Source organism: Yersinia alsatica (genome assembly GCF_902170305.1).
Lineage (GTDB): Bacteria > Pseudomonadota > Gammaproteobacteria > Enterobacterales > Enterobacteriaceae > Yersinia > Yersinia alsatica.
In genome coordinates this window covers 1-99115 of sequence record NZ_CABHWW010000006.1, presented here as the reverse complement: position 1 = coordinate 99115, position 99115 = coordinate 1, and the positions used below count along the sequence as shown (strand labels likewise).

Sequence of the window (99115 nt, the reverse complement as noted above, 5' to 3'; positions counted from 1 at the left end):
GCTTCTGCCTGCCGAAACAGGCTTCGATATCGTCTTGCGAGTGCCCACACAGATTGTCTGATAAATTGTTAAAGAGCGTTCGTTACCCGTTTGCCTTTCAGCGAATCTTACGGTAACGCGGGAGGCAGATAATACGCTTTCCCGCTACAGAGTCAACCACTTAATCAGTTAATTTTCTCTGTTCTTCCCGGCCACTCTGTGAAGTTGCTCACAGCGCCGTGTCGATGGATGCGCATTATAGGGAGCCGCTTCAGAATGGCAAGGGTTTATATTAAAGTTTTTTCTGACTGCTTATTATTTGAACGTAACGACTACTTGTGACGCGTTTTTATCGCTTTTGGCAGATCTGCCAGGCTATTTAGCACCCAATCAGCACTAGCCTGACCTTCAGCGGTAACCGGCTTGCCGCTACGAACTAACACTTTAGTACCGATATTCGCCGCAGCAGCTGCCTGCATATCTTCAATTTTATCGCCAACCATATAAGAAGAAGCCATATCGATGTTCAATTCACTTTGCGCTTGCAGTAACATGCCCGGCAATGGCTTGCGGCATTCACATGTTTCACGGAACTCCGCTACACTGCCATCGGGATGATGCGGGCAGAAATAGATACCATCCAAATCAACACCACGGTCGGCAAGGGACCAATCCATCCATTCGGTTAGGCTTAAGAATTGCTCTTCGGTAAAGATACCGCGCGCAATGCCCGATTGATTGGTAACCAGAACCAAAGCAAAACCCATTTCTTTCAATTCACGGCAAGCATCAATGACACCGTCGATAAACTGAAAATTATCAATTTCGTGGACATAACCGTGATCGACATTAATTGTGCCATCACGATCTAAAAATATTGCGGGGACGGGCTGAGTCACTTATTTGCTCCTAAGGGCTGTCAAGGCCGCTAGTATCGCATGTTTCATTGTCGATTGAGAATGGAAGAGAATAGGTGTTGCCAGTTGACTTGGCCGTCTAGACGCCTTAACATCCAATCCATACTTTGGTTCTACTGAAGTTTACTTTTTATCTAGCCACGGAAACGACGATAAAATAAGAATAATATGATTAAACTTTCTCACATCAGCAAAGTGTTCCAGCAGGGTTCGCGCACTATTACCGCGCTTTCAGACGTGAGTCTACACGTCCCAGCTGGGCAGATTTATGGCGTTATCGGTGCCTCAGGCGCCGGTAAAAGCACCCTGATTCGGTGCGCCAATATGTTAGAGCGCCCTACCAGCGGACAAGTTCTGGTTGATGGGCAAGATCTGACAACCTTATCTGAAGGCCAATTGACGCGAGCTCGTCGTCAAATAGGTATGATTTTCCAGCATTTCAACCTGCTATCTTCCCGTACGGTATATGGCAATATCGCGCTGCCACTAGAGTTGGACAATACTTCGCGGGCAGATATAAAGAAGAGAGTGACTGAGCTGTTGGATTTGGTCGGTCTGTCCGATAAGCAAGATGCTTATCCGGCAAACCTGTCCGGTGGGCAGAAACAGCGTGTTGCTATCGCCCGCGCATTGGCCAGTAATCCTAAGGTTCTATTATGTGATGAAGCCACCAGCGCGCTAGATCCAGCAACAACTCGCTCAATTCTGGAACTGTTAAAAGATATCAATCGCCGTTTAGGGCTAACCATTCTGCTGATTACCCATGAAATGGATGTAGTGAAACGCATCTGTGATCAGGTGGCAGTTATCAGTGAAGGTAAATTGATTGAAAAAGATAGCGTTAGCGAAGTGTTCTCTCACCCGAAAACTCCGCTGGCTCAGCAATTCATTCAATCAACCTTACATTTGGATATTCCAGAAGATTACGCCCAGCGTATGACTCAAGAGCCAAGCACCGACCGAGTGCCCCTGCTGAAATTGGAATTTACCGGCCAATCAGTTGATGCGCCGTTAATTTCACAAGCAGTGCGCCGCTTTAATATTGATATCGGCATTCTTAGCTCGCAAATGGATTATGCCGGTGGCGTTAAATTTGGTGTCATGCTGGCCGAGGTGCATGGCGACGCTCAAGATGGCCTCGCTGCCATTAAGTTCTTACAAGATCATCATGTAAAAGTAGAGGTTCTGGGTTATGTCTGAGGCAATGATGTGGTTAATGGCCCGAGGCGTCTGGGAAACTCTAATGATGACCTTCGTGTCTGGTTTCTTTGGCTTTGTTCTAGGGCTGCCGGTTGGGGTGCTACTGTATGTCACTCGCCCAGGGCAAATTATTGCGAATAACAAGGTTTATCGAACCTTGTCTGGCGTGGTGAATATCTTCCGCTCCATACCTTTTATTATCTTACTGGTATGGATGATTCCATTCACTCGGATGATTGTCGGTACCTCTATTGGTTTACAGGCAGCAATTGTACCGTTAACTGTAGGTGCCGCTCCCTTTATCGCCCGTATGGTGGAAAATGCGCTGTTGGAAATTCCATCTGGTCTGGTTGAGGCCGCACGTGCAATGGGCGCAACACCAATGCAAATCATTAAGAAAGTGTTGCTGCCAGAAGCCCTTCCCGGCTTAGTGAATGCAGCCACAATTACCTTAATTACCCTCGTGGGCTATTCCGCGATGGGGGGAGCAGTAGGTGCCGGTGGCCTAGGTCAAATCGGCTATCAGTATGGTTACATTGGTTATAACGCCACTGTAATGAATACAGTATTAGTATTATTAGTAATTCTGGTTTACCTGATTCAGTTCAGTGGCGATCGGATCGTAAAAGCCGTTACCCATAAATAGTGATTAACCAGCGGCTGCCTCACACAGCGGCGCATCTTAACGAATGTCTATAGAGGAAGGGATATGTCTTTAAAATTCAAATCTATCGCGGCAGTCAGCGCACTGATTGGTACTCTGGCACTGGTGGGTTGCGGCCCGGCAGAGAAAGATCCAAACCACATTAAAGTAGGCGTTATTGTGGGTGCAGAGCAACAAGTTGCAGAAGTGGCTCAAAAAGTAGCAAAAGACAAATATGGCCTGGATGTTGAGTTGGTGACATTCAACGACTATGTGCTGCCAAACGAAGCATTGAGCAAAGGTGACATTGACCTGAATGCTTTCCAGCATAAACCTTATCTGGATCAGCAAATTAAAGATCGCGGTTACAAACTGGTTGCTGTTGGCAACTCATTCGTTTACCCGATTGCTGGTTATTCTAAAAAAATCAAATCTCTGGATGAACTGCAACCAGGTTCTCAGGTAGCGCTGCCGAACGACCCGACTAACCTCGGCCGTTCTCTGTTACTGCTGCAAAAAGTGGGTCTGATTAAGCTGAAAGAGGGTGTTGGCCTGCTGCCAACTGTGCTGGATGTGGTTGAGAATCCTAAAAACCTGAAATTGGTTGAATTGGAAGCACCTCAGTTGCCACGTTCTTTGGATGACCAACAAATTGCCTTGGCGGTTATCAATACCACTTATGCCAGCCAAATTGGCCTGACACCAGCGAAAGATGGCCTGTTTGTGGAAGATAAAGAGTCACCTTACGTGAACCTGATCGTGGCCCGTGAAGATAATAAAGATGCGGAAAACGTGAAGAAATTCGTCCAGGCTTACCAGTCTGACGAAGTTTACGACGCTGCAAACAAAGCCTTCAATGGCGGCGCAGTCAAAGGCTGGTAATCGCCAATTGACTATTTTACTGAATACTTGGTTTACTCTATTCAGTATTTGCTAAATATATTGCAAGACGGGCCCTGGCCCGTCTTGTTATTTGCATAATAGATTGCTTCAATAGCGCCTCTTAAATAAAAAAGGCTGAGGAATTTCTATGCGTGCGTTACCTCTGTGTCTGTTAGCCCTCTCGCTAACTGGATGCTCCATGCTTCAATCAAAGCCATCCACCACAGACAGCCCGGTTAAGCAACCCCCTCCGGTTACCAAACCCAGCCCTACGGTTGCCCCTCGTCCGGCACCAGTAAAACTGTATAAAAGTGCTGAAGAGCTTGTTGGCAAGCCTTTCCGCGACTTAGGAGAAGTGTCCGGTGAGTCGTGCCAATCCACCGTTCAAGACTCGCCACCGAGTATCGCAACTGCCCGTAAAAGAATGCAAACCCGAGCATCTTATATGAAAGCCAATGCGGTCTTACTGCATCAATGTGAAATACTCAGTGGTGTCCCCGGCTGTTATCAACAAGCCGTGTGTCAGGGCTCCGCACTGAATGTTTCATCAAAATGAGTGTATTTTCCTTTAATCAGATCGGTGTCATCCGCTCGCCCTATAAAGAGAAGTTTGCAGTACCGCGGCAGCCCGGTTTGATTGAAGATGGCGGTGGAGAGTTACAACTGCTGGCCCCCTATAACCAGCCGGAAGCGGTACGCGGGTTATCTGATTTCAGTCATCTATGGGTGATGTTTGTTTTCCATCAAACCATGGATGGCGGTTGGCGGCCAACCGTTCGCCCTCCGCGTCTGGGAGGTAATGCCCGAATGGGAGTATTTGCCACCCGCTCCACATTTCGCCCCAACCCGATTGGGATGTCTCTGATTGAGCTGAAAGCAGTACATTACCGGGGCACAGAGGTGATTTTGGAGCTGGGCAGTTTGGATCTGGTTGATGGCACGCCGGTAATTGATATCAAGCCCTATCTGCCTTTTGCCGAGAGCCAGCCATTGGCACGCGCCGGTTTTGCTCAAACCGCCCCTGATGCCGATATGCAAGTTTGCTTTTCCATCACCGCTGAGCAACAGTTGGCACAACAGCAACAACGCTATCCACATTTGCGGCGTTTTATCACTCAGGTATTGGCACAAGACCCACGCCCCGCCTACCGTAAAGAAGATAGCGAAAGTCGGGAATATGCTGTTCTACTGCTGGAATTCAATGTGCGTTGGCGGGTTATTGGGCAGCAAACGGAAGTGTTATCTATCGACCATCGCTAAATTTCAGCCTGCTCTCTTTTGACAACCCGCACTCGCTGGTAAACTAAACCACTTTTTACTTTTTTGGCTGCCTCTAATTGCAGTGCTAATGGAACCAAAACATCATGCGTACTAGCCAATATTTGCTCTCCACTCTGAAGGAGACACCTGCTGATGCTGAAGTTATCAGTCACCAACTGATGCTCCGCGCTGGGATGATCCGTAAACTGGCCTCAGGTCTTTATACCTGGCTGCCGACCGGGGTTCGGGTGTTGAAGAAAGTCGAAAACATCGTGCGCGAAGAAATGAATAACGCCGGTGCTATCGAAGTTTCTATGCCTGTCGTGCAACCCGCTGATTTATGGCAAGAGAGTGGCCGTTGGGAACAATACGGCCCTGAGCTGTTACGTTTTGTTGATCGCGGCGAGCGCCCTTTTGTGCTCGGCCCAACGCATGAAGAAGTGATTACTGACCTGATTCGCGGTGAGATTAACTCTTACAAACAGCTGCCGCTGAATTTCTTCCAAATCCAGACCAAGTTCCGTGACGAAGTTCGCCCACGTTTTGGTGTGATGCGCGCACGCGAATTCCTGATGAAAGATGCTTACTCTTTCCATACCACTCAGGAATCCCTGCAAGAAACTTACGATGCGATGTATGCCGCATATAGTAAGATTTTCGAACGTATGGATCTGAATTTCCGGGCGGTACTGGCAGACACTGGCTCCATCGGTGGCAGTGCATCACATGAATTCCAAGTGCTGGCGGAGAGTGGCGAAGACGATATCGTGTTCTCAACCGGTTCTGACTATGCCGCGAATATCGAGTTTGCTGAGGCACTGCCCCCTTCTGAGCCACGCGCAGCCGCCACAGAAGAATTGCGAATCATTGATACTCCGAATGCCAAAACCATCGCTGAATTAGTCGAGCAATTCAAACTGCCGATTGAGAAAACAGTGAAAACTTTATTGGTTCATGCTCATGAAGAGAGCGGCCATAAGTTGGTGGCTCTGCTGGTGCGCGGTGATCATGAATTAAATGAAATTAAAGCTGAGAAATTACCTCAGGTTGCCAAACCGTTGACCTTTGCCACCGAAGAAGAAATTCGCGCGGCTATCGGTGCCGGCCCAGGTTCATTAGGCCCAGTTAATCTGCAATTGCCAGTAGTGGCTGACCGCAGTGTGGCAGTGATGAGTGACTTCGGTGCGGGCGCCAATATCGACGACAAACATTACTTTGGCATTAACTGGGAACGTGATTTACCGCTGCCACACATTGCTGACTTACGTAATGTGGTCGAAGGCGATATCAGCCCAGACGGTAAAGGCACACTGCAAATCAAACGCGGTATTGAAGTTGGTCATATCTTCCAGCTAGGCACCAAATACTCGGAAGCAATGAAAGCGACGGTTCAGGGTGAAGATGGCCGCAACCAAGTGATGACCATGGGTTGTTACGGTATCGGGGTGTCCCGTGTGGTTGCTGCCGCAATCGAGCAGAATCATGATGACCGTGGCATTATTTGGCCAGATGCTATTGCCCCATTCCAGGTGGCTATCTTGCCAATGAACATGCATAAATCTTTCCGAGTGAAAGAACTGGCGGAAGAGCTGTATGCCACGCTGCGTTCTCATGGGATTGACGTTATTCTCGACGACCGTAAAGAGCGTCCGGGCGTGATGTTTGCTGATATGGAATTAATTGGCGTACCACACAATATCGTTATTGGTGACCGCAATCTCGACAGCGAAGAAGTGGAATACAAAAATCGCCGTGTCGGTGAGAAAAAAATGATTAAAACCAATGAAATCATTGATTTCCTGCTGAGCCAAATCAAACGTTAATTTAGCGTTGGCAAAATGCCCAATAGATCATTGGGCATTTTCCTTACCCAGCCGCTGGAGAGTGAATAACTACCAGCGGCTTTTTATTGCTTTAATTTCAAAAAGTAAGAGTGAAATTATTTACTGTCACAGTTTTTATTCGCAATAAACTGAATATTATCTGCCGGGATCAGCATTTTATCTGACCGCCCCTCTTCCATTGACGGCCGGATATCAAAATGACCGTTAAGGCGCAGGAATACTGGCTCACCTGGATTTTTACGGGCATTCAAATACCCCTTTTCCAAGGTAATATTATTTTCTACTGGGAAAGTTTTGCCCGTGGCACAATCGGTAAACACTGCCGCATCAGCGAAGTATTTATACATCCCGCTTAATGGCATCGGTGTTTTAGGCAAAGGTTCTTCGCTCGGTACCAGTTTATAGTTCAAACTAGATTTAATCGGCAGGCCTTGCGTATCAAGCATCACCAAATTTTTACCTACTGGCTGGAAATAACGTTTTTCTCCCTGCCCATTGGTTAACACTAATTTATCGGCAGTACGTGCCCATGTACCATATTCAGCAAAGGATTGGTCGCCATCTTTGCTGCCGCGATAAGTTTCTTTCAGGACAAAGGTCCCATCGCTATCAAGAAACAGTGAGGTATCCAAGCCACTGCAATCTGCACAAGGCAGTACACCATGATAACTTTGCTGCATGGGTTGTAAATCCTGTTCAACCGGCTGATGCCGATTATTACACCCCAATAATGACAGCGCACCTACTGCCAAAAACAGCGTTATTGCTAATTTACTCACAGTCATTCTCCCATACTGTGTCCGATATATAAGCAATGAGGCCGTATCGATAGCAATCTATAAAGCTGGCCGATATAAGCATCACTCCTGATGTATTTTGCCGCGCAGCGCCTTTGTTGCTCCCTTGCGGACTTTACTTTCAACTCGCCTGATTTTTGAGCCTTTAGTCGGTTTGGTCGCCCGGCGTGCTTTCTCCACCACCATAGCTTGACGAATCAATGCCACCAGTCGCTGCTGTGCCGCCTCGCGATTCATATCCTGGCTGCGATACTCTTGTGCTTTGATGATGATCACCCCGTCGGCGGTCATCAAATGGCTATTGAGCGCTAATAACCTTTCTTTATAGTACTCTGGCAGGCTTGAGGCCTTAATGTCAAAGCGCAAATGGATAGCAGTTGAGGTTTTGTTAACATGCTGCCCTCCTGCACCTTGAGCTCGAATTGCCGTCAGTTCAATCTCACTGTCGGGCAGACTGACATTATTAGATATAATCAACACACTTATTGCCCGTTGCCTTGCCATTCATCAAAACTAATTTCCAGATTATTCTGAGCATCTGATAACCAAATAGTTCCCTCTTGCAGCGTAGCCTGTAATGACATATTACGAGTCGATAATGCCGCCAGCTTCGCCATCTGTTCATCATCAAGGAAACGCACTCGCAGATTACGGTGGCCGGACAGCTTTTCTTGCACCTGTGGCCACCATACTTTGGCGGCTCGTTCGCTGTAGGCATAAAGCACAACTTGCTGTGACTGATTACAAGCTTTACGTAGTCGCTTCTCTTCAGGAAGCCCCAGTTCAACCCATAATTCGATGCCATTGTGATCATTGTGACGCCAAATTTCTGGCTCGTCATCGGCGCTCAACCCTTTGGTGAACTGCAAACGTTCATCTGCATGGCAAATCCATGCCAATAAACGCAGCATCATACGCTGGTCCGTTTCTGAGGGGTGTTGAGCGATTGTCAGGTTAACATCCTGAAAGAAATTACGATCCATATCGGCGATGTTAACTGCGGCTTTATGGATGGTTGCTTTTAGTGCCATGAGTGACCTCTTAATTATCTGGCTGACAGTGTACTTGATTAGGTCTATCAGCAGCCAGCCAACCCTGCATAAAGAGAGTTATTAGTGTCATCAATGATAAAAAGAAACCTGCATTTCCACTCTAATATCTCTATCACTCCTGTGCTATAGTCCTTATAAGTTCAGAGTTTATCTTCGTAGTTTGACAGTGTGACTTTCCGCTGAGAATCTACCGGGTTAAACTTTTCCGGGAGGATTATTGTGCAGCAATACTGTGAATTAGTACGCCGTTTTTATGCCGAAATTGGAAGCGGTGACCGTGGCTACGTGCCAGACGCACTGCGTTGTGTATTGAAAGCATTGGACGAAGTTGCGGCTAACGACGCACTCCCGTCCTCCGTTAGGGAACAAGCGGCCTATGCCGCTGCTAACTTATTGGTGAGCGATTATGTTGATGAACGATGAATATCAACCCATCAATTGCGATGACTACGATAATCTGGAACTCGCCTGCCAACATCACCTAATACTGACGTTGAAGTTGAGAGGTGGCGAGATCGTAGAAGGTAAAGCTGTCGATCTGCTGCTGAGAAAAAAAGTCGAATACTTGATTGTTGAGCAGGAAGGGAAAGAACGTGAGCTACGTCTTGACCATATAGCCAGCTTCAGTCACCCCGAAATCGGGACTGTAATAGTCAGTGCATCATAATTTCCGTGCATTTACTGACAGGCCGCTGAAAAGCGGCCTGTTTTGTATCCAGCTTTCAAACTTACTGAATACCCATGATTTCGAGTATCGCGGTAAGCATTGCTCATTGTTATCCGAATCTCTTTAGGGTTTTAAACTGGCATAATATGCCGCCAGATCCGAAAAATCCTCATCAGACAACTGAGAAACATAAGCGCGCATCACTTCAGCCTGCCCCCCGGTACGATTGCCTTTTTTATAAGCAGCCAGAGATTGCTCAAGATAGACAGAGTTTTGCCCCGCCAGACTGGGATACATCGGCACCGAGGTTTTACCATTCATACCATGGCAAGCAACACAAGTTGCCGACTTCGCCCGGCCCGCCTCAATATCATTTTTGGCTAGTGCTGAAAAGCTGCATAAACCTAACACCACTATACTGACGACTAATTTCATCATTGCTCCTCAAAATAAACCACATTAGCTATTTTTATTTTTTAATACTGCGGTGTTCCAATCCAGATGCCAGCACTGTTCTCCTTCACTCGCTTGACCCGCTTGCGTGACAAAGACCCCCGCAGCCGCAATTAACTGTTCGCCAAAATACAGCAACGGAATGCGCTCTCGCAACCAGGGAGGAACCCCCAATTCCTGCCATATTTTCTTAATGTGGCGCGAATGATGCCGCCCAACAATTTTGATCTCTCCTTGCAAACCAAAACGTATACTTATTTCTTCACCAATAGCCGCGGCTCTAACAGCTTGCCCGCCATCAGCAACAAAACTCAACACGCCAAGATTGGCAGGTAAAACCAAGGGTTCCGGTAGTGCCGCTGTTTGGTCAGGGGCCGCCAGAACAGTCGCCCAAGTCAGATGTGGTACGCTTATCTCAGCCAGCGGCGATAATAGATATAAATATTGCCGAAAACGACGAACCTGATGTGCTCCGAGAATCAGTTGAGGTTCAGCATCCGGTCTGGCCATGGCGACCTCCAACCACAAACGTTGCAGTTGGCTCTGCGACGGCATTGAAGCACCACATCCGGCCAACCAACGCCGCAGTAATGCCGCACGCTTAGCTTCCGAAGCAAGTAATAAGCCTTCAATAGATAGCGCGCCTTCAGGGTTTTGTAATTGCTGTAAATTATCAGCCAGTAACTCATCCAGCAATTGTTCCTGCTCAGCACACAAACTGGCACTACGCGCAGTGGCTTGAGCAAAGTGCGGCCAACGCTGATTAAGCAAAGGTAAAACTCTTAATCGTAGAAAATTGCGATCGAAGCGATCATCTTGATTACTGTCGTCTTCAATCCACTGTAGCTGTTGGGTTCGGGCATAGTTTTCGAGTATCGCGCGCGAGAATGCCAGGAGTGGCCGCAATAATTGGCTATGCGCAAAGGGCATTCTCGCCGCCATCGCGGATAAACCCGCAGGGCCACTGCCACGTTTAAGCGCTAATAAGAAAGTTTCACACTGATCATCCAGATGCTGGGCGGTAAGCAGCACTTCATCAGCCGCTAAATGTGAGGTAAATGCCTGATAACGGGCGGTTCTGGCGGCAGCTTCAATACCAGAGTGGCGGGCATCGATACTAACCCGCACCACTTCTAACGGGATTTTCCATTGTTCACATTGCTGCCGGCAATGCTTAACCCAGCTATCAGCCCGAGGATTTAGTCCGTGGTGAATATGAATGGCACGAATCTTCAGCTCAGGAATAAGTTGGTCACGCAGACACACCAATAAATGCAGCAGCACACTGGAATCCAAACCACCACTGAACCCAACCAATACCCGCCGCTGTTCACCCAATTGCGCGAATAACGGGTTAAGCAAAACATTGGGGGTCGAGGAAGTGGCGTTCATATTATTCCGGTATCAATTCATAGAGCTCCAGAGGTAAACCATCTGGGTCATTAAAGAAAGTAAAACGTGATTCGGTATAGGGATCAATGCGAATCGCCTCGCAAATAACCCCTGCGGCTTCAAGCTCGCGCACGGCTAATTCAATATCATCAACCTGAAACGCCAGATGCCGTAATCCACAAGCTTCTGGACGGCTAGGCCGTGGCGCCGGAGCAGGAAAAGAGAATAACTCAATAAGATATTCCCCATTGAGTGCCAGATCAGCTTTCCATGAGTCTCGGGCTGCACGATAGACTTCACTCATTAGGCTAAAACCCAGCACCTCGCAGTAAAATTTCTTACTTGCCTGATAATCTGAGCCAATTATCGCAATATGATGAACCTGACGTATTGCCAGCATATATTCCAACCTAGTTATTTTTCAGTACATTGACCCAATAACGTCCATCTTCGCTGCGCTTGGCACCGTGGATATCAGTTTCAAATCCGGGATAATGTTCGCCAATAGCGCCCAGCAGCAATAGGAAATCCAATACTGCTCGGCTCTTCTCAGTAATCATTTCGCCGGGCATCACCAGCGGAACGCCCGGTGGGTAAGGTAAGATCATATTGGCGACCACTTTGCCAATCAAATCGGCCATATCGCAAGCGACTATATTACCGCGGATCTGTTGCTGGAACATATTATATGGCGTGAGTTTCATCTCTGGCAGTACATCAAATGACTGGCGCATTAGGCGGGGCAAATCATGTTGGCGGATCAATTGATGGATACCGGCAGCCAGATCCTGAATGCGCATATGGCGGTAAAAATCCGGATCCACAGCAAACAGATCCGGCAGCATATTTTTAACTCGTAAATTAAGATCAAAAGCACGTTTAAACTCAGTCAGCCCGCGCAATAAACTCATTGCTTTGGTTTTATCAATACCAATACTGAATAAAAACAGTAAATTATATGGGCCGGTTTTCTCTACCACGATACCGCGCTCATCTAAGAATTTGGCGACCAAAGCAGCAGGGATCCCGTCATCTTCAAGTTCACCTTCAGGGCTCATTCCCGGCGTCAAAATAGTCACTTTGATAGGATCCAGATACATATGATCCGCATCTACGTCGCTAAAACCATGCCACTTCTGCCCCGGCTGTAGCGGCCAACAGGCGATTTCGTCGATGGCCTCAGGTTGCCAGACATCAAAAAACCAGTTATCGCTTTCCGAGCGTAAACGCCGCACCTCTTTACGGAAATGCATCGCCCGTTCGATGGAGCGCATAATCATCCGTCGCCCTGGTTTGCCCCGCATCATTGCCGCTGCCGTCTCCATTGAGGCGACGATACTGTAATTTGGTGAGGTGGTGGTATGCATCATATAAGCTTCATTAAAAGTGCCTTCATTGTAGTCACCTTTAATATGAATCATTGAAGCTTGAGAGAATGCCGCCAGTAATTTATGCGTCGATTGCGTTTCATAAAATACTTTCCCGGCAACCCGCTCCCCACTCATGCCACTTTTACCCTCATAGATCTCATGAAAGTTAGTATAAGGAACCCACGCTGAATCAAAATGAATTGAAGGCACATCCAAGACTTGCTTAATATAGTCGGTATTATAGAGCAAGCCATCATAGGTCGAGTTGGTAATTACCGCATGTACCGGCCAATGGGCATTCTTAGTTTGTGCAACTTTCTCGGTAATAGACTCTCGGGTAAATTCACGCTGCGGTATGCCACCTAAAATGCCATATGCGTTACGAGCTGGATGTAAATAGAGCGGAATAATATCGCTCATCATCAGAAGATGCGTCAGAGACTTATGGCAATTACGATCAATTAATACCGTGCTACCGGCAGGGGACGAGTACATTCCAATAATTTTATTTGCCGTCGACGTGCCATTCGTCACCATATAGCTCTGTTCAGCATTGAACGTGCGGGCAATATACTCTTCAGCTTCCAGATGTGGCCCACTATGATCTAATAATGAACCCAGTTCAGTGACTGATATAGAAATATCCGCTTTGAGGGTATTGGCACCAAAGAAATCATAGAACAGGCTACCTACCGGGCTTTTTTGAAAAGCAGTTCCTGCCATATGCCCTGGAGTGCAAAAAGTATACTTCCCCTCTTTGACATAATTAAATAGTGCCTTAGTTAAAGGCGGAGTAATGCTATCCATATACTCTGTTGTATATTGTTCAATGTGCTGTGCAATATCTTCTGCAGCATTCAGAGCATATTCAAAGAAATAAAGAGCCATACGCATTTCATTCAAACTAACATCGAGTGAAGATGTCGTATTGATAAAAGCATAAAGTGGAAGATATTCGTTTAGCTCATTAATTTCAGCGCAGAGATCTGCGCTGTGCTGATCCCAATCGAAAATAACACCAATAATCCGCGCATTATGCTCGATCAGCTTGAGTAGATCGCCATGATCATTCGGATAGATCAGCTGGAAACCTTTGCTGAGCATAGCATCACTCAACTCGCGAATAGGCTCATCTTTATAGTAGACCCCCATTGGCCCCATGATGGCGATGATATTCATTGGTGAATCCTCAAATTGTTCACTAATCATCTATAACAACATGAAAATTCTACCTAGGGTACCTTTTACCTAAAAATTATGAGGTTGGGTATTAAGTTGAATGGATAGAGCATCGTAGGCGGGATTGGCTGGGCGTTTATAAACAAAAATCCGGTACATAATGTATGCACCGGATTTCAATAACTAACTTAGGTGACCAACAATCTGGACACTGTTACTCAGCAATAGCCGTAATTCATCAGACGTTGATAACGGCGATTCAGTAACTCTTCATTATTCAGAACATCCAAATCGCTGAGATCAGCCAGAAGCTGTGCTTTCAGTGAAGCAGCAATCGCAATGTGATCGCGATGCGCACCACCTAACGGCTCAGGGATCACCGAGTCGATCATTTTCAGTTCTTTCAGCCGATGGGCAGTAATACCCATCGCTTCTGCGGCTAATGGCGCTTTATCTGCGCTTTTCCACAAGATGGAAGCACAGCCTTCTGGAGAGATAACCGAATAAGTGCTGTATTGCAGCATATTCACTTTATCGCCAACCCCGATTGCCAATGCACCACCTGAGCCACCTTCACCAATGACGGTACAAACGATAGGGACATTCAGGCGAGACATTTCGCGCAGGTTACGTGCAATCGCTTCAGATTGACCACGTTCTTCAGCACCCACACCAGGATAAGCCCCTGGCGTATCAATGAAAGTAATGATCGGCAGCTTAAAGCGCTCAGCCATTTCCATCAGACGCAATGCTTTACGATAACCTTCTGGTGCTGGCATACCAAAGTTACGACGGATCTTCTCTTTGGTATCACGGCCCTTTTGATGACCAATGATCATCACCGGACGACCATCCAGACGTGCGATACCACCAACGATAGCTTTATCGTCGGCATAGGCACGATCACCTGCCAGTTCTTCGAAATCGGTAAAGATATTAGCGATATAATCCAGGGTATAAGGGCGGCCAGGATGGCGTGCCAATTGGGCAATTTGCCATGCGCCAAGATCCGAGAATATCTTCCGCGTCAGCTCGACACTTTTCTCACGTAGACGCTGAACCTCTTCGTCCAGATTAATATCTAATTTTTCGTCTTGACGGCTGACTGCGGTCAGCGAGTCAATTTTCGCTTCCAGCTCTGCAATCGGCTGTTCAAAATCAAGAAAATTCAGACTCATAGCATTCCTATTTTAGTCAAATTCCAGTTCCACCTGCTCATTACCGACCAACGTTCGCAATTCTATCAATAAGCGATCGGTGGGTGTCACGCGCCATGTGGCTCCAAACCGCAACCTAGCGCGAGCATCTTCCCGTTGGTAATAAAGATGCACTGGGATCGTCCCCGCTCGATGGGGTTCCAACGACTGACGGAGACGGTTCAAAAGCTGGTCATCAATTTGCCTGTCAGTCAGCGATATAGCAAGCCCACGGGCATATTTTTCACGAGCTTCACTGATGTCCATTAACTCACGGGCGGTCATTTTAAGTCCACCACTAAAGTCATCAAAGCTGACCTGTCCAGTGGCTATCAGGATACGGTCTTTTTCCAACAAATGCTGATATTTTTCCAACGCATCGGTGAATAGCATCACCTCCAGACGCCCAGAGCGGTCATCCAAAGTACAAATGCCAATACGATTTCCGCGTTTTGTTACCATAACCCTTGCAGCGATAACCAGCCCCGCTGCCATGGTCATTTTGCCCCGATCCGTCGGATGCATATCTTTCAAACGCAGCCCACCGGCATAACGTTCTATTTCCTTAAGATATTGGGTAATTGGGTGGCCGGTCAGATACAGCCCCAGCGTTTCCCGCTCACCGTCTAAAACAATTTGTTCCTGCCACGGCGGCACATTAGCATAAGATTGCTCAACCTGCTCAGGTGCATCAGCCAATACGCCAAACATATCTACCTGACCAATAGCTTCAGCCTTGGCATGTTGGTCCGCCGCCTTTAATGCTTCGCCCAATGAACTCATTAATGCGGCACGGTGCGGCCCCAGACGGTCAAAGGCACCGGACATAATCAGTTTTTCTAAAATCCGGCGATTGAGTTTTTTAGTGTCGACTCTGGCGCATAAATCAAATAACTCTTTGAAATAGCCCCCCTCTTTACGGGCTTCGAGCATCGCTTCAATCGGCCCTTCACCCACACCTTTGATGGCACCGATACCATAAACAATTTCGCCGTCATCATTTACATGGAAATGATACAAGCCACTGTTGATATCCGGAGGCAAGATTTTCAGCCCCATGCGCCAACATTCGTCAACCAGACCAACCACCTTATCGGTGTTATCCATATCAGCGGTCATTACCGCCGCCATAAATTCAGCCGGATAATGCGCTTTTAACCACAGCGTTTGGTAAGAAACCAAAGCATAAGCGGCGGAGTGTGACTTGTTAAAACCATAACCGGCAAATTTCTCTACCAAGTCAAAGATCTTAATCGCCAGTTCGCCATCAACGCCCTGACTTTTGGCCCCATCCTCAAATACCGAGCGCTGTTTGGCCATCTCTGCTGGGTTCTTCTTACCCATCGCACGACGCAACATATCCGCGCCGCCGAGTGAATAACCAGACAGAACCTGAGCAATCTGCATAACCTGTTCTTGATACAGGATAATGCCATAGGTTGGCTCAAGCACCGGTTTTAGTGACTCATGCTGCCATTCAATGTCGGGATAAGAAATAGCTTCACGGCCATGTTTACGGTCGATAAAGTTATCTACCATCCCTGATTGCAACGGACCTGGGCGGAACAATGCCACCAATGCAATCATATCTTCGAAGCAGTCTGGTTTCAGCCGCTTGATAAGATCTTTCATGCCGCGGGATTCAAGCTGGAATACCGCAGTCGTTTCCGAGCGTTGCAGCATATCGAAGCTTTTTTTATCATCCAACGGAATAGAAGCAATATCAATTGGCTCTAAACCGGTTTTGGCGCGCCGGGCGTTAATCATCTCCAGCGCCCAGTTAATGATAGTAAGCGTTCGCAAACCAAGGAAGTCGAACTTCACTAACCCGGCATATTCCACATCATTCTTATCGAATTGGGTGACCGGGTTTTTCCCTTCGGCATCACAATAAAGGGGGGCAAAATCAGTGATTTTAGTTGGCGCGATAACCACCCCACCGGCATGTTTACCGGCGTTACGTGTTACCCCTTCCAACTTACGCGCCATATCAATCAGCGCTCTAACCTCTTCATCTGCCTCATAGATTTCTGGCAGTTGCGGCTCTGCGGCGAAGGCTTTCTCCAGTGTCATCCCCGGATCAGGCGGGACTAATTTAGAGATACGGTCGACAAAACCATAAGGATGACCCAGCACACGGCCCACATCACGGATCACCGCTTTGGCGGCCATGGTACCGAAGGTAATAATCTGCGAAACCGCATCACGGCCATACATGTCCGCGACGTGTTCAATCACCAGGTCACGTTTCTCCATGCAGAAGTCAACGTCGAAGTCGGGCATTGATACACGTTCAGGGTTAAGAAAACGTTCGAACAGGAGGTCAAACTCCAGTGGGTCGAGGTCGGTAATCTTCAGCGCATAGGCCACCAGAGAACCCGCGCCTGAGCCTCGCCCTGGGCCTACCGGTACACCGTTATCTTTTGACCACTGGATAAATTCCATAACTATCAAGAAGTAACCAGGGAAACCCATCTGGTTAATAACTTTCAGCTCGATTTCCAGACGTTCATCATATTCGGGCCGCTTTTGCGCCCGAACTTCAGGGTCAGGGAATAGGAACTCCAGTCGTTCTTCTAAACCTTGTTTAGACTTTTCAACCAGAAAATCTTCGGTACTCATATCACCGGTCGGGAATTGAGGTAAGAAATACTCCCCAAGCCGGATGGTCACATTACAACGTTTGGCTATCTCAACACTGTTGATCAGCGCCTCAGGAATGTCGGCGAACAGCTCGCACATCTGCTCTTCGTCACGCATAAATTGCTGAGGGCTATAGTTCTTAGGCCGCTTAGGATCAACCAGTGTAAAACCGTCATGGATAGCAACACGAATCTCGTGCGCATCAAAATCTGACTCATCGATAAAACGCACATCATTGGTCGCTACCACGGGCAAGCCGCGCTCGGTAGCCAGCGCTACCGCAGCATGCAGGTAGTTTTCTTCATCCGGGCGACCCGTACGAATTAACTCCAGATAATAACTATTAGGGAAATGCTCTTGATAAAATTCGAGGCATTGATCAACCTGAACCTGATTACCCCGCAAGATAAACTTACCGACATCACCCATCCGACCACCGGACAGTAGAATCAGCCCTTCTTTATGATTAATCAGCCAATCCCGATCAATGATCGGGCCAGCAGCACCATAGCCACGTTGATAAGCTTCGGATATCAGTAAAGTCAGGTTTTGGTAACCTTCATTATTGCGTGCCAAAACCGTCAGGTGAGCTAACTCATCACCCAAAATCTCGCTTTGCACATAGAAATCTGCGCCAATGATGGGTTTGACCCCAGCACCATGGGCGCTACCGTAGAATTTTACCAGGCCACACAGGTTGGTAAAATCGGTAATGGCCAGAGCGGGCATGCCCAACGCAGCAGCTCTCTTCACCAAGGGCCCAATCTTGGCTAATCCATCGATCATGGAGTAATCGCTGTGAACACGCAGGTGGACAAAACGAGGTTCGGCCATATCCAGATACCAGAAATTAGTGGATTGAATCATATCTCCAGCAATTTATTGCTGAAGAATCATATCCATACATTATGGATTTTACTTCGTTATTGACACAAAAGTGGTTTACGCAACAATGAGTTACACCAAACCTAGCACACGTTTAACTGGGCCAAAACTGCGCCGGTGGTGTTCGGTGGCACCGAAGGCTGCCAATTTTTCTAAATGGACAGCGGTGGGATAACCTTTGTGCTGAGCGAAACCATATTCAGGGAAATGAAGATCAAGCTCAATCATTTCACGGTCACGCGTCACTTTAGCCAGAATAGAGGCGGCACTAATCTCTGCCACCCGGCTATCACCTTTGACAACGGCTAATGACGGCATCGCCAGTTTCGGACAACGATTGCCATCAATCAAGACATAATCAGGGGCAATATGCAGCCCAGCAACGGCCCTTTGCATGGCAAGCATAGTGGCGTGCAAGATATTGAGCTGGTCAATCTCTTCAGGCTCTGCGCGGCCAAGGCTCCATGACAGTGCCTTGTCAGTAATTTCGTCATAGAGTGACAGACGGCGTTTTTCACTCAGTTTCTTCGAGTCGGCTAAACCGACTATTGGCCGTTTAGGATCAAGAATAACCGCCGCAGTGACAACCGCACCCACTAAGGGGCCGCGACCTACTTCATCCACACCCGCAATCAGATTGGCTTGTGGGTAAATAAAAATATCAGTCATCGTCCGGCTAACTCCAATACAGCCTGGGCTGCTTGCTCATCCGCACCACAGCGGATGCTCCGATGTAAAATCAGAAAACGTGCTTTTAAAGCTTCAACAGCGTCCCCACCTTGCAACAACGGCAACAACGCATCGGCTAATTTTTGTGGCTGACACTCTTGCTGCAACAGCTCAGTCACCAACTCTTCGCCTGCTAATAAATTAGGTAACGAGACATAAGGTGTCTTAACCAGCCTCTCGGCCAACCAGAATGTGAAAGGTTTCATACGATAGCCGACTACCATTGGGCATTTGGCCAACATGCACTCTAATGCCGCGGTACCAGAGGCCAGCAGTGTCGCATCGCTGGCAATCATCGCCAAACGGGCGTTACCATCCAGCAAATGCACTGATAGGTCGGGGGCAACCTCAGCCTTAATTCGCTCAAACTGTTCGCGTCGTTTACTGTTAACCAGCGGGACCAACACATCCAATTCAGGTATTTGCTGCTTCAAGATGGCTGCGGTACGCAGAAAGTCGCCACTGAGCATTTCGACTTCCGAATGACGACTACCGGGCAACAAGGCTAAACAAGGTGTGTTTGATGCAATGCCCAGTTCTGCTCTTGCCGCTTGTTTGTCAGGAGCTAATGGCATGGTATCGGCCATGGTATGACCGATAAAACGACAGGGAACATTAAAACGATCGTAAAACGCTTTTTCAAAAGGAAGAAAGGCCAGCACCATATCGGTCGCTTTACCAATTTTGAAAACACGCTTTTGCCGCCAGGCCCAAACGGACGGGCTGACATAATGAACGGTTCGGATACCGCGCTGTTTCAAACGCCCTTCAAGGGTAATATTGAAATCAGGGGCATCGATACCGACAAAAACATCTGGAGAGAGCTCACTGAAACGCTGAGTCAGCTCTTTTCGAATTTTCAACAAACGTGGCAGGCGCTCTAAAACCTCAACAACCCCCATTACTGCCAATTCTTCCATCTCAAACCAGGCTTCGCATCCTTCAGCTTGCATCAGAGGACCGGCAACACCTACAAAGCGTGCATCAGGAACCCGAGCTTTCAGTGCACGAATTAATCCGGCACCTAAGATGTCGCCAGATGTTTCTCCAGCGACTAAACCGATAGTTAAAGGACGCCCGCCGCTTAACGGACGATCAACAGATAATGGGCTATTTTGCATAGGTCAGCGAATAATGCCGCGGGTCGAACGTTCAAAGAAATCACTGAATGCCTGAACCGCCGGATGTTGCTGCGCCAGCTCGGCAATTTCTGGTTTAACTTCGTCCAGAGTCCGGCCACTGCGATACAACAGTTTGTATGCATTGCGGATGGCATGAAGTGATTCTTTGTCAAAGCCACGGCGCTTCAACCCTTCGATATTAATACCAAATGGTGTCGCGTGGTTGCCTTGAGCGATGACAAAAGGAGGCACGTCTTGAGCAACGCCTGAACAACCGCCCACCATAACATGCGCGCCGATCACGCAGAATTGGTGAACTGCCGTCATACCGCCAATAATGGCATAATCGTCAATTTCTACATGCCCACCCAACGTTGCATTGTTTGCCAGAATGCAACGATTGCCAATGATGCAATCATGGGCTATATGGGCATTGATCATGAGTAAATTATCGCTGCCTACTTTGGTTAACCCACCACCTTGGACAGTGCCACGGTGGATAGAAACACTTTCGCGGATACGGTTACGATCGCCGATCTCGACACGAGTAGGCTCGCCTGCATATTTCAGATCTTGGTTAGCTTCACCAATCGAAGCAAACTGATAAATCTGATTATCACAGCCGATTTTTGTTATTCCATTAACGACGACATGGGATTTCAGTTCCGTGCCAGCGCCGATTTCCACCTGGGATCCGACAAAGCAGAAGGGGCCGATATGAACGCCGGCGCCTATAATGGCACCTTCTTCAACGATAGAACTTGGATGGATAACGGCGGTTTTGTCAATCACGTATCAGGACTCCTTAACGTCAGGCTTTACAACTGCTGCTTCTACTGGCGCTGTTGCCGGTTTGCTACGAGCACACATCATGGTTGCCGTACAAACGATTTCACCATCAACTTTTGCCACACCAGTAAAGCGAGTCAGACCACGGCGTTCTTTGACAAACTCAACTTCCATGATCATTTGATCGCCAGGCACCACTGGGCGTTTGAAGCGAGCTTCATCAATACCAGCAAAATAATAAAGCTCACCTGGTTCAAGTTTACCACGGCTCTTAAATGCCAAAATCCCGGTAGCCTGAGCCATCGCTTCTAATATCAACACACCAGGGAAGATTGGCTTGCCCGGGAAGTGGCCTTGGAAAAATGGCTCGTTGAAAGAGACGTTCTTCACTGCACGCAGAAATTTGCCTTCCTCAAAATCGAGGACGCGATCTACCAGCAAAAACGGAAAACGGTGCGGGAGTAGATCCAAAATCTCTTCAATGTGCAGAGTATGAGTGTCAGTAGTCAAAATACTCTTCCTGTCTAAAAACTGATGCTATCAACAACACGGCCTGCACAGCCCCAAAAAGGAGGCATTAGGCAGGCCGCAAATTATGAACTCTTTACACTTACTTTTGGTATTAACTACCAATAAGTTTGATTATTTGCTCAGAGTTTCGGGCTTGAGTGATTATTCTTTATCGATTTTGCGCTCAATAGCTTTTAAGCGTTTATTAATCCCATCAATATTCATCACTAAAGCAGCTGTCTTGCGCCAAACTTTATTCGGTTGTAGCGGAATCCCGGAGGAGTATAACCCAGGTTCGGTGATTGGACGCATCACCATTCCCATCCCAGTGATTGTGACTTTGTCACAAATCTCCATGTGACCATTGATCACACTGGCACCGCCTATCATACAATAGCGTCCAACTTTCAGACTGCCTGCCATGATAACACCACCCGCAACTGCGGTATTGTCGCCAATCACAACGTTATGTGCAATCTGGCATTGGTTATCAATGATAACGCCATTACCAATAATCGTGTTATCCAATGCCCCACGGTCAATTGTTGTACAGGCGCCAATCTCAACACGATCGCCAATATGTACAGAACCTAGCTGAGGAATTTTTATCCAGTTACCACGATCATTTGCATAGCCAAAACCATCTGCACCAATGACCGTACCGGATTGGATCAGACAGTTCTGTCCAATCACCACTTCATGATAAACGGAGACATTGGCCCACAAACGGCTACCTGCACCAATGTGAGTATTCTTACCAATAAAGCAGCCTGCACCGATAACAACGTTATCACCCAGCACAACACCGGACTCTATGACTGCATTTGCACCAATAGAAACGTTCTCTCCCAGCGTTGCCCGCGGAGAAATTACCGCACTTGGCGCGATATCTTGCGCTGGCTGAGGGGTGGTATCCATTATCTGAGCCATGCGCGCATAGGTTAAATAAGGATTTTTAACGACCAAAGCCGCAGATTTACAGAATGGTAAATCTGCCTCAGTCAGTACCACAGCACCTGCATTGCAGGTCGCGAGTTGTTCCTGATAGCGGCTGTTTGACAAAAATGTGATTTGCGAAGGCTCGGCAGAATGCATAGAAGCGATGCCGGTGATGACGAGATCGCCATCACCGTGCACCTGTGCATCCAACTGCTGGGCTAAATCAGCCAGTCGAATTGAAGGCATGTTTTATTTAACCTGTTTCAGCACGTCAGCAGTGATATCTTTAGAAGAGTCAGCATATGCAACAGCATTTGCATCGATCACTACGTCATAACCGCCTTTGCTGGCAACAAGTTTAACAGCATCCTGAATACGGCTCAGAATTTTGTTACGTTCTTCCATCTGACGACGGCGATTGTCTTGCTCAAAAGCCTGGGCTTTAGTAGAGAAAGTTTCACGCTGTTTCATTACGTCGCTTTCCAGCTTGGTACGATCGCTGGCTTTCATGGTAGAACCGTCACGTTGCAGCTTCTGCATTTTAGTCTGCAGATCGCGCTCCATTCCTTGCAGTTCGGTTGCACGGCCTTTGAATTCATTCTCCAGCTGCTTAGCTACGGTTTCACGCGCAGGTAATTGTTGGAAAATGCTGGAAACGTTAACAATAGCAATCTTGTCAGCGGCTTGAACGCTGGCTGAAGCAGCCAATGCTAAACCTAGACCTGCGGCACACAACCACTTTTTCACTATAAACTCCTTACCATTACCCGTTTGTGTCAGAGACACCTTGAAGTGCACTTAATACTGAATAATCCCTAGCATAGCGCCAACCTGAGCTGACGCTACTTTAGGTTATTTCAACTACCAGTGCTGTCTTTAAAATTCAGTACTGCTTTGCCAATCAATTACCAAGTTTTACCAATGTTAAACTGGAATTGCTCTGACTTGTCGCCTTCGTAATCTTTAACCGGTTTAGCATATGAGAACACTAATGGCCCCAATGGAGACATCCATTGCAAGGACACACCGGCAGACACACGAATATTGCTAGCTTTACTGTAATCAGGTATGCCAGCAGCACGCGTCTCTGCGGTATTTTCCCAATTAGTATCCCATACAGTACCGGAGTCAATAAAGAATGAGGTACGTACAGAGTTCGAGTATTTCTCGCTAATAAACGGTGTTGGTGTAATCAGTTCTAAACTGGCCACCGCCATCGCGTTACCACCGACTGCATCGGTAGAATTAGTAACTGTAGTCCCATTATTGCCGTAATACGCAGCTTTTGGACCAATGTTATTTGATCGGAAGCCACGAACCGAGCTGGAACCACCTGCATAGAAGTTCTCATAGAATGGCATCTCTTTCGAACCGATACCGCCGCCATAACCCAAGCGACCACGGCCCAAGAGCACCCATGAACGATCTTCATCCAATGGCTGATACGCTGATGTATCGAATGTCACCTTGTAGAACTCATTATCAGAGCCAGGCACGGTAACTTTCGTATTCACCGATGATTTCACCCCCGAAGTCGGGAAGAAACCACGGTCAAGGTTGTTATATGTCCAACCCAGGTTCAGCGTAAAGTCGTCAGTAGTAAAGCCTTCGCGACCTGTATAGCTTGGTCGTTGGCCTACTGAATCCAGATAGCGCCACATCGCGACTTGCGGTTCCATATCAGACAGGTCGTTATGGACATAACCTAAGCCAACACGCAATGAGTTATTTTCATTGATAGGGAAGCCTAAAGTACCGTCAACACCGTAGCTGCTGTTGGTATAGCCAGACAAGTCCGCGTTATCTGCTTTAAAGTCATTATAGAAGATACGCCCGCCCAGACTTACACCATCAACAGTGAAGTAAGGGTCAGTTAAGGTAAATTCAGCATAAGTCTGGTAGTCGTTCTTCGTACCGTTAATACCAACGGTATTACCCGTACCCAACCAGTTATCTTGCTGAACGCCAACCTGGAAGCTTACGCCACTTTCAGTACCGTAACCGATACCAAAGTTCAGGCTACCTGTGTTTCGTTCTTTAACTTTGTAAGTCACATCAACCTGATCAGCGGTTCCCGGAACACGCTGAGTTTCAACATCAACGGTTTCGAAATAGCCCAGACGGTTCAAACGCTCTTTACCAGCTTCGACCTGATCATTACCCAACCATGCACCTTCCATCTGGCGCATTTCACGGCGCAATACGGAATCTTTACTGGTGTCATTGCCTTCGAAACGAACATTACGAACATAGAAACGGTTACCCGCATCTACATTGATATGCAGTTTGACAGTTTTATCAGCGTCGTTAATTTCAGGCTGAGATACTACACGCGGGTAGGCATAGCCGTAACGGCCCAACATCTTCTTGATGTCTTCTTCCATGCGTGTGACTTTGCTGCCGTTAAACAATTCACCCGGCTCAATCTGGGTCAGCTTATCAGCTTCAGATTGATGGCCCGCAAGGTTACCGCTCACAACCACACTGTTAAGCTTGTATTGATTGCCTTCAGTAATATTGATGGTGATATAGATGCCTTTTTTATCTGGCGTCAGGCTCACTTGAGTCGAATCGATATTAAAGCGGGCATAACCACGGTCCAGATAGAAACTGCGCAAGGTTTCAAGGTCACCGGCCAGTTTCTGCTTCTGGTATTTGCGATCACCAACAACGTTCCACCATGGCACTTCATCACGCAATTGGAAGCGCGAGATAAGTTCATCAGTTGTGAAACTGTGGTTACCTACGATGTTAATCTGCTGAATTTTAGCAGATACACCCTCAGTAAAGACCAGTTTGAGATCGACACGATTACGCGGTAGTGGCGTAACGACAGCTTTCACAGATGCGCTGTATTTACCCACGCTGTAGTAGAAGTCTTCGAGTCCTTTTTCAATGCTGGATATAGTGGTACGGTCCAGGGCTTCGCCAACCCGGACGCCAGAGGCTTCCAGATTCTGCTTAAGCATGTCATCTTTCACCGCTTTATTACCGGAGAAAGTGATGCTGGCAATCGTTGGGCGTTCTTTGACTTGAACAATCAGCGTATCACCATCGCGCAGGACACGAACGTCCTCGAAGTTGCCTGTAGCAAACAACGCACGGATAGTTTTACCGATGTCATCATCACTGACGGTATCGCCTACGCGAACCGGCATATTAAGTAACGCCGCACCGACGGCGACCCGTTGCAGGCCTTCGAAATGAATATCTTTCACTACGAACCCGTCTGCACCGTATACGGTGGCGCTGCCAAACAGCAGCGACGCTATGAGCAACTTTTTCATCGCCATCGTTGTTATGCGTTCTTCCTAACCTATCCCCTGCCGTTAAAGACGGGAGAAATCATTGAAAAGTGCAAGCCCCATTAATAGCACCAGCAAAACCGAGCCGATGCGATAACTGAAGTCTTGTACTCGCTCAGAAACCGGCCCACCCTTCAGCTTTTCTATCGCCAGGAAGAGCAGATGTCCACCATCTAACACCGGTAACGGGAACAAATTGATAATGCCCAAATTGACACTGATGAGTGCCAAAAACATCAGGTAATATACCAACCCGTACTCAGCTGAAACCCCAGCACCTTGCGCAATAGATATCGGGCCACTCAAGTTATTCAGCTTAACATCACCAGTAATCAGTTTACCCAACATGCTTACCGTCAACCGCATCAACTGCCAGGTTTTATCCCCAGCTTGGTAGAATGCCGTAAACGGACCATATTGGCGAATCGTTCTATATTCATCCGGAAGCGGTATAACTTTCGGCACTACACCCGCAAAACCTTCACTGCGGTTTTCTCCAACCGATTTTGTATCTGGTATCAAGGTTAAAGACAAGGGGGTACCGCCCCTTTCAATATCTAACACCAGCGCTTTACCGGGGTTATCTCGAACTTGTAAAACAAATGTTTGCCAACGATCCAATAACTGACCGCCAACTTTAACTATCCTATCCCCCGCTTGTAAACCCGCCTTTTCTGCCGCTGACCCTGGTTGAACTTCTGCCAGAACGGATTCAATCTGCGGTCCACGAGGAATAATACCCAATGCTACGACTGGGTCTTGTTTATCTGGTTCAAATTGCCACTGACGCAAATCCAAGGTTTTTTGCACCACATTGGCAGAACCAAATGGAGCAACACCAACCTGTGTTTGCTTATCGCCAATTTTACTGACTAATGCCAAACGAACAGAATCCCAGTCAGGCGTTTCGATACCATCTACAGACTTAAGTTCCATTCCCGGAGAAATATTGGCTTGTGCAGCAATGGATTGTGGCGAAATATCACCCACAACCGGGCGCACACTTGGCACACCAATGATAAACACTAGCCAGTATGCAATCACCGCAAAAAGGAAGTTGGCAATAGGACCCGCGCTGACGATTGCCGCACGTTGTAAAACAGTTTTGTTGTTAAAAGATTGATGGCGAAATTCTGGCGCCACAGCTTCGACGCGCTCATCCAACATTTTAACGTAGCCGCCCAATGGGATAAGGGCGATAACATACTCGGTACCCTGGCGATCAGTCCGGCGCCATAGCGCTTTACCAAAACCAATCGAAAAGCGCTCGACACGGACACCACAGCGCCGCGCCACCCAAAAGTGGCCAAATTCATGCACTGTAATTAAGATCCCCAGTGCGATAATAAACGCGGCCAGGCTCCAGAGTATGCTCATCATATTCCCTAAACTCCCCGTCAGTGACGGATTAAAACACTAACAGCATTAAGCAGGCAAATACCGGCACAGCTGCGGTCAGGCTATCGATACGATCCAGTATCCCACCATGACCAGGAATCAAATGACCACTGTCTTTAATTCCCGCTTCACGTTTAAACATACTTTCGGTCAAATCGCCGAGTACCGAGGCCAATGCAGCAACCACGGAACAGATTAACAGCTTTTCCGGGATGATATCCAACGGAGCGTATCGACCAAACAACCATGATATCAGAGCTGATGTCAGTAAACCGCCAATTAATCCTTCCCACGTTTTACCTGGTGAGACTTTAGGCGCTAATTTGTGTTTACCGAACAGTTTTCCGAACATATAAGCGCCGGAATCAGCCCCCCACACCAAGAGCATCACATACAGTAGCCACCAGGCGCCGATATTGTGGTTCTGTTCATAGCCATACTGACGCAACGCAACCATGCCCCAGAAGAACGGAACAATCGTCAGAATGCCGAAAATTATACGCAAGAGGCGAGAGTCGCGCCAGAACACTGCTGATCGTGGGTAAGTAAGCACCAACATCAATGCAGCTATCCACCAGCCCATAGAGAGCCAGAGTGGCACACTCACTTGCGGGAGATGCGCTGAATGCTGATAGGCAGGGAGACTAAGCAGCATTAAAACCAGAAGAAAACCACAAAGTATGGCTAACCAAATACGCTGAGAACGACTGGCAAACCCGGCTAATTGCCCCCACTCCCAAGCTGCAAGCATGCAGACAACGAGAGTAACAATAGCAAAACCAACCGGCGGAAGCAGGAACAGTGCACCAATGACAACCGGAATCAAAATCAAAGCAGTTATGAGACGATACTTCAGCAAAAGTTCCCCCTAGGATGCAGTGGCATCGATAGGTGTAGTTCCCCCGAAGCGACGCTCGCGTTGTGCAAATGCATTCAGCGCACCTTCAAAGACATGTTCATCAAAATCAGGCCAGAGTACATCAGTAAAGTAAAGTTCAGCATAGGCAATTTGCCACAACAAGAAATTACTGATGCGATGTTCACCACCGGTTCTGATCACTAAATCTACCTCAGATTGCTCATGCAGGCAGATATGCGAGTTTAGCGATTCTTCACTGATATCTGCGGGTTGCAACTCGCCTCGCTGTACTTGCTCAGCTAAGTGACGCATTCCCTGAATAATATCCCAACGGCCACCATAATTGGCAGCAATGTTAAGCTTCAGACCGTCATTATCTGCAGTTAACTCTTCTGAGCGACGGATCCGTTGTTGCAAACGTTCACTAAATCGACTGATATCACCAATAACTGATAAACGAACATTATGTTTATGCAGACTTTTTACTTCACTGTCCAGCGCTCGAACAAAAAGCTCCATCAGAGCGGTGACTTCTTGAGCAGGGCGATTCCAGTTTTCACTACTGAAAGCATAAAGCGTGAGTGCATCTAATTGATGAGAAGCGGCAAAACTCACAGCCCGGCGCACCGACTTCACCCCTGCTTTATGACCGAAAACCCTTAATTTACCCCGATTTTTAGCCCAACGCCCATTGCCGTCCATAATAATAGCAACATGACGCGGGATTAGGGGGGACAAGTTAGCCCTATCTTCATTTACAGACGACATAATGCGAACTCATTTCCTCAATAAATCAATTGTTCGTCCCGAACATTAGGCCGTAAGCGCACAAAAAAAGCCGTGTACCAAGTCACGGCTTCTTAAGTGACAGCCAAAATAGACGGTTTAAATACCTATTGGGCCACTAATCAATGGTCTATCCATCCATTGATAATGCTGACTATATCATCTCAGCTCTGCCCTAACAAATTCCCACATCAGCAGATAAGGCTTTTAATTATTCAATTTTGCTATTGCTTTCGTTGCCATATCACGGGCTTGGCGGTCAATTACCAGCACCTCGTCCACACTGGCAGGTTCTTGCAACGATAAATGCTCCACTACATTACGATTGATTGCTGCAATGTCAGTGAAACGAATTCTCGAATCCAGGAATGCCATCACAGAAATTTCATTCGCTGCATTCAGCGCCGTGGTTGCGGCTTGCCCTGCGTTGCATGCATCAATTGCCAGCTTCAGACATGGATAACGTTGATAATCCGGGTCACCAAAGGTCAATTCACGAATCTTGCAAAAATCCAGAGGGGCGACACCAGAATTAACCCGCATCGGGTACGCCATCGCATGCGCAATAGGTGTGCGCATATCTGGTGTTCCCATCTGTGCCAATACACTCCCATCATGATAGCGGACCATTGAGTGAATGACAGATTGAGGATGCAAAATGACTTCTATCTGCTCAGCGCTGGCATTAAATAACCAGCGAGCCTCAATATACTCTAGCCCTTTATTCATCATTGTCGCCGAATCGACTGAGATTTTACGCCCCATAGACCAGTTGGGATGCGCACAAGCTTGATCCGGTGTGACATCGGCAAATTGTGATAACGGGGTTTCACGCAGTGGGCCACCAGAGCCGGTCAAAATAATGCGCGAGACACCATTCTCACTCAAAGAAGAATAGCCTAATTGGCGCTGAACTTTTTCAGGTAAACTCTGAAAAATAGCATTATGTTCGCTATCTATGGGCAACAACTGCGCATGGCTGTGCCTCACCTCATCCATAAAGAGCTTGCCACAGGTAATTAGCGACTCTTTGTTAGCCAGTAATACCTGCTTGCCTTTACGGATCGCTGCTAGTGTAGAAGGTAACCCAGCCACGCCCACAATAGCCGCCATCACCTGGTTGACTTCATCTAAAGCTGCTAATTCACAAGCCGCCTTTTCACCGGCGTAAACTTCGGTTCGAGAACCATTTTCAGCTAATAATTGACGCAATGCAGCAGCCGAGGCTTCATCTGACATTGCTGCATAGCGGGGTGTGAACTCAAGGCATTGCTGAGCCATCTGTTCGACATTGCGACCAGCAACCAGGGCAGTTACTTTGAATAATTCGGGATTTGCGCGCACAACACCCAAGGTGCTGTTGCCGATGGAACCAGTAGAACCAAGAATAGTCAGTTGCTTCATGAGAGTGCTCTGAATAACTGTTTTTATGATAGGCGAGGCATTAACCGACCTGCACAACAGGCGATAATTTTTTATCCTCATACCCAATTTTATGGCGCTTTATTGTCGATAAGCTTATTACGCCGATAATCTATTGCTCTAATAACGTATTGTTTTAATAAGATATTTAGCCAATAAAGTATCAGCCTAATAAAACATTAAACCGACTAAAAACAAAGCGCCGCCGAAGCGACGCTCTGCCATTACGAATGAGGATTAGAAATCCATCAACTCGGTTTCTTTTGCAGCCAAGGCCGCATCAACTTTCTTGATGAAAGCATCGGTCAGCTTTTGGATATCATCTTGAGAACGGCGATCTTCGTCTTCACTGATCTCTTTATCTTTCAACAAAGCTTTCACTTTTTCGTTTGCATCACGACGCACGTTACGGATAGAGACGCGGCCCTGCTCTGCTTCTGCACGCACGACTTTAATCAAGTCTTTACGACGCTCTTCAGTCAATGCTGGCAGTGGAACACGAATAACGGTGCCCGCAGAAGAAGGATTCAGACCTAAATCAGAGGTCATGATCGCTTTCTCAACGGCGGCGCTCAAACTGCGGTCAAAGACGGTCAACGCCAGAGTACGGGAGTCTTCAACAACGATGTTAGCCAGCTGGCGCAATGGCGTAGCAGTGCCATAATACTCAACCTGAATGCCATCAAGAATACTTGGAGAAGCGCGACCAGTACGAATCTTACTAATATGATTCTGGAAGACTTCTAAGCATTTCTCCATGCGTACTTCGGTATCTTTTCTAATTTCGTTAATCACGTTGTGAACCCTTGAAAACTGGTTACTTGTCAGGCCATAACTTAAGTATAGCCGGTGAATATACAAACCAACAGTTGCTGGCTAAAGGGGCAAACGCTCAATCCAGATGCCCCTGACAGTACGGGAAGTCGCTTATTTAGCTACCGCTGCCACTTCTTTAGTGATCAACGTCCCTTCATTCTCGCCCATCACCACACGGCGCAGAGCACCGGGTTTATTCATGTTGAAGACACGAATTGGCAAATTGTGGTCACGGGCCAAAGTGAAGGCCGCCAGATCCATAACTTTCAACTCACGCTCTAAAACGTCTTGATAGGTTAACTGTTCGTACAATGTCGCGTCAGGATTTTTCACCGGATCTGCGGAGTAAACCCCATCGACTTTTGTTGCTTTCAATACAACATCAGCTTCAATCTCGATACCGCGCAGACAAGCCGCAGAATCCGTGGTGAAGAATGGGTTACCTGTACCCGCAGCAAAAATAACCACTCGGTTGTGGCGCAGCAGGCTGATTGCTTCGGCCCAGCTGTAATTATCACACACACCATTAAGTGGAATAGCAGACATCAGGCGGGCGTTCACATAGGCACGGTGCAGTGCATCTCGCATTGCCAAGCCGTTCATTACGGTAGCCAGCATTCCCATGTGGTCGCCCACTACGCGGTTCATCCCTGCCTGTGCTAAACCGGCACCGCGGAATAAGTTACCACCGCCAATGACCACACCGACCTGAATGCCCAATTCGACCAGCTCTTTAACTTCTTGAGCCATGCGATCCAAAACGCTTGCGTCGATACCAAAACCTTCTGCGCCTTGCAGGGCTTCGCCACTAAGCTTAAGCAGGATACGCTGATATACGGGTTTTGCATTGGTTGCCATGGTGTTCTGTCCTAAGCAGCAGTAAAAATATTGGAGACTTGACCGTCAGAACTTCAAAGCCATATTTTGCGTTGAAAACTAACCGGACTAAGATTATACCCTAAATAATTCGAGTCCTCAGGAGCCCACATCAGTAAGTAACTGAGCTGAACGAAGGCAGTCAACACACCTGTAACTTGAAGAATGACGGATATTGGGTAGATAAAATGGAACCGCCTATTGGCGGCCCCATTTTTAGCATTAAGACTGTTTGCTCATTGCTGCAACTTCAGCAGCAAAGTCAGTCTCAACTTTCTCAATGCCTTCGCCCACTTCGAAGCGGATGAAGTTTACAACGTCAGCGTTGTTCTCTTTCAACAGATCGCCAACAGTTTTGCTTGGGTCCATTACGAAGTTCTGACCAGTCAGAGAAACTTCGCCGGTGAACTTACGCATACGGCCTTCAACCATCTTCTCAGCAATTTCACGTGGTTTGCCGGATTCGATAGCGATGTCCAACTGGATTTGGTGCTCACGAGCAACAACTTCAGCAGGAACATCTTCTGGCTTAACGTATTCAGGCTTGCTTGCAGCGATGTGCATAGCAATGTGCTTAACCAGCTCTTCATCAGCGCCAGTTGCCGCAACCATAACACCGATACGGGCGCCGTGCAGGTAAGTACCCAGAATATCGCCTTCCAGAGCAGCGATACGACGGATATTGATGTTCTCACCGATTTTAGCAACCAGGTTAGCGCGTTGTTCTTCAAACTTAGCTTTCAGAACTTCAATATCAGTGATTTTGTCAGCCAGAGCCGCGTTGATAACTTCTTCGCCGAATGCTTTGAAGCCAGCATCTTTAGCAACGAAGTCAGTTTCGCAGTTCAGTTCCAGAATCACACCGAATTTGCCGTCAGCTGAAACTTTAGCCAGGATGATGCCTTCAGCAGCGATACGGCCTGCTTTCTTGGCAGCTTTAGCCTGACCAGATTTACGCATATTGTCGATGGCAAGCTCGATGTCGCCGTTAGCTTCAACCAACGCCTTTTTACATTCCATCATGCCTGCGGCAGTACGCTCACGCAGTTCTTTTACCAAAGCAGCGGTAATAGCAACCATTTCAATTTCCTCGGTTCTCTTGTGAAAACAAGATCTCACATTAGATACGCAAAGGGGGCCTATAAAAGGCCCCCTAACCAACATATTTCAATACCTGGTTAATAAGGGCTCACACCGAGCCTGACTTATTATTCAGCTTCTACGAAGCTTTCTTCCGCTTGAACGGCCAGATCTTGAGAACGACCTTCATTGACGGCGGTAGCAACAGCGTTCAGGTACAGTTTAACTGCACGGATTGCGTCATCGTTACCTGGGATGATGAAGTCAACGCCATCTGGATCGGAGTTAGTATCAACGATAGAGAATACCGGGATACCCAGGTTGTTAGCTTCTTTGATAGCGATGTGTTCGTGATCAGCATCAACAACAAACAGTGCGTCTGGTAAGCCGCCCATGTCTTTGATACCGCCCAGGCTGTTTTCCAGCTTGTTCAGTTCACGAGTACGCATCAGCGCTTCTTTTTTGGTCAGCTTGTCAAAGGTGCCGTCTTGAGACTGGATTTCCAAATCTTTCAAACGTTTGATGGACTGACGAACAGTTTTCCAGTTAGTCAGCATCCCGCCCAACCAGCGATGGTTCACGAAGAACTGGTCGCAGTTGTTGGCAGCGTCTTTTACCGCTTCGCTTGCTGCGCGTTTAGTACCAACGAACAAGATCTTACCTTTACGGGAAGAGATCTTTTTCAATTCAGCCAGAGCTTCGTTGAACAGTGGTACGGTCTTTTCCAGGTTGATGATGTGAACTTTGTTACGTGCGCCGAAGATGAAAGGCTTCATTTTCGGGTTCCAGTAACGGGTCTGGTGACCGAAGTGAACACCGGCCTGGAGCATGTCGCGCATGGAAACAGTTGCCATGATTAAAACCTCTATAGTATCAGTTGGGGTTATGCCTCCACGTGTCCCATAACGCCGACCCCATAAGAGATTGATAATAATCAAAAACTTTAGGGCACCCCGGCGTATGTGTCGACACGTGTGTGTTATTTACACATATGAGTGCGATTGGTATTACTCAGCTAAACAACGCATTTGCCACAAGAACAGAGTGCGGTTCGCCGGCGCGCTTTATACCATAAACAGCCACGACACACCAACTTTTGTTGCATTTAATGTCGTCACTGCAAACGAAAGTTTGGCAGCAAATTGCAGGGCTGGTACCATTGTCAGCAGATTTTTTATTAATCGATATTTACCTGCTCATTTTCTGCATTTAATTAATAACGGCGGCTAGAGATTTACAGCCCCTACGGACACTTTTGCATGGCAATCTCAATCAAAACACCTGAAGATATTCAAAAAATGCGCGTTGCTGGCCGCTTGGCTGCTGAAGTGCTGGAAATTATTGAACCTCACGTAAAGCCGGGGATTAGCACCGGTGAGCTTGATCGTATTTGTCACGACCATATCACTAACCACCAGCAAGCGATTTCTGCATGTCTGGGCTATCACGGTTTTCCGAAGTCAGTCTGTATTTCAGTCAATGAAGTTATCTGCCACGGCATTCCAAGTGATGAAAAAATACTGAAAGATGGCGATATCGTTAATATTGACGTTACCGTGATTAAAGATGGCTTCCACGGCGATACCTCAAAAATGTTTATCGTCGGCAAACCGACTATTTTGGGCGAGCGCTTGTGCCGCGTGACACAAGAAAGCCTGTATCTGGCGATCAAAATGGTCAAACCGGGTATCCGCTTGCGTACACTGGGTAAAGCTATCCAGAAGTTTGTCGAAGCAGAGAACTTTTCAGTGGTGCGTGAATATTGCGGTCACGGTATTGGCGAAGGTTTCCATGAAGAGCCACAAGTTCTGCACTACGATGCTGATGACGGTGGTGTGGTACTGCAAGCCGGTATGGCCTTCACGATTGAACCTATGGTCAATGCAGGCGATTACCGCATCCGTACCATGAAGGATGGCTGGACAGTAAAAACTAAAGATCGCAGCTTGTCGGCGCAGTATGAGCATACTATTGTGGTAACCGATAACGGCTGCGAAATAATGACGTTGCGCAAGGATGACACCATCCCCAACATCATAACGCACGAGTAACAATGACAAGCCGGCTCCCGCCGGCTTTTTTATGGGCTGCGTTTTTCAGCGGATTTTTATCTACGGGAAATATATGTCTGACAATCACACCGAGCACTCTACATCACTGGCGGTAACGAAGGTCATTCCGGAGCAGCCCGCGCCACCGAATACCTATCTTGATAGCGAACTTAATTGCCCGATACTCAAGCAGCGGTTAGAGATTTTCCAATCCTGGCTGGCTGATGCATTCAATGGCGGAATCAGTGCAGAGATACTCATTGCCGCGCGCAGTGACTACATTGACCACCTGCTCCAGCGATTATGGACATTCTATGGCTTCGATGATGTGCCAGAAACTGCACTGGTCGCCGTCGGTGGCTATGGCCGTGGTGAGCTGCATCCATTATCCGATATTGATGTATTAATCCTCAGCAAGCAGCGCCTGGATGAAGAGCAGGCCCAGCGAGTCGGTCAGTTGATTACTCTGCTATGGGATTTGAAGCTGGAAGTTGGCCATAGCGTACGTACGCTGGAAGAGTGTTTGTTAGAAGGGCTGGCCGACCTCACCGTGGCCACCAACATGATTGAATCGCGTTTGATTTGCGGCGATGTAGCCCTATTTCTACAGATGCAAAAGCATATTTTCAGCGACAGCTTTTGGCCATCGCCTAAATTTTTCCATGCCAAAGTTGCCGAGCAACAAGAGCGGCATAAGCGTTATCACGGTACCAGCTATAATCTGGAACCGGATATCAAAAGCAGCCCCGGTGGTTTAAGGGATATTCATACCCTGCTGTGGGTTGCCCGCCGCCATTTTGGTGCCACCTCCTTAAGTGAAATGGTCGATTTTGGTTTTCTAACCAAAGCGGAACGTAATGAGCTGATTGAAAGCCAGAGTTTTTTATGGCGTATCCGTTTTGCACTGCATTTGGTCCTGACCCGCTACGATAACCGCCTGTTGTTCGACCGTCAGTTGAGCGTTGCCCAGCTTTTGCAGTATCAAGGCGAAGGCAATGAGCCCGTCGAACATATGATGAAAGATTTCTATCGGATGACTCGCCGGGTAAGTGAGCTGAACAACATGCTATTGCAGCTGTTTGATGAAGCCATATTGGCGTTGGATACCAATGAAAAACCGCGCCCATTGGATGATGAATTTCAGTTACGTGGCGATTTAATAGATCTGCGTGATGAAAATCTCTTTGTTCAGCAGCCTGAAGCCATTATGCGCATGTTCTATTTGATGGTGCGGAATCAGGACATCAAAGGGATTTACTCCACCACGGTGCGCCGTTTGCGCCATGCACGCCGGCACCTGAAACAGCCGTTATGTCATATTCCTGAAGCCCGTAAGCTGTTTATGGCTATTTTACGCCATCCCGGTGCTGTTTCCCGCGCATTGCTGCCAATGCACCGCCACAGCGTGCTGTGGGCTTATATGCCGCAGTGGGGCAGTATCGTCGGGCAGATGCAATTTGACCTGTTCCATGCTTATACCGTCGATGAGCACACCATTCGAGTTTTACTGAAACTTGAAAGTTTCGCCGATGAAACCACCCGGCCACTCCACCCCCTGTGCGTAGAGCTTTACCCGCGCTTGCCCCAGCCTGAATTATTGCTACTGGCCGCGCTATTCCACGATATTGCCAAAGGGCGTGGGGGTGACCACTCTATTCTCGGCGCGCACGATGTTTTGGAGTTTGCCGAGCAGCACGGGCTGAACTCCCGCGAGGCGCAACTTGTGGCCTGGTTAGTCCGTTGCCATCTATTGATGTCCGTAACAGCTCAACGTCGTGATATTCAAGATCCAGAGGTTATTCAGCAATTCTCCGCCGAGGTGCAAAGCGAAACGCGCCTGCGCTATTTAGTCAGCCTGACGGTAGCTGATATTTGCGCCACCAATGAAAATCTGTGGAATAGCTGGAAACAAAGCTTATTGCGCGAGCTTTATTTCGCCACCGAGAAACAGCTGCGTCGTGGGATGCAAAACAGCCCGGATCTCCGTGAGCGCGTGCGCCACCATCGGCTACAGGCGCTGGCACTGTTGCGGATGGATAATATTGATGAAGAAGCATTGCATCGTATCTGGAGCCGTTGTCGGGCGGATTACTTCTTGCGCCATTCGCCGAATCAGTTGGCCTGGCATGCACGCCATTTGCTTGAGCACGACTCAACCAAGCCATTGGTATTAATTAGCCGTCAGGCAACCCGTGGCGGCACCGAGATATTCATCTGGAGCCCTGACCGCCCATCGCTATTTGCCGCCGTGGTCGGTGAATTGGATCGCCGCAACCTAAGTGTCCATGATGCACAGATTTTCACTAACCGTGATGGCATGGCGATGGATACTTTTATCGTGCTGGAGCCTGATGGCAGCCCACTGGCACAAGATAGGCACCCAATTATCAGGCATGCCTTGCAGCAAGCCATGACTCGGACAAACTATCAGCATCCGCGCGTCAGGCGGTTATCACCTAAATTACGCCATTTCAGTGTGCCGACTGAAACTAACTTTTTGCCTACTCATAATGAGCGCCGGACTTATCTGGAGTTAATCGCACTAGACCAGCCGGGTTTATTGGCTCGTGTCGGCGAGATTTTTGCGGACTTAGGGCTATCACTGCATAGCGCGCGCATCACCACTATCGGCGAGCGGGTAGAGGATTTATTTGTGTTGGCCGATAAAGATCGCCGTGCTTTGAGTATTGAAACGCGTCGTGAATTAGCACAACGGTTGACAGATACCCTCAATCCGAACGATAAACTGTGATACAAATAACTTTTTAACGATTAATTTTCTTACAATCGGTTACCCAAAGCATTGGCGTTGCAGCTATCACTGCGGCAGCGTCAAGTCAGATGGGTATAACATCAGGAAAGAGACCAGGATGCAGCAACTACAGAACGTTATTGAAACCGCCTTCGAGCGTCGTGCAGACATTACTCCGGCAAACGTAGACACCGTAACGCGCGAAGCGATTAACCATGTGATTGATCTGCTGGATACCGGTGCCTTGCGGGTTGCAGAAAAGATTGACGGTCAGTGGGTCACCCACCAGTGGCTAAAAAAGGCGGTGCTGCTGTCTTTCCGTATCAATGATAACCAAGTAATGGAAGGCGCTGAAACCCGTTACTACGATAAAGTACCAATGAAATTCGCCGGTTATGATGAAGCACGTTTTCAGCGTGAAGGCTTCCGCGTGGTGCCGCCAGCAACCGTGCGTAAAGGTGCATTCATTGCCCGCAATACCGTGTTGATGCCTTCTTATGTGAACATCGGTGCTTTCGTTGATGAAGGTACCATGGTCGACACATGGGCAACGGTGGGTTCTTGCGCGCAAATTGGTAAAAATGTTCACCTGTCCGGCGGTGTCGGCATTGGTGGTGTATTGGAGCCACTGCAAGCTAACCCAACGATTATCGAAGATAACTGCTTTGTTGGCGCGCGTTCAGAAGTCGTTGAAGGGGTTATTGTCGAAGAAGGCTCGGTTATCTCAATGGGTGTCTTCATCGGCCAAAGTACCCGCATCTATGATCGCGAAACCGGTGAAATCCATTATGGCCGCGTTCCTGCCGGCTCGGTTGTCGTTTCAGGCAACCTGCCATCGAAAGACGGCAGCTACAGCTTGTACTGTGCTGTTATCGTGAAGAAAGTTGATGCGAAGACACGTGGTAAAGTCGGTATTAACGAGTTATTACGCACCATCGACTAAGATTAAAGATAGCGGGCTAATCCCCCGCTATTTTTTTTGCCTTGTATGTTAATCACATACTTTTGCAAAAATTATCATCATAATCATAAACTGTGGAATATATACCCAATAGATTTCGAGTTGCAGGTAGGCGGCAACTGAATGAATCCAAGGCGTTGAGATAGCTCAATGACTTGGGTGAGTGATGGCAGCCAACAACCCTGCATCTTGAAAGATGACGGGTATAAAAACAAAAAAGGTGGCGCTATGTATGACAATCTGAAAAGTTTAGGAATCACGCAGCCGGAAGATGTCGATCGCTATAGCCTGCGTCAGGAGGCCAATAACGACATTCTGAAAATTTACTTCCGCAAAGATAAAGGCGAGTTTTTTGCTAAGAGTGTGAAATTCAAATATCCACGTCAACGCAAAACTGTGGTTGCTGATAATGCCGGTCATGGCTATAAAGAAATCAACGAAATCAATCCTAATCTTCGTTATGTCATTGATGAACTAGATCAATTGTGCAAACGCGATCAGATTGAAGTTGATTTAAAACGTAAAATTCTGGATGACTTACGTCACTTAGAAAGCGTTGTCGCCAATAAGATTTCTGAAATTGAATCTGACCTGGAAAAGCTGACTAACGGCCGCTAAGTCGGACTAGATTTTTTATCTACCTGAAATCATTGGAGTTGCAGGCAAGTGAGTATCGCTACCACTCCCGCAACTCCAAGTATTAACAACTAGAAAATCTGCTCATTGCAGTAAACGCCCCCACAGCTCGACCCAAGGCGCAGAAACAATTTCTGGTTCTGGGTGCTCAGTAGCATCAATTTCCAGTCGTTCGCCAATTCTCGTTGCACCCTGCTCTTGCAACAATTCATCGAAAGTACGCCCGGCACCGCAGAAACTATCGTAACTGCTATCACCCAATGCAATAACACCATAACGCAGCTCTGGTTGGAACCCGACTTGATCGCGCACCGCAACAAATAGTGGGGCAATACTGTCTGGGAAATCACCCTGCCCGGTTGTTGACGTAACCACCAACACATAATGTTGACGATAATACTGCCAGGCCTCTAACGTCCCTTCGTCAAACACTTTTACCTCGTGCCCCTGCTCTTTCAGTATGTTCTCGGCTTCTTCTGCGACCAACAATGCATTGCCGTAAACTGTGCCGACAAAAATCCCGACCTGGGCCATAAGAGATATTTCCTTTTAACTAGAAAAATTAGTCACTATCCTGACCCGCAGTAGCCGGAAACTCAACCCTTTCAATATGAGGGGCAATACCCTGCCAACCAAAATGTGACATCAATTGTTGCCAGGATTCATCCCAGCGCGCAGTCAGGCTCAGTGGCTCGCCAGTTACTGGATGATTCAACTGCAAATGGCTGGCATGAAGCATCAGGCGCGAACAACCAAAATGCTGAGCAACCCCACGATTTTGGCGCAAATCGCCGTGGGCGCTATCACCGATAATTGGGTGGCGAATATGCGCCATATGTCGGCGAAGTTGATGCTTACGCCCGGTTTCCGGCTGCAATTCTAATAAACTAAAGCGCGCAGTGTCATAGCGCCCAATAGCGACAGGAGCCTCTACCTGAGCCAAAGGCTGATAGTGAGTGACTGAAGGCTGAGGGGCCTTATCTGGCCGGGAAAATTTATCTGCAATTTTGTCCAGCTCTTCCGTCATTTCATAATCAATAGTGTCACCAGCCAAGACATATCCACGCACCACCGCATGATATGTTTTTTGGATTTGGTGCTGTTCAAATTGTAATGAAAGCGCACGAGCGACATCGCTGGATAGCGCCATCAACAATACACCCGATGTCGGGCGATCCAGCCGATGAACGGTATACACATGCTGACCTATCTGGTCACGTACTGTTTGCATCACAAACACGGTTTCATTGCTGTCCAGCCAACTACGATGTACTAGCCAGCCAGCAGGCTTATTTACCGCAACTATATGTTCGTCTTGATAGAGTATTTCCAGCATCAGTGATTTTCTTTATTCAGTAGATCATCGAGACGCTGTAATTCAACCAGCAGTGCGGTGCAATCCGGGCGGTCTTCACCACTCAAAGCCTCTTCAAAATAGGGAGTAATAGCAAAACGGGTTGGAAGCACACCGTTCGATTCCAATAATGCATACATCCGAGGAATAAGTACCCATTGCAACCACTGTTCAGCATCCATGGTATCAATGCTAAAAGGCTCGTTACTTTCGAAAGCTTCGGCTTGTGGCGGTACTGCTTGCCAGAGATCAATTTCCCGCATGACAAGCTCAATATTCTGTAGGCTCTGACGCACCTGATTTTCTGTATTCATGATTATGCTCTCAACCAAAAAACAACCATTCACCGGGCTGGTTCAACGGCGGCCAAGCATACCATTGAAGCCAAGGATGCCCAAGTTCACACCCTAGCTTACAGATTCGGATTGAGCAAAATACAGATAAAAAAAGGGGTACTGTTTTACCAGTACCCCTCAATTCGTTTCATAGCAATCCAGCTAAAATTGATGCTCCCTGCTCAATCCTTGAAAACTTTTCCGTATGGTTATCCTAACCAGCAATCCGTCGCGTTGTCCTACACCATCCCGGCGTCAATCCTGAGGTTATCCTAACCCACCAATCATCCTGAACTGGCTCTCAATCTCCATCCTGGAGGTGTCCTTGGTTTCATCCTGAAACATCCCTTCACTCATCCTAAGCAGTCCCTGTGTTCTTCATCCTGAAGTGGCACCATCCTGATACCGTCCTTCTCCACCAGATCCTATCCAGCGAATAAAGGATCGCTTAATCGACAAAGAGAGACAAGGTACTGAAAGAATAATGAGGCAGGCACTTTTATATATAAAAAAATGAATGTTTATAACAAAGTGATTTTATTGAAGATAAGCCTAATACAATAATTTCACATAAAAATAATAGAAGTGATGTCTCACAGCCGGTGTGCGAGATCTCTCACACCGGCTACATCTGAATAAACAATAACCTTTTCTTTATTCAGGTAATACTGGGCGTAGTGCATCCAAGAAATGGACCAGTGTTGATGCTAGCAGTGTCCGTTTCCCACTACCAAACTCTTCGAGCACCACATTACCGCTGACGTTGCAGAGTGAAGCCATGGTCATTTCAGATTCTGTGGTTGCTAAAAATAGTGTCGGCGAGAGTTTTAATCTTTTTTGTGTGACCAAATGACCAATCAGATTCTCTTGCAAACGAATAAAATCATCTTCGCTCCAGACCTGTAGCAAGGTAAAACGGTGATCACCTAAATCTGCTTTCATATCCCCAGCATATTGCCGGGTATAAAACTCATGAATATCTGGATGCAGTTGAATCTCCAGCGCGCGTTCAATATTGGCAAGGTTGGCCTCAGCGACAAAAGGCTGAGGCGACCAAAACACCTGAGAATCCTGAGTTTTCACAATACAAGGAGAAGGAACGCCGTAGAGTTCGTCACTGGCAGGCAGGTGCCCAGTTTGCTGCTGCCACAAATCAATATAACGTTGAGTAAAGCTGTTCAGTGCCGTTGAAACGTTCTGGTCCATGGTTATTCTCAGTATCGCCGCAGCTTCGGTTGCACTAAAGGGGGCAGAACACCCACTCAGAAATGCAGTTAAACGCAGCATTAATTGATAAACTATGGCTATTGTACCTATCTCTCATCATGGAAACAGCATGTCTTCATATCAAGATCATCAGGCTCTGGCGGAACTGACGCTAGGTAAACCGACCGCTTATCGCGACCACTATGACGTCAGCTTGCTACAGGCCGTACCTCGCAGCATGAACCGCGAACCTCTCGGTTTATATCCAGATAACCTCCCCTTTCATGGTGCAGATATCTGGACAATGTATGAGTTGTCCTGGCTGAACAGCAATGGCCTGCCACAGGTCGCAGTGGGCGAAATCAGCCTGAATGCAGATAGCGTTAATCTGATTGAATCAAAAAGTTTTAAGCTTTATCTCAACAGTTTTAACCAAACTGTTTTTGCTGACTGGGAAAAGGTACAAGCCACTCTGCAACAGGATCTGGCCACCTGCGCGCAAGGTGATGTCAGTGTCCGGCTATATCATCTGGACGAATTGGCCCATCAGCCAATTGCTAATTTCTCGGGAGAGTGTCTGGATCAACAAGATATTCGTATCGATAGCTATGAATTCAATGCTGATTACTTGCAGGATGCCGCCGGTAAAAATCGAGTAGAAGAGAATTTGGTCAGCCACTTACTCAAATCTAACTGCTTGATAACCCACCAACCAGATTGGGGTTCAGTACAAATTAGCTATAGCGGCCGACAAATTAACCGCGAAGCACTGCTGCGCTATTTGGTCTCTTTCCGTCACCATAATGAATTTCACGAGCAATGTGTTGAACGTATTTTCAATGACATTATGCGTTTTTGTCAGCCAGAAACACTGTCGGTTTATGCTCGCTATACCCGACGCGGAGGGCTGGATATCAATCCATGGCGCTCCAATACTGACTTTGTACCGTCAACCGGCCGTTTAGCACGGCAATAAATGCGGGCGCGTGCGCAAGATTACAGCTCGAATACGTTAATATTGGTAAAAAGTGACTGGCAACGTTAAGGTTAATTACAGGATCTTCATGCTCTTTTCAGATGAAAAAATCAGTAATGGACACTTAGAGGGCTCTCTGATATTCCACGGAAAAACAGAAAGCGGCGCTCTGATACACAAGTACTACCACCCCCCAGGGGTGTAAAGGAGTAACTTTGATTACACATATCAGCCCACTCGGCTCAATGGATCTGTTGTCACAGCTCGAAGTGGATATGCTTAAGCGTACAGCAAGTAGTGATCTATACCGTTTATTCCGTAATTGTTCCTTGGCTGTTCTCAATTCAGGTAGCCTAACGGATAACAGTAAAGAGCTGTTATCTCGCTATGAAACATTTGATATCAATGTATTGCGTCGTGAACGTGGCGTAAAACTCGAGTTAGTTAATCCCCCAGAACATGCTTTTGTTGATGGTAAAATTATCCGCTCATTGCAGGCAAACCTGTTTGCGGTCTTGCGCGATATTTTATTCGTAAATGGGCAGATTGTGAGTACCGAACACTCCCAACATCGGCATACAGAAAGCTCCAGTCATTTGACCGACCAAGTCTTCTCTATTTTACGTAATGCCCGTGCCCTACATATCGATGAAGAACCTAATATGGTTGTTTGTTGGGGCGGTCATTCAATCAATGAAAACGAGTATTTATATGCCCGTAAAGTGGGTAGCCAACTCGGTTTACGCGAATTAAATATCTGTACCGGCTGTGGGCCGGGAGCGATGGAAGCACCGATGAAAGGAGCCGCTGTAGGCCATGCCCAGCAGCGCTACAAACAAGGCCGTTTTATCGGTATGACCGAGCCTTCAATTATTGCAGCTGAGCCACCAAACCCACTGGTCAATGAGCTGGTCATCATGCCAGACATTGAAAAGCGGCTGGAAGCCTTCGTCCGTATTGCACATGGGATTATTATTTTCCCAGGCGGCGTAGGGACTGCGGAAGAATTACTTTATCTGTTAGGGATTCTAATGAATCCAGATAACAGTGAGCAGGTATTGCCGCTGATCCTCACCGGGCCAAAAGAGAGCGCAGATTACTTCAGGGTTGTCGATGAATTCATCATGAATACGCTAGGTGATGGAGCGCGCAAATACTATCAGATTATCATTGACGATCCGGATGAAGTCGCGCGTCAGATGAAGAAATCGATGCCATTGGTAAAAGAGAATCGTCGTAATACCGGCGACGCTTATAGCTTTAACTGGTCTATTCGTATCGAGCCTGACTTGCAGCATCCTTTTGAGCCAACACACGAGAATATGGCTAATCTGGATTTGTCTCATAATCAACCACCGGAAAAACTGGCCGCAGCATTACGTCGTGCTTTTTCTGGCATTGTGGCAGGTAACGTCAAAGAAGTTGGAATCCATGCCATTGAAGCTCATGGGCCATTCAAATTGCACGGTGACCCGTTGCTGATGAAGCAAATGGACCAACTGCTGCAAGGCTTTATCGCTCAACATCGTATGAAGTTACCGGGCACGGCTTATACACCTTGCTATGAAATCTGTAGTTAGGGATAGATATCTAGCTAAAGAATAAAGATGTAGTTAAAAAATAAGTAAACTTCACCGGGTAGCGCTAAGCCTTCTGGCTGGCGTTACCCGACATTACTCTGGCTTAATGATGATGCCACCCTCAAATAAGACAGATCATGCAAATTCACCTTCTTATTGTTGATGCCCTTAATCTCATTCGCCGCATTCATGCAGTGCAGGGTTCACCTTGTATTAATGCTTGCCAGCATGGGTTACAACAGCTTATTTCACATAGCCAACCCACTCATGCCGTTGCGGTTTTTGATGAGGATGACCGCTCTGATAGCTGGCGTCATCAATGTCTTCCCGATTACAAAGCAGGTCGTTCGCCGATGCCGGATAATCTGCAACAAGAAATGTCGCTTATCCGCGAGGCATTTATTTCATTGGGCGTTAATTGCTGGCATTCGCCGGGTAATGAAGCCGATGATCTGGCGGCAACATTGGCTGCAAAAGTCAGTGGCGCTGGGCATCAAGTCACTATCGTTTCAACTGACAAAGGCTACTGCCAGCTGTTAGCGCCGAATGTACAGATTCGAGATTACTTTCAAAAACGTTGGCTGGATATGCCATTCGTAAAGCAAGAATTTGGCGTATTGCCGCATCAATTACCGGATTACTGGGGGCTTGCCGGGATCAGCAGCAGTAAAATCCCTGGCGTCGTCGGTATTGGTGCAAAAACAGCGGCGTTGTTACTGCAACAAGCCAATAGTCTGGAAGAACTTTATCAAGGGATAGATTCTGTGCCGGAGAAGTGGCGTAAGAAATTGCAGGAACATCAGGAGATGGCTTTTATTTGCAAACAGATAGCGACACTTAAAACTGATTTGCCGTTAACTGGCAATTTACAGCAGCTACGTTTGAATAAATAATTTCAGCCTAAAAAAATAAAGGGATCCATTGATCCCTTCTTTGGACACAATACCATAGCCTAAATCATTGAGGTTGCAGGTAGGCAGCCAACGAACTTATCCCGATGAGCTTACACAAGTCAGCGATTCGGATAACCGAGAGCTGCCAATACACCTGCACCTTGAAAGATGATGGCTAACCTAGTTCCGCTCATCTCGGCGGCCAGGCGCACCAGACCAAATACGCCGCACATGTACCGTCACTTCTTCGCGGTCATGATAGAGCTGCTTAGCCTGAATATGGGCATTAATACCATGCTCTTTCAGCTGTTCATCTATCATTTCCAGATTCTCTGAAACGACTTCAAAACGCTTTTTCATCGGTAATTTCAGGTTGAAAATGGCCTCACGGCACCAACCATTTACCAGCCACTTAATGATAAGTTGAGTCACCTTAGCTGGCTTCTCCACCATATCGCACACTAACCAATAAATATTGCTGCGGGTTGGTTCATATTTAAAACCATCAACACGATGATGAGTCACCTGCCCAGTATCCATCAGGCTTTGTGCCATCAAGCCATTATCAATAGCCTGAACCATCATGCTGCGTTGCACTAATTGATAAGTCCAACCACCGGGGCAAGCCCCTAAATCAACAGCATGCATACCACTGGCCAGACGTTCTTCCCATTCATCCGCCGGAATAAACACATGGAATGCTTCTTCCAGTTTTAAGGTTGAACGGCTTGGTGCATCAGATGGGAACTTGAGACGCGGGATACCCATATAGAACGGTGAATTATTGTTGCTATAGGAATAACCAACATAACAGCAGCCAGATGCAATAAAGAACACATGCACAACTGGACGATGAGCATTCTCACGAGCAGACAGAATTTTTTGCTCACGCAAGGCATTACGCAGCGGTACTGTCAGCTTACGGCAGAACTTAAGTAACTCTTTGCTTTCATTGGTATCAGCAACTTCAACACGTAGCTCACCGGCTTTTTCAATAACACCAACTAACATGCCAACAATGGGAGACACACGATCTTCAGGGGGTAAATCTTTCAATAATTCACCTACCACCATCATCTGGCGGGCAAAGATCAGTTCGCGGAAAGGAACTTCGCGAATCAAACGGTCAGCATCTTCCAACTGATAACATTCAAACAGTACATAGCCACTGTTTTCTTTTACCCGCGCAAAGCCAAAAATTTCCAGCTCTGCGGCCTTCGCGGTAATTTCTGCCGCACACTCTTTCTCAAAACCAGAGCGGCAATATAAAGCAATTTTATTATTCATGGCGTTCTGCCCTTTTTCTTAGACGCAGCGCGCCAACCAACATCAAAATCCATCCCGCCAGAAAACATACTCCGCCCACTGGCGTGATATATACCCACAGCTTCAGGTGCGATAGAGCCAGGCAGTATAAACTGCCACTAAAGAGTAGCGTTCCGAGCGCTAACAAGGCTCCACTCCAGTAAAACCAAATACTTATCTGCCGCTGCATCGCAACAGCTAATGCCAGGATCGCCAACGTATGGAAACCCTGATACTCCAGCCCGGTGCGAATCCAAGCCATCTCATTCGGCCCCAAAGAGGCATTCAATACATGAGCACCAAAGGCGCCGAAAGCAACATAGAAAAAACCGCTCAGGGCGGCAAATATCAGCATTAAACGACCATTCATCGTCATTAACCTTAAGTTGGATCAGAGTTATCGTTACATTGCCTGGTGATAATTAAACGTCAGTTGTCATAGCGAAAACGTAACTTTTCCTGTTCGCTGGCTGCTCTTGCCAGTATCCACTGACGAAAAGCGGCTATTTTACCCAGTTCTGCCTGACTGTCATGACAAACCAGATAAAAAGCATTTTTACTTACCAAAACATCATTAAATGGGCACACTAATCGCCCAGCTTCAATCTCAGACTGCGCCATAACGTTATTCACCAATGCAATACCCTGACCATGAACAGCGGCCTGAACCACCATGGCACTGTGGCTGAATATCGGCCCTTGTTGCACGTTAATCTGCGGCACTCCCAATTGACGAGTATATGCCATCCAATCTCGGCGGGAAGTATCATGCAACAAGGTGTGATAAGCCAGATCTGACGGCACTTTTAATCCATGTTCGCCCATTAATAAGCTCGGCGCACAAACCGGGAGTAGGAATTCGGCATATAAACGCTCAGTGCGCAAACCGGTCCAGTTCCCCCGACCATAAAATATCGCTACATCGACATCGTCAGCGAGTTTGTCCTCCTCCCGATCAACCGCCTGGATCCTGACATCAATGCCGGGATAAGCCGCATTAAAGCCAGAAAGACGCGGAACCAACCATTGGATAGCAAAACTAGGAGGGAGACTGACGGTCAGAGCCCCTTTCGCACTGCGGGCCTGTAATTTGCGCGTGGCTTCATTGATGGAGGTAAATATCTCTTTGATATCGAGATAATAACTCTGGCCTTCTTCGGTCAGCAGTAAAGAACGGTTACGGCGGCGGAACAATTTTAGCCCGAGAAAATCCTCCAGTGACTTTATCTGGTGGCTAACAGCAGCTTGAGTCACAAATAATTCATCAGCAGCTTTAGTAAAACTCAGGTGGCGTGCGGCCGCATCGAAAACCCGCAAGGCATTCAGTGGTGGTAATCGTTTTGACATGAATTGGATACTTTTTTATAACGGCTCACCGTGAGATGAAACCCTTTGTTTACTTATTAGTTTTTATAATCCGAGACATTATAAATTGTCCGTTGAGGATGTGCTAGTAAATACCTATAGTGGCGGCACTTCCCAAGCCGGAACGAAAAGTAGGTTTAGTATCCAGGTACTGAAATGCTTTTGGCTTTGTGGTTGTGATGTTGTGTTTGCAAATGGTCTGGTGTACCAGACATTGTAGCTAAGCTACTGTTTTTTTTTCACTTCCTGTACATTTACCCTGTCTGTCCATAGTGATTTTATGCAGCACCGCTATTTTTGCGGTGCTTTTTTTTACCCTAATTTCAGAGCTTACTTATTTTCAAAAACCTAAATGTAAGCGCCACTTTGTATTGCACAGAGTCGAAGCTTAAATTTAAGTAGTACTAAGGGTATCAATTAATTACCTTCGGCCATCTCTTTCACTTCTGAACGGTTAATTTGCTGTTCGGTACCGTTAGCATCGGTGTAGCTTATCATCCCTGTTTCATCATCTACTTTAGGTTTACCATCAGCAACGATAGTGCGACCATCATTAGTGTGCATAACATAGTTGCTTGAACAGGCTGCTAAAGTAAAAGTGAGCATAAGTGCAGAAATTACGGCAGCTGTCTTTTTCATGGGTGACTCCTTGCAGATTAAAATGCTGAAAAACTCGTTTCCATTACCAGACAAATGGTTATGTCCGTTACTATTCAGCATAACTCGCTCAGGACATATTTCCAGCCATCAGAGCCATTAGTAGGCTAATTATGGGCAAAATGAGACAGTTCCGAAGCCAATCAAAGGATACGAACAACAGTATGAAGGCTTTTAATCCAACGGATTTTCGCCAGGAATTCCCGGCAATTAATGATGAAATAATCTATCTGGACAGTGCGGCAACGGCGCTGAAACCGCGCGCCATGATTGAAGCTACCCAGTTGTTTTATCAGCAAGATTCCGCGACGGTACACCGCAGCCAGCATCAATCCGCACTCTCCCTGACGGTTCGTTTTGAAGAAACCCGCCAGCAGGTGGCTGACTTTATCAATGCGCCGGAAGCAGAGAATATCATTTGGACGCGGGGCACTACCGAGGCAATTAATCTGGTAGCACAAAGTTATGCTCGCCCTCGCCTACAGGCTGGGGATGAAATTATTGTCAGTGAAGCAGAACATCATGCGAACTTAATACCCTGGCTTATGGTTGCCGAACAAACGGGTGCCAGAATAATTAAGTTACCTATCGGTCTGGATAATCTGCCCGATTTACAGCTATTGCCGCAATTACTCAACAGTAAAACTCGCTTATTAGCGCTAGGGCAGATGTCTAATGTGACCGGCGGTAGCCCACCATTGGCTCAGGCAATTGAACTCGCCCATCAATATGATTGTGTGGTCATGGTAGATGGTGCCCAAGGAGTAGTTCATAACCCGGCGGATGTTCAAGCTCTTGATATTGATTTTTATGCTTTTTCTGCTCATAAATTATATGGGCCAACAGGCATTGGGGTGCTGTATGGCAAGTCTGAATTACTGCGAGAGATGCCCGCATGGCAAGGCGGTGGCAAAATGCTAACCCAGGCTTCATTTGGTGGTTTTACTCCCCATGAAGTCCCTTATCGTTTTGAAGCAGGCACCCCTAATATTGCGGGCGTGATTGGTTTATCCGCAGTACTCAGTTGGCTTGAACATATTGATCTGGAAGAAGCTGAGGCTTATAGCCAAAATTTGGCGACGCTGGCCGAGAATAAGCTGGCTGAATTGCCGGGTTTTCGCAGCTTCCGTTGTCAGCAATCAAGCTTACTGGCCTTCACATTTGAGGGTGTTCACCACAGTGATCTAGTGACGTTACTGGCCGAACAAGGCATCGCGCTCCGAGCCGGGCAACATTGCGCCCAGCCATTGATGGCAGCACTGGGAGTGAGTGGTAGCTTGCGCGCATCATTCGCCCCTTACAATACCGAGCATGATGTTGAAGTCTTGTGCTCTGCAATAACCAAGGCTCTGGCGTTACTGCAAGATTAAGTTTTAATAATATCAACCAGACATAAAATGAGAAGATGATGATTGCCCCACACCCCTTTGGCCATAACATTACTGCTGCTAATTTGCTGGAAACATTCAGCGCCCAAAAACAGTGGGAAGATCGTTATCGCCAGTTAATTTTGCTGGCCAAGCAGCTCCCACCATTGCCCGAGTCATTAAAACAGCATGAATTGGAGCTGACGGGGTGTGAAAACAGAGTGTGGCTTGGGCATGAGCGCCTGCCAGACGGCAGTTTGCATTTCTACGGCGACAGTGAAGGCCGGATTGTTCGTGGGTTATTAGCGGTTATTCTGACTGCTGTGGAAGGTAAAACGCCACAGCAGATATTGGATGAAGACCCACTGGCACTGTTCGACCAATTAGGACTGCGCCAGCAATTAAGCACTTCGCGCGCCAGTGGTTTGCAGGCATTAGCGCAAGGTGTGCAAGCCATTGCCGCCCAATACCCTGATTAATTGCAGTTACCGGGTTGTTAGCTGCGCACCTGAGTCGCTATTGCGCCTGACGAGCGGCTTTTGCCATCATCTTTTTCAATGCATGTGATACCGCGACAAAGCCAAAGGTGGCGGTAACCATAGTTGCCGAGCCAAAACCTGAAGTGCAATCCATCTTTTTCGGCCCTTCAGCTGTGCTGCGGGAAGCACAGACCGAACCATCACTTTGTGGGTAAACTAATGGTTCGCTGGAAAAAACACAGTCGATCCCCAGCTTGCCTTTGCTGTTTTTCACCACATTAAAGTCGCTTTTCAGCCTTTCACGCAACTTTGCCGCCAGTGGATCTTGAATCGTTTTCGCCAGATCCACCACTTCAATGCGGGTTGGGTCGATTTGCCCACCAGCGCCGCCGGTCGTCACCACCGGGATTTTATAGCGGCGACAATAAGACAGTAGCGCGGCTTTTGGCCGTACACTGTCAATTGCATCAATAACATAGCTAAAGTTGTTATCTAATAGCTCAGCAACATTATCCGCAGTAATAAAATCGTCGATACAGGTTACTCGACATTCTGGATTAATCGCCCGAATTCGCTCTGCCATGACTTCGGTTTTAGCCTGCCCAACATTGTTCCGTAAGGCATGGATTTGCCGATTGGTATTGGTGACACAAACATCATCCATATCAATTAATGTAATTGCGCCAATACCGGTACGCGCCAGTGCCTCTGCCGCCCATGAACCCACGCCACCAATACCGATGACACAGACATGTGCCTGTGAAAAAAGCGTCAGTGCCTGCTGCCCATATAGGCGAGCAATGCCACCAAATCGCTGTTGGTAAGCTTCGGAATAGGCTGTGCTCATAAACTTGTTACCTTCATGACTTTGAAAAATAATACTAATGCAAAAGCGGCCAGTTGGCCGCCGAGGAAAAATAGCATCCATAGCCAAATAACCTAAAGCTACGGTTAACTCTTCTGTAGCTTCAAGTCGTTGGGGGATATTTACTGGCCCTGATTACTCACCAACAACGAAGAACCATTACCGGTTGGTGCGGCTTTGCTGCCAGCTTGATAAGCAGTAAACAGTGGCCCACTGCTTTGGGCATTTTTCAGTACCCAAACGCGGCCATAATGATTGTAGAAACCAGCAGCTTGGCCAGCTTCATGCCCAATACCCTGATAAATATCAAAATGTTGGCCTTTAATTGCACCGCCCACATCCAGTGCGACCATCAACCGCATCTGATATTGGCCGGTAAATTTCCCCTGATTATCCAACAAAGGTACTTCAGCCAACAATGTGGTGCCCGGTGGAATCAATGAACGATCCGAGGCAACCGAAGCTTTAGCAATCAAAGGCACCGCACTGGCCCCTTTCACTGGCGCATACATTTCCGGTTTGAAGAAGACAAAGGACGGATTCTGCTCTAATAACTCTCTGACTTCAGCTTCACTGTGGGTTTCAGCCCAGTGGCGAATGGCTTGCATCGACATATCTGCTTTCGCCACTTCCCCACGATCAATCAGCACCTTACCAATACTGCGGTAAGCATGGCCATTTTTACCGGCATAACCGAAGAAAGTCAGTGGTCGGCCATCGCCATAATCAACATAACCGCTGCCCTGTACTTCCATCATAAAGTTATCGACTAGCGAATTGGTGTAGGCAATAGCTAATTTGTTGTTATCCAGTGCACCTGCATATATAGCAGCGCGATCAGGTAAGCGGCGCTTTCCTTTAGCTGGCATACGATAAAGTGGATGGCGGAATTCACCTTGTGGTGTATAGCGGGCTTGAAGCACCGGGGTGTAGTAGCCGGTAAATTGCACATTACCGAAATTATCTACCCCTTCCATCTGATAGGCATTCAAACCAAACAGACTTAACTTACTGGTATCAGCCCCTGCCAACATCCAGTTTTGCACCGCATTGAAAGTATTGCTATTGCGGCTATAGAGACCCGGTGAAGATTGGTTAATCACCTTCACCTGATCAGAATAATCTTTAGCGTTGACTGGCTTACCTGTCGCGTTAGGCTCATTCACCAGCTCCAGTGATTGCTCCAGACGCCCATCCTTATACTGTTGCCCACGATCAGTTGGCCGCGATTGGCAACCAGCCAGAACGGCAATCATTATTCCACTCAGTAGGTATTTGCCCCAACGACTTGTCATTTCACGCCTTCTCTTACTTATTTTATCTACCGGCGAACGATAACAAACGCCTATGGATAAAGGAATCAGCAGCTAGAAAAAAATCCCCTGACAGCGTTGTGGGGAAAAAGGAAACAGATAGTTGATAAATTAATCGAAAAACTCTATTTACCATAATTAAGTGGCAAAACTACTTGCAACAGATCTCATCCAGAGTATAGTGCGCTCAATCGGACGCGGGGTGGAGCAGCCTGGTAGCTCGTCGGGCTCATAACCCGAAGGTCGTCGGTTCAAATCCGGCCCCCGCAACCAATTCTTAATCATTTTTTTATCACCATAAGACACCCTCAAGGGTGTTTTTTTGTTTCTGGCTTTCTCATTATCACCAGCCCTTACCAGCAAGGGCTATCCTGCCCCTGCTGATATCAATCAATCTGACTAAACCCGAGCCATCGCCCCGCCATTAGCAAAGTAAGCTTTGATTCCAGCAAAAATAGATTCGGCAATTTGCTGCTGAAACTGGCTGGTGCGTAATTTTCGCTCTTCTTCCAAATTACTGATAAAGGCCGTTTCAACCAAAATTGACGGAATATCAGGTGCTTTCAATACGGCAAAACCAGCCTGATCGACACTATTCTTGTGAAGTTTGTTAATTTTCCCCATGCGATTCAGCACTTCTTTGCCAAATTTCAGGCTGTCATTGATAGTCGCCGTTTGCAGCAAATCAATCATGGTATGGTCCAGATAGCGATCCCCACTCTTGCTGACCCCACCAATCTGGTCGGCTTCGTTCTGTGTCTGGGCCAAGAAACGCGCCGCAGTACTGGTTGCCCCTTTGGTCGATAACGCAAACACAGAGGAGCCTCTGGCGGCTCGATTGGTAAAGGCATCGGCATGAATCGAAATGAATAAATCCGCACGCAGCTTACGGGCTTTAGCGACCCGCACTTTCAGTGGGATAAAGACATCTTCATTACGGGTCATAAACACCCGCATATTCGATTCTTTTTTTATTAATGCCTGCAACCGGCGGGCGATTTGCAACACAATATCTTTTTCACGGGTTTTATTTCGACCAATAGCACCGGGATCTTCCCCACCATGCCCGGGGTCTAGCATGATAACAATCGGCCTGTCCCGCCCTGCTTTACCCGCTTTTGGCGCTTCAGCGGGCAAAGTGCGCTCCACATTACCCTTATTGTAATCCTCTAAAAGAGCCAGCAGTGGGTCATCCTCTGCCGAAGTTGTGCCCTCTTGCGGATATAAATCGACTACCAAGCGGTTTTTAAACTCAGCGAAGGGCTTAAGGGTAAATAATTGCGGGCTGATACTTTGCTTCAACTCCAACACCAGCCGGACAGTATTTTTATCAAACTGCCCTACTCGTGCCTGCTTCAGGTAGGGATCGCCGGACTGCACCTGACTACTGATTTCTTTTAATACGCTATTCAGATGTACGCCTTCAATATCCACCACAATCCGATCCGGATTTTTTAGCGCGAACTGACGATACTTAAGCGGCGTATTGGATTCCAGTGTTACCCGGGTATAAGTTGAAGAGGGCCAAACCCTTACTGCGATGATATGAGAGGAAGCAGCAAATCCAACCCGGGTGACACTTAACATCCAGGCTGCGGCGGCACCTTGTAGTAGACGGCGACGCCTAACATTATGATTTGAATCTGCCATGTAACTCCAAAGTCACTACCAAAATATGAATAAAAATCGAACAAAAAAAATTCATGAGGAAAAACTTTAACTAATCGACCCCCAGCTGTCATCAGAAAAACATTTTTATGTTATTCAATTTATTAATGAGCATGTGCCATACATATGCATTTAATAGCAATTTCCTGCTTGCCATCTTGATCAAAAAAGAATAAAAATACAAAAATACCGAATAAAAATTCAAAGAGGGTCTGCCGTGAAGGAACGTAGTACTGAACTGGTCCAAGGGTTTCGCCACTCAGTTCCCTATATTAATGCGCACCGCGGCAAGACATTTGTTGTCATGCTGGGGGGCGAGGCGATTGAGCATGAAAACTTCTCAAGCATCGTCAACGATATAGGGTTATTGCATAGCCTAGGGATTCGGCTGGTCGTGGTCTATGGCGCCCGTCCCCAAATCGACGCCAATTTGGCCCAGCATCACTACGAACCTATTTATCATAAGCATACCCGGGTGACCGATGCCCGCACGTTGGAAATGGTTAAACAGGCTGCCGGCTTATTGCAGTTGGATATTACGGCAAGATTATCGATGAGCCTGAATAACACTCCACTGCAAGGGGCGCATATTAATGTCGTCAGCGGCAACTTTATCATTGCCCAACCTCTGGGGGTGGATGATGGTGTTGATTATTGCCATAGCGGGCGTATTCGCCGGATTGATGAGGAAGCTATCCATCGCCAGTTGGATAATGGCGCTATTGTGTTATTGGGGCCCGTTGCCGTGTCGGTTACCGGCGAGAGCTTTAATCTGACATCTGAAGAAGTGGCTACTCAGTTGGCCATCAAACTGAAAGCCGAAAAAATGATCGGCTTCTGCTCATCCCAAGGGGTGACAGACATTGAAGGCAATATTATTTCAGAACTGTTCCCCAACGACGCGCAAAAACGGATTGAAGATCTGGAACAGGAAGGTGATTACAACTCGGGGACAGTGCGTTTTCTGCGTGGCGCAGTGAAAGCTTGCCGCAGTGGTGTGCGCCGCAGCCATTTACTGAGTTATCAAGAAGATGGGGCACTGGTGCAAGAACTGTTCTCCCGCGACGGTATCGGTACCCAGATTGTTATGGAGAGCGCTGAGCAAGTTCGCCGCGCCACCATTAATGATATTGGCGGTATCTTGGAGCTGATCCGCCCACTCGAGCAGCAAGGAATATTGGTACGTCGTTCGCGCGAACAACTTGAGATGGAGATCGATAAGTTCACCATTATTGAGCGAGATAATCTGACTATTGCTTGCGCGGCACTGTATCCATTCCCTGAGGAGCAAATCGGAGAGATGGCTTGTGTGGCAGTGCATCCCGATTATCGCAGCTCTTCCCGCGGCGAAATGCTACTCAAGCGAGTTGCTAATCAGGCACGGCAGATGGGGCTTAAAAAACTGTTTGTGTTAACCACCCGCAGCATTCATTGGTTCCAGGAACGTGGTTTTACTCCGGCAGAAGTTGAGGTTTTACCGATTCTGAAGCAGGAACTGTATAACTATCAGCGCCGCTCAAAAATTCTGCTGGCTGATTTGTAGCGGGTCATTAATGACATCAAGGGGGCTATTGCCCCCTTAGTTTTATTTCTTCAGCTCATTCAAGCGATCGACTAATCCACTCAGACGAAGTGTTGGTGTGCGAATTGCACTCCCCAGCACCCCATCACTGCAATACAGCGTTAAGCGCTGACGCGCTCGAGTAATTGCGGTATAGACCAACTCTCGGGTTAACACTGGCATAAAAGTATTGGGTAATACCAACGCGGTATGTTCAAACTCCGACCCCTGAGATTTATGTACAGTCATCGCATAGGCGGTTTCATGGCTGGGAAGGCGGCTGGGTTGTACTGACTTTATGTTGCCATCGGGTAATTGGAAATGTACCCGCAGCTCTCCCTCAGAATCAATTAAAGCAATACCAATATCACCGTTGAATAAACCAAGCGCACTGTCATTTAACCCAATCATCACTGGTCGACCAACATACCAGCGCCCTGATGGCCCAGGGGAGCGTTCAATTAGCCGTTTGCGATGTAATAGCTGCTCAATCCGCTCATTTAAACCACTGACACCAAATGGCCCGGTACGTAATGCGCACAGCAGCTGATAACGGCCAAATGCCGCCAACACATCAGCGGCATGCGCGCCGGTGGTCGCCAGTTGAAGATAGTGCTGATAACCAGTAGCACAGTCTTCCAGCAATACTTGATAATCATCGGCATCAGCCAAAGAGAAACGTTCGATATCAGAATATGTGCCGTTTAAAACAGATAATGCATGGTGATACTTGCCAGCATTAACAGCCAAGGCGAGTTGCCCAATGCCGGATTTCTCATCGAAGCGATAGCTTTTACGCAGCAAACACAGGCTATCACGGACATTAACTGCGTCAGTTTGTACATCACCAATGGATATATTCCCGCTCAGTGTGCATCCTGTTAAGCGCGCTAATTGTTCAGCTCGCGCTGCGCTATAGCCCAGCTCGGCAAAGCGGCAAATATCCCCCAGCACCGCCCCCGCCTCAACCGACGCTAGTTGGTCTCGATCACCAAGAAAAATTACTTGAGCCTTGGCTGGTAGTGCAGCAATAAGCCGCGCCATCATGGGCAAATCCACCATGGAAGCTTCATCAACTACCAGCACATCAAGGTTTAATGGATTACCTCGGTGATAGCGCAGCCGCTGACTGTTAGGCTGAGCCCCCAGCAGGCGGTGTAATGTGGATGCCTGGTCAGGAAATAGCTTACGTTCATTATCAATCAATGGCAGTTGCCGAATGGCATTGCCCAGAGACTCAGTCAAGCGCGCCGCAGCCTTACCGGTCGGGGCGGCAAGTTGGATACGTAAACGTTGCCCTTGGCTAAGTTGTATCAGTGCGGTCAATAACTTGGCGACTGTAGTGGTTTTTCCGGTACCCGGTCCACCAGAAATCACGGAAATTCGACGGGTTGCAGCCACCGCAGCTGCCACTTTTTGCCAGTCAACTTCAGGGCCAGACTGCCCAAATAGACCATCGAGAGTTTCTCGCAGCAATGTTTCGTTGACGACTCTAGTTTCAGTAATGAATGAAGCGGCATTATCACTGGCAATAAAGCGCACGACATCCCCTTCGTATTGCCACATTCGTTGCAGATACAAACGGTCATTTTGCAAAACTAATGGCGTTGGCCGCGTACCATCACTGACCGCTGGAGAACTATTTAGAGCTTGAATCCAAAGCAATTTATCAGGCGAACCCGCCGTCTGCCACAGTGCTTGTGATAAGCCCGGCTGTCGACCACCAAATAGCTCATCCGGCTGCAAGTAGCTTAGTGGCAGACACACATGCCCAGCTCCAGCTTCAGCACTGAGAATAGCGGCAGCCAATTGCAGCATGGGATTGTCTTCACCGGCAATCATGCGCGAGAACTGAACATCCAGCGGGCGTAGTAAGTGGTCACGAACCGCCTGATCCAGTAACGCCATCATATTGCGTCCCTCTCATCTATCGAGGCGGAGCCACCTTCATCACTGAATTGCAGCTCAAAAGCACGACCACTGAATAGATTGTCCATTCCTTCAATCAGCTCCCATTCTGGGCGGCAGCTAAAAATACCGTTACCCGGATGCTGCTTATCGACTCCACGCAGGAAGAGATAGATGACGCCACCAAAGTCACGTTGATAATCATAATTCGCTAACCGATGACGCAGATAGCGGTGTAAAGCCAGAGTATATAGTTGATATTGCAGGTCATAGCGATGCTCAGCCATGGCTTGGGTCATCGCTTCAGCGGTATAAGCACTGCTGTCTTCACCCAACCAGTTAGACTTGTAATCCAGTAAGTAATATTTGCCTTGCCAGCAGAAAACCAAGTCAATAAATCCTTTAAGCATCCCTCTAACTTGCTGAAAATCCAATACCGGACACTGGCGAGAAAGTGGGTCATAGTGCTTGATTAAGGCGTCTAACTCTCGCGCTTGTAGCAGCGCGTCGATCGGCAGGTAAAATTGTAATTCCGCCTGCTTGCTCTGTGGCGTTAGCCCCGCCAGCGTCACACCCGTTTCATTCAGCGGGACTTGTACAATCTCGTTTAGCCACTGATGTAGCATGGGTGACCATTGCTCACCAAAGCCCTGCTGCTGTAATTGTTCGGTAAGCCATTCTTGATCAATGGGTTGGCTAAAATCCAAAGGTTCAAGTAGGTCATGCAGGAAAGTACCCGGCGCAGCACCGCGCGGGAAAGTATGAGGCGTTAAGAGGTTCTCGGTTATTACTGCTTGTTCACCCGCAGCATCGGTGTCCAGCCGGGGTAATAACTCTTGTAATGGCACATTTAATACTGGTGATATACCGTTTTTACTGGAACCATGCTGCTGTAGGCCGGAATAGCTGGTGACTCGCCAATAATCGTGTATCTGTCGGCTAAACTGACGCGCCGCTAGAGCTGGCAACGCTTCCGGTTGCGGTTGCCAAGGTGTTTCATTCAGTTGCCCTGCAGTCGATACAGCAATATCGCCCGCAGCCAATGTAGTTAGCTCTGCAAGTTTGTCAGCCAGATACTGTGCATCTCCAGCTTGCCCTTGCTGCACCAAATAGCCTAATGCACTAAGGTGCATGTCACTATCACCCTGCTTTTTTCGCCCGCCTTTAATCAGCGGAGCAATACCCACGCTGCAATGATAAACCGCGCGGGTAAGTGCCACGTATAATAACCGCAGGTCTTCCGCCAGACGCTCTTCTTCCGCCAGAGCCTGACTCTCTTCATCCGCATTGAGGTCAAGCAATGCTTCAAAGCTGTGGCGATCATGGTAGAGCACATCCTGTTGCTGGCGGAAATTCCCCACAAAAGGCAGCCATACCAATGGATATTCCAGCCCTTTCGATTTATGGATAGTAATAACTTGTACTAAATGGCGGTCACTTTCCAAACGCAATTGCTGGTTATCTGACTGATGATTTGGCTGTGCTATTTGTTGTGCCAACCAGCGGATTAGTGCGTGCTCACTATCAAGCTGTGATGCAGCCTCTTGCAATAACTCCCCCAGATGTAGCACGTCTGTTAGCCGCCTTTCCCCGCCGGGGGTAGCTAGCAGGTTTTCCGCTAAATGGCGGTGCGCCATAACCTCCCGCAGCATTGGCAGCACACCACGACGCTGCCAATGCTGGCGATAGCCATCGAATTCATCCACCAAAGCATCCCAAGCCCGCTCATCGTGATTTAATGCATCCAACATTTGGGCATCCAGCCCCAATATTCCAGTCGCCATAGCGCTGCGTAATGTCCGTTCCTGTTCAGGAGCAAGCACCGCCTGCAATAGCCACAGCAAGTCTTTGGCTTCCGTGGTGTCGAATACGCTGTCACGATTAGACAAATAAACCGATGGGATAGCCAACGCACTCAGTGCATCTCGCACCAATGCCGCCTCTGCCCGGCTACGTACCAATATGGTTATATCAGATGCCTGAACCGGCCTTGCACCTTTGGCGGTCACTAATTGAGCCAGCCCTTGCTGACCCGCAGTTAACCAGTCACGAATTTGAGCTGCGCACTGTCGCGCCATTAATTGTTGATATTCACTCACACCAACCCCTTCTCCTGGCTGTAGCCAGAAAGAGAGCGCAGGTTGTTTTTTCCCTTTTATTTCAAATGATAGCTGACTATTTTTTTCTGCAGGCGCCACATTTATAAACGGGATTTGCTCAAATAAGAAAGGGACTTTGACCAAACTAAATAGCCTGTTTACTGATTGCACCATCGGGAAAGATGAACGCCAGTTTGTCTCTAGTGTGTAGTGGGCACTTACTTCTGAACGGGCACGAATATAGGTAAAAATATCGGCACCACGGAATGCATAAATAGCCTGTTTAGGATCGCCGATCAGCAATAGGCCACAGTCACCTTGTCCGCCGTACAGCGTGTGGAAAATACGATATTGTTGCGGATCGGTATCCTGGAACTCATCAATCATGGCTACGGGATAACGAGTACGGATAGCTTGAGCCAATAACTCCCCACCCGGTTGCTGTAATGCCGCATCCAGTTTGCTGAGCAGGTCATCAAACCCCAGCTCTGCTCGCTGCCGTTTTTCCTGCTGAACGGAGGTGCGTATCTCACTGATGGCTCTGGCTAAAATCAGATCTCTTAGTGTCAGCGGTTGTTCATATATTCGGTCTATTACACTGAATAGAGCATGCTGGGGGGCGGCTCCTTTTTTGGTTTTTTCCAATAATACTGACTGGCGAAATTTTTCCAGCTCTTTGGGTAATTGGTAGTCACCGGTTTCTTGTGCTGCCCAAATACCGACTTTTTCTAACCAGTTAGGCAAATGTTTACTGCTGTAGCTGCGCTTATCGACACCAGAACCACTAATCAAAGCCTCTAACTCATGGGCAGCAGCACGCCACTGCTCTTTAACCGCATCAATTTGCACCACAATTTGTTGGTGCCGGCTGAGTATCGTTTCATCTTCACCGGGTGCTTGGCGAAATTTAGGCGTCTCACCCTGTAAATAAGCAGCAAGGTCTTTAAGCAGAGCTTCCGGGCCACTCCATTCTTGACTGACCGCCCGAGCGATCGTCAATGGGAGCGGATAACAGTGACGCCGCCAAAAATCGGCACAAGCTTGCCTGCGTAGTGGCAGTTCGTCTTGCACCAATGTTTGCTCAAATAAAATGCCAGACTCAAATGCATTGTTCGCCAGCATTCGCTGACAGAAGCCATGAATGGTGTAAATTGCCGCTTCATCCATTTGGCGCTCGGCCGCCAGCAATTGTACTGCGGCCTCGCCCAGATCGGTAATTTCAGCAAGTAAAGCTTTATGCATTGGATCATCACTGACTCCCCGCACGCACGCGATGCGCAACCCATGAATATTGTCGCGGATTCGCCCCCTTAACTCTTCAGTTGCCGCCTCGGTAAAGGTCACCACCAGGATCTCCTCTACCATCAGAGGGCGGCTAAATGCTGCCTCTCCACCTAAGCCCAGCAATAATCTGAGATAAAGCACCCCAATGGTAAAAGTTTTACCAGTACCGGCTGAGGCTTCAATCAGCCTCTCTCCATACAAGGGCAGCGTTAGCGGCTCCAGCCGCTGAGGAGTCATTGATGTCATGGAGCCAATACCTTCTGCGGTAAAGTTGCCTGCAAGGCAGACGTTGTTGGATACGTCGTCCACCCTTTAAGCTCCGCATACCCGCCAGCGGTTTGCCCTAAGCCTTTAACTTGAGAAAGCAGCGCCAAACCTTGCGGCTTGATAACCGCTTGCTGGAAGAAGTCTGCCAACGCCGTGTTAGTCAGTAGCTTCACCTGAGCAATCATTTTCTCGCGGCTATCAAACGCAAAATTATTACGATTGAAATCATTACTGTAACGGCTAGCTTCTTCATCCAGTGTTTGTGGACGTTGCAGTAATTGGTTGATTAGCCCCTGCTTATATTGTTCAAAATCAGCGGATTTCATGTCACGCAGACGCTTTTCAGCCTGTGGATAGAAGGCCAAATAGCGCTGATAAAGATAATCAGGTTGCTTGCTGTTGCTTTGCAGTAAGAAGCCCAAGCCCCACTGACGGCCAACCGACATTGGGAAGGCAAATACCGCATAGCCAAGTTGCTCTTCCGTACGTAGTTGATCATAGAACCATGGCTGAACAATTTGCCCCAGCAAAGCACTGTACGCCATCCCCTTAATCTCGCTATAACCGGTAGGAATGTAGACCGCCGCCAATGCAGCATCTGAGCTGCTGCCAAGCCGTTCCATATTGGCTAGCTGAGCCTTATCAACCACCACATCCTCACCCGTCCACCAAGTCGTGCCGGTCAAACTGAGTTGTTTTTTCAGCGATTCAGCCAGCTCAGTCACTTGTGGTGCGGTCATGTTGCCGACGGCCAAAACTTCTATTGCAGATTGTTTAAGCAAAGCATCACGATAGGTCACGATATCCTGCACACTAATAGTGTCCAGCAATTTGCGCCGCTCACTGCGTTCTGCATAAGGAACATGAGAGAGTAACTTGGCTGGCTGAATGGCCAGCTCATAAGCTTTGCCTTTCTCTGCAACTTCCAGTTGCTCACGATACCAAGACTTGGCCTGAGCTAATTGATCTTCTGTTGGTGTAAAGCCGGAATAACCTTCAACCAAAGAAGCGAGTAGCTGTGGCATCCGCTGTGTGAAGCCATTGGCAGTGGCATACAGGCCATTATTGGGTGCCGTCGAGAAGCTGATCCCGCCGATTGAGGCCTGATAACTCAGTTCATCAAGTGACAGGCCAGCCAGATAATCAGTTAGAGCAAACAGCACCTGATGGCGGGCAGTGTCCAGCGCATGTGGATTACGGAAAGCGACCGTGATATCAGCTTTGGGTTCGTCAGCAAAATATTGGCTTGGCATATAGAACACCCGCAACCCCGGTTGCTCTGCCACTTTTTGCGGCCGAGTTATATTTTTATCGACTTTGATTAAAGAGAAATCATCCGGAATATAGGGGTTAAGTGCCGGTAGACTCAGTTGGATGCCTTTCCCCAATTGTTGCCATTCTTGCATCTCTTGCGGGCTGATTTTATCGACCTGATAAGGGGCATCAACAAAATAGGCCACTTTGTTGTGCGGTTCATCTGGGCTGACGAACCAGATTCGAGCATTTTCTGGCGTCATTTCAGCCAGCCGGGCGGCAATGGCTTTCGGGTCATAATGGTCAGCCAAATAAGGGGCATCAAGTACGTGTGCGACAGGCACGCGCAGCATCATATCCACCAACCACTCGATGTAATCCATATCCCGCGTGATAGAGGGATAACGGAAATCCAGATTCAATACATGGGCAATTTCATCGAAATAACTCTTCTTAATGCCATCTTGGTGCAGCATGTTGATGTAGTCAAAAATGGCTGCCACCACCACGTCACGTTTCGCCAGGCCTTTGTCGGTAAGTGATACTGAAATGGAGAACACTCCCCCATTTCTATCGACCATTGGATCAGCACCAGCATTGATGGCATCGGCTAACCCCTGTTTTTGCAGCCAGTCAGACAAGGTATCTTTGCTGCGATTCCCAATCAAATAGCTAATATAGGTGTCTGTTTTGCTGCGGAATTCTGCACTGTTGTTGTCAATACGAAACTCGACTTTCAACTGTTTACGCGGTTGGGCCGGGACATAATGAATGATGATGCCGGTTTGATCGGGAGTGACAACAGGGACAGTAATCGGTGGCACTTTTGCATCCCGATTAGGAATACGGCCAAAAGTATCTGCCGCTAACTGGGCTAACTGCTCCAAAGATTGATTGCTATACAGCACACCCACCATCAAATTGGCTGAATAGTAATGATGATAGAAGCTCAACAGCTCATCATGTAGTTTGCCATCTGGCTTATCTTTGAGGGTATCCAGATTCCCCCCCGAGAAACGTGCACTCGGGTGAGCAGGATTAAGGGTTTCGGCATTAACTTGCGCCATGCGCATACCATCGCGGGAGCGGGCCATTGTCAATTCTGCGTTCACCGCATTACGTTCACGATCAGCATTAATTGGGTCTAGCAGAGGCTCTGCAATGGCATCTGCCAGGCGGTCAACCGCGGGGGCCAGTGCATCATTTTCAATTTCAAGATAGAAGGCTGTTCGGTAAGAAGCGGTACTCGCATTATGGCTACCGCCGTGTTTTTTCAAAAACTCAGAGAAACTACCGGGTTCAGGGAAGCGCTTAGATCCCATCAGCAACATGTGTTCTAAGTAATGGGCTAACCCTAGTTGATTATTGGGATCTTCCAGTGATCCAACGGGCAATGCTATAGCCGCCAAAGACTTAGGTGCTTGTTCATCAGAGACCAGCAACACTGTCATACCATTGAGCAATTTTATCGCCTGATATTTACGCAGGTCATGTTCACTCTTGTGAATAGTTTCTGCCAGTGGTCGCCACGCTGGTGTGGTAGCCCAACTCAGTGGAGCCAGCAGACCTAATAAGAAAAATATGCCAATGATCCGGGCAAACTGTTTATGCATTCCGTTTCTCCCCTAACCCTTTAGAAATTGCCGCTAAAACACGTATCCGGCTTCTTGTATTAAATATCGACGAAAAGTCTGCTTTGATGATGACCAGTACCTCACGCCTTATTATGGCGGGCTATTGGTAATAAATAACGTTCTGTTTCGTGTAATATCATGTCGAGATGTTGGTTATCTAGTAGGCGGAACACCCGCTGTATGTAGTGATCCTCTCCTTCCCCGGCGATCCGCTGATCACCTTGCCAAACCTGTAAAAGTTTCATTCTGGCTTTAGTTTGTGTTTCTTCATCCCATTGAATCTGGCCAGACTCACGATCAAAGCATTGGCTCAACCATGCCCAGCCACTTTTGCTCAGTAGCAGCAGAGGCTCGCACATACCTTGTTGATACCCAGTAATTAGCTGCTGTAAATATTGCCGAGCTTCATCGCAACTGAGAGGGGCATAGCGCCATGCCGTCCCTTTACGGCCATACATCCGGCTTTCCCCTTCTCCTCCTGCTGCGCAATACACCAAATGCTCAACCCACAATAGAAGCCCATCGACTGCGGTGAGAGCTGCGGGGCGCCAACGAATTAAGCCATCCTCCTGAATTTGATGGATCCATCCTGTAAGAGTGGTATCCCCCAATTCAATATTTAGCTCAATACTGTGGCTCTCTGTACGCTCACTTCGAATCTGTTGCGCTAATGGCACCATTTCCTCTTGCTGACTTTCCCAGTAAAGCTCACCAAAGGAGCCATAAGGAAGGTTGCCTGCCGCACGGGCACGGGAAAATACGGTAGTAATGTCACTGTCTTCTATCAGCGCATTCAACAACTGGGTATTAAACTGATAGCGATTAAGGTTATCTAAGGTAAATGGCTCTTCATCAGGCAATTCTGTCTCTTCGATAACAAAATTTACGCCCAGCCGTAGCTGAAAGAATGCCCGTACCGGATGGCGGTAAAAACGGATTAATTCATCCAGTGTAATTTCAGCTAATGGCTCAGGTGACAAGGGTTGATTAAACTGTGGATGTGCTTGCCCACGAGACTCAGCAGAAGGCAACCATTCAGCGGCATAGCTCTGCAATTCGCTATCTTGAATAAAGTTTTCTGCTGAAAATGGCATACGTGCGTGCCAACAAAGTAAATGTTGAATCACACGTTTGGCACTGTCATCAGCAGTGAGCGCTTCATCACCCGGCAAGCGATAACTTTGTGAAATGTATTCAATCAATTCACTGACCAGCACTGAAGGGTAGCGCTTGCTGTTGTCTTGAATCGAACGCCCGATATAACTGATATAAAGCTGTTGCTGGGCGGAGAGCAGTGCTTCAAGGAACAGATAGCGGTCATCGTCACGGCGGCTACGATCACCGCGGCGAACCTGTTTTGCCATTAAATCAAAACCAAGCGGAGGCAGAGTTCTTGGATAAACGCCGTCGTTCATACCTAATAAGCAAACAACTTTAAACGGGATAGAACGCATTGGCATCAAGGTGCAGAAATTAATGGGCCCGGCAAGGAAACGTTGGCTAATACGTTCATTATCCAGACGAGAGGCCAGCTCATCCCGCAGCAAATTAAGTGGCACGATATCTGGATATTGAGCAGCAATACCGTAACTGATAACTTTCTGCCACTGCTGCTCAATCAAGACTAAAACCGCTTCGGTTTCATTATCTGCTTCAAAAAAGGTATCCAATAATTGGCGGCATAGTGGTAGCCACTCACTAAGTGCGCGAGATTCGCTTAATTGCTGCCGCCATTGGCTCAATTGCATCAACATATCAGCCAATTGCCCAGCAAGCTCTGCTGCCAAGCCACTAGACTCGTCATAGGGTAAAACACCCTGCCAATCGCCAGCGGTGCTGTCCATGGCGTAACCCAACAGCATGCGAGTAATACCAAAATGCCAGGTATGCTGGCCAGTTGCGGGCAGAGACAACTCTCGCACATTGTCGTCATCTAATCCCCAACGGATGCCAGACTCCCCAACCCACTGCCGCAAACGGCGTAATCCATCTTCAGTAATGCCAAATTTATTCGCTAAGGCGGGGACTTCCAGCAAAGCCAGCACTTGCTCTGAGGTAAAACGGCTCTGAGGCAAATCCAGTAGCGTAATAAATGCCTGTAGAGCGGGATGAGCTTGACTGGCTTTGCGGTCAGAGATGGCAAACGGCAAATAACGCTCCCCGGTCGCATTACCAAATGTGGCCTGAATATAGGGGGTATAGCTGTCAATGTCTGCCACCATCACAATGATGTCGCGCTGGGTCAGCTCTGGATCGGCGGCTAATAATCGTAATAGATTATCTTGTAAGACTTCAACTTCACGTTGGGGGCTGTGACAAACGTGCAAGCTGAGAGAACGGTCTGTGAGTTGTAACTCCCGCTTTTGGTCACTGCGGGCTAAGGTTTCCGCAGTGGTGCCAATAATGGCGTGGTCTTCTAACTCCAGCATATCGTGCTGAATGCCATGCAATAGATTGTCCGGCTCGATATCAACAAAGGCATGAACCTCTTGGATTTCATCAACCTGAGACAATAAATACATATGGTCTCGTCCCAGCCGCCCCCACGAAGCTAACAGTGGGTTACTGAGATCCTGCTCGCCATCAGCATTAAATAACTGTTCTGCCTGCTCAGGATTGCGAAATAGTTTTACGTCTATCGACTCACGATAATGCCTGCGCTTGCGGCTCTGCAATTTAGCCAAAAAAGCATAATCCTGAATATCACCCCAGAAATAACGGCATGGGTTAGTAAACATCAGGTGAATATCAATGTGTTTACCCAGCGCCTGCAAGGCCTGTAAGTAGATGGGCGGTAATGCCGAGATGCCGCAAATAAACACACGTTTTGGCAGCCCCGCGGGGCAAACCTCGGATTCAAGTAGCGTGCGAATAAAACGCTGATAAAGATTGGCTCGATGCCATTCAGGTTGTTCTAACTGGCGGGTATAGCGCGTGAGTTCGCCCCACAGCAAAGCTTGCCATTGCTGTGCATCATCTAGGTTATCAATGAGTTGACCACGTTCCCAACTTTCAAGCCATTCTGGGCGATACACCAGATATTGGTCAAAAAGGTCAGCAACACGTGCAGCAAGCTGGTGAATTTTACGTTTATCGCTATCGTCACTTAAATAGCGTTTCATGGGGGAGAATGCCGGATTTTCCAATAAATCAGGCAGCAACCACATGAGTTTCCATGTCATCGCATCTTTACTGAATGCACTTTCCTTTGGGATCCCCGGTAATACACGGGTAAACATCTCCCAGATAAAGGTTGCAGGCAGAGGAAACTCAATATTGGCTGCGATACTGAATTGTTGCGCCAGTTGCATTTGCAGCCATTGCGCCATACCGGGGCTTTGAACCAGCACCACTTCTTGTTCGAAAGGGTTATCCAACGGCTCTCGTTCTATCAGCGCAGTCGTTAGCGCCTTAAGTAGATCCAATTGATTAGAATGATAGACCGTGAACATGATGACTCCCTTAAGGCACTATGGAGATATCCATAAATGATTAAACCAACTGATTATCACTTGCAGATAAATCCTGAGGTTTAATACTCTAACTTGATAATGAGTAAGCGCAATAGCTTACCTCTATTATCTCCCCTTTCGTTCTTGAGGCCGCGGGGATATCAACCGTTCTAAGAACAGAACCAACGGCTTAGCTCGGCCTGCTGTTTCGGTCTGATTACCAGGGTAAAATTAAACTCTGCGCACTCTCCGTCAACTTTGGTCATAAATTGCTGATAGCGCCAGTGGGATTTTGCGCCAGAAATAGATGACGCAGTAGGTTTCTTATCTCCGCCACTTTCAATATGTTGATTCAGCAAAGACCAAGCCTGCCGTTGTTGCCATAAGGAAGAGAATCCCTGTAAGAGTGCCTGATGGTATTGCAACAATCCCAGTAGCGAGACCGTGAAAAACAGCGCTGCAATTAACACCTCGGGTAGGCTAAAACCTTGCTGCTCACTCCGGCAATATAAGGTCTTGGTGGGCTGCTGCTGGTAACGGCATTTCAGTAAAGACAAAATTGAGCATCCTTATCAGGACAAAAATCCAACCAACCATGTGCAGTTTTGACCAATTGATAGCCACCGCTATGCTCTGTAACTGCATGCAATTTAACACGTTGATACAGCATCACGGGCGCTCCTGCGGATTGGCTCTCACCTCTTAAGATAAAAAAACCTGTCAGCGAGGCCGGTTTAATACAAGCTTTTAAGCCATATTGCTGATGCTCATTGCAATGCCATGTTGTTCCCGCTGGCCACGGCAGTGCGAATAACCAATGCTGTTTAAGTCCCCAGTTTAATGACGACGCCGCCTGGTTGAAGGCCCGTAAATGCCGCTGCTCCTCAGCGGTGATTTGCTGGATATTATCCAATTGCCGGTGCAGCGCAGATAGCAAAAATAGCCCCAGTACAAAAAGTGTGGCGACAGCAGCTAAGGTACTTGCTCCTTGTTGGTGATTCGGCTTCATAAGTTATGGCCACGAATGGTGTAAGTCAGCTGGTGATTGATTGCCGGATGACTTTTTCTTTGCCCTGCCAATTGCACCAGATAAACCTGTTCCGAGGTTTGCAGGGCTAATCGGCTCACAGAAAAGTGTGTGATAATAATCTGTTGCGGATCAAAGAGTTTTTCCCAACCATGAGCAGAACAATTCAGTTCACCACGCTGGCCTTCTAAGGCTTTATTACGCAGACGATAACCAAAATATTCAGATTGTGGATGTTTCTCCCCTTCCCATCGACCATTGCGATTAAGGTCATAAGCCACTATCAAACAAGAGTTCGCTATCTCTCCTGGATAATTATGTGTGGTCACCGCCTTTCCCTGACACTCGCCATGACAAAATCCTGCTCGCCTTAAGTCTTTTTCCAGTGCTGCCATAACCTGACCCAGAGTTAATTCCAGGTGATAATGCTGCTGCAAGAGTGATATTTTCTGACGCAACTTTGGGAAAGTCTGTGTGGCGGCCATAATCATCAAGCTGCCAATACTCAATGCCAGCATCATTTCCGGCAGAGTAAAACCAGCCATATATTTCTGTAAAAAATGGTCTGATGTAGCTGACTTTTTTGTCATCATTATTGGCATAAATGAATCCCTGCCATTGACTGTTCTTCACTGCACAACCTCATTCGCCCACGGCTGGAAATAACTAGCCGGATACGCCCTGCCGGGCTACTGAGGATAATATTTCCAGCTTGTGCCGTGTTCCTCACACCAAAGAAACCAATCTCTTTTTTTAAAGAAATCGCGATACTCACATCAGGATAAGGAGGACTAAACACAGAGCCTGCTAGTGAGGAACAGGGCATCACTGACTTATCGCCACTGCTTAAGCACCCCTGTCCATCAGGTTGCGCCCACAATAGTGCCGTGTAGTTGCCGCGATTAGCTTCAGCCTGTAAGTGTATTAAGAAAGCGAGTAACTGGCGGGCGCTATCCGTGAGCCTTTCGCGCTGTTGATAATGATGCCAACTTTGGGCTCCCCATGCAGTCATTGAACCCACCAATGCAATAACCAACAGCAGCTCAATAAGACTGATACCTTTTTGTTTTATAAAAATATTGTTTCTTTTAAAACAACCATTTTTTAGTGATTTTTTAATTTCCATGTCGCGAGTCTACATCGCTGAAATTTGTGTACCAGTCACTCATAACCAATCTTGGAAAGGGTGCGCAGGATTTTATTTATGGCGACAGAAATGCAGTAGAAATTGCGGAGCAGTTCGCAGTTTTTATTAAGTGTGGGGAGCGATAGAGAAGGCAAATAGTAGAGAAGCGATGAATATAAAACTGGGGCCATTGCGGCCCCAGTCAAAGAACTAAATAGCAATCGGTGCTTTGATTCCCGGATGAGGATCATATCCCTCAATCTCAAAATCTTCAAAACGATAGTCAAACAATGAATCAGGTTTACGTTTGATAATCAGTTTCGGCAATGCTCGCGGTTCGCGGCTCAATTGCAGTTGTGTTTGTTCTATGTGGTTGCTGTAGAGGTGCGTATCGCCCCCAGTCCAGACAAAATCACCCACTTCCAAATCACATTGCTGTGCCATCATATGAATCAGCAATGCATAGCTGGCAATGTTAAATGGCAACCCAAGGAACACATCGCAAGAACGTTGATATAACTGGCAAGACAGCTTGCCGTCAGCAACATAGAACTGGAAGAAAGCATGGCATGGCGCCAATGCCATTTGATCCAATTCACCCACATTCCAAGCAGAAACAATGATTCGGCGAGAATTTGGGTCTTGCTTCAACTGTTGAACCACGTTACTCAACTGATCAATTTTACGGCCATCTGCTGCGCCCCAGGCGCGCCACTGCTTGCCATAAACTGGGCCAAGGTCGCCGTTTTCATCAGCCCACTCATCCCAAATTGAGACGTTATTTTCCTTCAAATAAGCAATATTGGTATCGCCATTGAGGAACCATAACAGCTCATGAATGATTGAACGCAAATGGCAACGTTTAGTGGTCACCAGCGGGAAACCATCTTGTAAATTGAAACGCATCTGATGCCCAAAAATTGACACCGTCCCAGTACCGGTACGGTCATCTTTAGCAGTGCCTTCTGCCAGCACTTTTTTCATCAAATCCAGATACTGTTTCATATTACCTCACGAAAGTTGTTGCGCAGGACGGCGATACGCCCAAATCATCATAATGATACCGGCCAGAATCATAGGTACAGATAAGATCTGCCCCATGCTGATCACGCCGTCGAACAAGCCGAGCTGAGCATCTGGTTGGCGGAAACATTCCACAATAATACGGAACGCGCCATAACCAATCAGGAACAGGCCAGACACACTGCCCATTGGGCGCGGCTTGCGGATAAACAGATTTAGGATAATAAACAATACCACCCCTTCCAGCAGCATTTCATACAGTTGCGAAGGGTGACGCGGTAATACACCGTATTGGTTGAAAATCGCCTGCCATTTTGCCGGGTCTGCGGCAACAATCGCAATATCTTCACCACGAGAAGTTGGGAAGAGCATGGCCCACGGAGTGTCAGTCGTGACACGGCCCCACAGTTCGCCATTAATAAAATTACCTAAACGGCCAGCACCCAAGCCAAATGGTATTAAAGGAGCAATAAAATCAGAAACTTGGAAGAAATGGCGTTTGGTGCGGCGGGCAAACCACAGCATCACACAGATAACACCAATCAAACCACCGTGGAATGACATGCCGCCATCCCATACCTTGAACAGATACAGTGGATTGTCGAGGAACATCGGCAGGTTATAGAACAGAACATAGCCGACACGGCCACCAACAAACACCCCAAGGAAGCCGGCATAAAGGAGGTTTTCGACTTCTTCTTTGGTCCAGCCACTGCCTGGTTTATTGGCCCGACGAACCGCCAACCACATGGCAAAGACAAAGCCCACCAAATACATCAGGCCATACCAATGGAGGGAAACCGGGCCAATTGAGAAAATGACCGGATCAAATTTAGGAAACGCCAGATAGCTATTGCTCATCTATCACCACGAAATGTCTATTGTTCTTGCCCGGTTAGGGCTACAGGTAGCGCATAATAGCATAGGGCCGAGGAACTCTGGAAAGTCGCCAGAGAAAAGTTCTGTAAACAATGCTCACCCTGAAAAATAAACGCCCCGGCGCAATGTGTTTATGGGTATAGCCAAATTCATTGGCTCCGCAGCTAACCAGCAAGTGCTGGCCCGAAGAATGACTCTCATCATGCCGCTGAGCTGACTCAAATCAGTGATTCGGGCAAGCAAGAGCAGCTAACAACGCGAAGGAAAAAGGGCTATTTCCCACCACGGATTAACCCGCCCAACCCTCTACGTTCCATAAATGCCGCCGTTAAATGACGCACATCAGTAGTCATTTGGGCAGTAAGCACTCGCTCAGCCAATGCCTGTGCATCCGCTAACTCGATATTGCGCAGTAAGTATTTTATACGCGCCACACTGCGGCCATTCATACTGAGATTACGGTAACCCAACCCCACCAGCAGCAACGCGCCCATGGGGTCACCGGCCATTTCACCACAGAGACTCACCTGGAGACCAGACTGTGCCGCCTGAGTCAAAATGTGGCTCAGCACTTGCAGCATCGCGGGGTGTAAGCTGTCATACAGTGAAGCTACGTGGGTATTGTTGCGATCGACAGCCAGCAAATATTGTGTCAAATCGTTAGTGCCAACCGAGATAAAATCTACCCGAGATTTCAGATAAGGCAGCATGAAAATCATGGCTGGAACCTCAATCATCACGCCCAATTTTGGCTGTGGCAATTCATAACCTAAGACTTCCTGCACTTCACGCCCGGCGCGGTCAATCAGACGTTTTGCCTCATCCACCTCTTCAAGACTGGTGATCATCGGCAATAAGATCCCCAGATTACCGGTTCCAGCATTGGCACGGAGCATCGCTCTCACCTGGATCAAAAAGATCTCTGGCTGATCCAGCGTGACACGAATACCGCGCCAGCCCAGGCAAGGGTTCTCTTCGCTAATGGGCATGTAAGGCAGTTGTTTGTCTGCACCAATATCCAGTGTTCTCAGCGTGACCGGTTTATTCGGGTAAAGCTGTAACATGCCTTGATACTGGGCCACTTGTTCTTCTTCTGATGGGAAGCCGCTTTGTAGCATAAAAGGAATTTCAGTGCGGTACAGGCCGACACCATCAACTCGCCCACCCAGCAGTTGCTCATGTTCCGGGCTAAGGCCGGCATTAAGCATGACTTGAATCCGCTCACCACTTTTTAGCGCCGCAGGTTGCTCGACGTCATCTTCCGCCAGTTTACTGAGCTCGATCTCTTCAGTCACCAGCCGCTGATACTCTTTAACCAGCACGGGCTCTGGATCAACCAGCACCTCACCACGATAGCCATCGACAATCAATAACCGCTGATTAAGCAGCGCGGGTTGAATGTCAGCGCCCATTACCGTTGGGATCCCCATGGCGCGCACTAAAATGGCAGCATGGGAGTTAGCAGCGCCATCGCGCACCACGACCCCCGCCAGGCGATCCTGTGGTACTTCAGCCAGTAGTGTGGCGGTTAGCTCATCGGCCACCAGAATAAAACGCTCCGGCCATTGGCTGGCTCCGGAGGTTGTATCATCGAGATGGAACAATAAGCGCTGCCCCAACGCGCGCAAGTCACTGGCACGCTCACGCATGTAAGTGTCTTGTAGGCTGGCAAATTGCGCGGCAAATTGTTCAACCACCTGCTTAACCGCCCATTCTGCCACCGAACCGGCATCAATCTGAGCGAAAAGCTCGCGTTTTAGGCGGGCATCATTTAGCAAGTGAGAATAGAGATCAAAAATCGCCGCGCTCTCTTTTTGCGAGCTGGCGGCAAAGCGCTTACTGAAACGGCGGAATTCAGCCGCAGCCTCTTCCAATGCCTGGGTCAGGCGTTCACGTTCCAGAGCCGGATCGAGTGTCGAGGCTTCGTAAACCAAATCGAGGGACGGTTGCGATGTATCCTGCCACCCTTCAGCCACAGCAACACCGGGCGCCGCAGCCAGTGCGCGGATTCGGGTTTGGCGGTATTGGCCAAAAATCGCATTAAGCTGAGATTGAGACAGAATGCCTGCCAGCTGTGTCGCCAGCGTGACCATGAACGACTCTTCGCTCTCATCAAACTGACGATGCTCACGCTGTTGAACCACCAGCACGCCGAGCAACTGGCGGCGATAGATAATAGGCACCCCGAGAAACGCCCGGAAGCGATCCTCTTTAACTTGCGGAACATATTTAAAACTGGGGTGACTCTGGGCATCCGCCAGGTTAATTGGCTCGGCCAGACGCCCTACCAACCCGACAATACCTTCGTCAAAAGCCAGCGTAATAGTGCGACCACGGGGCTTTTTCAAACCCCGTGTCGCCATCAGGTAATAACAACGGCGGTCATTGTCTGCCAGATAAATCGAGCAAACTTCCGTGTCCATCGCCAGACAGGTTTCATTGACCAACAGCTCTAACGCATCCGTTAGAGTGGTTGCCATCGCCACTTTCTCAACTATTTCTCGCAAACGCGTGAGCATGATCGGCTTAACTTAACCTCTTTTACGGCGATAAGCGGGCGGTACCCGTGGCGGAGCGACCTCCTGCACAGGCATTACGGTTGGCGCAAACTCTTTCATTACACGACGATAAACATCACGCTTAAAAGACACCACCTGACGCACCGGGTACCAATAACTGACCCAGCGCCAGCCATCAAACTCCGGGGTACTGCTGCGCTGCATGTTTATATCGGCTTCATTACACATTAACTGTAGTAGAAACCATCGCTGTTTTTGGCCGATGCATACCGGCTTTGTATCCCAACGCACCAAACGCTTAGGTAATTTGTAACGTAACCAGTTACGGGTTGAAGCCAGAATTCGGACATCCTTTTTGTTAAGTCCTACTTCTTCAAAAAGTTCGCGATACATTGCCTGCTCTGGTGTTTCACCGGGGTTTATCCCCCCTTGAGGAAACTGCCAAGAGTGCTGACCGTAACGCCTGGCCCACAACACTTCTCCCTGCCGATTACAAATTACGATACCCACGTTCGGGCGGTAGCCATCATCATCGATCACCGGACTACCTCGATAAGCTTAAAACTCAAAGATGCTCTGATTGTTTCACACTAGCAACAGGCGGTAAACCACTGCTTATCCGCCAGCGAAACCTGATAACTTTGGGATAACTCACAGATATTAGCAAAGTTATAAACACCCTAGAGGCTGCGCGCACTATTTTATTCACTTTTTCTGTGGATATAGGTGTGCAGAACTCTAGGGAAAAGCAGGTACAACTCATTTTAACGTAATTATACGTCAAAAATATCTAAAAAAATAAATGATTAATTTCAACAAAATAACAGGTTTCCCACAGGTATTTACCACGCAGAAATGTGATCTATGTCCGTTTTGGATCTGACGCTGGCTAAAGATCCATCAATGTCGTTTTTATCCACAGATAATGGGGCAAAGTTATGCAAAAAAGAGCAAAACTCGCAAAAAAACCTGCCGTCAAGCCTGTAAATTGAACCAGTGATCGTGATTTACTGAGGTTATCCCATAAATCTGTGGATAAATAGGTGTAAGATCCTGTTCATTATTACTGTCAGTAGGTGCACAAGATAACCAGAATAAAAGTATTTGCTCAGAGGGAGGAAAGAAAACTTCCGTTAAATCATGCTATTATTCATTTCTGCCGTGCTGGACAACAATACATCCACCGCCACTTTTATTTCAGCTTGTTTTTTAACCGACTTTAGCAGGTTTCCGCCCATGTCTGTTTATTCACTGCCCCCGGCACCACCTACCGATGAACATCAACTTTTTCAACGAGCTCAGGCCTTGTCAGGTTTTACCCTTGGCGAATTGGCAACTCGAGCACAGTGGGTTATTCCAGCAGACTTAAAACGCGTCAAAGGTTGGGTCGGCATGTTGCTGGAGTTCTATCTGGGTGCCAGTGCCGGCAGCAAACCTGAGCAAGACTTTGCTGATATTGGCATTGAGCTGAAAACTATCCCTATCAGCGCTCAGGGCAAACCACTGGAGACCACTTTCGTCTGTGTCGCCCCCCTCACCGGTAATAGCGGTATTACCTGGGAAAGCAGCCATGTGCGGCATAAACTGGCCAGAGTGCTATGGGTTCCTGTTGAAGGTGAACGGCAAATCCCTTTAGCTGAGCGCAGAGTTGGTGCGCCCTTACTGTGGAGCCCAAACGAAGCAGAGGAAGAATTACTGCGCCGTGACTGGGAAGAGTTAATGGATCTTATCGTTTTGGGTAAAGTCGAGACCATCACCGCCCGCCATGGTGAAGTATTACAACTGCGGCCCAAAGCGGCCAATAGCCGTGCCTTAACCGAAGCTATCGGTGAACAAGGACAGCCCATCATGACGCTGCCCCGCGGCTTTTATCTGAAAAAAACCTTCACCGGCCCGATGTTGGCGCGCCACTTTTTGTTGTAGCCGCAGGTTCGTTCATTAACGACTTTATTGCTACACCAATTACCGCGGATATGTTCCGATTAATAAATAAAAGCGTATAATTGTATTTTTGTGTTTCTGTAAGGTGTGTAGGCGCAATGTTTGAATGGGTTGCCGATCCAAATGCCTGGTTGGCGCTAGGCACGTTAACTATCCTTGAGATTGTTCTTGGGATAGACAATATTATTTTCCTTTCTTTGGTGGTGGCAAAATTACCTAAAGCACAACAGAACAAAGCTCGCCGCCTAGGTTTGGCTGGTGCGATGCTAATGCGTCTGGCGCTGCTTGCCTCTATTGCCTGGGTTATTCGCCTGACTGAACCGCTATTTACGGTGGCGGGTCACGGTGTCTCGATGCGGGATTTGATTTTGCTGTTGGGGGGGCTATTCCTGATTTGGAAGGCCAGTAAAGAAATTCATGAAACCATTGAGGGCAGTGATACTGAGCACACCAGTAATGTCAGCTCTTTCTTCGCCGCCATCGTGCAAATTATGCTGCTGGACATTATCTTCAGCCTGGACTCGGTAATAACCGCCGTTGGGCTGTCAGACCACCTATTTATTATGATGGCTGCTGTCGTCATATCAGTGGGCGTGATGATGTTTGCTGCCAGACCAATTGGTGAATTTGTTAACCGCCACCCATCAGTCAAAATGTTGGCGTTGTCTTTCCTGATTCTGGTCGGCTTTACGCTGATGCTGGAAAGTTTCCAGATTCATATTCCAAAAGGTTACATTTATTTCGCCATGTTCTTCTCAATGGGTGTTGAAACCCTGAATCTCATGCGCGGGAAAAAAAATAAGTCCGCCAGTAAAAAAGAAGCATAATACTTTTCGGGTGCGGTCAGCCGCACCCCTCTTTCCCTTTTTTTTGTACTTTTGTCTTGTCCTCTTCCCCCTGCCGCAGCGCTTCGTTATAGTCGGATAAGGCGGGTTTGACTTATACCCCAAATAATTGGCGTCGCAACGTCGAGAACGCAGGGTATGGCCTGATAATTTCAGACATTAAGGAAGGTCGGCAATGCAATATCATCGTATTCCCCACAGTTCATTAGAAGTAAGCCTGCTGGGTCTGGGCACCATGACTTTTGGTGAACAAAACAGTGAAGCCGATGCCCATGCTCAACTGGATTATGCCGTTGCAGCCGGTGTTAACTTGATCGATACCGCAGAAATGTACCCTGTGCCGCCAAAGCCGGAAACCCAAGGGTTGACCGAGCAATATATTGGTAGCTGGATAAAAGCTCGCGGTAGTCGAGATAAAATTATTTTAGCCAGCAAAGTCTCTGGGCCATCACGCGGGAGCGATAAACCTATTCGCCCTAATATGGCACTGGACCGGAAAAATATCCGCGCTGCGCTGGATGCTAGCCTCACACGTCTCAATACCGATTATCTTGATCTTTACCAGCTACATTGGCCGCAACGGGAAACCAACTGTTTTGGCAAATTGAGTTATCGCTACAGCGAGCAGACCGCGGTTGTCACCTTGCTCGAGACACTGGAAGCGCTGAATGAACAGGTGCGGGCCGGTAAAATCCGTTATATCGGTGTCTCGAATGAAACACCTTGGGGTGTCATGCGCTATCTGCAATTAGCAGAAAAGCACGATTTACCGCGCATTGTTTCCATTCAAAACCCTTACAGCTTACTTAACCGTAGCTTTGAAGTCGGTCTGGCCGAGATTAGCCAGCACGAAGGGGTTGAACTGCTGGCCTACTCCAGTTTGGCGTTCGGAACCTTGAGCGGTAAATACCTCAATGGCGCACAACCGGCAGGGGCGCGTAATACCTTATTCAGCCGTTTTACTCGTTATACCGGGCCACAAGCCCAGTTAGCGATAGCCGAATATGTCGCGCTGGCGCAACATCACGGGCTGGATCCGGCACAAATGGCACTGGCTTTCGTGCGCCAACAACCTTTTGTTGCCAGCACATTGTTGGGTGCCACCACACTGGAACAACTGAAAAGTAATATTGATAGCCAGAATGTGGTGTTGAGTCAGGAAGTGTTGAATGCATTGGAAGAGATTCATACCCGCTTTACCTTCCCTGCACCTTAATGCTACTCAAGTTTAAGCAGCAAAAAGGCCGCTAATGCGGCCTTTATAGTTTTTGTTATCCTGTCATTCAACTACTTTACGGCGCAGCTGCCGCCACTGCCAACCCCACAATAATGCTATCGCCAAGGCGAATACCACGCCGAAACCGACACCCACGGCGATGACCGACACACCGAGTTTCACCACCAGCGAAAACAGCCCCAGCATCAACAGCATCGCGGTGTTCTCGCCTAGATTTTGTACCGCAATGGCATTGCCCGCGCCGACACTCTGTTTACCGCGTTCTTGCAATAGAGCATTGAGGGGAACCACAAAAAAGCCGCCCAAAATCCCGATAATAATCAACAACAGATACGCCATCGACATACTGTGTTGCAGGGCAAAAATAGCCACCACCACGCCAATCAACACGCCGGCGGGTAAACAGCGCTTCACGGTTTTCAGTGTAACAAAACGCGCAGCACCACCAGCCCCCAACACAATCCCAATAGCGACCATGGCATTTAGCAATGTCGGAGTGGCGTTATCGGTGATCCCCAGAGCGATGGGCACCCACAGCACCAGCAGGAAACGTAATGTGACTCCCGCGCCCCAAAACAGGCTGGTTCCCGCCAGTGAGAAGCGAGTTTCACCATCGCGCCACAAAATGCGGCAAGCGGCAAAAAAGCTGCCGGTCATAGCCGTTGGCCGCCATGAGTTACCTGACCGGGCTGCCGCTAATCGTGGAATAAACAGATTAGCGACCACGGCGATAGCATAAACCAGCGCACAAACCCCCAATGCCACCACCAGGTGCCAATCTGCCAGCACGCCCCCGGCGACCGAACCCAGTAAGATAGCGGCGATGGTTGAAGCTTCCATCATGCCGTTGGCTTTCACCAACTGTTCGCCGGAGGTGATTTCGCCCAGAATGCCATATTTAGCCGGTGAATAGGCTGCAGCGCCCACTCCAACCAGGCTATACCCCAAAAATGGATTGAAACCAAAGCAGATAACCAGTGCGCCAGCCAGTTTTAAGCCGTTGGCTACCATCATGACCCGCCCTTTGGCGAAACTATCGGCAAACTGCCCGACAAAAGGTGCGAGAATGATATAGGTCGCCACGAAAGCCATTTGCAAAATAGGTTGGCTCCAGTCGGGATATAACTGCTGCTTAATTAATGCCAAAGTGGCAAAAAGTAGCGCATTGTCACCAAAAGCCGAGAAAAACTGCGCACAAAGCACCGCAATCATGCCTCTGGATAATAACGGTTTCTCTGTTAATGCTGACTGACTCATACGCTCATCTCCGGATCTGCGGCCATTTTACTTAACGTAACAAAGTCAGGTTTGCCACTTCCGAGCAGAGGCAAAGCTTTTACTAGTCGAATATCACGCGGCACCGCCAGTTCAGGCACCCCGCTTTCCCGGGCGGCTTTGATCAGTCTCTCGCGTGTTATCTCACTGTCAGTGGTAAACAGCACCAGAGCTTCCCCTTTGGCGCTATCTGCTTTCGTTGCCGCAGCATGCTGCCCTTCTGGCGAGATGCGCAGTGCCAACTGTTCGACACTCTCTAGTGAGACCATCTCTCCTGCCAGTTTAGCAAAACGCTTCATGCGGCCACGGATGGCGCAGAATCCGTCGTCATCAATAGCAACAATATCTCCGGTGTCATACCAGCCAGCTTCAAGCTCACCCTGCATATTTTCTGCTGATGGCTGTTCCAGTACGCCGGGGTTTTCTACCCGCAGGTAGCCGCGCATAATATTCGGGCCACGCAATTGCAAACGGCCTCCCTGCTCAATGCCAGGAATGTGAATTAATCTGGATTCCATACCCGGCAAGATGCGGCCGACAGTGTTCACTTTGGCTGCCATTGGCACGTTAATTGCCACCACTGGCGCACATTCAGTCACGCCATACCCTTCCAGAATACGAATGCCAAATTTGTCCTGCCAAATCTGTTTAGTGCCGTCAGCTAACTTTTCAGCCCCGGCAACCACATAGCGCAAGCGCGCAAAATCATAGGGATGGGCAAAACGGGCATAATTACCCAAAAAGGTTGAAGTGCCAAACAACACGGTACAGTTGCGGTCATACACCAGCTCAGGCACCACACGATAATGCAGTGGGCTTGGGTATAGAAATACACGGCTACCGGTCATTAGCGGTGTGAATAGGCCTACCGTCAGGCCAAAAGCATGAAACAGCGGCAATGACGACATAAAACGATCGCGCGGTGTGAAGTCGGCAATAGTGCGGATCTGTTCGACGTTAGCCAATAAGCTGGCGTGTGAATGCACCACCCCTTTAGGATTACCTTCTGAACCTGAAGTAAACAAAATCAGGGCACTGTCATCTGCCTGCTGAGGCACCATCCCCCGGCGCGGGCAGCATAAATGGAATAAAATCCATAACTTATCCGCTACAGTGACAGTATCTTTTAAATCTTCCAGATAGACCCAGTTGGCCTCGGTCACCTGCTCGGGTAAATGTGTCAGTTTGCCTTTTTCCAAGAATTGGCGCGAGGTCACGATAGTCTTCAATGATGCCGCAGTGATGGCACTTTTCAGACCTTTGGCACCGGAGGTGTAGTTAAGCAGAGCAGGAATGCGACCACGTAGCGAGGCACCAAAAATCGCCGCTGCGGTGATAGTCGCATTTGGCAGCAACATCCCGACATGCTCCCCCGGCGCGGTAAAACGTTGCAAAATACGGCTGACACCCAGAATTTTCTTCAATAAAGTCTGATAACTATCTTCTTTAAATGAAATATCTTCGATGCAGGGTTTAAAGCGCCCATAGCGGGTTTGTGCCGACAACAACGCTTCAAACAGGGTTTCTTTTGGCTGAACCGCCATCCGTGCCGCCATCATAATGGCATGTAAGCGCTCACCAGCCAGCACGCGGCGATCACGGGCTCGCGGGGCTTGTGGCATAGGCAATGTGGTTGCAGGGAGCACATGAATGCTGATTTTCGGGAACCAGCGAACTTTTAGCACCTCGCCAAGCCGACCAAAGTGAGTAAATTCAGGGCCTTCTAAGCGGACAGGAACCACCGTGGCACCTGATTTGGCGGCAATAAATGCGGCTCCATCATAGATTTTCATCAATGACCCGGTCACAGTGATGCGCCCTTCAGGGAAGATGACGACCGGTCTGCCCTGCTCAACCATTCTGACTAAATGCTTGATTGCCATGGGCTTAGTCGGATCGAGGGCCACAAAATCCACATAAGGTTTTAACCAGCGCATATACCAGCTTTCAGTAATACTGGAATAGACGGCAAACACCGGTTTTATCGGCAGAAACAGCGCTAATAAAGCCCCATCCAGGAAAGAGACATGATTCGGCGTAATAATCAGTTTTTGCTGCGAGAACTGGTCGGTGACACCATCAATAGTGACACGGAATAACCCACGAAAAAGAGCACGCAGTATGCGATAACCCATGTCTATTTCCCTATAAGTCAATGAACAATGAATGAAGAAAGTTGCAAACAGGATACTATAATTCTGGCGGGTTTTTATGTAAGAGCACACTGATAATCGGGCGGGAAATAACAAATAAAAAAAAACCTACGCATCTGCGTAGGTCGGTGCAAATAAAAAACTGGCTTTTAACACACAGCGTATGTTGATTACTCACCAATTAATACCTCTGGGATCACTACTGTATCCGTTTCTGTGAAACTACAGCCAGCACGCAATCGCAACATTTGCGTGCAAAGTGTAACCAGTAGTGAACATTGTCAGTAGGCCGAAAAGGTTTGTAATTCATTGCTGTACATACTGTAGCCAACTAACTCAGCGTGACTTCAACTAAACAGCTCATGGCGTTCGGGCCTTGCGTCAAACGAGAGGTACCAATATCCAGTGTCAGAACATTAGGATTACCGGATTGCTCAACTTTATGTTGCTTGTGACCAAATCCGGGATCAAACCAGGCACCAGTGGCCATGATTACCACTCCACGGGTAACACCGTCCGTGAGACGAACACCCGCCAAACAGTGGCCGCGCAAATTACTGACTTTCACCTCACTGCCTTCGGTAATCTCTCGTCTGGCGGCATCTTGTGGATGCATATAGAGAGTTTCACGACCGGCAGTTTTATTCCCCTGCGCCAAAGGCGCCGGATCAAGCTGACTGTGTAGGCGGTCCTCCGGTTGGATAGAGATCAAATGCAGCGGCCATTGCTCTGCCTGCGGCGCTCCCAACCATTCGATAGGCGGCTTCCACTCAGCATGAGGGGCAAAGTCTTCATATTGATAACTGGCAATTTTTTCACTGAACAGCTCAATTTTACCACTCGGCGTTTGCAGTGGGTTGGCATGAGGATCGTCGCGGAAAGCATCAAAAAAGACGAATTCTTTCTGTGGAGCCGGTAAATCGACATGGCCGCGTTGCCAGAACTGGTCAAAATCAGGCCATTCGACCCCATGGGGTTGCTGCGCCACACCACACTCTTGATAAATCTGTCGGATCCATGCCATCTCATCCCGATTCTCAGTGAAAGCCTCGCGATAACCCAATCTTTCCGCTAGATCGGCAAAAATATCAAAATCATTGCGCGCCTGATGCTGCGGTGCAATTGCCTGATGCATCGCCAATACATAACGATCCCGGGACGAACCACCAATATCATTACGTTCCAGTGAACTGGTGACTGGCAGCACGATATCCGCCATTTTAGCCGCAGGTGTCCACCAGATATCCTGCACAATCACGGTATCCGGCTTTTGCCACCCCTCCACCAGCCGGTTTAGTTGCTGATGATGGTGGAAAGGATTACCGCCAGCCCAATGCACCAAATGAATATCTGGGTAAGTATGATTTTCGCCCTGAAACTGATAAGTCTGCCCCGGCTGGAGCAACATGTCACAAATTCGTGCCACCGGAATAGCCAGCCCTGAGGGATTTTTCCCCACCGGCATACTGGGCCCCGGAGTGTCTATTCGTGGGTTCCCCACACCATTCATGGAACCGTGACCAAATGAGAAGCCGCCGCCCGGGAGTCCCACTTGCCCTAGCATGGCTGACAAGGCAATAACCATCCAATAGGGCTGCTCGCCACGATGTGCGCGCTGAACCGAGTATGAGCAGGTCATAAAGCTGCGCACCCCCACCAGCTGTTGCGCCAACAGGGCAATTCTGGCCGCGGGAATGCCGGTAATTTCACTGGCCCAATCCGGGGTTTTCGCAATGCCGTCATTCACCCCACGGATGTAATCAGCTAATTGCTCATAACCGACACAATGGGTAGCCAGGAAAGCCTCGTCTTGCCCCTCAACACGCTGGATTTCATAAGCCAGTGCCAGCATCAGTGCGACATCGGTATTGGGGCGAATCGGTATCCATTCTGCATTGACAAAGGCTGGGCAGTCATCCCGCATCGGGCTGATGTTAATCACCGGCGTGCCCTTCTGTGCCAGCTTCTCTAACCAAGGTTTTAATGAGTGTTCCGCCGAGCCACCGGAAGAAACTTGGGCATTTTTCAGTGCCAGGCCACCAAAGGCGATAAACAGCTCGCAATGCTCGACCACACTTGGCCAAGAGGTCACCCGGCCGGTCAGTGGGCTAAAAGTGCCTATCACATAGGGCAAGAAGAATTGTGCTGACCCCCAACTGTAGTTACCCAGTTGATCAACACCCCCGCCGCCAGAGAAATAAAAACGCCGGACTAATGAACGTGCGTGATGTAAACGCCCCGCAGAGGACCAGCCATAAGAGCCGGTAAATAGCCCTGAAGGGCCATATTTGTCCCTCACCCGGCGATTCTCTTCAGCCACTAAATCCAGCGCGACATCCCAGTCCACTTCAACAAAATCTTCTCGCCCACGCAGAGTACGGTCACTTTTTTCCCGCTGCTGTAACCATGAACGGCGAATAGCCGGTTTACGGATACGTTTGTCGGAATAAACCATTGGTGTAATGGAGCCTAATAAGGGCGAAGGGTTAGGATCGTCAGCAAAAGGCTCACAGCGAATCAGCTTGCCATCTTCGACAACTGCGGTATAAGCGCCCCAGTGGGCAAGCTGGGGGTAACGGGTGATGGACATGGCTATCTCAGGCAAATAAATAGGAAGTAAAAGTAGCATTCACCTAGCAATAAGGCCAAAGCACAATTTTTACTAAACAGTACCATTTTGTACTAAGACGAAGGCAAAAAGCTTGGTGTCCACAGGTATTATTCCTATTTTCATGTTCTTTGATTTTTTCTCATCAAGTTGCGATCATCCCCCCTTGCGGACCGCTCTGTTTTCCGCAAAACTGAGTGATGTAAGCGATTACCCTGAAAATCTCTGGAAGAAAAATGGCCACTATTAAGGATGTTGCCAAGCTGGCGGGTGTTTCCGTCGCAACGGTATCTCGTGTTATCAATAATTCGCCCAAGGCCAGTGAAGCATCACGACAGGCGGTATCCAACGCCATGGAGCAGCTGCAATATCACCCAAATGCCAATGCGCGGGCGCTGGCTCAGCAATCAACCGAAACGGTTGGCATGATTGTTTCTGATGTATCAGACCCCTTCTTTGGCTCAATGGTCAAAGCCGTTGAACAAGTGGCTTATGCCACGGGTAATTTTCTATTGATTGGTAACGGTTACCATGATGCAGAGAAAGAACGTCAGGCTATCGAACAACTTATTCGTCATCGCTGTGCCGCTTTGGTGGTCCATGCCAAAAAATTATCTGATGAAGAATTAACCTCACTAATGCAACAAATCCCCGGTATGGTGTTGATTAATCGCACGTTACCCGGTTTTGAAACGCGCTGTGTGGCGCTTGATGACCGCTATGGTGCTTGGTTGGCAACCCGCCATCTCATCCAACAGGGGCATAAACGGATCGCAATTATTTGCTCCAATCATGAAATTTCAGACGCCGCGGATCGGCTACAGGGCTATCTGGATGCATTACAAGAGTTTGGTATCCCGGTCGATGACCGCTTAGTTTCCTACGGTACGCCAGATGAAATCGGTGGCGAACACGCCATGACCGACTTACTTGGCCGCGGCAAGCATTTCACGGCCGTCACCTGCTATAACGACCCAATGGCTGCTGGGGCATTATCCGTGCTCAGTGACAACAGCATCGACGTACCACAGGAAATTTCACTGATCGGTTTTGATGATGTATTGATCTCGCGTTATCTTCGCCCTCGGCTGACCACAATCCGCTATCCGGTTGTCGCGATGGCCACACAAGCGGCAGAGTTGGCATTGGCACTGGCCAATAAAACGCCACTGCCGGAAGTCACAAATATGTTCAGCCCAACATTGGTACGCCGCCATTCAGTCGCCAGCCCGCAAACCTTGAGTGATGATTAAAACCGGCCAATAACAAAGAATAACAACCGATCCGCGCTATGCTAAACTGCCGCTATATCCGGCAGTTACGCCCCAAGATCCGCCCCCAGCCAGAGGTCTACAATTGATGATTACCATGTTGGATGTCTCTTTGCGCGCAGGAGTGTCCAAGGCCACGGTATCCCGGGTGCTTAATGGCACCGGGCAGGTTAAGGAAAGCACCCGCAAAGCGGTGTTTAAAGCTATGGATGAGTTGGGTTATCGCCCAAATTTTCTGGCTCAATCACTGGCGAACCGAAGCTCCAACAGCATCGGCTTAGTGGTTTCCAACTTTGAAGGCCCCTATTTTGGCCGCCTGCTCCATCAGGCCGCAAAACTGATTGAAGCCAGTGGCAAACATCTGATTGTGACTGATGGGCACGATACACCTGAAGGTGAACAGCAAGCTGTTCAACTGCTGGCCGACCGCCGTTGTGACGCCATTATTCTTTATACACGTTCAATGTCTGAAGCAGATTTAATGCAGCTGCTTGGCAAGGTGCCCACCCCATTGATGGTAATTAACCGCGATTTACCGCAAGCACGCGAACATTGCGTGTTCTTTGAACAACAGCAAGCGGCATTCAACGCGGTTAACTATCTGGTTGAACAAGGGCATCGCGATATTGCCTGCATCACCGGGCCCATTGCCACCGCCACGGCACAAGCACGCCTTGCCGGTTATCAGCAAGCATTAACCCATCACGGTATTGCTCTCAATGATGAATTGATTGCCCACGGCGAGAACGGCGTGCCTGATGGCTATAAAGGTTGCCAAACCTTATTGGCGCGCAATATTAAGTTCAGCGCCCTGTTTATCTATAATGATGATATGGCTATTGGGGCGATGAAAGCCCTCAGTCTGGCGGGGAAAAAGCTGCCGGAAGATGTTTCGTTATTTGGCTTTGATGACGAGCCAACCGCACCTTACTTACAACCTTCGCTCTCAACAGTTTATCTTCCTATTGATGCCATGATTGAAGCCGCGATTACGCAAGCTCTGAGATTGATTGCGGGGAAAAAAGTGTCGCCACTGACTCCCTTTACCGGCGAGCTGAAACTACGAGAATCTGTGGTGCCGGGGCCATATTACCGCTAAAAAAGGTATTAAAGCCCCGCAGACTCATAGCCTCGCATTATTCTATTGACTCGAATAAGCGGGCTATCAGTCAATTGGACTGGCTCATCTTGCTGATAAACCAGATAAAAAATTAAAACTGTTCTAATGCAATCAATTCTTCGATAGTTTGCCGACGGCGGATCAAACGCGGTTGCCCCTGTTCAAACAGCACTTCCGGTAATAATGGCCGGCTGTTGTAGTTTGAAGACATTGATGCGCCATAGGCTCCGGTATCGTGGAAAACTAAATAGTCGCCAATTTTGGCGGCTGGCAATGCACGAGTCTCCAACCCACCACCCGCTTCTTGGGTAAACACATCGCCTGACTCACACAGCGGCCCTGCCACCACAGTTTCAATTAATGGCTCGGCAACCAGTGAGCGCCCATCCGCCGGTAACAATGAAATATGGTGATAGCTACCGTACAACGCTGGACGCATAAGATCGTTAAAACCAGCATCGACCAAAACATAGTGCCGACGGCCCATATCTTTCACCGCACGAACCTGAGCAATTAGCACACCAGATTCCGCCACCAAGAAGCGCCCCGGTTCAATTTCAAGACTGACCGGATGGCCAAAATGCGCCGCGATCCGCTCTCTGGCGCTATTCCATAAGCCGTAATAATGTTTGGTATCAATCTCATCATCACCAAATTGGTAGGGGATCGACAACCCGCCACCGGCAGAAATAGCACTGATATCCTGCCCAAGATCAATAACCTGCTGCACCATCGCATCACAGACTTGTTCCAGATGCTGATAATCAACACCAGAACCAATGTGCATATGAATACCTATGAGCGTCAAACCGTATTGCTCAATTTTTTTGATAGCCTGAGGTAGATCCTCGTGCCAGATACCGTGTTTGCTGTTTTCACCGCCGGTATTGGTTTTCTGGCTATGCCCGTGCCCAAAACCCGGATTGACCCGCAACCAAACCGGATGACCGGGTGCATGCTGGCCCAACTGATCCAGCATGTCGATCGAACCGGCATTCACCGGAATGTTTAATTCTGTTACCCGCAATAATGTCGCCTGATCAAGCAAGTCCGCAGTGAAAACAATCTCAGCAGGCTCCTGCCCCGGTTGGAAACCGGCCTGTAATGCGCGCTCAATCTCGCCCAAGGAGACCGAGTCAACCTTGACCCCTTGATCGCGCATCAAACGCAAAATATGAATATTCGAGCACGCTTTCTGCGCAAAACGAATGACATCAAAACTACGCAATTGATTGATTTTCTGCGTGATAATATCGCCATCATAGGCCCACACCGGGCAGCCAAAACGCTCAGGCAAGGCAATCAGATTTTGAGCAGTCAGTGCCGAAGAGATGTCGTTAAGCGCACGTGGCATAGGTTTTTCCTAATAATGAGTCATCAGAATATGGGGCGAAGGAAAGGATTTCGCTGATAGGTCAATTATTAGCAATTCAGTACCTGCTTGGAAAATATCTATTTACCCATAGTCTATTCATTTATGATATGGGTTAGATTATTCGGTCACCACTGCTGGAGCACAATAATGCCCGCCATTTCCTTACGCCAAATCGAAATTTTCCATGCAGTGATGACCACCGGAAATCTCACCGAAGCGGCTTTATTGCTGCAAACATCACAACCCACCGTCAGCCGTGAGCTGGCACGCTTTGAGCAATTGGTCCAACTCAAGCTGTTTGACCGTGTACGTGGTCGCCTTTATCCCACCGTGCAAGGTTTGCGTTTATTTGAAGAGGTACAGCGCTCTTATTACGGGCTTGATCGCATCAAACAGGCCGCCGAGGGGATTCGCCAATTCCAGCATGCGCAGCTTTCTATTGCCTGCTTGCCGGTGTTTTCTCAATCATTGCTCCCCAGTGTATGTAGACCTTTTATTGATCGCTATCCAGAAGTCAGCCTAAGTGTTATCCCGCAGGAATCGCCGCTATTAGAAGAGTGGCTCTCGGCCCAGCGCCACGATCTGGGTTTGACGGAGAATACCCAAACCCCAGCAGGCACGGTGCGTCATACATTGATGACGGTGAATGAAGTTTGCGTATTGCCCAATGACCATCCGTTGCAACATAAAGCAGTGCTGACACCGCAAGATTTCCAAGGCGAGAATTTTATCAGCCTGTCCGTCACCGACAGTTATCGTCAATTGCTGGACAATCTGTTTACCGAACAAGGGATTAATCGGCGATTAGTGTTGGAAACTCATAGCGCAGCATCAGTTTGCGCCATGGTACGGGAAGGTGTCGGGGTCTCTATCGTTAACCCATTAACCGCATTGGATTACATCAGCAAAGGGGCTGGTGAAGGTGTTTGTGTCCGACCATTTAGTGTGGAAATCCCTTTTACTGTTAGCTTGATAAAACCAATGCACCGCCCATCATCAACTTTGGTTGATACATTTATTGAGCACTTAAAACAGCAGGCAATCACCTTCCAGCAACGTCTCACCGCGGTGATTGCCCCATCCTATTGATCTTTTTTATCTCACTAAACTGCTTTGACCTTGCTGCCCTGTGCCCGAGAGAAAGTAAACAGACACAGCAGCAAACCAATAACAGCCAGTCCGGCGGCAGCCAGTGGCACTGCCGTCAGTCCTAATCCCTGGGTAATCACCACGCCCCCCACCCAGGCACCTAATGCATTACCAACGTTAAAAGCCGCAATATTCAGAGTCGAGACTAAGTTAGGGGCTTTCTTGCCGTAAGTCACCACGTTGATTTGCAATGCAGGCACTGCGGAGAATGCCGCAGCAGACCACAAAAACAGTGTCACTTCCGCCGCTAATAATGAGTGACTTGTCCAACTAAATAGGGCGGAGAATAGCGCGATCAGCAAGAAGGTCATGGTAAGGCTAACCGGCAAACGCCAATCGGCCAGCCGCCCGCCAACAATATTCCCCAAGGTCAACCCCACGCCCATCAATAGCAAGGTCCAACTGACGCCATGCTCAGATACCTGGGTCACTTCGGTCAGAATCGGTGCGATATAAGTAAAGAGGGCAAACATGGCGGCGGCAAAAAAGACCGTCATCGACAAAGATAACCAGATACCACCACCGCGCAGGGCAGCAATCTCTTTACGTAGCTCGGTAGGGGCTTCCTGTTGAGAAGAAGGCAGCTTGCTGTAAAGTGCCGCCAGTGAAAACAGGCCAATCACCGCAACCACCCAGAATGTGGAGCGCCAGCCGAAAGCCTGCCCTAGAGCGGTTCCCAGCGGCACACCCAGCACATTGGCCAGTGTCAGGCCGGTGAACATCAACGCCACCGCAGAAGCACGACGATTTGGCGCAACCAGATTAGCTGCCACCACGGCACCAATACCAAAGAATGCTCCATGACACAGTGCGGTAATGACCCTCGCCAGCATCAGGAAATCATAGCTGTAGGCCAACGCACACATTAAATTGCCGATGATAAATATCACCATTAATAGCAATAATGTTTTTCTACGTGGCAATTTGGCGGTTAGCACCGCCATGATAGGCGCGCCAATCGCCACTCCCAGCGCGTAGCCACTGATTAACCAACCGGCGGTAGGAATAGTGATTTGTAAATCACCCGCCACTTGAGGCAGTAATCCCATAATAACAAATTCGGTGGTACCAATAGCAAAAGCACTTAGTGCCAATGCCAGCAATGCAACAGGCATAATACAAGCTCCCAGTCAGACAATATCGGCCCATTTAGGTAACAGGCAGATCAAATTGGTGCCAGTCATAATTAATTAACTAGCACACTGTAGTGAGTAGAAAAGAGGCAGAAAAAATGGGACTAATTGCCGAGTCAACCAACAATAACCCTATTATTTATAATTATTTAATGTCGAAACCTACCCGCTAGAAATAGCATGAGTTGATGAATAATAACTAGTAATGAACAGAGTTATAACTAGCCTGATAAGTAACACTATCTTCATTTAAGCGATAACCTAATGAAATAAAAAATGATTTAGGCGCACCATTAATAATAAAAATATGTTTGAGAATGTAACGGCACCATAACAGCTTCAAGTAGGCAGAAAGATAAACCCAAACTAATTGGAGTTGTAGCTAGGCAGCCAGCGAACTCATCCCGATGAGCTGACTCAAGTCAGTGATTCGGGGGAGTGAGAGCCGCTAACACCGCTACAACTTCAAGCAGGCAGAAATATAAACCCAAACTAATTGGAGTTGCAGCAAGGCAGCAAACGAATGAATCCCGATGAGCTTACAGTAAGTAAGTGATTCGGGTGAATGAATGCAGCTAACGCAGTTGCAGCTTCAAGTAGGCAGGGTTTAAGGCAGGGGATGGCTGGCAAACCACTCCACCAAATAATCCAACATCGTGCGCAACGTCGCTGGCATTTGCCGCCGGGAAGTATAGATACCATAAATACCCATCGCTTGCGGCTGATAATCCGGTAATAACTTTATAAGTTCGCCACTGGCAATATAGGGTGCCGCGGAGTAGCTGGGCTGCAAAGTAATACCGGCCCCCTTTAGCGCTCCGCTGAGCAAAACTACCGATTCATTAGCACTTAAATTCCCCCCAACGGCGACGGATGATTTCACACCCTGCTGGTCGAAATGCCATAAACTTTTGCCGAAATAGGAGTATGTCAGGCAGTTATGTACCGCCAGATCATGGGGATCTTTGGGTGTTCCCTTGGTGGATAGATAGCTTGGTGCAGCACAAACCACGGAATGACAGGTGGCAAGCGGGCGGGCGATCAGATTAGGGTCTAAGTCATTGGTGATACGCAATGCCAAATCAATACGCTCTTCCACCAGATTAACCGTGCGATTATTCATTTGTAAATCAACGGCAACCTGCGGATAGCGGCGCAAATACTCCGTCACGGCAATTGCCAATGCGCTTTGCCCAAGAGACTGAGAGCAACTGATACGCAATAATCCGCGCAGCTCTTCATCTTCCTGCCCCTCAACCAAATCCATATCTTGGGCAAACTCAAGCATACGGCGACAACGCTCGAGCGTCGCTTCACCGGCATGGGTCAAACTCAGTTTACGGGTTGTTCGGTGCAATAAACGCGCCCCCGCCCACTGTTCCATCTGAGCCAGATAGCGCGTCACCATTGCCCGTGACATCTCTAAAGCATCAGCGGCGGCAATCATACTGCCGCGTTCAACAATGGCGACAAAGACTTCAGCGGCGGTGATTCTATCCATGATTAGCTCGATTTAAGCAACAAATAATTGCCTATTATCAGGTTTTTCTATCGATTCATGCAATCTATTATCTACCCCATACCCAGTCACTGTCAGGAAAACAAACATGTTCACTAAAACACTTTTACAAATGACCTTTGCCGGCTTGGCAACTTTCGCCGCAGTATCAACGGCTAGCGCCGCTGAACAGTTGAAAATGGAAGTCTACAATCCCGGTGAAAAAAGTATCTTCCCAGTATCATCAGAAATCATCAGTGGCAAAACTGAAGTGGCGCTGATTGATGCACAGTTCCAACGTAATGATGCCGAAGCTTTGGTGAAGAAAATCCAGCAAAGCGGTAAAAAACTGACCACTATTTATATCAGTCAGGCGGACCCTGATTTTTATTTTGGCCTGGATGTCATTACTCGCGCATTCCCACAAGCTAAAGTCATCGCAACCCCACAAACTATCGAAGAAATTAAAGCGACTAAAGATGGGAAAATGGCTTATTGGGGCCCAATCTTGAAGGAGAATGCCCCAGCTCGTGTGATTGTTCCGCAAGAACTGCAAGGCAAGAGCTTTACTATTGATGGACAGAAAATCGAAGTTGAAGGCTTGGATGGCCCATCACCAGAGAAGACATTTGTCTGGGTCCCTTCACTAAAAGCCGTTGTTGGTGGGGTTGCGGTCTCCGGTAATATCCATTTATGGGTAGCCGATACCCAAACACCAGAATCGCGCCAACACTGGCTGACGACGCTGGAAAAAATCAAGGCATTAAAACCTGCCACTGTGGTGCCGGGACATTTTCTGGACAATGCACCACAAACATTGGCTTCAGTTACTTTTACTCAAAACTATTTAACGACGTTGAATGCAGAGATTCCTAAAGCAAAAGACTCCGCTGAACTGATTGCTGCCATGAAAAAACATTACCCAGAGCTGAAAGATGAGTCCAGCTTGGAATTGAGCGCCAAAGTGCTAAAAAACGAAATGAAGTGGCCACAGTAGCAGCCACAAAAATAAAGTAATACAGATTATCCGGTCAGGAAAAAACTGAGGAAAACACGATGTCCAGCAGTACGTTACATTACATTTTTGATCCATTATGTGGTTGGTGTTATGGCGCAGCGCCACTCATACAAGCTGCGCAAGATATTCCTGACCTGATATTGGTATTACATGGTGGCGGGATGATGTCTGGAGCAAATAGGCGTCAGATAGACAGCCAATGGCGTGGCTATGTCATGCCGCATGACCAACGCATTGCCCAGTTAACCGGGCAAACTTTTGGTGACGGCTATTATAATGGCTTGCTGAATGATACTTCAGCCATTATGGACTCCACGCCACCGATTGCCGCTATTCTGGCAGCTGAAGAGCTGGCTGGGCGTGGTGTCACCATGCTCCGTCGCATCCAGCAAGCTCACTATGTCGAAGGCCGTCGTATTGCCGATACGCCAGTATTAACAGAACTTGCTGCCGATATTGGCTTGGATCCTAAGGCATTTATTGCTGCCTTCAATGCTGCACTAATAACATCCAGTCAGCACATTGCACAAAGCCGCGCATTACTGGCAAAAGTGCATGGGCACGGGTTTCCCACATTGGTATTGCAAGATAAACAGGGAAAAATGACTACCCTGCCAGCAAGCGAATATTACGGAGATCCATCAGGCTGGCGTAGTTTTTTAGAAAATAGCATGGCTGGTTAAACACTGACAAAGACCTCCTCATGAATATCTTGGGGAGGTCGCGCAGTACCAGGTAAGCAGAAACGGGCCACCGACTGATTAAGTTGGAAAATTTGCTGCTGTAACACTTCAGATGCGCGAGTCGATTGTTCAACTAACTCAGCATTCAATTTTGTGACCTCATTAATCATCCCTACCCGCACAGAAATATCCTCAATTCCCTGACTTTGGTCATGTGAGGCGGCAGATATTTCTGCCATTAAATCAGTTACTTTAACGACCGCATCAATAATTGCGCGTAAGTTATCTCCAGAACGCCCCACTAAACCAGCCCCAGCAGATATATATTTAGCTGAGTTATCGATAAGCCGCTTAATGTTCAGAGCAGAATTACCACTTTGATGGGCTAGCATCCCAACTTCGCGCGCTACCACGGAAAACCCGCGTCCATGTTCACCCGCGTGAGCAGCCTCGATAGCGGCGTTTAACGCCAAGATATTGGTTTGAAAGGCGACTGATTCTATCAATGTGATAATTTCGGCTATCTCTTGCGAGCCGGTAGAGATATCAGCCATTGAATTTACCACCCGAGACATCATATCTCCGCCGTGGCTGGCGATATCTTTTGCTTCATTTGCTAAATGATTAGCCTGATCTGCGCTCAGTGAATTCTGTTTCACACGGGCAGTAAGCTGGTTCATGTTCTGTGTGGTGGCCGCCAGTGATTGAGTCTGCGACTGGGTTTGTTCAGAAATACGATGGCTGTCAGCGGCGATTTGATTAACTCCGGCCAAAATAACCTCGACACCACCACGTACCTGACTGACCAATGCCACTAATCCTTGTTGCATCTGGCTTATGCTGCCAGCCAGTTGATGAACTTCACGGCTGGTAAACGCGTTGTGGCCAATTTGACGTGATAAATCACCCGCGGCAATAACGTGTATTTGCGAAATAAGATAATTTAATGGCCTAATAACCCAGCGAGTAACCCCCAACCAAACAGAGAAAGCCAGACCCAGTAATATCACTAAGGCGATAATAACGGCTTGCTTCGCTGAGGAGAGTGAAGAAAGTAACTGAGCATCCATGACTGTGCGGTTGTTTTCACTTGCCTGCAAATAAGCGTAATACTTTTCAGTAAAATCACTCTGAAAACCTTGAATAGGGACTTCAAAAAAAACATCGATACTGTTATTTTTTTTCAGTCCTTGCCCAATTTCAGTTAATCCCTGATACAACTGCTGATAACTCGCCTTGAGTGCAACGAACTCTGGACGCGTATCTTGAGCAGAAAGCCGCACCAATTGATGATAATCATCTTGTGAGTGCTGCAAAGACTGTAAAGCTTCACTTAAAAGGCTATGCCAGCTTCCTTCAGAACCGGTCTCTTTATCTTCCATATAATAGATCCCTGCCCGATTGAGTTTATCGCTGGCGATTAATAACTCCATTCTGGCCCGATCCATTAATACTTCTTGCTGATGGCTCTGATGTGCTTTTTCAACATTAACTTTGGTACTATCCAATATATGGGATAGGAAACCGATAGAAAATAGTTGTAGTAGCGAGAAAAGACTAATGACCAAAATAAGACCAGACAATATACCGAATTTTCCATTGGTAAATGTGCATATAGCTTTAACATGAGATATGAATTTCATAACAGAAAAATCAACACGAGGAAACATTGTCTTTACACTTGGCTATGATTGAGATATCAACATTAGCGATTAAATATGACAAATTTATTTCAATATACAAATAATCCCCTTTAGATTAATAAAACACCAATTAATACGGAAAAATTCACTTTATTTATAACCACCTCTGAGAGAACTTATATCTCAATACGAGTTAATAGACGTAAATTGTTAACAGGATGCCCTTGAGACTGCTCCATCAAGATAGTATTTTTGTTCAATTTATAAAATATAGGATGGCTCACAGAATAAGGCGTATTTAAAAAATCATATAAATAACGATCTTCTTTGTTGACTATTGATAAAGACAATACTTTACCGACAAAAATATTTTTATTCACATCGACAGCAGTGAAAACAATATTACGCCTAGCTTTTATATTACCGGCATCGTCGTAAACATCGGCTGATGAATTTATTTCTCTATTTATAATACTAACTCTAGAGTAAACATGATAATTTTCGTCTAAATGATTAAAGTTATAATTAACCTCCCAGTAGCCTTCAATATCACTCATAGGATGAATAGAATAATAGCTTCGCCCTGTACCGTATCCTAACATTAATCCTAAAAAAACACTTAACAACATGAGGTTAATTATTTTCTTTCGCATGTTAACCCACCCGCTTGCTGTTTACAGACAGTGTATTCTCCATTTTTTTGTTTCTTCAAAAAAACATAAGGTGCTTTATTGTAAACAGACAAAAACGCTTTATCATGCATTTCATCCAGGTTAACCAATATGGGTAATTCTCCGGTATCTACGACTCTCACTTGATAATAATATGAAGTCACTTTGAATGAAAAAAACAAGAAAAGGAAAAAAACCAATAACATAGTGACTTTATAAATGAAGCCAATAGACTTAGAAGTGGTAGTGATAGTTTCATTTTCTAAATCATCTGAAAAATTTTTATTAGGAAGTGATAAATTGCATGAAGGATCATTTAATACAAACTTAGGTTTAACACCAAGGCAATAGCCTTTTTTAGGGATAGTCATCACTAACTCATGCCCCTTATCATCTAAAGCATGACGCAAATTGCTGATAGTTTGCGTTAGTGTATTATCTGTTACGTAGCTCCCTTCCCATACCTTTTGCTCTATTTCCTCACGAGAAAGAGCAGCAGGATAATGATTGCATAGAAAGAGCAATACTTCAGACTCTTTATTTCTCATTTTTAAAGTACGCCCTCCTTTATCCAGAGTCCTTTTTTGTGGGAAAAACACAATATCCCCAATGGCTATTTCATCCATTTTAGCTCTCACATTTATGAACATCACCATTAGAATCTAACAGAAATAATATTATCTATCCTTAGTTAGAAAGCATGAGCAAAGCCAAAAATTATATATATTATAAAAAATCAACAGTAAATAAAAACCATCAGCCATTAAGGAGGAGGTCTATCAATAAACATAGGTTAGTAACAAAAAATGACCATTATCAAAACCTTGCTTATAAGATATGATTTGTAAAATATCTAATTAAATAAAAACAATTCTAGAGGATATATGAGAGTAAAAAAGATAAAGGCAATGCTATTTATCACGCCAATTATTTTTGGGTGCCAATTAAACAATAAAAACAGTTTTATCGGAAAAAATACAATAGAGAAAATAACCGCATTAACATCGAGCATGCGCTTTTTAAAGGAAATATGTCATATTGAAGGACTCGCAAATGAAGAAGAAATAGTTAATAGTGCTGTAAGAATGATAAAAAAAGACAAACTTACATTATCATCTGAATTTTATATAACAATATCAAATAAAACCCAAGCCAGATACGAAGAAATAAAAGCACATAAGGTAGAGCAGGATATTAAATGTAATGAGCTCAAAAATACGCTAAGTAGTTTTATTAATAGAATGAGAGAGTAATCTGTTCACCAAAGAACAGATAGATACCACCTGATAAAGCAATATATGGACCAAATGCGATATATTTCACTTTTTTGTTAAAAAAATAATAAATAGTGATGTAACTTATAATACCCAGGCAGGAAGATAGTAATATTAGACAGGGTATTGCAGCTACACCGAACCAAGCCCCTAGCGCAGCCATCAATTTGAAGTCACCATGCCCCATGCCATCAATACCTTTGAAAACCTTAAATAAGAAATACGGCAACCATAAGAATATGTAACCTACTACAGCGCCAATAACTGAGAAAGACAGAGGTGAAAAAGTGTCATTTATATTGATAAGTAGGCCAACCCACAATAATGGCAATGTAATATTATCAGGGAGTAGATAACAATCAAGATCGATAAAAGTTAAGGTAATCAGCCCCCAAATTAACACCAGGCTGGCAACCATCACGTAATCATCCTGATAAAAACGACTTACCGCAAGAGTTAACAGGGCAGTAAGAATCTCTATAATGACGTAACGAGGATTTATTTTCCTACGGCAACATTGGCTAGTACCGCGTAAAAATAGCCCCCCCAATAAAGGTATATTATATTTTAATGGGATAGAACAATAGCAATGTGGGCAGAATGACTTTGGAAAGCACAAGTTAAATCCATGCCTAAATTTATGACATCCGCTATGACTAACGCTATCTATTTCATTTGATGTAGAACTGGATAGCATAATAGGAAGGCGATAAATGATGACATTTAAAAAACTACCAACACATAGCCCAAGAACAACATAAAATAGAATGCGAATAAATATATATATATCAAGCATAGTTTTATTAGACACCTTGTGATAATAGCAGAATAATCTCACCAAAAATATAACCCGGATCTTTGCTAATATTTATATCCACTCTACTAATTATAATAGCTCTATCATTAGACAATAAAAAAATGGCATCTAGCATCTTCGATAATTCAGAACTTTCAATTTTTAGTAAAATAGAGTTTTTCTCTAATGAATAAACATTGAAAACTATATCGTTTTCACTGAAGATCATTGCCACTCTACTTTCAATTTCTTGTATTGAAGCATTTTCCTCATCCAGTAAGGAGACAGGCCTCAACTTTAACTGCGCTGCAATAGACGAATGGTAAATTATATTTCTCTCTAACTCAGAATATTTCTTCAATAGCGAATTATTCTCTATTATAGACTTAACAGCACAACACAATATAGCAAGCAGTAAGAAACAAACTAAGCTAGCCAATCTATTATTAAAAATAAATTTGATGATAAATATCTTTGCATTCATAGCGAATATTTAAACACTACATTGTAGGCTTCATTATTATAAGGAACTTTAGATACTCTGCCCCCTTCTATTTCTATCTTATCCACATCATGCTCTAGTAATTCATCATTCATATAATCAAGATTAAAAATAATTTTTTTCTCATTATTATTAAAG

86 protein-coding genes and 1 tRNA gene are annotated in these 99115 nt (G+C 47.4%); 28 read left to right on the top strand and 59 right to left on the bottom strand.

Features of this window, described 5'->3' with window-relative positions; genetic code table 11:
- Positions 1-311: 311 nt before the first annotated feature.
- On the bottom strand, positions 312-878 hold the full coding sequence (gene gmhB / locus FTA96_RS01955; protein ID WP_145573085.1) for a D-glycero-beta-D-manno-heptose 1,7-bisphosphate 7-phosphatase: 567 nt from the start codon (positions 876-878) through the stop codon (positions 312-314).
- A 186-nt stretch (positions 879-1064) separates the two neighbouring features.
- Here gmhB and metN point away from each other — a divergent pair, with 186 nt between their 5' ends.
- From metN to proS, 6 genes are all read left to right on the top strand, one after another.
- Entirely contained in the window at positions 1065-2096 is a 1032-nt protein-coding gene (gene metN / locus FTA96_RS01950) for a methionine ABC transporter ATP-binding protein MetN (RefSeq protein WP_050109904.1), read from the top strand.
- Entirely contained in the window at positions 2089-2742 is a 654-nt protein-coding gene (locus FTA96_RS01945; RefSeq protein ID WP_050098138.1) for a methionine ABC transporter permease MetI, read from the top strand. Before metN ends, FTA96_RS01945 begins: the two co-directional genes overlap by 8 nt.
- A 63-nt stretch (positions 2743-2805) precedes the next feature.
- Positions 2806-3621, top strand: coding sequence for a MetQ/NlpA family lipoprotein (locus tag FTA96_RS01940; protein WP_050109905.1), 816 nt, complete (start codon positions 2806-2808; stop codon positions 3619-3621).
- Positions 3622-3769: 148 nt separating this feature from the next.
- Complete coding sequence (gene rcsF, locus FTA96_RS01935) at positions 3770-4177, top strand: Rcs stress response system protein RcsF (protein ID WP_050124037.1); 408 nt, start codon at positions 3770-3772, stop codon at positions 4175-4177.
- The gene (tsaA, locus tag FTA96_RS01930) at positions 4174-4881 is read left to right on the top strand and encodes a tRNA (N6-threonylcarbamoyladenosine(37)-N6)-methyltransferase TrmO (protein WP_145573081.1); all 708 of its coding nucleotides are present in this window, start codon (positions 4174-4176) and stop codon (positions 4879-4881) included. The genes rcsF and tsaA overlap by 4 nt, the downstream gene beginning before the upstream one ends.
- A 104-nt stretch (positions 4882-4985) precedes the next feature.
- Positions 4986-6704, top strand: coding sequence for a proline--tRNA ligase (gene proS / locus FTA96_RS01925; RefSeq protein ID WP_050109908.1), 1719 nt, complete (start codon positions 4986-4988; stop codon positions 6702-6704).
- A 116-nt stretch (positions 6705-6820) separates the two neighbouring features.
- Here the strand turns inward: proS and nlpE are convergent, their stop codons facing one another.
- The 3 genes from nlpE to FTA96_RS01910 all read right to left on the bottom strand — a co-directional run bounded on the left by nlpE (position 6821) and on the right by FTA96_RS01910 (position 8553).
- Positions 6821-7504, bottom strand: coding sequence for an envelope stress response activation lipoprotein NlpE (gene nlpE / locus FTA96_RS01920; RefSeq protein WP_050109962.1), 684 nt, complete (start codon positions 7502-7504; stop codon positions 6821-6823).
- Between the two features lie 81 nt (positions 7505-7585).
- Positions 7586-8002 carry an alternative ribosome rescue aminoacyl-tRNA hydrolase ArfB gene (gene arfB / locus FTA96_RS01915; protein WP_050146518.1) on the bottom strand — a complete coding sequence of 139 codons (417 nt, stop codon included), beginning with the start codon at positions 8000-8002 and terminating at the stop codon, positions 7586-7588.
- Positions 8003-8004: 2 nt separating this feature from the next.
- Entirely contained in the window at positions 8005-8553 is a 549-nt protein-coding gene (locus tag FTA96_RS01910; protein ID WP_050109910.1) for a YaeQ family protein, read from the bottom strand.
- Between the two features lie 240 nt (positions 8554-8793).
- Here FTA96_RS01910 and FTA96_RS01905 point away from each other — a divergent pair, with 240 nt between their 5' ends.
- Both FTA96_RS01905 and rof read left to right on the top strand, forming a co-directional pair.
- Positions 8794-8997 carry a YaeP family protein gene (locus FTA96_RS01905; RefSeq protein ID WP_004706681.1) on the top strand — a complete coding sequence of 68 codons (204 nt, stop codon included), beginning with the start codon at positions 8794-8796 and terminating at the stop codon, positions 8995-8997.
- Positions 8981-9241, top strand: coding sequence for a Rho-binding antiterminator (rof, locus tag FTA96_RS01900; RefSeq protein ID WP_032910235.1), 261 nt, complete (start codon positions 8981-8983; stop codon positions 9239-9241). The genes FTA96_RS01905 and rof overlap by 17 nt, the downstream gene beginning before the upstream one ends.
- Positions 9242-9364: 123 nt before the next feature.
- On the opposite strand, the gene FTA96_RS01895 is transcribed toward rof, so the two are convergent.
- The 21 genes from FTA96_RS01895 to rpsB form a co-directional block, all read right to left on the bottom strand.
- On the bottom strand, positions 9365-9679 hold the full coding sequence (locus FTA96_RS01895; protein ID WP_050109911.1) for a c-type cytochrome: 315 nt from the start codon (positions 9677-9679) through the stop codon (positions 9365-9367).
- Positions 9680-9700: 21 nt separating this feature from the next.
- Positions 9701-11086 carry a tRNA lysidine(34) synthetase TilS gene (gene tilS / locus FTA96_RS01890; RefSeq protein ID WP_145573079.1) on the bottom strand — a complete coding sequence of 462 codons (1386 nt, stop codon included), beginning with the start codon at positions 11084-11086 and terminating at the stop codon, positions 9701-9703.
- Position 11087: 1 nt separating this feature from the next.
- Positions 11088-11486, bottom strand: coding sequence for a VOC family protein (locus tag FTA96_RS01885; protein ID WP_134957022.1), 399 nt, complete (start codon positions 11484-11486; stop codon positions 11088-11090).
- A gap of 10 nt (positions 11487-11496) precedes the next feature.
- A complete protein-coding gene (locus FTA96_RS01880) occupies positions 11497-13635 on the bottom strand; it encodes a lysine decarboxylase LdcC (protein WP_145573077.1) in 2139 nt (712 codons plus the stop codon).
- Between the two features lie 218 nt (positions 13636-13853).
- Positions 13854-14813: an acetyl-CoA carboxylase carboxyl transferase subunit alpha gene (gene accA / locus FTA96_RS01875; RefSeq protein ID WP_050109915.1), complete on the bottom strand. Its 960-nt coding sequence runs from the start codon at positions 14811-14813 to the stop codon at positions 13854-13856.
- Positions 14814-14825: 12 nt separating this feature from the next.
- Complete coding sequence (gene dnaE / locus FTA96_RS01870; protein WP_050109963.1) at positions 14826-18308, bottom strand: DNA polymerase III subunit alpha; 3483 nt, start codon at positions 18306-18308, stop codon at positions 14826-14828.
- Positions 18309-18431: 123 nt separating this feature from the next.
- Positions 18432-19028, bottom strand: a complete 597-nt coding sequence (gene rnhB / locus FTA96_RS01865; protein WP_050136189.1) for a ribonuclease HII — start codon at positions 19026-19028, stop codon at positions 18432-18434.
- Positions 19025-20209 carry a lipid-A-disaccharide synthase gene (gene lpxB, locus FTA96_RS01860; RefSeq protein WP_145573076.1) on the bottom strand — a complete coding sequence of 395 codons (1185 nt, stop codon included), beginning with the start codon at positions 20207-20209 and terminating at the stop codon, positions 19025-19027. The genes rnhB and lpxB overlap by 4 nt, the downstream gene beginning before the upstream one ends.
- 3 nt (positions 20210-20212) lie before the next feature.
- The gene (gene lpxA / locus FTA96_RS01855) at positions 20213-21001 is read right to left on the bottom strand and encodes an acyl-ACP--UDP-N-acetylglucosamine O-acyltransferase (RefSeq protein WP_050109918.1); all 789 of its coding nucleotides are present in this window, start codon (positions 20999-21001) and stop codon (positions 20213-20215) included.
- A gap of 3 nt (positions 21002-21004) precedes the next feature.
- Complete coding sequence (gene fabZ, locus FTA96_RS01850) at positions 21005-21508, bottom strand: 3-hydroxyacyl-ACP dehydratase FabZ (protein WP_032910240.1); 504 nt, start codon at positions 21506-21508, stop codon at positions 21005-21007.
- 162 nt (positions 21509-21670) lie between these two features.
- The gene (gene lpxD / locus FTA96_RS01845) at positions 21671-22693 is read right to left on the bottom strand and encodes a UDP-3-O-(3-hydroxymyristoyl)glucosamine N-acyltransferase (RefSeq protein WP_050124030.1); all 1023 of its coding nucleotides are present in this window, start codon (positions 22691-22693) and stop codon (positions 21671-21673) included.
- 3 nt (positions 22694-22696) lie between these two features.
- On the bottom strand, positions 22697-23194 hold the full coding sequence (gene skp, locus FTA96_RS01840) for a molecular chaperone Skp (protein WP_050146530.1): 498 nt from the start codon (positions 23192-23194) through the stop codon (positions 22697-22699).
- A 158-nt stretch (positions 23195-23352) separates the two neighbouring features.
- The gene (bamA, locus tag FTA96_RS01835; protein ID WP_050109919.1) at positions 23353-25740 is read right to left on the bottom strand and encodes an outer membrane protein assembly factor BamA; all 2388 of its coding nucleotides are present in this window, start codon (positions 25738-25740) and stop codon (positions 23353-23355) included.
- 36 nt (positions 25741-25776) lie between these two features.
- On the bottom strand, positions 25777-27132 hold the full coding sequence (rseP, locus tag FTA96_RS01830; RefSeq protein ID WP_050109920.1) for a sigma E protease regulator RseP: 1356 nt from the start codon (positions 27130-27132) through the stop codon (positions 25777-25779).
- A gap of 28 nt (positions 27133-27160) precedes the next feature.
- On the bottom strand, positions 27161-28009 hold the full coding sequence (gene cdsA, locus FTA96_RS01825) for a phosphatidate cytidylyltransferase (RefSeq protein ID WP_050124029.1): 849 nt from the start codon (positions 28007-28009) through the stop codon (positions 27161-27163).
- 9 nt (positions 28010-28018) lie between these two features.
- Positions 28019-28777, bottom strand: a complete 759-nt coding sequence (ispU, locus tag FTA96_RS01820) for a (2E,6E)-farnesyl-diphosphate-specific ditrans,polycis-undecaprenyl-diphosphate synthase (RefSeq protein ID WP_050109922.1) — start codon at positions 28775-28777, stop codon at positions 28019-28021.
- Between the two features lie 225 nt (positions 28778-29002).
- Positions 29003-30199: a 1-deoxy-D-xylulose-5-phosphate reductoisomerase gene (gene ispC, locus FTA96_RS01815; protein WP_050109923.1), complete on the bottom strand. Its 1197-nt coding sequence runs from the start codon at positions 30197-30199 to the stop codon at positions 29003-29005.
- 255 nt (positions 30200-30454) lie between these two features.
- Positions 30455-31012 (bottom strand): ribosome recycling factor, encoded by a 558-nt coding sequence (gene frr / locus FTA96_RS01810; protein WP_005164052.1) that lies wholly within the window; start codon positions 31010-31012, stop codon positions 30455-30457.
- A 132-nt stretch (positions 31013-31144) separates the two neighbouring features.
- Positions 31145-31891: a UMP kinase gene (gene pyrH / locus FTA96_RS01805; RefSeq protein WP_050078627.1), complete on the bottom strand. Its 747-nt coding sequence runs from the start codon at positions 31889-31891 to the stop codon at positions 31145-31147.
- Between the two features lie 240 nt (positions 31892-32131).
- Entirely contained in the window at positions 32132-32989 is an 858-nt protein-coding gene (gene tsf, locus FTA96_RS01800; protein WP_050109924.1) for a translation elongation factor Ts, read from the bottom strand.
- Positions 32990-33117: 128 nt separating this feature from the next.
- Positions 33118-33843, bottom strand: coding sequence for a 30S ribosomal protein S2 (gene rpsB / locus FTA96_RS01795; protein ID WP_050109925.1), 726 nt, complete (start codon positions 33841-33843; stop codon positions 33118-33120).
- 405 nt (positions 33844-34248) lie between these two features.
- Here rpsB and map point away from each other — a divergent pair, with 405 nt between their 5' ends.
- The 4 genes from map (at position 34249) to FTA96_RS01770 (ending at position 39371) form a co-directional block, all read left to right on the top strand.
- Positions 34249-35040 (top strand): type I methionyl aminopeptidase, encoded by a 792-nt coding sequence (map, locus tag FTA96_RS01785; RefSeq protein ID WP_050109926.1) that lies wholly within the window; start codon positions 34249-34251, stop codon positions 35038-35040.
- Positions 35041-35113: 73 nt separating this feature from the next.
- Positions 35114-37792 carry a bifunctional uridylyltransferase/uridylyl-removing protein GlnD gene (gene glnD, locus FTA96_RS01780; RefSeq protein ID WP_145573074.1) on the top strand — a complete coding sequence of 893 codons (2679 nt, stop codon included), beginning with the start codon at positions 35114-35116 and terminating at the stop codon, positions 37790-37792.
- 118 nt (positions 37793-37910) lie between these two features.
- Positions 37911-38735 (top strand): 2,3,4,5-tetrahydropyridine-2,6-dicarboxylate N-succinyltransferase, encoded by an 825-nt coding sequence (dapD, locus tag FTA96_RS01775; protein WP_004391708.1) that lies wholly within the window; start codon positions 37911-37913, stop codon positions 38733-38735.
- Between the two features lie 246 nt (positions 38736-38981).
- The gene (locus tag FTA96_RS01770) at positions 38982-39371 is read left to right on the top strand and encodes a DUF3461 family protein (RefSeq protein ID WP_004706707.1); all 390 of its coding nucleotides are present in this window, start codon (positions 38982-38984) and stop codon (positions 39369-39371) included.
- Between the two features lie 102 nt (positions 39372-39473).
- Here the strand turns inward: FTA96_RS01770 and FTA96_RS01765 are convergent, their stop codons facing one another.
- From FTA96_RS01765 to syd, 4 genes are all read right to left on the bottom strand, one after another.
- Positions 39474-39923: a flavodoxin gene (locus FTA96_RS01765; protein ID WP_050109928.1), complete on the bottom strand. Its 450-nt coding sequence runs from the start codon at positions 39921-39923 to the stop codon at positions 39474-39476.
- 28 nt (positions 39924-39951) lie between these two features.
- A complete protein-coding gene (gene truC / locus FTA96_RS01760) occupies positions 39952-40725 on the bottom strand; it encodes a tRNA pseudouridine(65) synthase TruC (RefSeq protein ID WP_050109929.1) in 774 nt (257 codons plus the stop codon).
- Positions 40725-41057 (bottom strand): YqcC family protein, encoded by a 333-nt coding sequence (locus FTA96_RS01755; RefSeq protein ID WP_050109930.1) that lies wholly within the window; start codon positions 41055-41057, stop codon positions 40725-40727. The genes truC and FTA96_RS01755 overlap by 1 nt, the downstream gene beginning before the upstream one ends.
- Before the next feature lie 675 nt (positions 41058-41732).
- Complete coding sequence (gene syd / locus FTA96_RS01750; RefSeq protein ID WP_050109964.1) at positions 41733-42284, bottom strand: SecY-interacting protein; 552 nt, start codon at positions 42282-42284, stop codon at positions 41733-41735.
- Positions 42285-42414: 130 nt separating this feature from the next.
- On the opposite strand from syd, the gene queF reads away from it, so the two are divergent.
- From queF to xni, 3 genes are all read left to right on the top strand, one after another.
- Positions 42415-43260, top strand: a complete 846-nt coding sequence (queF, locus tag FTA96_RS01745; RefSeq protein ID WP_050136200.1) for an NADPH-dependent 7-cyano-7-deazaguanine reductase QueF — start codon at positions 42415-42417, stop codon at positions 43258-43260.
- Between the two features lie 215 nt (positions 43261-43475).
- Positions 43476-44840, top strand: coding sequence for a nucleotide 5'-monophosphate nucleosidase PpnN (ppnN, locus tag FTA96_RS01740; RefSeq protein WP_050109932.1), 1365 nt, complete (start codon positions 43476-43478; stop codon positions 44838-44840).
- Positions 44841-44977: 137 nt separating this feature from the next.
- Positions 44978-45733: a flap endonuclease Xni gene (gene xni, locus FTA96_RS01735; protein ID WP_145573072.1), complete on the top strand. Its 756-nt coding sequence runs from the start codon at positions 44978-44980 to the stop codon at positions 45731-45733.
- A 180-nt stretch (positions 45734-45913) separates the two neighbouring features.
- Here xni and rlmM read toward each other — a convergent pair whose 3' ends face one another.
- The 4 genes from rlmM to FTA96_RS01715 all read right to left on the bottom strand — a co-directional run bounded on the left by rlmM (position 45914) and on the right by FTA96_RS01715 (position 49042).
- On the bottom strand, positions 45914-47020 hold the full coding sequence (rlmM, locus tag FTA96_RS01730) for a 23S rRNA (cytidine(2498)-2'-O)-methyltransferase RlmM (protein ID WP_050136205.1): 1107 nt from the start codon (positions 47018-47020) through the stop codon (positions 45914-45916).
- Positions 47013-47408: a DUF423 domain-containing protein gene (locus tag FTA96_RS01725; RefSeq protein WP_072077741.1), complete on the bottom strand. Its 396-nt coding sequence runs from the start codon at positions 47406-47408 to the stop codon at positions 47013-47015. Before FTA96_RS01725 ends, rlmM begins: the two co-directional genes overlap by 8 nt.
- A 59-nt stretch (positions 47409-47467) precedes the next feature.
- Positions 47468-48385, bottom strand: a complete 918-nt coding sequence (locus tag FTA96_RS01720; RefSeq protein WP_050098100.1) for a transcriptional regulator GcvA — start codon at positions 48383-48385, stop codon at positions 47468-47470.
- 435 nt (positions 48386-48820) lie between these two features.
- Positions 48821-49042, bottom strand: a complete 222-nt coding sequence (locus FTA96_RS01715; protein ID WP_032910246.1) for a YgdI/YgdR family lipoprotein — start codon at positions 49040-49042, stop codon at positions 48821-48823.
- Between the two features lie 182 nt (positions 49043-49224).
- Between FTA96_RS01715 and csdA the strand changes: the two genes are divergently transcribed.
- Positions 49225-50430, top strand: coding sequence for a cysteine desulfurase CsdA (csdA, locus tag FTA96_RS01710; RefSeq protein WP_050109935.1), 1206 nt, complete (start codon positions 49225-49227; stop codon positions 50428-50430).
- 35 nt (positions 50431-50465) lie between these two features.
- A complete protein-coding gene (csdE, locus tag FTA96_RS01705; RefSeq protein ID WP_050109936.1) occupies positions 50466-50906 on the top strand; it encodes a cysteine desulfurase sulfur acceptor subunit CsdE in 441 nt (146 codons plus the stop codon).
- Positions 50907-50943: 37 nt separating this feature from the next.
- Here the strand turns inward: csdE and tcdA are convergent, their stop codons facing one another.
- Together tcdA and mltA are read right to left on the bottom strand one after the other, a co-directional pair.
- Positions 50944-51753, bottom strand: a complete 810-nt coding sequence (gene tcdA, locus FTA96_RS01700; protein ID WP_050109965.1) for a tRNA cyclic N6-threonylcarbamoyladenosine(37) synthase TcdA — start codon at positions 51751-51753, stop codon at positions 50944-50946.
- A gap of 140 nt (positions 51754-51893) precedes the next feature.
- Complete coding sequence (mltA, locus tag FTA96_RS01695) at positions 51894-53066, bottom strand: murein transglycosylase A (protein ID WP_050109937.1); 1173 nt, start codon at positions 53064-53066, stop codon at positions 51894-51896.
- A 214-nt stretch (positions 53067-53280) separates the two neighbouring features.
- On the opposite strand from mltA, the gene FTA96_RS01690 reads away from it, so the two are divergent.
- Positions 53281-53357, top strand: a tRNA-Met gene (locus FTA96_RS01690).
- A gap of 126 nt (positions 53358-53483) precedes the next feature.
- Here FTA96_RS01690 and amiC read toward each other — a convergent pair.
- A complete protein-coding gene (amiC, locus tag FTA96_RS01685) occupies positions 53484-54734 on the bottom strand; it encodes an N-acetylmuramoyl-L-alanine amidase AmiC (RefSeq protein ID WP_050109938.1) in 1251 nt (416 codons plus the stop codon).
- Between the two features lie 235 nt (positions 54735-54969).
- On the opposite strand from amiC, the gene argA reads away from it, so the two are divergent.
- On the top strand, positions 54970-56295 hold the full coding sequence (gene argA, locus FTA96_RS01680) for an amino-acid N-acetyltransferase (protein ID WP_050109939.1): 1326 nt from the start codon (positions 54970-54972) through the stop codon (positions 56293-56295).
- Positions 56296-56337: 42 nt separating this feature from the next.
- Here the strand turns inward: argA and recD are convergent, their stop codons facing one another.
- The 12 genes from recD to rppH all read right to left on the bottom strand — a co-directional run bounded on the left by recD (position 56338) and on the right by rppH (position 75325).
- Positions 56338-58221, bottom strand: a complete 1884-nt coding sequence (gene recD, locus FTA96_RS01675) for an exodeoxyribonuclease V subunit alpha (RefSeq protein ID WP_391592619.1) — start codon at positions 58219-58221, stop codon at positions 56338-56340.
- Positions 58221-61850 carry an exodeoxyribonuclease V subunit beta gene (gene recB / locus FTA96_RS01670; RefSeq protein ID WP_235897409.1) on the bottom strand — a complete coding sequence of 1210 codons (3630 nt, stop codon included), beginning with the start codon at positions 61848-61850 and terminating at the stop codon, positions 58221-58223. The genes recD and recB overlap by 1 nt, the downstream gene beginning before the upstream one ends.
- Entirely contained in the window at positions 61847-64738 is a 2892-nt protein-coding gene (gene ptrA / locus FTA96_RS01665) for a pitrilysin (RefSeq protein ID WP_145573068.1), read from the bottom strand. Before ptrA ends, recB begins: the two co-directional genes overlap by 4 nt.
- 101 nt (positions 64739-64839) lie before the next feature.
- A complete protein-coding gene (gene recC / locus FTA96_RS01660) occupies positions 64840-68211 on the bottom strand; it encodes an exodeoxyribonuclease V subunit gamma (protein ID WP_145573065.1) in 3372 nt (1123 codons plus the stop codon).
- A gap of 170 nt (positions 68212-68381) precedes the next feature.
- Positions 68382-68759: a prepilin-type N-terminal cleavage/methylation domain-containing protein gene (locus tag FTA96_RS01655; protein ID WP_134957224.1), complete on the bottom strand. Its 378-nt coding sequence runs from the start codon at positions 68757-68759 to the stop codon at positions 68382-68384.
- Positions 68756-69220 (bottom strand): YgdB family protein, encoded by a 465-nt coding sequence (locus FTA96_RS01650; RefSeq protein ID WP_050136218.1) that lies wholly within the window; start codon positions 69218-69220, stop codon positions 68756-68758. The genes FTA96_RS01655 and FTA96_RS01650 overlap by 4 nt, the downstream gene beginning before the upstream one ends.
- A complete protein-coding gene (locus tag FTA96_RS01645) occupies positions 69217-69783 on the bottom strand; it encodes a prepilin peptidase-dependent protein (RefSeq protein ID WP_145573063.1) in 567 nt (188 codons plus the stop codon). Before FTA96_RS01645 ends, FTA96_RS01650 begins: the two co-directional genes overlap by 4 nt.
- 47 nt (positions 69784-69830) lie before the next feature.
- A complete protein-coding gene (locus FTA96_RS01640; RefSeq protein WP_145573061.1) occupies positions 69831-70364 on the bottom strand; it encodes a prepilin peptidase-dependent protein in 534 nt (177 codons plus the stop codon).
- Positions 70365-70574: 210 nt separating this feature from the next.
- On the bottom strand, positions 70575-71369 hold the full coding sequence (thyA, locus tag FTA96_RS01635) for a thymidylate synthase (protein WP_050109947.1): 795 nt from the start codon (positions 71367-71369) through the stop codon (positions 70575-70577).
- Positions 71370-71375: 6 nt separating this feature from the next.
- On the bottom strand, positions 71376-72248 hold the full coding sequence (gene lgt, locus FTA96_RS01630; protein WP_050109948.1) for a prolipoprotein diacylglyceryl transferase: 873 nt from the start codon (positions 72246-72248) through the stop codon (positions 71376-71378).
- 290 nt (positions 72249-72538) lie between these two features.
- Positions 72539-74785 carry a phosphoenolpyruvate--protein phosphotransferase gene (ptsP, locus tag FTA96_RS01625; protein ID WP_050124015.1) on the bottom strand — a complete coding sequence of 749 codons (2247 nt, stop codon included), beginning with the start codon at positions 74783-74785 and terminating at the stop codon, positions 72539-72541.
- Between the two features lie 12 nt (positions 74786-74797).
- A complete protein-coding gene (gene rppH, locus FTA96_RS01620; RefSeq protein WP_019211575.1) occupies positions 74798-75325 on the bottom strand; it encodes an RNA pyrophosphohydrolase in 528 nt (175 codons plus the stop codon).
- Between the two features lie 696 nt (positions 75326-76021).
- Between rppH and mutH the strand changes: the two genes are divergently transcribed.
- From mutH to FTA96_RS01600, 3 genes are all read left to right on the top strand, one after another.
- Positions 76022-76708 carry a DNA mismatch repair endonuclease MutH gene (mutH, locus tag FTA96_RS01610; RefSeq protein ID WP_050109951.1) on the top strand — a complete coding sequence of 229 codons (687 nt, stop codon included), beginning with the start codon at positions 76022-76024 and terminating at the stop codon, positions 76706-76708.
- Between the two features lie 116 nt (positions 76709-76824).
- A complete protein-coding gene (locus FTA96_RS01605; protein ID WP_050109952.1) occupies positions 76825-77553 on the top strand; it encodes a TerC family protein in 729 nt (242 codons plus the stop codon).
- Positions 77554-77746: 193 nt separating this feature from the next.
- Complete coding sequence (locus FTA96_RS01600; RefSeq protein ID WP_050109953.1) at positions 77747-78787, top strand: NADP(H)-dependent aldo-keto reductase; 1041 nt, start codon at positions 77747-77749, stop codon at positions 78785-78787.
- 63 nt (positions 78788-78850) lie between these two features.
- On the opposite strand, the gene lplT is transcribed toward FTA96_RS01600, so the two are convergent.
- The 3 genes from lplT to FTA96_RS01585 all read right to left on the bottom strand — a co-directional run bounded on the left by lplT (position 78851) and on the right by FTA96_RS01585 (position 84826).
- Positions 78851-80065 (bottom strand): lysophospholipid transporter LplT, encoded by a 1215-nt coding sequence (gene lplT, locus FTA96_RS01595; RefSeq protein WP_145573059.1) that lies wholly within the window; start codon positions 80063-80065, stop codon positions 78851-78853.
- Positions 80062-82218, bottom strand: a complete 2157-nt coding sequence (gene aas / locus FTA96_RS01590; protein WP_145573057.1) for a bifunctional acyl-ACP--phospholipid O-acyltransferase/long-chain-fatty-acid--ACP ligase — start codon at positions 82216-82218, stop codon at positions 80062-80064. The genes lplT and aas overlap by 4 nt, the downstream gene beginning before the upstream one ends.
- Before the next feature lie 349 nt (positions 82219-82567).
- On the bottom strand, positions 82568-84826 hold the full coding sequence (locus FTA96_RS01585) for a molybdopterin guanine dinucleotide-containing S/N-oxide reductase (protein ID WP_050109956.1): 2259 nt from the start codon (positions 84824-84826) through the stop codon (positions 82568-82570).
- Positions 84827-85080: 254 nt separating this feature from the next.
- Here FTA96_RS01585 and galR point away from each other — a divergent pair, with 254 nt between their 5' ends.
- Positions 85081-86097, top strand: coding sequence for an HTH-type transcriptional regulator GalR (gene galR, locus FTA96_RS01580; protein ID WP_050109957.1), 1017 nt, complete (start codon positions 85081-85083; stop codon positions 86095-86097).
- Positions 86098-86203: 106 nt separating this feature from the next.
- Positions 86204-87214 (top strand): LacI family DNA-binding transcriptional regulator, encoded by a 1011-nt coding sequence (locus FTA96_RS01575; protein ID WP_145573055.1) that lies wholly within the window; start codon positions 86204-86206, stop codon positions 87212-87214.
- 112 nt (positions 87215-87326) lie between these two features.
- On the opposite strand, the gene lysA is transcribed toward FTA96_RS01575, so the two are convergent.
- Complete coding sequence (gene lysA, locus FTA96_RS01570; protein ID WP_145573053.1) at positions 87327-88589, bottom strand: diaminopimelate decarboxylase; 1263 nt, start codon at positions 88587-88589, stop codon at positions 87327-87329.
- A 168-nt stretch (positions 88590-88757) separates the two neighbouring features.
- Between lysA and FTA96_RS01565 the strand changes: the two genes are divergently transcribed.
- Positions 88758-89699 (top strand): LysR family transcriptional regulator, encoded by a 942-nt coding sequence (locus tag FTA96_RS01565; RefSeq protein ID WP_050124010.1) that lies wholly within the window; start codon positions 88758-88760, stop codon positions 89697-89699.
- 14 nt (positions 89700-89713) lie between these two features.
- Here the strand turns inward: FTA96_RS01565 and FTA96_RS01560 are convergent, their stop codons facing one another.
- Both FTA96_RS01560 and FTA96_RS01555 read right to left on the bottom strand, forming a co-directional pair.
- Positions 89714-90874: an MFS transporter gene (locus FTA96_RS01560; protein WP_050109961.1), complete on the bottom strand. Its 1161-nt coding sequence runs from the start codon at positions 90872-90874 to the stop codon at positions 89714-89716.
- Positions 90875-91499: 625 nt separating this feature from the next.
- Positions 91500-92393, bottom strand: coding sequence for a LysR family transcriptional regulator (locus FTA96_RS01555; protein WP_145573052.1), 894 nt, complete (start codon positions 92391-92393; stop codon positions 91500-91502).
- A 106-nt stretch (positions 92394-92499) separates the two neighbouring features.
- Here FTA96_RS01555 and FTA96_RS01550 point away from each other — a divergent pair, with 106 nt between their 5' ends.
- Together FTA96_RS01550 and FTA96_RS01545 are read left to right on the top strand one after the other, a co-directional pair.
- Positions 92500-93387 carry an MBL fold metallo-hydrolase gene (locus FTA96_RS01550; RefSeq protein WP_050124007.1) on the top strand — a complete coding sequence of 296 codons (888 nt, stop codon included), beginning with the start codon at positions 92500-92502 and terminating at the stop codon, positions 93385-93387.
- A gap of 59 nt (positions 93388-93446) precedes the next feature.
- Positions 93447-94091 carry a DsbA family protein gene (locus FTA96_RS01545; protein WP_145537627.1) on the top strand — a complete coding sequence of 215 codons (645 nt, stop codon included), beginning with the start codon at positions 93447-93449 and terminating at the stop codon, positions 94089-94091.
- Here FTA96_RS01545 and FTA96_RS01540 read toward each other — a convergent pair.
- The 3 genes from FTA96_RS01540 to FTA96_RS01530 all read right to left on the bottom strand — a co-directional run bounded on the left by FTA96_RS01540 (position 94088) and on the right by FTA96_RS01530 (position 97031).
- A complete protein-coding gene (locus FTA96_RS01540; protein ID WP_145537629.1) occupies positions 94088-95734 on the bottom strand; it encodes a methyl-accepting chemotaxis protein in 1647 nt (548 codons plus the stop codon). The genes FTA96_RS01545 and FTA96_RS01540 overlap by 4 nt on opposite strands.
- Before the next feature lie 176 nt (positions 95735-95910).
- A complete protein-coding gene (locus FTA96_RS01535; protein WP_050124004.1) occupies positions 95911-96387 on the bottom strand; it encodes a hypothetical protein in 477 nt (158 codons plus the stop codon).
- Positions 96372-97031 carry a winged helix-turn-helix domain-containing protein gene (locus FTA96_RS01530; protein ID WP_145537631.1) on the bottom strand — a complete coding sequence of 220 codons (660 nt, stop codon included), beginning with the start codon at positions 97029-97031 and terminating at the stop codon, positions 96372-96374. Before FTA96_RS01530 ends, FTA96_RS01535 begins: the two co-directional genes overlap by 16 nt.
- Positions 97032-97289: 258 nt before the next feature.
- On the opposite strand from FTA96_RS01530, the gene gspS reads away from it, so the two are divergent.
- On the top strand, positions 97290-97658 hold the full coding sequence (gspS, locus tag FTA96_RS01525) for a type II secretion system pilot lipoprotein GspS (RefSeq protein WP_145573050.1): 369 nt from the start codon (positions 97290-97292) through the stop codon (positions 97656-97658).
- Here the strand turns inward: gspS and FTA96_RS01520 are convergent.
- Both FTA96_RS01520 and FTA96_RS01515 read right to left on the bottom strand, forming a co-directional pair.
- A complete protein-coding gene (locus FTA96_RS01520; protein WP_050109827.1) occupies positions 97639-98475 on the bottom strand; it encodes a prepilin peptidase in 837 nt (278 codons plus the stop codon). The two genes, gspS and FTA96_RS01520, sit on opposite strands and share 20 nt — an antisense overlap.
- 7 nt (positions 98476-98482) lie before the next feature.
- A complete protein-coding gene (locus FTA96_RS01515; RefSeq protein ID WP_145573049.1) occupies positions 98483-98959 on the bottom strand; it encodes a hypothetical protein in 477 nt (158 codons plus the stop codon).
- Positions 98960-99115: the final 156 nt, after the last annotated feature.

Bases quoted from the DNA above. Each gene is read 5' to 3' on its own strand.
- metN (WP_050109904.1), top strand. From the start codon at position 1,065: ATGATTAAACTTTCTCACATCAGCAAAGTGTTCCAGCAGGGTTCGCGC.
- FTA96_RS01945 (WP_050098138.1), top strand. From the start codon at position 2,089: ATGTCTGAGGCAATGATGTGGTTAATGGCCCGAGGCGTCTGGGAAACT.
- FTA96_RS01940 (WP_050109905.1), top strand. From the start codon at position 2,806: ATGTCTTTAAAATTCAAATCTATCGCGGCAGTCAGCGCACTGATTGGT.
- rcsF (WP_050124037.1), top strand. From the start codon at position 3,770: ATGCGTGCGTTACCTCTGTGTCTGTTAGCCCTCTCGCTAACTGGATGC.
- tsaA (WP_145573081.1), top strand. From the start codon at position 4,174: ATGAGTGTATTTTCCTTTAATCAGATCGGTGTCATCCGCTCGCCCTAT.
- proS (WP_050109908.1), top strand. From the start codon at position 4,986: ATGCGTACTAGCCAATATTTGCTCTCCACTCTGAAGGAGACACCTGCT.
- FTA96_RS01910 (WP_050109910.1), bottom strand. From the start codon at position 8,553: ATGGCACTAAAAGCAACCATCCATAAAGCCGCAGTTAACATCGCCGAT.
- rof (WP_032910235.1), top strand. From the start codon at position 8,981: ATGTTGATGAACGATGAATATCAACCCATCAATTGCGATGACTACGAT.
- FTA96_RS01895 (WP_050109911.1), bottom strand. From the start codon at position 9,679: ATGATGAAATTAGTCGTCAGTATAGTGGTGTTAGGTTTATGCAGCTTT.
- tilS (WP_145573079.1), bottom strand. From the start codon at position 11,086: ATGAACGCCACTTCCTCGACCCCCAATGTTTTGCTTAACCCGTTATTC.
- FTA96_RS01885 (WP_134957022.1), bottom strand. From the start codon at position 11,486: ATGCTGGCAATACGTCAGGTTCATCATATTGCGATAATTGGCTCAGAT.
- FTA96_RS01880 (WP_145573077.1), bottom strand. From the start codon at position 13,635: ATGAATATCATCGCCATCATGGGGCCAATGGGGGTCTACTATAAAGAT.
- accA (WP_050109915.1), bottom strand. From the start codon at position 14,813: ATGAGTCTGAATTTTCTTGATTTTGAACAGCCGATTGCAGAGCTGGAA.
- dnaE (WP_050109963.1), bottom strand. From the start codon at position 18,308: ATGGCCGAACCTCGTTTTGTCCACCTGCGTGTTCACAGCGATTACTCC.
- rnhB (WP_050136189.1), bottom strand. From the start codon at position 19,028: ATGACTGATATTTTTATTTACCCACAAGCCAATCTGATTGCGGGTGTG.
- lpxB (WP_145573076.1), bottom strand. From the start codon at position 20,209: ATGCAAAATAGCCCATTATCTGTTGATCGTCCGTTAAGCGGCGGGCGT.
- lpxD (WP_050124030.1), bottom strand. From the start codon at position 22,693: ATGCCTTCAATTCGACTGGCTGATTTAGCCCAGCAGTTGGATGCACAG.
- bamA (WP_050109919.1), bottom strand. From the start codon at position 25,740: ATGGCGATGAAAAAGTTGCTCATAGCGTCGCTGCTGTTTGGCAGCGCC.
- rseP (WP_050109920.1), bottom strand. From the start codon at position 27,132: ATGATGAGCATACTCTGGAGCCTGGCCGCGTTTATTATCGCACTGGGG.
- ispU (WP_050109922.1), bottom strand. From the start codon at position 28,777: ATGTCGTCTGTAAATGAAGATAGGGCTAACTTGTCCCCCCTAATCCCG.
- ispC (WP_050109923.1), bottom strand. From the start codon at position 30,199: ATGAAGCAACTGACTATTCTTGGTTCTACTGGTTCCATCGGCAACAGC.
- pyrH (WP_050078627.1), bottom strand. From the start codon at position 31,891: ATGGCAACCAATGCAAAACCCGTATATCAGCGTATCCTGCTTAAGCTT.
- tsf (WP_050109924.1), bottom strand. From the start codon at position 32,989: ATGGTTGCTATTACCGCTGCTTTGGTAAAAGAACTGCGTGAGCGTACT.
- rpsB (WP_050109925.1), bottom strand. From the start codon at position 33,843: ATGGCAACTGTTTCCATGCGCGACATGCTCCAGGCCGGTGTTCACTTC.
- map (WP_050109926.1), top strand. From the start codon at position 34,249: ATGGCAATCTCAATCAAAACACCTGAAGATATTCAAAAAATGCGCGTT.
- glnD (WP_145573074.1), top strand. From the start codon at position 35,114: ATGTCTGACAATCACACCGAGCACTCTACATCACTGGCGGTAACGAAG.
- dapD (WP_004391708.1), top strand. From the start codon at position 37,911: ATGCAGCAACTACAGAACGTTATTGAAACCGCCTTCGAGCGTCGTGCA.
- FTA96_RS01770 (WP_004706707.1), top strand. From the start codon at position 38,982: ATGTATGACAATCTGAAAAGTTTAGGAATCACGCAGCCGGAAGATGTC.
- FTA96_RS01765 (WP_050109928.1), bottom strand. From the start codon at position 39,923: ATGGCCCAGGTCGGGATTTTTGTCGGCACAGTTTACGGCAATGCATTG.
- truC (WP_050109929.1), bottom strand. From the start codon at position 40,725: ATGCTGGAAATACTCTATCAAGACGAACATATAGTTGCGGTAAATAAG.
- FTA96_RS01755 (WP_050109930.1), bottom strand. From the start codon at position 41,057: ATGAATACAGAAAATCAGGTGCGTCAGAGCCTACAGAATATTGAGCTT.
- syd (WP_050109964.1), bottom strand. From the start codon at position 42,284: ATGGACCAGAACGTTTCAACGGCACTGAACAGCTTTACTCAACGTTAT.
- queF (WP_050136200.1), top strand. From the start codon at position 42,415: ATGTCTTCATATCAAGATCATCAGGCTCTGGCGGAACTGACGCTAGGT.
- xni (WP_145573072.1), top strand. From the start codon at position 44,978: ATGCAAATTCACCTTCTTATTGTTGATGCCCTTAATCTCATTCGCCGC.
- rlmM (WP_050136205.1), bottom strand. From the start codon at position 47,020: ATGAATAATAAAATTGCTTTATATTGCCGCTCTGGTTTTGAGAAAGAG.
- FTA96_RS01725 (WP_072077741.1), bottom strand. From the start codon at position 47,408: ATGAATGGTCGTTTAATGCTGATATTTGCCGCCCTGAGCGGTTTTTTC.
- FTA96_RS01720 (WP_050098100.1), bottom strand. From the start codon at position 48,385: ATGTCAAAACGATTACCACCACTGAATGCCTTGCGGGTTTTCGATGCG.
- FTA96_RS01715 (WP_032910246.1), bottom strand. From the start codon at position 49,042: ATGAAAAAGACAGCTGCCGTAATTTCTGCACTTATGCTCACTTTTACT.
- csdA (WP_050109935.1), top strand. From the start codon at position 49,225: ATGAAGGCTTTTAATCCAACGGATTTTCGCCAGGAATTCCCGGCAATT.
- csdE (WP_050109936.1), top strand. From the start codon at position 50,466: ATGATGATTGCCCCACACCCCTTTGGCCATAACATTACTGCTGCTAAT.
- tcdA (WP_050109965.1), bottom strand. From the start codon at position 51,753: ATGAGCACAGCCTATTCCGAAGCTTACCAACAGCGATTTGGTGGCATT.
- mltA (WP_050109937.1), bottom strand. From the start codon at position 53,066: ATGACAAGTCGTTGGGGCAAATACCTACTGAGTGGAATAATGATTGCC.
- amiC (WP_050109938.1), bottom strand. From the start codon at position 54,734: ATGGCAGATTCAAATCATAATGTTAGGCGTCGCCGTCTACTACAAGGT.
- recD (WP_391592619.1), bottom strand. From the start codon at position 58,221: ATGGCGTTACTGGATCAGGCGGTTCGTGACCACTTACTACGCCCGCTG.
- recB (WP_235897409.1), bottom strand. From the start codon at position 61,850: ATGACATCAATGACTCCTCAGCGGCTGGAGCCGCTAACGCTGCCCTTG.
- ptrA (WP_145573068.1), bottom strand. From the start codon at position 64,738: ATGCATAAACAGTTTGCCCGGATCATTGGCATATTTTTCTTATTAGGT.
- recC (WP_145573065.1), bottom strand. From the start codon at position 68,211: ATGTTCACGGTCTATCATTCTAATCAATTGGATCTACTTAAGGCGCTA.
- FTA96_RS01650 (WP_050136218.1), bottom strand. From the start codon at position 69,220: ATGAAGCCGAATCACCAACAAGGAGCAAGTACCTTAGCTGCTGTCGCC.
- FTA96_RS01645 (WP_145573063.1), bottom strand. From the start codon at position 69,783: ATGGCTGGTTTTACTCTGCCGGAAATGATGCTGGCATTGAGTATTGGC.
- FTA96_RS01640 (WP_145573061.1), bottom strand. From the start codon at position 70,364: ATGGAAATTAAAAAATCACTAAAAAATGGTTGTTTTAAAAGAAACAAT.
- thyA (WP_050109947.1), bottom strand. From the start codon at position 71,369: ATGAAACAGTATCTGGATTTGATGAAAAAAGTGCTGGCAGAAGGCACT.
- lgt (WP_050109948.1), bottom strand. From the start codon at position 72,248: ATGAGCAATAGCTATCTGGCGTTTCCTAAATTTGATCCGGTCATTTTC.
- ptsP (WP_050124015.1), bottom strand. From the start codon at position 74,785: ATGCTCACGCGTTTGCGAGAAATAGTTGAGAAAGTGGCGATGGCAACC.
- mutH (WP_050109951.1), top strand. From the start codon at position 76,022: ATGTCTGTTTATTCACTGCCCCCGGCACCACCTACCGATGAACATCAA.
- FTA96_RS01605 (WP_050109952.1), top strand. From the start codon at position 76,825: ATGTTTGAATGGGTTGCCGATCCAAATGCCTGGTTGGCGCTAGGCACG.
- FTA96_RS01600 (WP_050109953.1), top strand. From the start codon at position 77,747: ATGCAATATCATCGTATTCCCCACAGTTCATTAGAAGTAAGCCTGCTG.
- lplT (WP_145573059.1), bottom strand. From the start codon at position 80,065: ATGAGTCAGTCAGCATTAACAGAGAAACCGTTATTATCCAGAGGCATG.
- aas (WP_145573057.1), bottom strand. From the start codon at position 82,218: ATGGGTTATCGCATACTGCGTGCTCTTTTTCGTGGGTTATTCCGTGTC.
- FTA96_RS01585 (WP_050109956.1), bottom strand. From the start codon at position 84,826: ATGTCCATCACCCGTTACCCCCAGCTTGCCCACTGGGGCGCTTATACC.
- galR (WP_050109957.1), top strand. From the start codon at position 85,081: ATGGCCACTATTAAGGATGTTGCCAAGCTGGCGGGTGTTTCCGTCGCA.
- FTA96_RS01575 (WP_145573055.1), top strand. From the start codon at position 86,204: ATGATTACCATGTTGGATGTCTCTTTGCGCGCAGGAGTGTCCAAGGCC.
- lysA (WP_145573053.1), bottom strand. From the start codon at position 88,589: ATGCCACGTGCGCTTAACGACATCTCTTCGGCACTGACTGCTCAAAAT.
- FTA96_RS01565 (WP_050124010.1), top strand. From the start codon at position 88,758: ATGCCCGCCATTTCCTTACGCCAAATCGAAATTTTCCATGCAGTGATG.
- FTA96_RS01560 (WP_050109961.1), bottom strand. From the start codon at position 90,874: ATGCCTGTTGCATTGCTGGCATTGGCACTAAGTGCTTTTGCTATTGGT.
- FTA96_RS01555 (WP_145573052.1), bottom strand. From the start codon at position 92,393: ATGGATAGAATCACCGCCGCTGAAGTCTTTGTCGCCATTGTTGAACGC.
- FTA96_RS01550 (WP_050124007.1), top strand. From the start codon at position 92,500: ATGTTCACTAAAACACTTTTACAAATGACCTTTGCCGGCTTGGCAACT.
- FTA96_RS01545 (WP_145537627.1), top strand. From the start codon at position 93,447: ATGTCCAGCAGTACGTTACATTACATTTTTGATCCATTATGTGGTTGG.
- FTA96_RS01540 (WP_145537629.1), bottom strand. From the start codon at position 95,734: ATGAAATTCATATCTCATGTTAAAGCTATATGCACATTTACCAATGGA.
- FTA96_RS01535 (WP_050124004.1), bottom strand. From the start codon at position 96,387: ATGCGAAAGAAAATAATTAACCTCATGTTGTTAAGTGTTTTTTTAGGA.
- FTA96_RS01530 (WP_145537631.1), bottom strand. From the start codon at position 97,031: ATGGATGAAATAGCCATTGGGGATATTGTGTTTTTCCCACAAAAAAGG.
- gspS (WP_145573050.1), top strand. From the start codon at position 97,290: ATGAGAGTAAAAAAGATAAAGGCAATGCTATTTATCACGCCAATTATT.
- FTA96_RS01520 (WP_050109827.1), bottom strand. From the start codon at position 98,475: ATGCTTGATATATATATATTTATTCGCATTCTATTTTATGTTGTTCTT.
- FTA96_RS01515 (WP_145573049.1), bottom strand. From the start codon at position 98,959: ATGAATGCAAAGATATTTATCATCAAATTTATTTTTAATAATAGATTG.